We start from the raw sequence: 115,343 nt of genomic DNA on the forward strand, positions 1-115,343 counted from the left end.
GAAGTGCGGGGCGCAACGCGCGTAAGCGCGGACACCGTGCGCGCGAACATAACGATTGTCCCGGGTAAGAACTTCAGCAACGCCGATATCGATGCCTCGGTGAAGCGCCTTTATGCCACTGGCTATTTCTCCGACGTGAGCATCAATGTCGCTGGCGGCACGCTCGTTGTCACCGTTAGCGAAAACCAACTCGTCAACCAGGTCGTCTTCAACGGTAATCGCAAGATCAAGGACGATAAGCTCCAGGGTCTGGTGCGGACCCAGCCGCTCGGTCCTTACAGTGAGGCAACCGTCGAAAGCGACATCCAGGCCATCAAGGGCGCCTATGCTGCGATTGGCCGCAGCGACGTCACTGTGACGACGCAAGTCGTGCCGATTGCCGAAGGCCGTGTGAACATTGCCTTCGTCATCAACGAAGGCGAGCGCACGAAGATTTCGCAGATCAATTTCGTCGGCAACGAAGCGTACAGTGACGGCCGGTTGCAGTCGGTGATCGCGACCAAGGAATCGGGCATTTTCTCGTTCCTGACGCGCAAGGACGTCTACAATCCCGACAAGCTGCGCGCCGACGAAGAGCTGCTCCGTCAGTTCTACTACAACCGCGGCTATGCCGACTTCCAGGTGATCTCGTCCGACGCGACGCTGAATGAAGAGACCAATGAGTACACGGTGACGATCACCGTCGAAGAAGGTCCGCGTTACGATTTCGGTGCGGTCAATGTCGAGTCGACGGTCGAAGGTGTCGACGCCGAGGAGTTGAAGGGTCTGATCCAGAGCCGGGAAGGCTCCGTCTATAAGGCGAAGGATGTTCAGGACACGATGAGCGAAATTTCGAAGCGTGTTGCTTCGGAGGGCTATCCATTCGCTCGCGTCACCCCGCGTGGCAACCGCGACCTTGCCAATCACACGATCGCGGTCGACTATCTGGTCGACCAAGGCGAGCGCGCCTACGTCGAGCGCATCGAAATCCGTGGCAACACGCGCACGCGCGACTACGTTATTCGCCGCGAGTTCGACGTCGGTGAAGGCGATGCCTTCAACCAGGAAATGATCGCTCGCGCCAAGCGCCGGCTCGAGGCCCTCGGCTATTTCTCGAGCGTGAATATTTCGACTCAGCCGGGCAGTGCTGCGGACCGTGTCGTGATCGTCGTCGATGTGCAGGACCAGTCGACGGGTTCGTTCGGCATCGGCGGTGGTTATTCCGCCGGCAGCGGCGGCGGCTTCCTCGTCGAGGCCTCGATCGAGGAAAAGAACTTCCTCGGGCGCGGACAATATATCCGCCTTGCCGCCGGCAAGGGCGAAGATAGCCAAACCTACAACGTGTCTTTTACCGAGCCTTATTTCCTCGGTTATCGTCTGGCCGCAGGTTTCGATCTCTTCAAGAACGAAAACGACTTTGACGACGATCACTACAGCTACAACGACCAAGGCTTCAGCCTGCGCGTGACTGCGCCGATCACCGAGGCCCTGTCGACGACGTTGCGCTATAACTACACGGAGTTCGAATACTTCGGCGACAAGGACGAGTTGTCGACTCCCTATGACCGCGCGATCGACGGCAGCCCGTGGACCCGCTCGTCGGTCTCTCAGTCGATCACCTACAACACTCTGGACGACGCTCAGCTTCCGCATGAGGGTATCCTCGCCTCGGTCACGCAGGAATTCGCCGGGCTGGGTGGCTCGTCCGATTTCTACAAGCTGACGGGTAAGGCGAAGTGGTACTACACGGTGAACGACGAGGCAGATATCATCGCGTCGCTCGGCGGAAGTGCTGGTCACTTGTTCAAGACGTCCGGTTCGATGGAGGTCTTCGATCAATTCCAGCTGGGTAGCAACGATATCCGCGGCTTTGAGCGCAACGGCCTCGGCCCGCGCGTCAACAACGGCGACGCTCTCGGTGGTACAACCTACTTTACGGCCTCTGCGGAAACGTCGTTCCCGCTGCCTGGTATCCCGCGTGATAGCGGTTTCCGCGGTGCGCTCTTCGTCGATGCCGGCACGCTTTACGGCAACGATGTCGCCGTTGGCCCCGGAGAGTCGGTTCGCGGTGAAGATGCCTCATTGCGCGCCTCTGTCGGCGTCGGTCTGATCTGGGCCTCGCCCTTTGGCCCGTTGCGTGTGGACTACGCCGTGCCGGTTGCGAAGGAAGATTTCGACGAAATCCAGAACTTCAAGTTCGGCATTAACTCGTCGTTCTGATAAAGAGCAGTCCAGAACTGCTGTCCAAAATCGTTCTGGAGTGTCTATGGAACAGAACTGGTTTTTCCCGCCCCATCAAGGGATTCGCCTAGGTGACCTGGCGAATCAAATTGGGGCGGAGTTGTCGGATGCCGCTGCGGGGGATCGGTTGATCCACGCGGTTGCACCGGTTTACCGCGCCAAATCGGGCGATGTTTGCTACATGCTCTCGCGTAAGAACCGCGACGAGCTGAACGATTGTCATGCCTCGGCAATCATTTGCGACAAGGCGATTTCTTCGATCGTTCCGGATACTATCCCGGTTCTCCTGACCGCGAAGCCGCATACGGCCTTCGCGCTCGCGGGCGCTCTGCTTCATGAAATGGCCATGCGCCCGTCCTACAACACGAGCGAGCGGGGCGTTGCTGCGGGTGCGTTTGTCGATCCGACAGCCCGGCTCGAGGTGGGTGTAGAAATTGAGCCGATGGCGGTGATCGGTTCCGGCGCCGAGATCGGCAGCGGAACGCGGATTGCCGCGGGAGCCGTCATCGGGCCGAACGTACGAATTGGCCGTGATTGCACGATTTCCGCCGGAGCCAGCATTCTTTCTGCGCTGATCGGCAACAACGTCATCATTCATCCGGGCGCCCGCATTGGCCAGGACGGTTTTGGCTACGCGCCGGGTCCCAGGGGCGGCATGATCAAGATCGTCCAGGTCGGTCGCGTGATCATCCAGGATCACGTCGAGATCGGTGCGAACACCACAATCGATCGCGGCACCATGGATGATACCGTAATCGGCGAGGGCACGAAGATCGACAACCTTGTCCAGATCGGGCACAACGTCCGCATCGGTCGCTATTGCGGCATCGTCAGCCAGGTCGGCATCGCCGGTAGCACGAAGATTGGCGACGGCGTGATGATCGGCGGCGGAACCGGCGTCAATGGCCATATCACGATCGGAGATGGCGTGCAGATCGCCGCGATGAGCGGTGTGGCGAGCGACGTGCCGACCGGAGAGCGTTACGGCGGCATTCCCGCACGCCCGATGCGGGATTTTCTGCGCGACATCGCCGAGATGGCGATGCGTGCCAGCGAAAGACAGAAGAACAAGGGTGGCAAGGATGAATGAGGCTGCAACGGTACTCGGCACGGCGGATATTCAGGAAATCCTGACGCTTCTTCCCCATCGTTACCCATTCCTGCTTGTCGATCGGATCATCGCGATCGACTCCGACAACTCGGCGATCGGGATCAAGAACGTGACTGCGAACGAACCGCATTTCACGGGACATTTCCCGGGAAAGCCGATCATGCCGGGCGTGTTGCTGATCGAAGGCATGGCGCAGACTGCCGGTGCCATCTGCGCCCGCAAGACAGGGATCGGTGACAACCTCGTCTACTTCATGACGATCGACAATGCCCGCTTCCGCAAGCCTGTCGTGCCCGGAGACCGGGTGGAATTCCACGTGGTGAAACAGAAGCAACGCGGCAATATCTGGAAATTTCACTGTGATGCAAAAGTTGACGGGCAACTTGTCGCGGAAGCTGATATCGGCGCGATGATTGTCAGCAAGGAAGACGCCTGAAAATGATTGCATCGACTGCGAAGATCCACCCGTCGTCCGTCATCGAAGATGGGGCGGTGATCGGAGAGAACGCGACGGTCGGTCCGTTTTGTCATGTCGGGCCGAACGCCGTTCTGGGAGAAGACGTCGAACTCCTGAGCCACGTCGTCGTCATCGGGCGAACGACGGTCGGCAAGGGGACGAAGATCTTCCCGTCCGCCGTCATCGGTGGTGACTCGCAAAGCGTGCATCACAGCGCGTTGAACACGACGCTGGTCATCGGCGAGAACTGCACCATCCGCGAAGGTGTGACGATGAACACGGGCACCGTCGAGCACGGCGGCACCACCGTCATCGGCGACAACAACCTGTTTCTAGCCAATTCTCACGTTGCGCACGATTGCCGGCTCGGAAACAACATCATCCTGTCCAACAACGTGATGCTGGCGGGACACGTGATCGTTGATGACCGCGCCATTCTCGGCGGCGGGTCGGCGGTTCACCAGTTCACGCGCATTGGCAGGCAGGCCTTTATCGGCGGGCTCTCGGCGGTCAGCTACGACGTCATTCCTTATGGCATGCTCAACGGCAATCCCGGCCTTCTGAGCGGTCTCAATGTCGTCGGCATGACGCGCGCTGGCATCGACCGCGCGACGATCCATGCCGTGCGGAGGGCGTACAAGCAGATTTTCGAGGGTCCGGAATCGATCCGTGCCAATGCTACGGCGATCCGGCAGGAGTATCTCGATTGCGCGCCGGCGCTGGAGATCCTCGATTTTATTGCCGCAGAGAGCGATCGCGCGCTGTCGTCGCCGAACCGCGGCAACAGAGGTTGACTGCAGTGGTAGCCCGCACCCTGCCGGCTACAGGGGGCAGGTTGGCGATCATTGCCGGCGCCGGCGCCCTGCCGCATCATGTGGCGGAGGCCGCGCGGCGACAGGGCGAGGACCCTTTCATCATTGCGCTGTCACACGAAGCGGATGCCTCCTGGGCAGGGTTCGACCATACCGTTCTGGCAATCGGCGATTTTGCCGGGATCAGCCGAACCTTCGAGAAAGAGGGCATCGACCGCGTTGTTCTCTCCGGCGGGGTTCGGCGTCGACCGGAATGGCGTGATATCCGCCCCACGCTGAGGACACTCGCCACAGTCCCGAGCGTGCTTCGGACTCTGATGTCCGGCGGCGACGACGCGGTCTTGCGAATGGCGATGGATCTCATCGAGGCGAGTGGTGCCCGCGTCATCGGCGCACAGGAGGTCGTGCCCAATCTTCTCGCAGACACCGGCCCGCTTGGGGCCCATGTGCCGACGGATGACGATCGGCGGGACATAGAAGCTGGCATCGCCGCTGCCAACGCATTGGGAGCGCTCGATGTCGGGCAGGGCGCTGTCGCTGTCGGCGGCAGGGTGATCGCGCTTGAGGGCGCTGAAGGCACTGATGCGATGCTGGCTCGCGTTGCCGCGCTGAAGGTGGAGGGGCGGGTCTCGACCCGCCGCCGGGGGGTACTCGTCAAGCTTTGCAAGCCGCATCAGGACCAACGCGCGGACCTACCCTCTATCGGTCCTTCGACGGTCGCAGGCGCCGAGGCGGCGGGCCTTGCAGGCATCGCGGTCGAAGCGGGCAGGGCGCTTGTTCTCGAGCGTTCGCAACTCGTCGAGAACGCAGACAAAAGTGGCCTGTTCATCTTGGGTGTCGAGCGTGGGGGCTAGACCGGGATGAGGGAAAGTGTGCTCGGTTTTCCGTCCGCATCCCGCCCTAACTCTTTAGGATCGATCACGATGATTCTGCGTCGGTTCGACCCAAAATCATCGTGATCAAGGAGCCGGCGATGACGGGCAAGGGCTATAAACTGGCCGTAATAGCCGGGGAAGTCTCCGGAGACCTGCTCGGTGCCGATCTGGTGCGCGCACTTCGCCCGCGCCTTGAGGGCTCGCTTGAACTCGTCGGTGTCGGCGGTGAGGCGCTTGAAGCTGAAGGGCTGACATCGCTGTTCGACTATTCCGAATTGTCGATCATGGGCTTTTCGCAGGTGCTCGCGCGTTTGCCGAAGCTCATCCTGCGCATCCGCCAGACAGCACGCGCTATCATCGCGGCTCGGCCGGATGCATTGCTGATCATCGACAGCCCGGACTTCACTCATCGTGTGGCGCGGCGCGTGCGCAACGCGCTCCCATGTCTGCCGGTGATCAATTACGTCTGCCCGAGCGTCTGGGCGTGGAAGCCCGCGCGCGCGCCGCGCATGCGTGCCTATGTCGATCATGTGCTCGCGGTTCTGCCGTTCGAGCCGGAGGTGATGCGCGCCCTCGATGGCCCGCCGACCACCTATGTCGGGCACCGCCTTGCATCCGACATCAATGTCCTGTCGGTTCGCGCCCGTCAGCGCGAAAAACAGCGAGCGGAACGGCCGCAGGGGCCCGCGACCTGTCTCCTGCTTCCGGGGTCGCGCGGGAGCGAAGTCAGTCGCCTGTTGCCGATCTTTGGCGACACCGTCGAGGAACTGGCGGCGCGCCATCCAGGCACGCGCTTTCTGCTGCCGACCGTTCCCCGGCAGGAGCGGCGCGTAAGGGAACTGACGGCATCGTGGAAGGTGCAGCCCGAAATATCCGTTGCGACGGACAGGAAGTGGGAGGCCTTTGAAAAGGCCGATGCCGCGCTTGCCGCTTCAGGGACGGTCATCCTCGAACTGGCACTTGCCGGTATTCCCGTCGTTTCAACCTACAGAGCTGATTGGCTCGTCAGCTTTTTGCACTCTCGGATTCGGATATGGACGGCGGCGCTTCCAAACCTGATCGCCGATTTTCCCGTCGTACCGGAATATTTCAACAAGATGATCCGGCCAGCGGCGCTGACGCGTTGGTTCGAGCGGCTTTCGAGCGACACGCCACAACGCCGTGCCATGCTTGACGGTTTTGCCGTCGTGCAGGAGCGCATGGCTACCGACCGATCGCCCGGCGACAAGGCCGCGGAAATCGTCTTCGATTATCTCCAAAGAAAAAAGCCCGGCCATCTCTGACCGGGCTTCTTGATCTACAGTAGCGCATCAGCCCGAAAATCGGAATCGGTTTTCGGAAAGCACGATGCGTAGATTCAAAGACTTACAGCGTCCTTTGTGCGTCCTGATGGACGCACGGCGCTGTAAAGCGATATCCGCTCAGCGCTTCGAGACGGGGACGTAGTCGCGCTGCGGTGCACCGACATAGAGCTGACGGGGGCGACCGATGCGCTGCTCCGGGTCCTCGATCATCTCGTTCCACTGCGCGATCCAGCCGACGGTACGGGCGAGCGCAAAGAGCACCGTGAACATGGTGGTGGGGAAGCCTAGCGCCTTCAGCGTGATGCCGGAGTAGAAGTCGATGTTCGGATAGAGCTTCTTTTCGATGAAATATTCGTCGGTGAGCGCAATGCGCTCGAGTTCCATCGCCACTTCGAGCAATGGATCGTCCTTGTGGCCGAGTTCGGCGAGAACCTCATGCGTGGTCTTCTGCATGATCTTCGCGCGCGGATCATAATGCTTGTAGACGCGGTGGCCGAAGCCCATCAGACGGAACGGGTCGTTCTTGTCCTTGGCCTTGGCGATGTATTCCGGGATGCGGTCGACGGTGCCGATTTCGGCGAGCATGTTGAGCGCCGCCTCGTTGGCGCCGCCGTGCGCCGGTCCCCACAGGCAAGCAATGCCGGCCGCGATACAGGCAAACGGGTTTGCGCCCGACGAGCCGGCGAGGCGGACGGTCGAGGTCGATGCATTCTGCTCGTGATCGGCGTGCAGGATGAAGATCCGATCCATCGCGCGGGCGAGAACCGGGTTCACGACATATTCCTCGCAGGGAACCGCAAAGCACATGCGCAGGAAGTTCGAGGCGTAGTCGAGGTCGTTCTTCGGGTAAACGAACGGCTGGCCGACGTGATATTTGTAGGCCATCGCGGCAATCGTCGGCATCTTCGCGATCATGCGCAGCGACGCAACCATGCGCTGGTGCGGATCGGTGATGTCCGTCGAGTCGTGATAGAAGGCCGACAGCGCGCCGACGCAGCCGCACATGACGGCCATCGGGTGGGCGTCGCGGCGGAAGCCGGTGAAGAAACGCGACATCTGTTCGTGAACCATCGTGTGGTGGGTCACGCGATAGTCGAAATCGTCCTTCTGAGCCTTGGTCGGCAGTTCACCGTAAAGAAGCAGGTAGCACACTTCGAGGAAGTCACCGTGTTCGGCCAGTTGCTCGATCGGATAGCCGCGATGCAGCAGCACGCCCTCGTCACCGTCGATATAGGTGATCTTGGATTCACACGATGCCGTCGAGGTGAAGCCGGGATCGTAGGTGAACATCTTCGTCTGCTTGTAGAGCGATCCGATATCGACGACGGCCGGCCCGATGGATCCCGATCGCACTGGCAGTTCCGCCGATTTTCCATCGAATGTTACAACCGCGCTTTTTTCACTCATGGGAGCCTCCGTCTTATGGCAACGTGGCATAGCAAAATGCCACGAAATTGAACGTTGCGAGTTTGCTATATGATTTATTTTCGACTGCCAAGCTGTACGAAAGGCAAATTGGTGCGATGCGAAAATGTGCATATGGCGACGCAATAATCGCATGTTATTGGCAGATGTCCAATCAGATCAATGATCGTTAAGCTGATAATGCGGTACCATTCCATATAGTTCTGGTTATTTTTTGTGCAGCTTATGTTGCGATTGCAATGTGGCCTCGTTAGTTGCAGGATCCGCGGAAAGCCGCAGAGGGGCAGAGCGGACGGGAATGGGGACGGAAGAGCGAGGGCCGACGACGCGCGACGCGATGTGTCGTGCATCGCCTTTCATCGGCAGCCAAGTCGCCGTTCATGCCGCCGATGTGGCGGTAATGCGGGCCACTCGCCGACTGTCACCAGCGCTGAATGGTTCGGCGTTGGGCCCTGCGGCCGCTTCGATCGTCCGGCGATTGCGCGCTGCCGTGGAGGAGGAAGCCGATTTTGGGCACGGCTTCGTGCTGATCCCGGTGCTTCTGGCGCTCGGCTCCCTCTTTTGGTTCGCGCTGGCGTATGATGTCGGAATTGCCAAACTTGCACCGCTGCTTTGCGTTTTCGGCATAGCGGCGCTCCTGTGCCGAGGGCGTTTCGCGCCTTGGCGACCGATCGCCGCCGCGCCTTTCATCTTCGTTGCCGGCATGTTGCTGGCAGCGGCGGAGACCGCGCGCCTCGGCACGGTCATTCTCGATGGCCCGGTCACGACGAGCATTCGCGGAAGCGTGTTGTCGCGCGAGCAGGATGATAAAGGTCGCTGGCGCTATCTCGTCGAGATTAAGGAAACGTCCAAGCCGCGGCTGCGCAGACCGCCCTCCAAGGCAACACTCCTCGCTCGAAGTCCGCACGGCGGGTTTCCGGTCGGGGCGATCATCGAGGGAAAAGCGCGGCTTTCCCCGCCTTCTGGACCCGCGCTGCCCGGCCTGAACGACTTTGCGTTCGACGCCTTCTTCAAGGGGATTGGCGCGGTCGGGTTTTTCTACGGCGCGCCGCGACAGGCGTTGGATGGGGATATTGCAGCGTTTCGCACCGACATCTCCTTGTTTGCGCAAGGCATGGCCTTCCTTGCTGACATGCGTGAAGCCGTTGGAGATCGGATCCGGACCGTGGTCGGGGGTGATACGGGTGCGATTGCGGCGGCGCTCATCACTGCCGAAGAGCGAGCCATCAGCCGCGAAACCGTCGAAACCCTGAGAGCTGCCGGCCTATCGCATGTTCTGGCTATTTCGGGGCTGAACATGGTCCTCGCGGCGGGGACCTTTCTTGTTGGAGCGCGGACGCTGCTAAGTCTGGTTCCGGGCCTGGCCGAACGGTTGCCGGTCAAGAAGATCGCCGCAGCGGGGGCCCTCGTGATGGTCCTGCTCTATATCCTGATCGCTGGTGGTGCAGTCTCGGCGCTTCGCTCGTGGATCATGATCTCCATCATGCTCGTAGCCGTCTTTTTCGACCGCGTTTCGATCAGCCTGCGGAATGTCGCTCTGGCGGCAATCGTTATCATCGCCTGGACACCGTCGGCGGTTGCCGGGCCGGGATTCCAGATGTCCTTCGCCGCTACCCTGGCCCTTGTGGCTGGCTACGCTCGCTGGCGCGAACATCGAATGCGGGAACGGGAGGGAGTAACCGGCGGCCACCGTTGGGAGCCGGCGTCGAACTTTGCCATAGGCAGCGTCGCCACGTCTCTTATCGGCGGCTTGGCGACGGCAGTCTATGCCGCCGCCCATTTTCATCGGTTGCCGGCCTATGGATTAATTGCCAACGTCCTCTCCACACCATTGATAAGCATCCTCATCATGCCGTTCGGATTGTTCGCCATGCTGCTTATGCCATTCGGGCTTGAATATTATCCTCTGGTGGTGATGGGGCAGGGGCTGGATTGGATGCTCGCGGTAGCGCGCTACGTGGCTTCGTTCGACGGTGAGTGGGTGACGGGACGGGTGGGCGCGACCGGTTTTGCCCTGGCGGCGTTCGGCGGCATCGTGCTGTGTGTGCTTCGAACGCGGCTGGCGCTCTTTGGTGCGGTCTTGATCATGTTCGGCGGCACGGCGATTGCCTGGGAGCGCCAGGCCCAACGTCCTTCGGTCGTGATATCGGAAGATGGCCAGTTGGTCGGGCTGATCGCCGAAGGCGCCATCGGCACCAACCGGCCCCGGCCGCCGGACTTTATCTTCTCGCAATGGCAACGGGCGCTTGCCGTCCCCAATCATGTTGCGCCTGTCGTCGAGAGTGCCGGGGCTACAGCGGCAATAACGGCAGTGCGCGACCCAACGGCGAGCGTGGCGAAAGTGGCTGAGATCTTATCATCCGTGAAAGCAGGCGGCTTTATCTGCCGCAAGGGCGAATGGTGTGTCGGCCGCGGCCACGAGGGCTGGACCATCATCATCGTCGACGCCCCCGAACTGTTTCCGTCCTTATGCGAGGCAGCAGACCTCGTCATCGCAGACACCCGTCGGCCGTTGCCGTCCTGCAAATCGAGCCGGGCGCTGATTGTGACGGCTGAGACTCTGCGGCGGAGTGGCGCGATCGAGATTTATGCCGATGAGACGCAGGCCGCGGCGCCACCCCGCATGCGGATCGCGAAGTCGTTCGCCTCCACGGAGAGGCCATGGCAACGGCACCGCCGGTATGACTGGCGCAGCAACGACTTCTCCCACGAGCAAGGCACTCTCTAGACTCGCGCGATCGCGGGAAGAATGCGATTAGGTCAATATTCTTGATTACTTTACTCCACAAATCCTTGCCATTCGGTCATAGTTCGTCGTAAAGAGCGTGCGAAGGCATGCAGGCGTGCTCGTCCCCGGGTTGCATCGCGGCCAGGCGGCAAGACAGGCGCACAATATGTGAGGAACGAGATGTCACACCGGACTCGGCCGCAATCGAATCTGTGGTTGGCGGCTACGCTCGCCATTTCACTTGTCGGAGCGGTTTCAACAGGCTTCGCCCAAACGGTGCGGCAAGATCCCTCGTCAGCGGTCGCCCGGCAAGCGCAGGGCGCGGCGCCCGCCGTTGCGGGACCGGCCGCCACCGACGGCGGCGAAGCGAGTGTCACGACTGCCCCCGCTTTGCCTGCATCTGTCGACGCCGCGGCGCCGGGCGCAAGCGCCAACCCGGTCCTTCCGCACGATCTTTCGCCGATCGGTATGTTTCTTGCTGCCGATATCGTCGTCAAGGGCGTGATGATCGGCCTGGCGATGGCATCCGTCGTCACCTGGGCGATTTTCCTTGTGAAGACGATAGAACTCGTCGGTGCAAAATCGCGGCTGAGACGCGCAGTCCGAGTGCTCAGCGATGCGAATGGCCTCGCCGAGGTCAAGGCCGGACTCGACCGCAAGGCCGGCGTTGCTGCGGAAATGGTCGCGGCAGCGGTCGACGAAATGGCCCGTTCAGAGGCGGTTCTGGATCATGCCCCGGCCACCGGCATCAAAGAGCGCGTGTCATCGCTACTCGGCCGTATCGAGATTCGTGCCGGCAAGCAGATGAGCGGCGGCACCGGCATTCTGGCTTCGATCGGTTCAGTTGGTCCCTTCGTCGGGCTGTTCGGTACGGTTTGGGGGATCATGAATTCGTTTATCGGCATCAGTAAAGCGCAGACGACCAACCTGGCGATCGTAGCGCCCGGTATTGCCGAGGCTTTGCTGGCGACAGCCATCGGCCTCGTCGCGGCCATTCCCGCGGTGGTGATTTACAACTACTTCGCGCGGTCGGTAAGCGGCTACAAGCTCATCCTGGCGGATGCGGCGGCAGCGGTGGAACGATTGGTGAGCCGCGACCTCGACCATCGACATGTGCGCAAGGCCCAGCCGCAGAGGCGCGACGGCTATGTCGATGCTTCGATAACCAGGATCGGATAAGGGGATGGCGGGACGGATTTCCGAAAGCGGTGGCGATCTCGACGAGAACAGCGAGATCAACGTGACGCCCTTCATCGACGTCATGCTCGTCCTGCTGATTATCTTCATGGTTGCTGCACCCTTGGCGACCGTCGACATGAAGGTCGACCTGCCGCAATCGGTGGCCAAGCCCGCGCCAAGGGACGACAAGCCGGTTTTCGTGACATTGAAGGCAGACTTGACGCTGGCGATCGGCAACGAGGAAACGGCTCGCGAAAGCTTCGTTTCGGAACTCAAGCGGATAACGAACGGGAGCACCGAAACGCGCGTGCTCCTGCGCGCGGATCGCTTGGTCGATTACGGCGAACTGATGACAGTTATGAATCTCATTCAAGACGCAGGCTACAGCAAGATCGCCCTTGTCGGGCTCGAGGCGGCGCCCGGGCGTTAGAGCATCCCGCTTTCAAATGGCATAGTTGAAAGCGGATAAGATGCACTAGAATCAAAGCGCTAGAGGCGCCTTGTGCGTTCTTTTGAATGCACGGCGCTCTGGCCACCTGCAGCCCTTGGCTTCAAGATTTGTCGCCACGCTTCGAGGCACTGCCTGTCTTGCTGAAACCGAATCTTTGAGCGATCCGCTCCGAGCGGTCCGCCGATCACGAGGCACGTCGCTGCGCTCTTCGTCGTGGAGGCGCTGCCGCTCCTGTCGTGAGCCGTTGCCATCCTTCCCTTTTTGCTCGCCGAAATGTCGCTGTCGCTTGAAACCGGCGATGCGCCGATTTATGAGCTTAGGCAACGGGCTGCGCATCGGCGGCCAAATGCAAGATCGCGCGGATTTTCCGGACACCGGCGCCGCGCCTATCCGGGATACGAGGGCAGTACCATGAACTTCGAAGCAGCGCGCATTAAGATGGTCGACAATCAGGTTCGGACCACGGATGTGAACTCCCATTCGGTGCTGTCCGCCTTCCTTTCCGTTCCTCGCGAGGAGTTCGTGCCCGCCAAATTAAAGGAACTGGCCTATATCGATGCCGATATCGAACTCGTTGGCGGCGCCGAACCGCGCTACTTGATGGAGCCATCGCCGCTCGCGAAGCTGTTGCAGCTCGCCGGAATTTCCAAGTCCGATGTTGTGCTCGAGATTGGGTGCGGGACAGGTTATGCCTCCGCATTGCTATCTCTGATTGCCGGCTCTGTCGTCGCACTGGAGAGCGACGAGGGGCTGGCCGCTACAGCGACTGCGACGCTCGCGCGCCTTGGCTATGACAATATTGCGGTGGTGACGGGCGACCTTGCCGAAGGCTACGTCGCAGAATCTCCCTATGACGTGATTTTCATCAACGGTGCAGTGGAAACAATTCCGGCGGGCCTTTTCGGGCAACTGCGCGACGGCGGGCGCCTCGTGACGGTTGAAGGATTTAGTAACGCATCTCGTGCGAAAGTTTATGTGCGTGGATTCGGCAGGATCTCGGAACGGTCGGACTTCAACACGGCCGTCAAGCCTCTTCCCGGATTTCGCCGCGAGCGCACTTTTGTTTTCTGAGGCACCTCATATTGGTGACACTCAGCATAGAAGCGTTGTTACCAAAATCGCAATGTTGCCAATTGGCAACGTATCCTCTGTTTCTTTTTGAAATGGCTGCCGAGAGCGTCAGTGGACAGTTGTCGCAAGACCGAATCCGGGTTTCAAAGAGCACAGGGGTAGTGATTTGCTCGCCGATGGGTGCACGAGCATGTCGCCACGATAGTTTTGCAGGTCGCCCGAAGCGGACTTGCTGGTAATTGCGGGGCGGCGCAGCTGCCTCGGCTGATCGGAGGGAAGATGGTGTCGATTGTCCGCAAAGCAGCCTTGTGGGCGGCTGTCTCGACCAGTGTGCTGATCGCGCCGCATGCGGCGCTGGCAGAGACGATCGCCGGCGCAATGGCGAAGGCCTATGCGAACAACCCGGATCTCAATGCCGCACGCGCTGGCCTTCGCGCCACCGATGAAGGGGTTCCGATCGCCAAATCTGGCTTCCGGCCGCAGGTCTCGGCGGCCGCTACCGGTACATTGACTCGTGTCGACGGTGAGAGGCCTGGTCTTGGTGGCGACTTTCATAGTGGCCAAGTCGGCATTAGCATCACTCAGATGATTTTCGATGGGTTTCAGACGCTGAACAACGTCAGGGCCGCCGAATCGAATGTCTTTTCGAGCCGCGAAACGTTGAAGGCCAATGAAATCCAGATCCTTCTCGCTGCAGCGCAGGCCTATGCGAATATCGCTCGCGATCAGCAGGTTGTTTCGATCCGCAGGCAGAACCTGGCGTTCCTGAGAGAGCAGCTGAATGCCTCGCAAGCGCGCCTCGAGGTGGGTGAAGGAACGCGCACGGATGTGAGCCAGGCCGAGGCGGAACTCGCCAACGCGCAGTCCTTGCTGGTCAGCGCGATCGCCCAGCTCAAGCAGAGCGAAGCGGTCTACGTGCAGATTGTCGGCGCGGCTCCCACGGGAATCAGGCAGCCGGCGCCGGCCAACAAGAGCATGCCGAGATCCCTCGATCAGGCGGTGGCTACGGGCTTGCGGGAAAATCCGCAGATTCTGGCCGCGCAGTATGCTGTCGATTCGGCAGGCTTCCAGGTGAAGTCGGCCGAAGGCACGATGCTGCCCGGCGTCGTGCTGCAGGGAGCGGTGACGCGTAATACCGGCAATGTCGGCAATGGATTGGACGACACCACCGCAAGTGTGACGGCGCGGTTGGAAGTGCCGATCTATCAGGGCGGTGCTGAATACGGACAGATACGCCAGGCCAAGGAAATCCTGGGTCAGCAGCGAATCCTCGTCGACTCTGCGCGTGCCTCGGTTCAGCAGACCGTGGTCTCGGCCTATGCTCAGCTTGATTCCGCTCTCGCGCGAATCACCGCAAGCAGGTCGCAGATTTCGGCCGCCAACCTGGCTCTTGAGGGCGTTATCGAAGAGCGAAAGGTGGGCCAGCGCACCACGCTCGACGTCCTCGACTCGCAACAGGACGTTCTCGACGCGCAGGAGTCGCTCGCCGCAGCGCAGCGCGATGCCGTCGTGGCGAGCTATTCGCTGCTCGCGGCTATGGGCCGGCTGACCGTCAAGACTCAAGGCCTCGCGGTTGCGGAATATCGCTCGGAAGAGCACTACGAAGCCGTCAAGGACAAGTGGTTCGGCCTGCGGACCGTCGACGGCCGCTGACCGCATGAACTATAGCGTCCCTTGTGCGTCTTATCAGACGCGCAAGGGACGCTATACCACTTTGAATTGCTGCATGTTTTTATCCCTAATCGGCTACGATTTAAGGGAACATGCAGCAGGCGGGGCAGACGGCATCTGCCCCAAAAAACAAATCTGTGCAAGAGTCTCCATGGTTGATTCGTGACGTTTGTTTCGTCCGCGAACTCACCTAAGGTCTGTTTGAAATCGGCACACGGACGCTTTTGAAGCCCGTGCTTGGCCGCACCAAACGAGGATGGAAATGGCACAGCTCAATGTCGCGCGTGAACCTTCGATGGACGAGATTCTGGCGTCCATTCGCAAGATCATCGAGAACAACGAGCCTGGGCAGATGGGATCCTCTGTCAGGCAGGAGTTCGAAGACGAAGCCGATGACGACATCGAACTGACAATCGACTCGGAAATCGAGGCCGCCGCGTTCGGTGCATCCGAAGAGCCTCGTCCTTCATCAAAGATGCAGCCCTACGTGTCCACGGCCGATGCAACCGGCAATACGGCAGAAACCCAGGCTTCGCCGCAGCCGCCGCTTTCGCTTGCTGACGTCGCGGCAAGGGTAAGAGCCGCCTCCGAACGTCACGCGGTGAACTATGCTTCAAAGGATCACGTCGGCCCGGCCCCTGCGCCTCCGGTGCAGGACAATCCGGTAATTACCTCGCGAATGGCGGCGGTCTCTTCGCCTGCGACTCCGCTAAACGTGAGCGTGAGGAAAGCGGAAGACGAGCCGGTCGGGGATGTTTCCGTAGAACGGACGGTTGCCGAGCCCAGCACGTCGTCAATGGCGACCGTTCGGGAGGAGGTGGCCGACACCGAAGAGACGCCGCTGAGCGCGATTGTGTCTCCGGCGGTCAGCCGCCAGGTGGCGCGCTCATTCGAAGACCTTGCCCATGCCGTCGAGCAGGGACCCAGGCGTTCCTTCGACGAGATTGCGGAAGCGATGCTTCGGCCAATGCTGCAGGAATGGCTGGATGATAATCTGCCAACCTTGGTCGAGCGTTTGGTGCGCGAGGAAATCGAACGCGTCGCGCGCGGTCCTCGTCGCTGACGCGGGCTTCTGCGGAGAGCTACTGCATAATTCCTTAATCGGAATCGATTTAAGGATAAAATAATGCAGCACTTCCAAGTGCTACAGCGACCTCAGCGCATCGGCCCGAAAATCGGAATCGATTTTCGGAAAGAACGATGCGTAGATTCAAAGACTTACAGCGTCCTTTGTGCGTCCTGAAGGACGCACGGCGCTGTAGCGCGTCCATAGGACGCGCGGCGCTGTAAAGTCGCGGGCGTAATCGCTTGCGGCTTTTTTGCCGTTTGTGTTGACTTGCGCCGGGCCTTCCGGTTTACAAAACGCTGACATCAATCTCCAATAAACTGGCCGAAAAATGCTTGATAAGACCTACGATTCCGCAGCCGTCGACCCGCGTATCGCCAAGAAGTGGGACGAAGAAAACGCGTTTCGTGCTGGCGCCGGCGCAAAGCCCGGGGCCGATAGCTTCTGCATTGTGATTCCGCCGCCGAACGTGACGGGCTCGTTGCATATGGGCCATGCGCTGAACAACACGCTGCAGGACATCATGGTGCGTTTCGAGCGTATGCGCGGCAAGGATGTGCTCTGGCAGCCGGGCATGGATCACGCCGGCATCGCCACACAGATGGTCGTCGAGCGTCAGCTCGCGCAGAGAAAACTGCCCGGTCGGCGTGAGATGGGGCGTGAAGCGTTCGTCGAAAAGGTTTGGGAGTGGAAGGCCGAATCCGGTGGTCTGATCTTCAACCAGTTGAAGCGGCTGGGGGCGTCGTGCGACTGGTCGCGCGAACGCTTTACAATGGACGACGGCTTGTCCGAGGCCGTGATCGAGGTCTTTGTCAGCCTCTATAAGGAAGGTCTGATCTACCGCGACAAACGCCTCGTCAACTGGGACCCGAAGCTGCAGACGGCGATCTCGGATATCGAAGTCGAGCAGGTCGAGGTCAATGGCCATCTCTGGCATCTACGGTATCCGCTGGAAGAGGGCGTTACATACCAGCATCCCGTGGCCTTCGATGAAGACGGCAACGCGACGGAATGGGAGGCCCGCGACTATCTCGTCGTTGCCACCACGCGTCCGGAGACGATGCTCGGCGATACCGGCGTTGCGGTCCATCCGGATGACGTCCGCTACAAGGGTATTGTCGGCAAGCACGTGATCCTGCCAATCGTCGGGCGGCGGATTCCGATCGTGGCCGATGAATACCCCGATCCGGCGACGGGCACCGGTGCCGTCAAGATGACGCCGGCCCACGACTTCAACGACTTCGACGTCGGCAAGCGGAGAGGACTTCGCCAGGTCAATGTCCTGACTGCGGACGGGCGGATCACGATCAAGAATAACGAGGACTTCCTTGAAGACCTCGATCACCCGGCTGCGCTTCACGGCGCCTGGGATCAACTCGAAGGCAAGGACCGTTTCGAGGCTCGCAAGCTGATCGTCGAGATCCTCGACGAGGCGGGGCTTGTCGATCACATCGAGCCGCACAGGCACACCGTGCCGCATGGTGACCGCGGCGGGGTACCGATCGAGCCCCGGCTGACCGAGCAATGGTATGTCGATGCCAAGACCTTGGCCAAGCCCGCGATTGCCGCGGTCAGGGAAGGCCGGACCAACTTCGTTCCGAAGAACTGGGAAAAGACCTACTTCGAATGGATGGAGAACATCCAGCCCTGGTGCATTTCGCGCCAGCTCTGGTGGGGGCACCAGATACCCGCGTGGTACGGTCCCGACGGCCAGATCTTCGTGGAGAAGACCGAGGAAGAGGCGCTGCACGCCGCGATCCAGCACTACATCGCGCATGAAGGGCCGATGAAGGCCTATGTCGAAGACCTTCTCGAAAACTTCAAGCCAGGCGAAATCCTGACGCGCGACGAGGACGTGCTGGACACTTGGTTCTCGTCCGCCCTCTGGCCGTTCTCAACGCTCGGATGGCCGAACGAAACGCCGGAACTCGAAAGATACTACCAGACGGATGTTCTGGTGACCGGCTTTGACATCATCTTCTTCTGGGTCGCCCGTATGATGATGATGGGCCTTCATTTCATGAAGGACGCCGACGGCACGCCGGTCGAGCCGTTCCACACCGTTTACGTCCACGCGCTCGTTCGCGACAAGAACGGCCAGAAGATGTCGAAGTCGAAAGGTAACGTCATCGACCCATTGGAACTGATGGACGAATACGGCGCCGACGCGCTGCGCTTCACCCTGGCGATCATGGCGGCGCAGGGGCGCGACGTGAAACTCGACCCGGCCCGCATTGCCGGCTACCGCAACTTCGGCACCAAGCTCTGGAATGCGACGCGCTTCGCCGAGATGAATGGCGTGACGAACAGCGAAGGATTCATTCCCGAAGCCACGTCGCTGACCATCAACCGCTGGATTCTGACCGAGCTTTCGCGAACGATCCGCGACGTAACGGAGGCGATCGACGGGTACCGCTTCAACGAAGCGGCCGGCGGTCTCTATCGCTTTGTCTGGAACCAGTTCTGCGACTGGTACCTCGAACTCTTGAAGCCCGTTTTCAACGGCGAAGACCAAGAGGCCAAGCGCGAGTCTCAGGCCTGCGTCGCTTACGTGCTGGACGAGACCTACAAGCTCTTGCATCCGTTCATGCCGTTCATGACGGAGGAGCTTTGGGAGAAGACCGCTGGTCCCGGACGCGAGCGTGATACGCTGCTGTGTCACGCGGAATGGCCGTCAGCCTTCTACGCGGATGATGCTGCCGCAGACGAAATCAACTGGTTGATCGATCTCGTCTCGGGCATTCGCTCGGTGCGCGCCGAAATGAATGTTCCCCCGGCAGCGACGGCGCCACTCGTGATCGTCGGTGCAAATGGGCTGACCAGCGAGCGCCTTGACCGGCATGCCTCGGCGATAAAGCGCCTTGCGAGAGTGGAGAGCATCGAGCATGCGGCGGTGGCGCCGCGCGGCAGCGCCCAGATCGTCATCGCCGAAGCGACAGCCTGCCTTCCGCTCGGCAGCCTTATCGACCTTTCAGCAGAGAAGATCCGGCTCGAGAAGGCAATCGCCAAGGTTGAGGTCGAGCGTGAGAGAATTCTCGGTAAGCTCGCCAACGAGAAGTTCGTCGCCAACGCGAAGGCCGAGTTGGTCGAGGCAGAGCGCGAAAGGCTCGTGGAACTGGACCTGCAGAAGGATTCGCTTGGGGTCGCCCTCAGCCGCGTGTCGGAAGCGGGTTGAGGCGACAGGCCGACGCATTCCTTCCGGAATCGCGGCGCTTCGGTCCGAATACTTGGAACAAGTTGCAATCCGCGGTAGAAATATCGCGGATTTTCTATTCTGCACCCAGGATAATTCGAATCAGACGTCGATCCGACGCGATTGAGCGCGGCAATACACGCCTTAGTTTTATTGACTGCCTGCCCAAAGATGCTTGCGCCTTAACGGCGCAAAAACCGAAATTGTTGTTCCGCAGTCACACCTCGCCGTAGAAGTGGAATATTTTTTTCAACTATACGGAATGATTGGTCCTCCTTGGAAAACCGTTCCCCAATTCCGGAATTGTGTCTAGATCATGGAATTCTTACGTAAATCTGATGGTCTATCCGCCGGCTAATCCCACGAGTCCGCGGTTTGCCATTTCACGCAATCGTGAGGATACTCCCGGCCAAGCGCGACAGGAGCTGGATTGTCGCACGCTGAAAGTGCAGGGGGAGGAGCTTAATGGCTCAAAATGGAATGAAGCAGGGCATTTTGGCGGTCGTCGCCGGAATGCTCGTGGTATCGGCTGCGCACGCTGGGGGGCTTGAGCGCAGCGGTTACAATATCGATTTGTTGTTCGACCCGTCGGATTATGCTGCCGAAGCAACGGCGACCTACGTCAATCCGCAGCGTGAACTGAAGAATGTCCGGGATACGGATACTGCGAATACAGATGTGCTTGGAGGCACGTTCGGCGGCGGCAACCTGAATGGCCGTCCGAATGCTGCGGATGACACGGAAAGCTATTGGGCGCCCCGCATTGGCGTAAAGGCTGCTTTGGGTGACAGTATTGACTGTATGGCGGACTACTCGCAGCCTTGGGGCGCCCATACCAATCCCGGCAAGAATTGGGCCGGTGCCAATAACAACATCGAAACGAAAGTCGAAAGCGACAACTACGCAGCCACCTGCTCCTACAAATGGGAGATGGGGCCTGGCTACTTGCGCGTTATTGGCGGTGGCTTCTACCAGGAAGTGGGTGGCTTTAAAGAGCGGCTAGTGCAGGACTACACAGGCACACCGCTTAACGGCATATTCTCGGGCGTCGGGCGGCTTGAACTCGAGGATAGCGGGTGGGGTTGGCGAACGGGCGTAGCTTACGAAATACCTGAATACGCGATGCGCGCCAGTCTCGTTTACAACAGCGCCGTCGATCTGGATAACCTTTCCGGTTTCATTGACTTGCGGCAGTTGGGATTTTTTGTTCCCAATCCCGGCGGCGGCCCACCCATCCTGGCTACCGGCACTAAGTACGACGTCAGTGGCGCCGCTTCGATGCCGGATTCGCTGGAGCTCAAGGTCCAGTCCGGCATAGCACCCGGGTGGCTCGCATTCGGCTCCGTCAAGTGGACGGATTGGAGTCAATTGCAGGTTGTCAAATTCTGCCCCGCGACCGTAACCGCCGCGACACCCTGCACAAGCCTGGACCTCCTGTATCGGGACGGCTGGACAATCAGCGGCGGCATCGGCCACAAGTTCAACGATCAGTGGAGCGGGGCAGTCAGCCTAACCTGGGATCGAGGCACTAGCCACGGCTATGGTAGTCAGACAGATACCTGGCTGCTTGGTACCGGCGTTTCCTACACGCCGAACCAGAATGTCGAAGTACGCCTTGCCGGTAGTGTTGGGATCCTGACGAGCGGCAGTTCGGGACCGGTCACCTTTGACGGGCAAGTGATCGGCGACGACGTGACCTATGACTTCGACAATGATTTTGTCGGTGCGATCTCAACATCGCTAAAGGTTAGGTTCTGATCCCCTCGTCTGGGGTGTTTGAGGCCCGGTTTCCCCGGGCCTTCCTTTTATCGGGCGGCATATTTTCGGCTGACGGCACCATTTTATGAGCGTTCATGAATGTGACGATTCAGCAACACATTTGCTGCTATGGTTTGCTAGTATCGTGGCCGGTTCAACTATGTCCATTTCCCGCCACAAAATGAGAGCAGCGATGATAGCCACAAATGTGCGATCGAGTGCAGTACCTGCGTTTTGAGGTGAATTGAGTTTGTGCGCTGTCAGGACATCCCGTCGCAATTGGCATCAAACGCCTTGCCGATCCGTGATCGGCGTTGGGGGAGGAGATGCGCGGGAAAATTTAGCGACAGATACGCATGGTCTTAGCCTTGCCAAGGATCTGTGAGCACTCGAATGGCAAGCAACCGTGCACAGATTGATGTTTGCAGCGGTGGTGAGTTCGGCGTTGCCGGCTGGAACGGAAGAAATTGATTGTGATGCTCGCGGGTGAATTCAAGTCGCTTAGGATTGCGGTGCTCGGTGTGTCGCTGGCGGTTGGTGCCTCCACCGCAGGGCCCGCGCGAGCATTCGATCCGGGAGCGGGCGTTTCCAAGGAATCCGGCCCGTTCGCCCTCTTCAAGTTTGGCTTTTCCGCCTACAAGAACGGCAGGAAGGACGAAGCGGTCGAGGCCTATCGTTATGCCGCCGAAAAGGGGCATACGGGATCGCGCTGGGCACTCGCCAATATGTATGCCTATGGCGACGGGGTCACCGAGAACGATCTAGAAGCGTTCAAGATCTACAGCGAAATTGCCCAGCAGGGCGTCGAACCCGGGTCGGAAGACACGGGTTATTTTGTTAATGCGCTGATCTCGCTTGCCGGCTACTATCGGCGCGGCATTCCCGACAGCCCGGTGAAAGTGGACCTGGCACAGGCCCGGCAGTTGTATTTTCAGGCGGCGTCGACGTTCGGTGTCGCGGAGGCGCAATTTCAGCTGGCGCGCATGCTGCTTTCGGGCGAGGGCGGCACCGTCAATGTTCAACAGGCCAAGAAGTGGTTGAACCGCGCACGCAAGAATGGCCATGCCGGAGCCATGGGCGTGTTCGGAAACGTCATTTTTCAGGAAGGCCAGACCGTTCGTGGCCTTGCCTATATGACCGCGGCGCTTGACCAGTGTTCGCCGAAGGACAAGCCCTGGCTGCAGTCGATGCAGGAGCAGGCCTTCTCGCTGGCGACTGAAGACGATCGCCGCGTGGCGATCACCATGTCGCAGAACATGCACCTACAGGCAGACGACGATTAGATCAGGCCTACAGCGCCGCGCGTCTTGTTGGACGCGCAAAGGACGCTGTAGCACTTCGAATTGCTGCATGTTTTTGTCATCAGATCGGCTACGATCTAAGAAAACAGGCGGTAGCGACTATGCCGCTTCGAAGGCGAATTCGCCTGCGACCGGCACGTGGTCGGACGGTTTTTCCCAGGAGCGCACGTGTTTTTCTATCGCCGTAGACAAGAGCTTGTCGGCGGCCTCGGGCGACATCATCAGGTGATCGATGCGAATGCCGAAATTTTTCGGCCAGCATCCGGCCTGATAGTCCCAGAATGAATAGAGCGGCACCTCGTCCGAGGTGGCGCGCACGGCGTCGGTGAATCCGAGATTGCGAAGACGCCGGAAAGCCGCTCGCGTTTCCGGCAGGAAGAGCGCATCGTTCTGCCAGACCTTGACGTCCCAGCAATCGTGGGCTTCCGGAATGACATTGTAGTCGCCGGCGAGAATGAGCGGTTCTTCGAGCCTGAGCCTCTGTTCCGCGAAGGTCGCCAGGCGCTGCATCCAGCTTAGCTTGTAAGGGTATTTTTCGCTGTCGACGGGACTTCCGTTCGGCAGGTAGAGGCAACACACGCGGATCGCGCCGTCTTTAACCGAGAAGACGCCCTCTATAAAGCGTGCCTGCTCGTCCATCTCGTCTCCCGGCAGGCCACGATTGACTTCGTCTGGCCGCATTTTCGAGAGCAGTGCGACGCCATTGAAGCCCTTCTGGCCGTGCGTTTCCACGTGGTAGCCGAGTGCTTCGATCTCACTCCTCGGAAATGCCTCGTCCACTGATTTGATTTCCTGCAGGCAGGCGATGTCCGGGTTCGATTCCTTGAGCCAGGCGACGACTCCGTCGAGGCGTGCCTTGGCGCCGTTGATGTTCCAGGTGGCAATCTTCATGGGCCAGCATCGCCTTTCTTATACGTGAATCCGCGCGGACGATCCGTTGTAGCGACTGCGAATTCTTTTGACAAATCCGATACCTGGGAACATCGGCGCCGCTCAAGGGAAACAATCGGCCGCGGCGCAATATCGCTTTCCGCGCGCCGCATTTCTGCTGACGGTTGCAGGAATTGATTCCGCCCTGTCTGGCTCTATAGTCCGTCGCATGATCGAGTTCGTCGAAAACTACTGGCCGCACTTTCTGGCGCTGCTCTCCTTCGCTTTGGGCATACCGGCGATCGTCCACGCAGCGATGACCAAGGACGATGTACGCGCCGCCGCCGGCTGGGTCGGCGTCGTCTTGCTGTCACCGGTAATAGGGGCGGTGGTCTACGCGGTTGCGGGCATCAATCGCATTCGTCGTACGTCCATCGGCCTGCAGCGCTCGTTGTTGCGCCCGCGAGGGGCAGATCAGTTCGGCCGTTACGACGTGACGCACGACGAAGTCGCCGTCCGCTTCGGACACCGCTTTGCTGCGATGAAGATGCTGGGAGACAGGGTCGCGCGGCATGCGATGTCGACGGGAAACCACATCACCATGTTGGAAGGCGGTGATACCGTCTATGGCGCAATGCTTGAGGAAATTGCCGGTGCGCGCCGCAGCATCCTCATCGAAAGCTACATCTTCGACAGGGATCCGATCGGCCTGCGCTTTGCCGATGCGCTCATTGCGGCGGCGAAACGCGGCGTCAGCGTCAGGGTTTTGATCGATGCGGTCGGGGCACGCTATTCGGTGCCGAGCGTCGTCAGCTACCTGAAGGAAGGCGGGGTACCGACCGCGGTCTTCAACGGCAACATCATCATGGGGCTGAGACTGCCCTATGCGAATCTCAGAACCCACCGGAAGATTCTGGTCGTTGATGGCGTTGTCGCTTTCGCCGGCGGCATGAACATTCGCGCCGGCTTCACAACCGAAGTGGCGGGAAAGACGGCCTCATTCGACACGCATTTCCGTGTCACCGGACCGGTTGTTGCCGACATTTTCCAGGTCGCTGCGGAGGACTGGCAATTTTCAAGCGGTGAGAGCCTTGAGGGCGATGAATGGAAGATCGGCGTGCCGGAGGAGATACCGGACACGCCCCCAGTCCTCATGCGCGCGGTTCCGTCCGGTCCGGACAGCACGAATGAGACTAATCATAAGATGCTGATGGGCGCCTTCTCGGTTGCGCGCAAGCATATCCGCCTGATGTCGCCGTATTTCCTTCCGGACAAGGAACTGGTCAGCGCCCTGGTGACCGCCGCCCGCAGGGGCGTGGAAGTGGACATCGTCGTGCCGGCCGTCAACAATCTGACCCTCATCGACAGGGCAATGACTGCCCAGTTCGACCAGGTTCTCAAAGGCCATTGCCGAGTGTGGCGGGCACAGGGAGCGTTCAACCATTCCAAGCTGATGGTCGTCGATGAGCGTTGGACCTATGTCGGTTCGAGCAACCTCGACCCGCGCTCGCTGCGCCTCAATTTCGAGTTCGATCTCGAGGTCCTCGACGACGCGTTTGCGCAGGCAGTCAGCCATAAGATCTGCGCGGCATTGACGTCGGCGGAGGAGGTTACCCTTGCGGGATTGCGCAATCAGCCCTTCCCGAATCGTCTGGCGAACCGCCTGCTTTGGCTGGGGTCACCCTATCTTTAGCTACTGCATGTTCCTTCCATCGACATGCAGCAATTCTTTGCGCGTCTGGAAAGACGCACGGCGCTGTAGGGCCTGCTTCCAGGAGGTGAAGTGCTGACCTTCATCAGATCGAAAAGCTCGTCCCGCAGCCGCAGCTTGCAACGGCATTCGGATTCTTGATCTGAAAGGACTGGCCGAGCAGGTTATCGACGAAATCGATTTCCGAGCCGCCCATATAGACGAGGGACAGGCTGTCGATCAGAACCTTGGCGCTTCCCTTTTCGAGCACCAGATCGTCATCGTTTTCAGCGTCGACCAGATCGAATTTGTAAGAAAAACCGGAACAGCCGCCACCTTCGACGGAGACACGCATCGCGTTCTTGTTCTTCTCCGTCTGGAGAATTGCGGCGATGCGCTTGGCAGCCGCATCGGAAAGGGTCACTGTTTCCTGTGTCATAGATGCCTCCTGCCGGGGTCAAGAACCGGAGAGATTCGTTTTCGCGCCTGGCCTTGCGAGAGTTCAGTCGAAAAATCGGCCCGAAATCCTGCTACCAAACCATTGATCTGTCATCAGGACCCTCACGACAGTTCGCCGCGGCTTTCCTGTAGCGTACACTATAGGTATGAAGGCTTGAATGTCCCGTCAATGGGACGGCCGGCACAGGTGAGAAATGACTTTCGACAGACAGGCCCTCGGCTTCGGTTACGGCGAGCATGCCGTCTTTGCGTCGGATCCTTGGGCTACGCGCGGCAGGCTCCATCTCGAGGCGGGAAGCCCGACACGCTCCGATTTCCAGCGTGACCGCGATCGCATCGTCCATACGACAGCGTTTCGCCGATTGAAGCACAAGACGCAGGTATTCATCGCTGCGGATGGCGACCACTACCGCACCCGCCTTACGCATACGATCGAGGTTGCGCAGATCGCACGCGCGCTGGCGCGCGCCCTGAAGCTCGACGAGGATCTCGCGGAGGGCGTTGCCCTTGTGCACGATTTCGGCCACACGCCCTTCGGGCATACCGGCGAGGACGCGCTGCACGAGGTGCTGAAACCCTATGGCGGCTTCGATCACAACGCGCAGTCGCTGCGCATCGTCACCAAGCTGGAGCGACGCTACGCGGAATTCGACGGACTGAACCTCACCTGGGAAAGCCTCGAAGGTCTCGTCAAGCACAACGGCCCGCTGATGACTCTGGCGGGCGAGGGCACGCGCGGCCCGGTCCCGCAGCCGATTCTCGACTATTGCGTCCTGCACGATCTCGAGCTTGCGAGCTTTGCAAGCCTCGAAGCCCAGGTCGCAGCGATCGCCGACGACATCGCCTACAATACCCATGACATAGACGATGGGCTGCGGGCGGGATATCTCACCTTCGAGATGCTGGAGGAGGTTCCGTTCCTCGCGCGGCTGATGCGCGAGGTCCATGAGCGCTATCCGGGACTGGAAAGCAGCCGCTTCACGCACGAGATCATGAGGCGCCAGATCACTGCGATGGTGGAGGACGTGATTGGCGTGGCCCAGACGCGTCTTCGTGAAGTCCGGCCGCAAAGTGCGGGCGACGTGCGGCAGGCGGGCAAGGTGATCGCCACCTTCTCGGAAGAGATGAGCGAGACCGACCGGCAGATCAAACATCTATTGATGACCCGGATCTACCGGCACCCGGAGGTGATGAGGGTGCGGCAGGGAGCAGCCTCGATCGTCACCGATCTCTATCGTGCTTTCATGGCCGATCCGCTCTTGATGAAGGAACACTACTGGATCGACCAGATCGTCGGCATGGCGGAACCGGTCCGGGCGCGCCACGTGGGAGACTATCTCGCCGGGATGACGGACACTTTCGCGATCAGTGCGCACAGGCGCTTGTTTGACCACACGCCTGATTTGCGCTAGTGACGCCCCCGCCCGGAGGCTGCAGGTTCGTAGGAACCCGGCCTCCTTTTTGAGTTTTGCGCCATTCTCCAGTTAGGCTGGAAAAAGCGGACGGATCAGATGAACCTTTTCACAGACTTCGAATCAAGAATTAAAAATATTCTAGAAGCGCTTGATATCGTGCGTGGAAAGCGATCCGAACTTGACTTCGGGCGCATCAATATCGAACCGCCTCGCGATGCAAGTCACGGCGATGTGGCCACCAATGCCGCCATGGTTCTCGCAAAATCGCTGGGTATGAATCCGCGCGCGCTTGCCGACCTTATCGTCGAGAAACTCAGGCAGGATCCGGAAATCACCGAGGTTACCGTTGCCGGACCGGGCTTTATCAACGTCCGCTTGTCGGTTCCCTATTGGCAGAAGCTCCTGGCCTCCGTCGTGAGGGCCGGCACCGACTACGGCCGCAGCACCGTCGGCGCGGGGCGCAAGGTGAATGTCGAATACGTTTCCGCCAACCCGACGGGGCCGATGCACGTTGGGCATTGCCGCGGTGCGGTTGTCGGCGATGCGCTGGCCAATCTTCTCGCCTTTGCCGGCTACGACGTGACCAAGGAGTATTACATCAACGATGCGGGTTCACAGATCGATGTGCTGGCGCGTTCGGCGTTCCTGCGGTATCGGCAGGCGCTTGGCGAAGACATCGGGGAGATCCCGCCAGGCCTTTATCCGGGTGACTATCTCGTACCGGTGGGCGAGGCGCTGGCGGATGAATTCGGCACAAGCCTCCGGATCATGCCGGACGACAAGTGGATGCCGCTCGTCAAGGAGCGCGTGATCGACGCGATGATGGCGATGATCCGCGAGGACCTGGCTGCGCTGAACGTCCATCATGATGTCTTCTTCTCCGAGCGGACGCTGCACGACAACAATGCGACGCGGATCCGCACCGCGATCAACGACCTGACTTTCAAGGGACATGTCTACAAGGGCACGCTGCCGCCCCCAAAGGGACAGTTGCCGGAAGATTGGGAAGACCGCGAGCAGACGTTGTTCCGTTCGACGGAAGTCGGCGACGACATCGACCGCCCTCTCATCAAGTCAGACGGCAGTTATACCTATTTCGCCGCCGACGTTGCTTACTTCAAGGATAAGTTCGACCGCGGCTTCAACGAGATGATTTATGTGCTTGGCGCCGACCACGGCGGCTACGTCAAGCGGCTGGAAGCACTGGCGCGCGCCGTGTCGGGCGGGACGGCGAAGCTGACGGTGCTGCTTTGCCAGCTGGTCAAGCTCTACCGCGGCGGCGAGCCGGTGAAGATGTCCAAGCGGTCCGGCGACTTCGTAACGCTGCGCGACGTCGTCGAAGAGGTTGGACGGGATCCTGTCCGCTTCATGATGATCTACCGGAAGAACACCGAGCCTCTCGACTTCGACTTTGCCAAGGTGACCGAACAGTCGAAGGATAACCCGGTCTTCTATGTACAATATGCGCATGCACGCTGCAGCTCAGTGTTCCGCCAGGCGGCAGAAGCGTTGCCTGATCTTGATCTCTCGGCGCTTGATCTTGCCGCGGCAGTGACTGGAGCGATCGTTGATCCTGCCGAGATGCAGCTTGTCGCGAAGCTCGCAGAATATCCCCGCGTCGTCGAGGCGGCGGCACTCTCGCAGGAGCCTCACCGAATCGCTTTTTATCTGTATGATCTTGCCGCAGCCTTCCACGGACACTGGAACAAAGGTAAAGAAAATCCGGCATTACGTTTTGTTAACGATAAGAACCGAGAATTAAGCATTGCCAGACTCGGGCTGGTGCATGCTGTCGCCTCGGTACTGAAGTCAGGCCTGTCTATTACAGGCACCTCAGCGCCGGAAGAGATGCGGTAAGTATTGTCACCATTTCCCCACAATGCACTGGCAAACGAACGCAGGCAATTGTGAGTGGAGAGTATGGCAGACAAACAATTCGCACGAAGCGGGCCGGCAGAATTCGATGTATTGGCCGACGACGATCCGTTGAGCGAACTTGCCCGCATTGTCGGTTACGATGCTCGGCCAGCCGTTCAGCAATTGCAGGAACTGCAGCGGCATCAAGAGGCCGTTCGGCGGGATCCCGCGTTCGACCTCGAGGAAGAGCTTCTTCGCGAGTTTGACAGCTATGACGCTCCGCGTGCCGTTGCGGTTCACCCGGACAGCGGGCTTGTCGAGCATCCGGTCGCTGGCGGCGTGGTGGGGCAGCACCATGCCGACGCGCCCACTCCCGTTGAGCCGGTTGCCGAGCACGCTGTTGCCGCGGTTGAAGATCGCGTTTCTCCGGTTTCCGAACCAGTCGAAGCTGAACACAGCGACCTCGCGTCGCTTGCTCCCGCTACCGATGCGGTGACGTCGGCCGAGCTCGATGTCGTCGGTGTCCCCGAGCTCGCGGAGATCGATCCGGCGGTCGATCTGGAGCGCGAGCTTGAACTTTCGCTCGGCTACGAAGATCTGTCTCTCCCACAAGAGTCCCAGGGGTCCGGAGCTAGCCGCACGAGTGGTGGCCTGCACTCGGGGCGGAATGAAGCGTTCGATGCGCCCGCCTTTGAGGCCATGCACGTACCGCTTTCGCTTCATGCCGCGGCCGCCGCTCGGGCCGGCGAACCGGCGACGAGCTTGGATGCGGTCTTTGTTGACATGGCGGATGAGCTTGCCAGGCAAAGCGCGGAAATGGCTACGCCGGTTGTCAATGCGGCCGTAGCGCCGGCAGAGGGCCGGTCTGACTCCAAGGATGACGTCGATCAGCTGCTTGCTGATGTCGAGCGTTTTCCCGTGCCGGTCGCGACAGGTCTGGTGGCGGCAGCGGTTGAGGCCCATCCGGCGCTCCATGCGAGCCCCGCTGCGCCTGTGAATGCTGCACCCGTAAAGAAGAGCAGCTATCCTTTCAAGCCCACCTTCAGCCGTGCGACGCCGGTCGCGTCCGCCTCCGGCGCAACGCAGCAACGCGCGTTTGCTGCTCCGATCGCCGAGCCTGTGGTCGCAAAGATTCCTGCGGCGCCAGCCGCTTCGCCAGTGGCAACGCCGGAGCCCGTTCAGGAAGTGGCCGCGGTCGAGCCGGAACCCAGCTTCGATATCGAGGATTTCGAGCTGGAGCTGTCGGATCTCGCCCTCGATATCGAGCCGCAGACGGCTGATGCAGAGCAAGCCGTCCAGGCAACAGCTGAGCAGCCAGTCGTTGCGCATCCTGCACTGATCGAACCGGCGGCGCAGCCGTTCCTGCAGGCGCTGTCGGTTCCGGCTGAAGCCGAAGTCCGCCGCGACGAGCCGCGGGCATCGACGGAGGTGATTGCAGAGGAAGAAGAACCCGCCGAAAGCGCGCTGCCGTTCGATCCCGCAATGATCGCCGAGCCGGAAAGCGGCGTGGCGCCGATCGCGGACGTCGACGTGCCGCAGTTGCCGGCACTGGAAGTTGAAGAAAAACCAGCCGCCTATGCGACCGACTACGATCTCGATATCGACGCGGAAATGGCGCAGCTTTTCGGAATCCCTGCGGCGGCGCCTCGGGACGGTTCGCGCGTCGAGGATCACGGCGCTCATACGGCAGCAGTACTTCCAGCCGCAGCGAAGGCAAGTCCCCAGGCGTCGGTAGCCGATGATTTCGACGAATTCGAAAAGGCGATGGAAGAGGACTTCCAGCGTTCGATGGCTGAACGTCAGCAGGCGACACAACACACGGAGCGCGTGGCACCAAGACTGGATCGGGGTTCGGAATACGTGGAGCAGGGCTATGGCCGCCGCTCCCAGCGCACGATGCTTTTGGCCGCCAGCGTGGCGGGCGTCATCATCCTCGGTGGTGCCGGGGTCTATGCCTGGATGGGGGGCAGCACTGCCGCCCTGACCGGAGACGGTCCGAAGATCATCCTGGCGGACAAGAACCCGGTAAAGGTCGTTCCCGAAGAGAAGGGCGGCAAGACCGTGCCGAACCAGGACAAGGCCGTCTACGATCGCGTTGCTGGAGCTCAGGGCGATGCCCCGCGCCAGGAGGCGTTGGTCTCTTCGACCGAAGAGCCGATGGACGTGGTCCAGAAAACGCTGACGCCGGAGACTTTGCCGCTGGAAGGCAGCGATGATGCCGAGGCAGTGACGGCGCCGGCGGATGAAGAGGAAGTGGCGCGCCTGCTGCCCGACGGCGATACGAGCGATGCCGCGACGGCCGAGGAGGAGCGAGCTCCTGCGGTGGCGCCGCGCAAGGTTCGCACGATGATCGTCAAGCCCGACGGCACGTTGGTCGCCCGCGAAGAGCCGGTGGCTCCGCCGGCGAACGACGCGACAGCGAGTGTCGGTCAATCTATTCCTGCGACCGCTTCCGGACAGGCCGCGGCCGCGGGGTCCAAGGGCGAGGCAACTGTCGCGGATGCCGGATCTGAGCTGCGTCCCAGCGAGCAACCGGCGGCCGGTGTCGAAAAGGTTGCCTTGGCCGCGCCGAGCGACGCTTCCGTGGAGGAGGTCGCGGTCCGTAGCGTGAAGACAACAGCGATCGGTGGCCAACCAGCCCCTGTGCCACAGACGCGTCCGACGGGCCAGGCCGATGCCGCTGCCGCTGCGAACGTTGCGAAAACGCCGGCGGCAAACAAGCCCGCGATCGAAACGGCGAACGCAGCGCCGGCCGCACCGCTTGCGACCGCATCGGTGCCCGCCGGCAGCTACGTGATCCAGATCGCCTCGCTGCCGTCTGAAGCCGAAGCGCAGAAGAGCTACAACAGCCTCTCCGCGAAGTTCGCCAGCGTCATCGGCGGCCGCGGTGTCGACATTCGCAAGGCCGAGATCGCCGGCAAAGGGACCTACTATCGCGTGCGTATTCCGGCCGGCTCTCGGGAGGAGGCCAATGCGCTTTGCTCTCGCTATAAGGGCGCCGGCGGAAGCTGCCTGGTCACGAAGTAAGTCCGGGTAAGATCAACAAGGCGGGCGCGGCAGAAATGTCGCGCTCTTTTCTTTTGAAGTGACGTTTTGTCTGTGAATGTTCGAGGAACTGTAGCTTTGTGACTTCGCGCCGAACGGTGCGCGCACTATGATTCTGGGATGAGCGAATCAAAAGCATTTATCTCCGGCTGCAAAAGCCTTTCCCTGACCGCGGAAGAGCGTCGGTTCTTCGATGGCGAGCGCCCATGGGGCTTCATCCTTTTCGGCCGCAACATCGGCGAGGAAAATCAGATCTCCGATCTTGTCGCCGCGCTGCGCGACAGCATCGGCAATCCGAATGCCGCGGTGCTGATCGACCAGGAGGGCGGCCGCGTCCAGCGCATCCGGCCGCCGCTGGTCCAGCAATACCCGAACGGTGCCGCGATCGGCGAGATATATCGCCGCGACCGGGAGCAAGGTCTGCGCGCCGCATGGCTCATGGGGCGTCTCCACGCTTTCGACCTGATGCGGTTCGGCATCACCGTCGATTGCCTGCCGGTTCTCGACGTGCCGGTGCCGGGCAGCCATGACGTGATCGGCAACCGCGCCTATGGGCATGATCCGGAGACAGTGACCGCAATCGGCCGTTCGATCAGCGAGGGACTGAAAGCGGGCGGCATGTTGCCGGTGATGAAGCACATGCCTGGCCACGGCCGCACGTTCGTGGACTCACACCACAAACTGCCCGTTGTGGAAGCTGGTCTCGAAGAATTGCAGCGAACCGACTTTCTTCCCTTTATCGCCATGAAGGACGAAGCCATGGCCATGTCAGCGCACATGGTCTTTACTGCGATCGATCCCGACAATCCGGCAACGACTTCACCGAAGGTCGTCGGCGAAATCATTCGCGGCCACATCGGTTTCGACGGGCTTTTGATGTCGGACGATGTTTCGATGAATGCGCTTGCCGGGGACATGGCCGCTCGCGCCCGCGGCATTATTGGCGCCGGTCTTGATCTCGTCTTGCATTGTCATGGCATAATGGAAGAGATGAGGGCGGTCGCGGATGTCGTTCCGGTTCTGTCGGGCGACCGCCTGCGCCGGGCAAGGGCCGCAGAGGCGGCGTTCCGGAAACCGGACAATGCGGACCAGGATGCGCTGAGGGCGGAGTTCAACGCGATGTTCGTCCTGGCCTAGAGCATCCTAGAACCAGTGCTGGAGCGTCCTTTGTACGTTCATTTGAACGCCAGGCGCTTCAAGGGAAGGCGGCGGAAGGGCAAGTTGGTGAGCAATACGGGCGAATGGCAGGGACAAGCCGGCACGAAGGCGCCGATGGAGCCTTTGTGGGACGAGGCTGCCGATCGCGGACTGCACGAGGAAGCCCTCGTCGTCGACCTTGCCGGATTCGAGGGCCCGCTCGATCTGCTCCTGCACCTTGCGCGCAGTCAGCGCGTCGATCTTTCACGCATCTCCGTGCTGGCGCTTGCGGAACAATACATCGCCTTCATAGAGCGCGCCCGCTCAATCCGCATCGAGCTTGCCGCCGACTACCTTGTCATGGCCGCGTGGCTTGCCTATCTCAAATCCCGCCTGCTGCTCCCGCAACAGGCAAAGGATGAGGGCCCCTCCGGCCAGGAGATGGCTTCGGCGCTTGCGTTCCGGCTGAAGCGCCTCGAAGCCATGCGCGATGCCGCGACAACCCTCGTCAACAGAAACCGGCTCGGCCGCGATGTCTTCGCGCGCGGCGCGCCGGAACATATCGTTGCCGAAAAGAAGTCGGGTTACGACGCGTCCCTCTACGACCTGCTGACCGCCTATGCGAGTCTCAGGCAGCGTCAGGCGATAACGCAGGTGACGATCGAAAAGCGCCATGTCTGGTCGTTGGCCGATGCGCGCCTGATCCTGGCGCGGATGATCGGCAGTCTCGACGATTGGACGGCGCTTGATCATTTTCTCATCCGCTACCTGACGAACCCGAAAGAACGCGCGACGGCGATCGCGAGTTCCTTTGCCGCATCACTCGAGATGGTTCGCGAAGGACGACTGGAGATCCGGCAGGACGGTGCCTTCGCGCCCATCTATCTGCGGCGTGGACCAAAGCCGATCGATGCGGCAACCCTGGCGGAAATGGAGGCGGCGCGTGGCTGAAGCGCAGAAGTACTTGCCAGGAATGCCCGACGACGAGGAGGCGCACGAGGCGGTTACCCTCGATCCGAGGCTTGAGCGGGAAGCGGAACGGATCGCGGAGGCGCTGGTCTTCGCATCGGCTCAGCCCGTTTCCGAGACCTATATCGCGAGCCGGCTTCCCCGTGGCGCCGACGCCGGGCGGATCATGGCGCGATTGAAGGCATTTTATGCCTCGCGCGGCGTCAATCTTGTCCAGGTTGCCGACCACTGGGCATTCCGCACGGCTGCCGATCTCTCCTTCGTCGTCCAGACGGACGAACAGGAAGTCAAGAAATTGTCGCGGGCGGCCCTCGAGGTGCTGGCGATCATCGCCTACCACCAGCCGGTGACCCGCGCGGAAATCGAGGACATACGCGGTGTGCAGACGTCGAAGGGGACACTCGACGTGCTGATGGAGGCAGGTTGGGTGCGCTTTCGCGGGCGCAGGCGGACCCCGGGAAGGCCCGTCACATTCGGAACGACACGGGATTTCCTCGATCATTTCGGCCTCGAAGAAATTCGCGATCTCCCCGGTATCGAAGAATTGAAGGGTGCAGGCCTGCTGTCCGGGCGCATTCCCTCGAACCTGCACATTCCGGTTCCCGCCGGCGAAGACGAGCTCTCCGAGAACGAGGATCCCATTACGCAAATGGACCTTGAAGAACTCGGCCTCTTGACACCGAAGGCTGAAGAAGACGATTAAAATCCTGACTAGGAATATCGGCTTTAGACCCGGGTGCCGGCGTTTCGCCGCTAGGCCTCCGGTTCAAGGAATGAATGAGCATGGTTTCAGACGCATACAACGGCGCCGTCATGGCAACGCGACGGTCCGGAGTGTCATTCGCGGCGAGCCTGGCATTCGAGGATATCAGCCACCGCTATCATTCCAAGGAAACGATCAAGGGCGTCACGCTCACGGCTAAGGCCGGCGAAGTGCTTTGCCTGCTCGGTCCTTCGGGATCGGGCAAGACGACGCTGCTGCGCATCGCGGCAGGCATCGAGATGCAGACCGGCGGTCGTCTCCTCCTCAACGGACAGGAAATTTCCGGCCCGTCGGTCTTTCTCCCGCCCGAGAAGCGCGGCGTCGGCCTGATGTTCCAGGATTTCGCCCTTTTTCCTCACATGACGATCCGCGACAACGTCTGCTTCGGATTGACGGCCCTGCCCAAGAAGGAGGCGCTGGTCCAGGCGGATGCGGCACTGGAGCGTGTTGGCCTCCTGCATTACGCCGACCGTTATCCCCATGTGCTTTCGGGGGGCGAGCAGCAGCGCGTGGCACTTGCCCGAGCGCTTGCGCCGCGGCCTGCGGTCTTGCTGATGGACGAGCCGTTCTCGGGCCTCGACTCCCGCCTCAAGGATTCAATCCGCGCCGACACGCTCGCCATATTGCGCGAGACCCGCGCGACGGCGATCGTCGTGACCCATGACGCCGAGGAGGCGATGCGCATGGCCGATCGCATCGCATTGTTGAAGGACGGGCGTCTGGTTCAGGTCGGTACGGCCGATGAGCTCTATCGCAAACCGCGCAACCTGTTCGCGGCCGGGTTCTTTTCCGAGATAAATGTCTTTGATGCGCGCGTGCGGGACGGCCGCGTCGAAACGCCGCTGGGAGACGTGCCCGCAGGGCATTACAAGGAGGGACAGCCGTTGAGCGTCGCGGTGAGGCTTTCCGGCGTTCACCTCACGGAGGAGGGCGGCGACATTCCTGCGCGCATCCTGTCGAGGCGCTTTCTGGGCGTCGTGGAACTGTTGGAGCTTGCCGTACCGCAATTCGAGCGTACAGTGCGAGCACGTATCCGCGCCGATCTGTTGCCGCAAGGATTGCGTGACGTAACGCTTTCCGTTAGTGAGCGCGACATATTGCTGTTTGAAAAAGACGCCTCAACATCCTAGGGTCCATCAGGAATGAGGGCTTGCCGGCGGCACGCCTGAAAAATGACAACGTGATGGGCTCTGATTGAATGAGGCCCTTAGGGAGTAAGTGCATGGGTTCCTTTAGCATCTGGCATTGGCTGATCGTCCTGGTGGTGATCCTGCTGCTGTTCGGCCGCGGCAAGATTCCGGAACTGATGGGTGATGTTGCCAAGGGCATCAAGAGCTTCAAGAAGGGCATGAGCGAAGACGACGCCGCTCCGACCGACAAGACGATCGACGGCAAGACCGTCGAGCACAAGTCTGACGAAGTCCGCTAACGAGCAAAAGCTGGCGAGACCGGGCGGACTATTCCACCCGGTCGATCGCATCACGGTTTTTTAGGGCACGTTGGATGTTTGATATCGGCTGGACCGAGCTTGTTGTTATCGCAATCGTCCTGATTGTCGTCGTTGGACCGAAGGATCTGCCGCCGATGCTGCGGGCCTTTGGGCGCATGACGTCCAAGATGCGCGGGATGGCCGCGGATTTCCGCCATCAATTCGACGAGGCCTTGCGCGAAGCCGACCTGGATGAGGTGCGCAAGACGCTCAGCGATGCGCAAAGTCTCAATCCGACTGCGGCGCTGCGAGACGCCATGAATCCGCTGCGCCAGCTCGGAAACGAGATCAAGTCCGATCTGCAGAAGGCGACGACGCCGGACAAACCTGCGCCAACGGAACCGGTGCAGCCTGCGGTCGAGGCGGTGAAGGTCGAAGCGCCAGTGGAAACCGCGGCGAAACTCGCTGAGGTTTCTGCTGCATCGGCGAACGAACCGAAGATTGAAGCGAAGGCGAAGAAAGTCGGCAAGGCCAAAGCCGCGCCTGCGCCGTCGAAGAAGCCTGCTGCCGCAACAACCGGGAAAGCGGCGACCAAGCCGCCGGTAAAGAAAGCCTCGTCAACTGGTGAGCGGCAGACTGAGGCCAAGACGCAGAAGGCGCGTGCGACTTCGCGCAAGAAAGGTGACGCATGAGCGGCGATATCGAGGACCGGCCGCAGCCACTGATCGAGCACCTCATCGAGTTGCGCACGAGGCTGATGTGGGCGATCGGCGCGTTTTTTGTCGCCTTTCTCGTCTGCTTCTATTTTGCCAAGCAGCTCTTCAACTTCCTCGTCCTGCCGTTCAAGTGGGCTGTGAGCTGGGCCGGCCTCAGCCATCGCAACGTCGAGCTCATCTACACGGCACCGCAGGAATTCTTCTTCACCCAGATCAAGGTTGCGATGTTCGGCGCTCTGGTCATTGCCTTTCCGGTGATCGCCTCGCAGGTCTACAAGTTTGTCGCTCCTGGACTCTACAAGAACGAGCGCGCAGCCTTCCTGCCGTTTCTGATCGCTTCGCCGGTCCTGTTTCTCATCGGCGGCGCGCTGGTCTATTTCTTCTTCACGCCGATGGTCATGTGGTTCTTCCTGGCCATGGAGCAAGGCGGCGGCGAAGGGCAGGTTTCAATCCAGCTCCTGCCGAAGGTATCGGAATATCTGAGCCTGATCATGTCGTTGGTGTTCGCCTTCGGCCTGGTCTTCCAGTTGCCTGTTATCACCACGCTGCTTGCGCGCGTCGGTTTCGTCACGGCTCAGGGGCTCGCCGAGAAGCGCAAATATGCGATCGTCATCGCCTTCGTCGTCGCGGCCGTTTTGACGCCGCCCGATCCGGTGTCCCAGATCGGTCTTGCACTGCCAGCCATCCTTCTCTACGAAATTTCCATCTATACGGCGCGACTCGTCGAAAGGCAGCGCGAGAGAGACGCTCTCGCACGCGAGATCGCTTCTTCGCAGGAAAGTTCCTCCGAGACGACCGGACCCGCGAAGGGCTGACCGTCTGACGTTCTCGCGCCGTGACCTACAGCACGCGCATCCATTCGGACGCACAAAGGTTGCTGTAGCACTTTGAATCGCTGCACGAGTTCTCCTCAAATCGGATCCGGTTTGAGGAGAACTCGTGCTGTAAACAACGCGTGGAACGATTATGCTCGATATCAAATGGATCCGTGAGAATGCCGCTGCGCTCGATGACGCCCTAGCGAAACGGCGCGCGGAGCCGTTGTCTCAGTCCTTGATCGCGCTTGATGAGCGTCGGCGCGCCATTCTTCTATCGCTGCAGGACATGCAGTCGCGCCGCAACGCCGCCTCCAAGGAGATCGGCGCGGCCATGGCGCAGAAGAACAGCGAACTTGCTGAAAAGCTCAAGGCCGAAGTTGCTGACCTCAAGGACACCATGCCCGCGGTCGAGGAAGAAAGCCGTCGGATCGAGGCCGAGCTTTCGGATGTCTTGTCGCGCATTCCGAATGTCCCTCTCGACGACGTCCCAGTCGGTGCCGATGAGGCGGCCAACGTCGTGACACGGATCGTCGGTGCAAAACCGACCTGGAACCACAAGCCGCTCGAGCATTTCGAAATCGGCGAGGCGTTAGGGCTCTTGGATTTCGAGGGTGCCGCGCGGATCGCCGGTTCGCGCTTCACGATCGTGAAGGGGCAGCTTGCCCGCCTCGAACGGGCGCTTGGCCAGTTCATGCTCGACCTGCACACGCAGGAGCACGGATATGTCGAGATCCAGCCGCCGCTGCTCGTACGTGACGAGGCGATGTACGGCACCGGGCAGCTGCCGAAGTTTGCCGATGATCTCTTCCGCACGACGGATGAACGTTGGTTGATCCCGACGGCGGAGGTTCCGTTGACGAACATGGTTCGCGAGCAGATCCTCGAAGGAGAGAAGCTGCCGTTGCGGTTTACCGCCCTGACACCGTGCTTCCGCTCGGAAGCCGGTTCTGCCGGACGCGATACCCGCGGCATGCTGCGTCAGCATCAGTTCAACAAGGTGGAGCTGGTCTCGATTACCGATGCGGACACCTCGATTGACGAACACGAGCGGATGACCGCCTGTGCGGAGGAGGTGTTGAAGCGCTTGGGGCTGCACTATCGGGTCATGACGCTCTCGACCGGCGACATGGGCTTCGGCGCGCGCAAGACCTACGACCTTGAGGTCTGGTTGCCCGGCCAGGATACCTACCGCGAAATCTCGTCCTGCTCGGTATGCGGCGATTTCCAGGCACGCCGCATGAACGCGCGCTACCGCACCAAGGAGGAGAAGGGAACGAAGTTCGTTCACACGCTGAACGGCTCCGGCGTTGCGATTGGCCGAGCGCTGATAGCCGTCATCGAGAACTACCTGAACGAAGATGGCTCCGTCACGGTGCCGGATGTTCTTGTTCCCTATATGGGCGGCCAACGGCGCATCGAAAAAGCCGCCTAAGCGCGAGGAAGCGGATGAAAACCGGAATGCGCATCCTGCTGACGAACGACGACGGCATTCACGCCGAGGGGCTCTCCGTGCTGGAGAGGATCGCACGGACGATTTCGGACGACGTGTGGGTTGTTACTCCTGAAGTGGATCAGAGCGGTCTCGCCCATTCGCTGACGCTCTCCGAGCCTTTGCGCTTGCGTCAGGTTTCGGAACGGCATTTTGCCCTCCGGGGAACGCCGACGGATTGCGTGATCATGGCGGTGCGGCAAATTCTCGACCGCAAGCCGGACCTCGTCCTTTCGGGAGTGAACATCGGAGCGAACCTTGCCGATGACGTCACCTATTCCGGAACGGTCGCCGGGGCCATCGAAGGCACTCTGCAAGGGATCCGTTCGATCGCCCTCAGCCAAGCCTATCAGCATACGACTGAAAGGACCGTAGCGTGGGATGTGGTCGAGACCCATGCGCCGGCGCTCATCCGTACTCTGATGAACGTCACATTGCCCGACGGAACGTTGATCAATCTGAATTTCCCCAATTGTCCCGCCGACGCAGTGGCCGGCACCGAAGTGACGTCGCAGGGGAAGCTCGAATTCGGATTGAGCATCGATGAGCGCGTCGATGGTCGCGGATTTCCGTATTTCTGGTTGCGCTTCGGCGAGCGCTCGGGGGACTTTCGGGCTGGAACCGACATCCACGCTTTGCGCGAGAACAGGATTTCAGTAACTCCGCTTAAACTGGATATGACCGACTATACCGTCCAGGATCGCATCGCACGCGCATTGCGGGAAGGGACTGTCGCTTGAACGGACGCGTTTCGCAGCAGGAGGGCTTCGCAGCGATGGTGCTGCGACTGCGCGGAGAAGGAATGGCGAATCATGATCTGCTGAAGGCGGTGGAACAGACGCCTCGCAGCCATTTTGCTCCGCCGCAATACCAGGCGGAGGCCTACTCCCAGCGATTAATACCGCTCGATTGCGGGTCGTTCATGGAAGGCTATGATTTCGCCGCGCGACTGCTGCATTGCCTCAACATCAAGCCGGGGCAGCGTATCCTGGAAGTCGGCACAGGCAGCGGCTTCACCGCCGGGGTGATGGGGCGTATTGCCGAACGCGTGTTGACGATCGATCGATATCAGACACTGGTGAGTTCGGCGCAAAAGAACCTGGAGAAGGCGGGCATTCGCAACGTCGTCGTCAGGCAGGCCGACGGCAGCGCAGGTGTGCCAGGTGAGGGCACCTTCGACCGCATCCTGATAACTGCGGCATTCAACAGCCTGCCCCGCATGTTTTCCGACCATCTGGTCTCCGGCGGTACATTGCTGGTCCCGATCATGATGAGCGAAACGCTGTGCCGGATCGTTCGCGTCAATCGTACCGGCAGCCGGTTCGATCGCGAGGATCTGTTTGACGCGCCTTACCTTCCGATCGTGCCGCAACTTGCATCATTCCTCTGACGTGCATGGCCGAACTTATCTATACAGACGAGAGATTGGCCGCAATTTACGATCGCCTTAATCCCGCGGGGCCAGACACGGATTTCTACCTGAAGCTGGCGTCCACTGCGTCGCGCGTTCTCGACATAGGCCGCGGACTGGGAAGGCGGGGCATTTCACCAGCAGAGTTCGGAAATCATCGTTGTTGCGGGTTAATTCCCGCTGGCCAGGCTGCGTCTCACCGTTTCTCGGGAAGTGAACAGTTAACGGACTCTTAACAAAATCCAGTTTCGCGCAAGCTTGCCGGCCTAGGCCAGAGCAGCACGACGGATTTTAGGCGCGATACGCGCTTGTTCTGCGTTTCTTGGATCGTGCATATGACGGAGACGGCAGATGCAGATTGCAAACAGGTTGACTGCGGCAACGGCCGGCGACGGCTTGGGCAATCTCGCTGGGCGTTCGGCCGGCCAGGTCGCAACCGGCAACAAGGATGAAAACGGCGCGCAAGCCGCGCAAACGGGTTTCTTCGATCCAACGCCGCGTATCTCTCTTTCGGCTGACGCACTCCTCTATCTCAGTCGAACGAAAAAATCGCCGGAACGATTGCCACCTCTAACGAGGGATGAGTGGAACAACAATCCTTCGCCCCAGTTGGCATCACGCGAATACCAGGCCTTTGGCAGGTTCGCGGAGACCGGCGACTACAAGGCTTATTATGGAGCCTTTATCGACTATTACGACAGTCTTCGTCCGGAGGACCAGAACAGCCTGCGCTATTTCGGGACACGCGAGGCAGCTGTTGCCGGTTTGCGATCGCTTGAATACGACGCCGAAAGTGGTCTCGACGTGGAAGCCAATTTCCAGGCCTTGGTCAGCGTTTTCCTCGACGAGGATAAGGCTGTTCATGCGGATCTACCGTCCTCGGCTTTGCGTGCCGAAGGCGGAGGTTTTGACTGGAACAAATCCAATATCAGCTACGAAGACCATCCGCCGGAGCCCAGATCCGTATCGGAGATCGAGCGACTTTATTCCGAGCTCTTCTAGGCCGGTTTCATGCGCCTTTTCGCTTAGAGCAAGGAAGACGCGCCGGCTATGGTTAGCATTTCGTCAAATTAGGTGCTGCCCTTAACCGGGCGGTAACTCTAATGCGCTTTAATCATTCCACAGCGAGTTGCGTTCGGAGTGGGTAAGCGTCATGCGTAAATTTGTATCTCCCAGTGCAGGGAAGTCCACGATCCGCCTGTGTGCGGCGATCTTGCTAGCAGGCGCTGCCACCGGTTGCAGCTCGGATGTCAGCCGCTTCAGTGGGCTTTTTTCAAGATCTGACGACATAACGACCAGTTCCATCCCGCAGAATACGATGCCCGTGCCACGGGGTGACGTGGCTACCGGGCAGTTTGCGGCGGCCCCGTCTGGTGGAGCCGATGCGTCCTATGGTCAGCCATATCCGGTTGCCAGTCAGAACGCTGTTTACAATCCGGCGCCAGTCTCCAGTGCGCGTGTCGCCTCGACGCCGATGAGTGTTCAGCGCACGGTGCTGGCGGATCCCTCTACGACAGCACCGCAACCGCAGGCGCTTCCGACGCAACGGCAGGCGCAGCCGGTCGCCGTCGCCAAGGCCGAGACTCTGCCTGCAGCGGCTAGGGAGACGGCGAGCAAGGGCGGCTGGGGCACGCAGAACGCGCCCGCCGTCATGGTTCGTCCGGGCGATACCGTCGCCACCCTCTCCAAGCGCTTTGGAGTCCCGGAGAAGGAAATCCTCAGGGCAAATGGATTGAAATCCGCCGGCCAGGTAGAGCCCGGTCAGCGGCTTGTGATTCCCACGTTCGGTGTTGCGAGCAGTGCCGCGAAGGCGGCCGCCTCCAACTCGATCGCCGATGTCGAGAGCGGAAAGCAGCGGCCGTCGCCGCTGCCGGCGGACAAGCGCGAAGCGGCGATCCTTCCCGGCCAATCGCAATCGCGTGAAAAGAACGAAAGCCGCAGCGATGTCGCCGCAGGCAAGCTTGCGTCCAAGGGCGAAGGCAGCGGCGGAGACGGCCTCTACACCGTCAAGCCGGGCGACTCGTTGAACCGCATCGCCAAGGCGAACGGCGTATCGGTCAGCGCCTTGAAGCAGGCAAACGGCCTGACGGCCGAGGCGATCCGCATCGGACAGAAACTGAAGATGCCGGGTGCCGCCAATACCGCGACGGATGCGATGGCGACGGCTTCCGTGCCGGCCAAGAAGGCGGAGACCAAGGTCGCTTCGCTCGATCAGGGCAAACCTTCCGAATATAAGCCGCCGGTTGCCAAGGAGAGCGTTTCGGAGGTCGCAACCAAGACGACGGACATCGACGAGGATCTGCCGAAGTCGACCGGTATCAGCAAGTATCGTTGGCCGGTGCGCGGCGCGGTCGTTGCCGGATACGGCGCGAATGTCGACGGCAACCGCAACGATGGCATCAACATCTCTGCGCCGGAAGGAACGCCGATCAAAGCGGCCGAAAACGGTGTGGTCATCTACTCCGGCAGCAGTCTGAAGGAACTGGGCAATGCCGTTCTGGTGCGCCACGACGACGGCACGGTCACGGTTTATGGCAATGCGTCGGAACTCAAGGTGCAGCGCGGGCAGAAGGTGCAGCGTGGCCAGACCCTTGCTGCTTCCGGCATGAGCGGCAGGGCGACCCAGCCGCAGGTGCATTTCGAGGTGCGCAAGAACGCGACCCCGGTGAACCCGGCAACCTATCTCGAATAGCCCAATGCCAGTAAAGGTGGGTAACGGTTTTCCGTCCGGCCATTGGTAGTTTTAAAGAAATTAGCCGAAGTTATGCCGGGTCGTCGAGTTGCCGACGGAGGCGGCCGGCCAGATCCTGGATGAACTGCCACGCGACGCGGCCGGATCTCGATCCCCGCGTCGTTGCCCATTCCAGGGCATCCGCGTGGAGCGTCTCTTGGTCGACGTTCAGGTCGTAGTAGCGGGCGTATCCGTCGATCATCGCCAGATAGTCATCCTGGCTGCACTTGTAGAAGCCAAGCCAAAGGCCGAAGCGGTCGGACAGAGAAACCTTCTCCTCGACCGCCTCCGATGGATTGATCGCAGTCGATTGCTCGTTTTCCATCATGTTGCGCGGCAGCAGGTGCCGGCGGTTGGAGGTGGCATAAAGCAGGACGTTGGCGGGGCGGCCCTCCACGCCACCATCGAGAACCGCCTTCAACGACTTGTAGGACGTGTCGTCATGGTCGAAGGAGAGGTCGTCGCAGAAGACGATGACCGGCATCGGCGCCGCTTTCAGGATTTCCATCAGAGCTGGCAGAGTTGCGATGTCTTCGCGGTGCACTTCCACAAGTTTCAACGAAGTGCCCGTTTCGCGCGCGACCCGCGCGTGAACCGCCTTGACGAGCGAAGACTTGCCCATGCCGCGCGCGCCCCAGAGAAGCACGTTGTTGGCCGGATAACCCTCGGCGAACCGAAGGGTGTTGTCCAAAAGGATATCGCGAACGTGATCGACGCCCGTGATGAGGGCGAGGTCGACGCGGTTAGGCTTCGCGACCGGCTGCAGATGGCGATTGCCCGGTGCCCAGACAAAGCACTCTGCCTGGCTCCAGTCGTTCACGGCCGAAGCCGGCCCCGCGATGCGTTCGATAGCCGCCGAAAGCTTCTGCATCTCGTTGATCAGCACGTCGATCTGGTTTTCCCGCATCTGCTTGTCTCCGGTATTCGCTCGGCGCTCCGCCTGGGCTTCGTATATTTGTAATTCATTGAATTGCCGTAGGGTTTGTTTCTGGAAATTGCCCGTGAAGGAACCCGCGCGACAGCTTTTTTCCGGTAGCACGATGGTTTGCGCTGGAAAAGGCCAAGCACGAGTGTTCGGGGGGTTCTCCTCCCGCGGAATTTGTGTCAGAGGCAGGAGAAACGGATAGGGGGCCGCCGATTTGCGTCGCGGCATTGCACCTCTATATTCCGGCGGATTTCGCGCGGGGAAGATCCGCGCAATTTGAACTCAAGGAGCGATCGATGTTCATTACCGAAGCTTTTGCGCAGACCGGTGCCCCGAGCGCGGGCGGTGCAGACATTTTGATGTCCATTCTGCCTTTCCTCCTGATCTTTGTTGTCATGTATTTCCTGATCATTCGCCCGCAGCGTGCGCAGATGAAGCGTCGGGAAGAGTTGCTGAAGAACATTCGCCGCGGCGATCAGGTCGTCACCGGCGGCGGCATTGTTGGCAAGGTTACCAAGGTGGTCGATGATGCGGAACTCGAAGTCGAGATCGCCGACGGCATCAAGGTTCGCGTCGTCCGCAGCGGGGTTTCCGAGGTCCGCGTGAAGGGCGAACCGGTCAAGGAATAATCCGGGCACGAACCGCAACCGGCAGAGCCGGCGAATGGAGCATTTAGAGCATGCCCAAGTTCTCGCCGCTGAAAAACGCGATCATCTGGCTCGTCGTCTTGGCCGGTTTTGTTTTTGCTCTACCGAACCTGTTCTCCAAGGAAGAGCTTGCGGAATGGCCGGCGTGGGTGCCGCAACGGCAGGTACCGCTCGGGCTCGATCTCCAGGGCGGGTCCGACTTCACGCTGAGGGTGGTCCGCGACGACATCATCGCGGAACGGCTAGAAACCACAATCGACGCGATCGGCAGAGCGCTCCGGAATGCAGATATCGCCTATACGGGCCTGTCGGGCAGCGGCCAGGCGATCCAGTTCCGGGTTCGCGACGCGTCGAAGGCTTCTGCCGCGCGCGATGCATTGCGCCAACTCACCGCCCCTGTCGATAGCGCCGGTCTCATTCGAAATCAGATCCAGGAGCTAGTGTCGGAAGGCGCGGAGCAGGGCGAAGCGATGCGCCTGCGGCTCACCGACGAGGGGATCGACCTTCGGGTGGCATCGGCGGTAACACAAGCCATCGACGTGGTGCGCCGGCGCGTGGCCGAAGTCAGTGTCGCGGAACCGTCGATAAGGCGGCGCGGCAATGATCGTCTCGTCGTGCAAGTGCCCGGATTGGACGATCCGCAACGGCTGAAGGATCTCCTGAGCCAGCGCGCCGAGCTGACGTTCCGGTGGCTCGATCCATCGATGCCGGTACAACAGGCGGTCGATACGCGGCCGCCGGCGGCAAGTGAAATCCTCTATTCGCTCGACGATCCACCGGTTCCCTATCTGGTCGAAAGACGAGCATTCGTCGCGGCCGAGGATTTCGTCGAGGCGCAACCCGAATACGACCAGGCAACCGGAGACCCCGTTGTCAGTTTCAAGCTCGGCGCCGACGCGCTGGCACGCATAACGCCGCTTTTGGAGGCCGACTCCAGACGGCAGTTTGCGATCGTGCTCGACGGGCAAGTCGTGTCGACACCAGCGCTTGCCGACGCAATTACGGGCGATGTCGGCCGGATCTCGGGAAATTTGTCCGAGGATGGTGCCAAGAACCTCGCCGCCTTGTTGCGTGCGGGACCGCTGCCGGCAAACCTCACCGTGGTTGAGGAGCGTACGGTGGGCCCCGGAGTCGGATCTGACGCCATCGCAAGCGCGCTCAACGCCGCCATGATCGCTGCGCTCGCGGTGGCAGCGTGCATGATCGCATTCTATGGCTTCTTTGGCGCGATTGCGGTGGTCGCGGTCATCGTAAACGTCGTGCTGATCATTGCGGCGCTCTCGCTTATCGGCGCGACTTTGACCCTGCCGGGGATTGCGGGGATCATCCTCACGATCGGCGTGGCGGTCGATTCGAACGTTCTCATCTACGAGCGCCTTCGCGAAGAGGCGCGCGGCCCCGGACCCTTGCGAAAGGCCCTCGACACCGGCTTTGCACGAGTCTTCAGCAGCATCGTCGATGCCAACCTGACGATGGCAATCGCCGGTGCCATTCTTTTCTATTTCGGCTCCGGCGCCTTTCGCGGTTTCGCCGTGACGCTTGCGATCGGAAGCGTGACAACGATCCTGACCGCCCACAGCCTGACACGCCGTCTGGTCCGCGGATGGTATCGCCGCCGCCGGCCCCAGCGACTGCCGAGGGGCATTCGTACAGGCTTCTTCAGCGAGGCGGACATTCGGTTCATGGCGATCCGTAATCCGGTCTTCATCCTGATGGCAGCGCTGTCGCTTGCTTCGCTCGTCTTGCTGGTCAGTCTTGGCCCCAATTTCGGAGCGGATTTCAAGGGTGGGTCGATAATCGAGCTTCGGGCGAAGTCAGGTGTCGCCGATAGCGCGGATATCCGGGCTCGTCTTGACGAGTTGAATCTGGGGGAAGTCCGGGTTCAGGAACTCGGGTCGGAACGAGACGTCCTCGTCCGCGTTCCTTCACAGGAGGCCGGTGACAATGCCGAGCAAACCGCGATCGGATCGGTGCGCACTGAGTTGGAAGACCAGTATACATTCCGCCGGGTGGAGGTCGTGGGGCCGGCTGCTTCCGACGAGTTGACACGAGCCAGCAGCCTCGGTATCGCCGCGGCGGTCCTGGCCATTCTGCTCTATGTCTGGATCCGGTTCGAATGGCGGTTTGCGCTGGGCGCGATGATAGCGACCGTGCATGACGTGTTGCTGACCGTCGGCTTCCTTGTCGTCACGCGCACCGAGTTCAATCTTGCGAGCATTGCCGCCTTGCTGACCATCGTCTGCTATTCGTTGAACGATACCGTCGTGATTTACGATCGCATCCGCGAGAATTACATGCGTTATCAAAGAATGTCGCTCGCGGTACTGATCGACGCGTCGATCAACCAGACGCTTTCGCGCACTGTTCTGACGGCTGTAACGACGATCTTGGCGCTTGCAGCGCTCTACCTGTTCGGCGATAGCTTGCTTCGTTCTTTCGCCATGACGTTGCTTTTCGGCGTTGTTGTCGGAACGCTTTCGTCGATTTATATCGCGGGTCCGGTTCTGATCCTCTTCAACCGCCGAGGTGGCCGAGCCAAGGGCGGGCAGAGTCCCGCTCGCGGCGAAGAGCCGGCGAACACGGCAACAGGGACGGCCTGACAATGGCAAAAGGCATCGAAATTCGCGAAGCGCACTACCCCGGGCGGGCGCCGATAGACGCTTACGGAAACGGCGGCTTCCGGTTCGCCGACATGTCTCACCGGGGCTCGGTCCTCATGTTGCCGTCCGGTATCTATGCGTGGGATGCGGTTGAAGGTGACCTGCTTTCAGTGGACAAATTCAAGCGTGTGCTGGACGAAGCGCGTGAGATCGAAGTGCTGCTTGTGGGGACGGGTCGCGAAATCCGACCCTTGCCGGCCGAGCTGAAGGCGACCTTGCGAGCGCAGAACATCTCCTCCGATCCGATGAGCACCGGCGCGGCAGTTAGAACCTATAACGTGATGCTCGCCGAAGCGCGCGCTGTCGCCGCGGCCCTGATCGCGGTGTGATTTCGAAGGAAGCTCAGCGTGCAAGAGGCCGATACCCAGATTCTCGCAACCTTGCGGGACACAGATCGCGATCGTTATTTGGCTTGCCTGCTTTCCCCACCTGAGAAGCGACAGTCGCTTGCGGCGCTCTATGCGTTCTACGCGGAAATCGCCCGGGTGCGTGATTTGATACACGAGCCGCTTCCGGGCGAAATCCGCTTGCAATGGTGGCGTGACGTTCTCTCGAACGAACAATCGAGCGGCGAGGGGCATCCGCTTGCGGAGGCGCTTCTGCAATGCGTCCGCGAACATCATCTGCCGGTGGCAGTGCTCGAGAGCATGATCGATGCCCGAATTTTCGATCTTTATGACGATCCGATGCAGGACAGGTCTGCGCTGGAAGGTTACGCTGGTGAAACGGCATCTGCCCTCGTCCAGCTTTCATCGCTGATCCTTGATCCGTCGAACGCCGCAAGATCGGCTGAGGCCGCCGGACATGCCGGCGTCGCGCAGACGATTGCCGGCCTCCTTCTGCTTATGCCAATTCACCATCGGCGCGGCCAGGTCTATCTTCCCGCAGATCTTCTGCGTGCGACGGGGCTGGACCGGCAAACTTTTCTGGCCGCCGACGATAACGAAGCCATCGGCCGGGCAATCCACGCATTTTGCGGCTTGGGCAGGGATCATCTTGCCAAGGCGCGCCAAGGTATCGGCTCGATCTCTTCGCAGAATTTCTTCGCTTTCGTTCCGATAGCATTGGCCGAGCCGGTGTTCGACAAGGCGGAGAAGGCGGGAGCGCGTCTGCTGCAGCAGCCTATCCAGCCGGCCCAATGGCAACGGCAATGGCGAATGTGGCGCGCAACCCGGCGCAAGCGCTTCTGACCCTGCACCGGAGCTGCACTTGGTCACGCTGGCGCAAGTCTCACATCGTATAGGCAGGAGCTACCGGATCCGTGCCGTCCAAAAGGGGCTTGTGTGATGTTGTGGCTGTTGCTCATCGTGGTGATCGTCGCCGTCGGAGCGTTCTACATCAGGATGAACGCCCGTGCCGAACGCGATTTCGACAATCCTGACGCGGGCTCGGCGATGGTCGAGTTTGGCCGCGCTTTCCCTGATGAAGCAATCCGAGCCTTGTATTCGACCATCGACAGGAAGGCGATCTTTCTTCGACTGCACGACGGCAAAGCCGGGTTTATCCAATCGCACGGCACGCACTACGTCTGCCACGTCATTCATCCTGGCAAGGTGCGGGTGAACAGTTCCGAAAGCGGACGCGGATTGATCGTGCACTTTCCTGATTTCGCCTATCTGGATAACGCCTTCGAGTTCCGTACCGCCGAAGTAGCGGCGGAGGTATCGCTCTGGCTGCTCGGCAGCTTCAGCCCGAAGTCGGACTTCGGCGATGAACTGCCGGCGGCCCAGCCGGCCCAGGCGAGCGACTAGAGTGCCGTGCGTTCGAATGAACGCACAAAGGACGCTGTGAGTCTTTGGATCTACGCATCGTGCTTTCCGAAAATCGATTCCGATTTTCGGGGCCGATGCGCTAGCACTTTGATTTCAGAGCATCTTATCCGCTTTCGCATTTGAAGTGGGATGCTCTAAGCCGTCTTCAGGGCCGGAGCGGCGAGCCAGCTTGCGCAATCGCCGAGCGCCCGGGACGCCGTCGCCTGTTTTTTTGCCAGGGCCTTCTCCTTGCCGCGAAAACGCTTGGCGCCTTCCGGCTTCGTCAATGCGCCCGGTTCCAGTGGCGGAAACAGACCAAAATTGACGTTCATCGGCTGGAAGGAGCGCTTGCCCGGTTCGTCGTCCGACACGATGTGTCCGCCGGTGATGTGAGTGAGAAGCGCGCCGAAGGCGGTTGTTTGCGGCGGCGGCACTAACGGTTCGCCCGTTCGCTCGGCTGCTGCGAACCGGCCGGCAAGCAGGCCGATGCTGGCGCTCTCCACATAGCCTTCGCAACCGGTGATCTGGCCGGCGAACCGCAGGCCCGGACGGGATGTGAGCGTCAAGGTCGAATCGAGTAGCGTCGGCGAGTTGATGTAGGTGTTGCGATGCAGGCCGCCGAGCCGGGCGAACTCTGCCTTTTCAAGCCCGGGGATCATCCGGAAGACTTCCGCCTGCGCGCCATATTTCAGCTTCGTCTGGAAGCCCACCATGTTGTAGAGCGTGCCAAGCGCGTTGTCCTGCCTGAGTTGTACCACGGCATAGGGCTTGACCGCGGGGTTGTGCGCGTTGGTCAGCCCCATCGGCTTCATCGGGCCGTGGCGCAGCGTTTCGCGTCCGCGTTCGGCCATGACCTCGATCGGGAGGCAGCCGTCGAAATAGGGGGTACCCTCCCATTCCTTGAACCCGGTCTTGTCGCCGGCGACCAGGGCATCGACGAAGGCGTTGTACTGCTCCTCGGTCATCGGACAGTTGATGTAGTCCTTGCCTGTGCCCCCAGGGCCAACCTTGTCATAGCGCGACTGGTGCCAGCAGATATCCATGTCGATCGTGTCGGTGTGGACGATCGGGGCGATCGCGTCGAAAAACGCGAGTGCATCGGCGCCGGTTTCCTCGCGGATCGCCTCGGCCAAGGCCGGCGCGGTGAGGGGACCGGTGGCGATGATCGCAAGATCCCAGTCCTTCGGCGGCAGCCCGGTGATCTCCTCGCGGACGACCGTGATCAGGGGGTGACTGTCTATCGCGGCGCTGACAGCCGCTGAAAAGCCGTCGCGATCGACGGCAAGCGCTCCACCCGCCGGAACCTGGTTGCGATCGGCAGCGTGCATGATCAGGGAGCCCGCGAGCCGCATTTCAGCATGGAGCACGCCAACCGCATTGCTGGTCGCGTCGTCTGAGCGGAACGAGTTGGAGCAGACGAGTTCGGCAAGGCCGTCGGTCTTGTGCGCGTCGGTGCCGCGCACGCCGCGCATTTCGTGCAGGATTACCGGGACGCCAGCTTGGGCGATCTGCCACGCGGCCTCCGATCCGGCGAGGCCGCCGCCGACGACATGAATGGGAGAATAGATAGTGTTCGCTGTCATGGGCGGCTTCCTATCACAGCCGCCTTCCGGTTCCAATTGCGAAGAAACGAAAACGGCGCCACTACAGCGCCGCGCGTCTTTTCAGGCCCGTAAAGGGCGCTGTAGCACTTTGAGCTGCTGCATGTTTTATCCTTCAATCGACCGCGATTTAAGGAAACATGCAGTAGGCGCCGTCTTGGATGTTTGGATGTTCGTCCCGATTAACGGAAGGAACGGGCCGCGATGTTGCGGATATCGTAGCGGGTGATGCCGATATCGCTGAGCGCGTGGTTGGAGAGACCGCCGAGCTCGGCAACGGTGCGGCGATAGTTGATCCAGCTTTTTGCAATGCGAATCGGGTTCATGGTCGTGTCCTCAAGATCAGTTTGTCGCGACAGTGATTTGTCTGCGTCGTTGAGGTTCTTATACGCTTGTCTAATTGGAAGATGGAGTGCAAAGAAAATGCATCTGCTATGCGTTTGTGCAGTGCATCGCCGATTTCGTAAGCACCGCACTCTAGCCGCTCGAAAACGCGTCACAAGTTAAAGCTTGGCTAAATTGCTGGGCCAAGCGTTAATCTCTTGTGTTTTCAACAGTTTTTGCGCTTCGTTGGCACGAGAGCCTTTCAACGGAGGATCAGCCTGTGAGCGCTCAAATAGTGGGCGTCGGAGGTGGCTCTTCGCGGTCGCAAAAACGGTGACATGCACGCGTCAGTCAGGACGAAAGAAAACGCCCTCCGGGTGGCCGAAGGGCGTTTCAGAAATGCGTAGTTGTGCTTTGGCTTACTTGACAGCTTGGCGAGCAACGTAGGGGATGTCGCTGCGGCCGATGCCGAGATCGTTCAGCTCGCGGTCGCTCATGCGGCCGAGTTCGTTGCAGGTCTGACGATACTTGCGCCAGTTGTTGAAAGAACGTGCGAGGTTCATGATCCTATCCTTTCTAGGGTCGTTTGCCAGCGCTCTGTCTTTCTTGCTGGCCGTCATCTGATGGTCGAAATATAATCGATTTGATCGGCAGTTACAGAGACAATGCTGCATCGCACCCATGCGCCGATTGCAATCCTTCGCGCTGCTGTTAACTCAGCCTCAACGGTCGCCGCTTTGCCGTCCAGCCGGTCCGCTCTGCGGCTGCAGGAATATTGACTCAAAACAGGATGAAGACGCGCAAAAAACAACGCCCGCTGGGGGAGGAGGTCCAGCGGGCGTTGCTTGTTCTGATTGGCAACCGGGAGGAGGAGTGTCGCCAATCCGTATCGGGGTGCGCTGGGAGGAGGAGTGCGCCGCCCCAATCGATGGTTGTAAGATATGGTGTGACACGCGTTTTGTGTAGAGGCGCGCGCCGAATGGCACCCATGCATTTCACGCATGCCTTGGGCGCGCAACGCTGCGAAACTGCTGCATTATTGTGCAATCGGGCAGCCTCTCGCGAACTTATGTGCGGTCAGGATGGATAAAAGCAAAACGCCCGCTGGGGGAGGAGATCCAGCGGGCGTCATGTAAGTGATTGGCAACCGGGAGGAGGAGTGTTGCCAATCTTATCGGAGAAGCGTTGGGAGGAGGAGTACGCCGCTCCGAATTCATCGAGCTTTCGCTCGGGTCTTTCCGGGTTCCGGATGCGGGCGACCAATCCCGCCGGCGTCGGTTCGGCTCGTCACCTCTCGTCGCCTTTGATGATGTGAATGTAGCCATCTTAAATCGATTTGTGCAGTGCAATATACGCATGGAAGATATGCGGCGCGCGCAATCCCGCTGCAGGCCCCCCGATAAGCGACGTCATCTCGGGGCAGGAAACAAAAGCTCCGTTGTTTTCTCTCGCCATTTTTACCGATTTGCTGTTCTTTAAAACTGGTGGGGCGTCGGGACGGCGCGGCCGGGAGCACAGGTCCGGAGGTGAGATGTATCGCGGACGCATGGAACGAGATCTGCAGCGCTGGGTGCATCTCGGCCTGCTTCCACAGTCGTCCGCAACTGCGATGCTCGCGGAATATGATGCGCGCGAGTCCACTTTCAGCATCGGCCGTGTCCTGTTGGCGCTGGCCGCGCTTCTGCTCTCGGCCTCGCTCTTGCTGCTTGTCGCGGCGAATTGGGAAGCATTGCCGCGTCTTGCCAGGGTCGTGGGCGTCGTCGCCTTGATCTGGCTCTTCCATTTTCTCGCCGCCTATTTCCTCGGGCGGGGAGCCAAGGCGGTTGGCGCGGCTCTGCTCATTCTCGGCACGATGTCGTTCGGTGCCGGCATCGCGTTGGTCGGCCAGATGTACCATCTGTCCGGCGACGCGGCGGATGCGATGCTTCTCTGGTTCGCTGGCGCCTGCCTGTCGGCGGCAGCATTCGCGTCGGCTGCCGTTACGACGATTGCCGCGTGCCTCGCCTGGGCGTTTCTTGTCACGCTGTTCGAGAGCGGGGGACTTGTTCCGGCGATTGAGTCCTATTTCTGGCTCGTGCCGGTCCTGGCGGTCATCGTGCTCACGCTGGTGCGCTACACCGAAGCGGGACGTACGCGCCATCTGGCTTATCTTCTCTGCGTCGCCTGGCTCGGCGCGCTCTACGTCGACAACCCCGAGATCTGGCTCGCAATCGCCTTCTTCGCCGCCGGCTTGGTCGCCTTTCTGCTCGCGTCGCTGCCGCGATCGCCGCTGTATGGCCTGGTTTCCGAGGCCGGTTCTGCGCCGTCGTTCTATTCCTTCGCCGTCGCCGTTATCGGCCTTGTGGCTCTGCAAAGCGAAGCGGAAGGCGTCTCGGCAGAGATCGCCTTGGGCATCGGCCTGCTTGCCTTAGCTCTGGTAGGCATCGGTCTTGCCGGTGCGCGCAACGGCGCGGTTCGCTACTTGGCCTACGCGGTATTTGCCGCGGAGATTTTGTATCTGGCTTTCGAGACGCTTGGATCGATCCTCGGCACATCGGGATTCTTTCTCATTGCCGGAGTGGTGGTTGCGCTTGTGGCGTGGCTCGTCATCCGTGTTGAGCGAAGGCTTGGGCACGTGCCGGAGGCTTCTCAATGAGCGGTGCTTTGCCAGTCGCCCGGTGGCGCAATCCCTTCCTCGCGGCCCTCGTTGTCGCTGTGCTGCAAACCGCCGTCATTGGATACATGATCGAAAGCCGCGCTTCGATCCTGCGCAACGGCAAGGATGTGCTTCTGAGAAGTGCGCCAATCGATCCGCGCGACCTCTTGCGCGGTGACTATGTCACTCTGAGCTACGATATCTCTCGCATTTCAACTGACATCATCTCAGGCGCCTTGCCCCGGGAAGCCACGAAGGCGGAACTGTTCGTGCGGCTCAAACAGCAGCCGGACGGCTTCTGGGAGCCGGTCGAGGCATCATTCAGCCCGCTCGCGCAAACCACGGACAGCATCGTGATCAGATCGCTGCCGTTCTCGTACTATCCGTCATCAGGCGCGCCGCCTCCAACGTTCTATCCGAACTACGGTATCGAGCGCTATTACGTGCCGGAAGGCGAGGGTCGTGTCCTCGAAAACGCGCGCAGCGCCCATGCGCTTTCGGTCAACCTGCGTGTGGATCCGGATGGACGTGCCCAGATCCGGCAGGTTTCGATAGATGGCGTGCAGGTCTACGAAGAGCCGCTTTATTGATGGCGCGCCGCCGCGAAGGAACTTCATTTTCTTGCCGGCTTCTTGGTTCACAATAATCGAGGCAACGGCGAAGACGCGGGCGTGCATGGTCGCGCATTTTCTCTTTGATCCGGCAAAAACGAGTGATATAGAGACGCCGCGCTCGGGAAAGCCCGAACCCTTCGCATGTCCAGAATATCCGCGGTGCTCCCGCTGGTTGTCTTGCGGGAATGCGATCAGGCGGTGTGGTTGTCTGAACGCGGGTATGGTGAAATTGGTAGACACGCCAGATTTAGGTTCTGGTGCCGCAAGGCGTGGGAGTTCAAGTCTCTCTACCCGCACCAGGACAACAGGTAGCCAAACGTCGGAATTCGACGGTGAAGAGGGTAGGCGGAGTGCCATTTTGCTTGCAAAACGGTCAAGGAATTGCGTAAAGCCACTCCCGGCAATGGATCGGCTCACGTGCTCGCCAGGCCTTTCGAGGCAAGAGCACTGTCAACGTGAAATGAAGGTTTGAACATGCAGGTTATCGAAACGCTCGCTCAAGGGCTGAAGCGCGAACTCAAGGTCGTCATCCCGGCCAAGGACATGGAAGCTCGGATGAATGAGCGTCTGGCCGAAGTGAAGGACCGCGTCCGCATCAACGGCTTCCGCCCGGGCAAGGTGCCGGTTGCGCACCTGAAGAAGGTCTACGGCAAGTCGATCATGGCTGATCTCGTCAATGAGATCGTTCGCGACAAGCCGACCGAAATCCTGACGGAGCGCGGCGAGAAGTCGGCAACGCAACCGGAAATCGCGATGACCGAGGACGAGGCCGAAGCCAACAAGATCCTCAATGCCGAGGCCGATCTCGAATTCACGGTTGCCTACGAGGTTATCCCGAAGTTCGAGCTCAAGGATGTCAGCGGCATCAAGGTTGTCCGCGAAGTCGTCGATGTCGCCGAAGACGAGGTCAACGAACAGATCCTGCGTATCGCCGAAAGCGCCCGCACCTACGAGTCCAAGAAGGGCAAGGCCGCCAATGGCGACCGCGTCACCATCGACTATCTCGGCAAGGTCGACGGCGTTGCCTTCGACGGCGGCAAGGACGAGGACGCGGAACTGGTGCTTGGCTCCAACCGCTTCATCCCGGGCTTCGAAGAGCAGCTCGTCGGCGTCAAGGCCGGTGATGAAAAGACGATCACCGTAACCTTCCCGGCCGATTATCCGGCCGCGAATCTCGCCGGCAAGGAAGCAACCTTCGACATCACGGTGAAGGATGTCGCCGCCGCCGCCGCGCTCGAGATCAACGACGAGCTCGCGACCAAGCTTGGCCTCGAATCGGCCGACAAGCTGAAGGAAATCGTTCGCGGCCAGATCGAAAGCCAGTACGGCTCGGTCACCCGCCAGAAGGTCAAGCGCCAGATCCTCGACCAGCTTGACGAACTCTACCAGTTCGAGACGCCGGAGCGCCTCGTCGACGCCGAATTCGAAAACATCTGGCGCCAGATCAACACCGACCTCGAGCAGGCCGGCAAGACCTTCGCCGATGAAGAGACGACGGAAGAGGAAGCTCGCGCCGAGTACCGCAAGCTCGCCGAGCGTCGTGTCCGCCTTGGTCTCGTTCTCTCCGAAATCGGCGAAAAGGCCGGCGTTCAGGTGAGCGACGACGAAATGCAGCGGTCGCTGTTCGAGCAGCTGCGCCAGTTCCCGGGCCAGGAGAAGCAGATCCTCGACTACTTCAAGAACACCCCCGGCGCGGCCGCTTCGTTGCGCGCGCCTCTGTTCGAAGAGAAGGTCGTAGATCACCTGCTTTCCGAAATCTCGGTGACCGACAAGTCGGTTTCCAAGGAAGAGCTGATGGCTGACGACGAGGAAGCCGAAGACAAGCCGGCCGCCAAGAAGGCGCCTGCCAAGAAGAAGGCTGCGGCCAAGGCCGAGGCTGTTGAAGGCGAGGAAGCCGCTTCACCGAAGAAGAAGGCTCCGGCAAAGAAGAAAGCTGCTGACGAAAGCGCCGAATAATCGGTTCCTTCTGAGAACTAAAAGGCCGCCTTCGGGGCGGCCTTTTTCTTTGAGAAAGGAAAAGCCGCCGAAACGGCGGCTAAAAATAGAACAACCACGACAGGCACCTTAGGCCGTCTTGATTTCGCCCATGCGGTTCCATGCGTCGAGACCGGCGATCTTGTAGGCTTCGGCGAGCGTCGGGTAGTTGAACGTGTTTTCGACGAAATACTCGACGGTGCCCTTCAGATTGAGAACCGCCTGGCCGATGTGCACGAGTTCGGTCGCGCCTTCCCCGATAATATGGACACCGAGCAAACGCCGGGTCTTCAGCGAGAAGATCATTTTTAAGAGACCTGAATCGAGCCCCATGATGTGCCCGCGCGACGTTTCCCGGAACCGCGCAATGCCACATTCGTAAGGAATACCGCGCTCCTTTACTTCTTCCTCGGAGAGGCCGCAGGTCGAGATTTCCGGCACGGCATAAATGCCATAGGGGAAATATTTCTGCGGCTCCTTGGCAATCGCCCCGACCGCGACGCGGGCAGCGACGCGCCCCTGTTCCATCGAGGTCGAAGCGAGGCTCGGGAAGCCGACGACGTCGCCGGCGGCGTAAATGTTCGGAACCGAAGTCTGGAATGTTTCCGGATTCACCTTCAGTCGCCCGCGGCTGTCCGCTTCGAGCCCGGCTGCGGGGAGGTTGAGCGCATCGGTCGCGCCGATGCGGCCGGCGGCAAACAAGACCATCTCCGTCGTGATCTTGCGGCCATTGTCGAGGGTAAGCAGAACCTTACCGTCGTCGCGCCGCTCCACTTTCTCCGCCTTCTGGCCGAGATTGAGCTTCATGTTGCGATCGCGCAATTGATAGGTGAAATCCTCGACAATCTCCTTGTCGATGAAGTCGAGCATCGTCGTCTTGGGATCGATGACCGTGATCTGCGTGTCGAGCGCGCTGAAGATCGTTGCGTATTCGATGCCGACGACGCCCGCGCCGATCACGACCAGCGAACGCGGCAATTCCGCGATGTCCAGCAGTTCATCGCTGTCGACGACGGTCTTGCCGTCGAAGGGAATGTAGTCCGGGCGGAAAGGTTTCGTTCCTACGGCGAGCAGGATGCTCGTTGCGGAAACCGGAATGCTTTCGCCGTCCTCCTTCAGGATATCGAGCGTCGTCGGGGTCACGAAACTGGCGCGGCCGCGGACCTGTTGGACACGGTTTCGCGCGAACTGGTGTTCGAGCACCTCGACCTCGTGATTGAGGGTGATGATGAGACGGCGCCGCAGGTCTTCGGCGCTGATTTCCTGTTTCACCCGGTAAGAGCGGCCGTAAAAGCCCCGCTCACGCCAGCCCGACAGATTAAGCGCGGTCTCGCGGAGCGTCTTTGACGGAATAGTCCCGGTGTGGACGGAGACGCCGCCGACGCGCTTACCCTGCTCGACGACGAGCACCTTCTTGCCGAGTTTCGCGGCCTGGATAGCACCCCTGCGCCCCGCTGGGCCGCTTCCGACGACGATGAGATCGAACTGGTTCATGAACGCTTCCCGTATGCTGGAGCAATTCCGGGAAAAGTGTTTAACGGTTTTCCGTCCGGAATTGTGTCATTTCAAACAGTTAAGACCATTCCGCTGTGTTCAACGAAACAATGAAATGATCTGAAGAGAATCGTTGTGCGATGCGGCAAATTCCACCCGCACGCGTTTATAACGTCAATTGCAAGGTTTGATGAACCACCCTGCGCACTGTTCTATCGTGGATGCGCCTGTGCTGAAATAAAGCTATGTTTGCGTATGACGTCGCCCTTCGTTCTCTTGCGCGGCAGAAGCAAGGTGGAGTCCAGGAATGGCATCGGAAGCAACGGCGGTCCCCGGCCGTGCGGCAGGCGTGACAAAGGCCGAGGCGGCAGTTCCGCCGACCCGCCCGGGGGTCGTCGCTGCTGCGGTCTACCAGGACGGGCAGCGCCTGCGTGACATAGAGATCGAAGAGGCAGGGCAATGGCGAGGTCGCGAAAACGTCGTCATCTGGATCGGCCTGCACGAACCCGACAAGGCACTGTTGCGCCAGGTGCAGGCTGAATTCGATCTCCACGACTTGGCGATCGAAGACGCCGGGAAGGCGCACCAGCGTCCAAAGCTCGAAATCTACGGCGACGCAATCTTCGTCGTGGCACGCACCGCCCACATGGCCGACGATCAAATCGCATTCGGCGAAACGCATCTTTTCGTGGGTCGCGGCTACATTGTTTCCGTTCGTCATGGGGCATCGACCTCTTATATGGCCGTCAGGCAGAGATGCGAATCCTCGCCAGCGGCACTCGCGCACGGTGAGAATTACATCCTTTATTCGATCCTCGATTTCATCGTCGACAACTACATGCCTGTGGTGGAAACGATCCATGTGGAGGTCGAAGAACTCGAGGACAAGCTCTTGCGCGACCGGTTGGATAAGGCGGACATCGAACGGCTTTATCTGCTGCGCCGAAATCTCTTGCGCCTGCGCAATGCGGTGGTGCCACTGGTGGATGTGTGCCGTCGGCACGAGCACCTTGAACTTCCAGGCATGGATGTGGCTATGCAGCCCTTGTTCCGGGATGTGACCGATCATGTTCGGCGGGTCCAGGAAGACATCGATGCCTTGCGCGAAGTGCTTGCCTTCACCTTCGAGGCGAGCCTGATGATCGGCCAGTCGGAGCAGACGGAAATCTCGCGCAAGCTTGCTTCATGGGCAGCCATTCTTGCCGTTCCGACGGCGATTGCCGGAATCTACGGCATGAACTTCGACGACATGCCCGAGCTCAGGTTCCGCTACGGCTATTTTGTCGTACTGGCCATAATTGTCGGCCTGTGCGTCACACTCTACCGCTTCTTCCGGCGTGCCAGATGGCTTTGACTAGTCTAGAAGGCTCAGGGGGTACGATCTTCAGGCGCAGCGCAGGTTAGATCATTCCTTGTTTCATTGAAGCACTGAATGATCTAAGTCTTTGAAACTACGCAGGTCCGGACGCAAGACCGCTACACATTTTTCCCGGATTGCTCTAAAACAACCGAAGGCCCTTGAGGCTCGCGTGCCCGTCCTTGCCGATGATGATGTGATCGTGAAGAGCGATGCCGAGCGGTTTGGCGGCTTCGGCGATCAGCTTGGTCATTTCGATATCTGCACGAGAAGGCGTCGGGTCGCCGGAGGGATGGTTGTGGACGAGGATCAGTGCGGTCGCGGATAGTTCAAGCGCACGCCTGATCACCTCACGCGGATAGACTGGCGTGTGGTCGATCGTGCCTCTCTGCTGGACTTCATCGGCAATCAGCGCATTGCGCTTGTCGAGGAAGAGGATGCGAAACTGCTCGTGGGTCTCATGTGCCATCGCCGCATGGCAATAGTCGATGACGGCGCTCCAGGATGACAGGACCTGCTTGTCGCGCAACTCGCTCTTCAGCATCCGGTGGCTGGCTGTGGCGATGAGCTTGAGATCAAGCGCGACCGACTCGCCGACACCCTTGATCTCCTGCAGCAGATTGAGCGGCGCGCCGAAAACGCCTGCGAGTGTTCCGAAGCGGGCCAGCAGCGCCTTGGCGATAGGCTTCGTATCGCGACGGGGGATCAGCCTGAACAGGATGAGTTCCAGTACCTCGTAATCCGCGAGCGCTGCATCACCATGTTCTCGGTAGCGGTCGCGCAGACGATCGCGATGGCCGTGATAATGTGCTTCCGCGAGAGGGGCAGAGTTTACTTCGGCGTCGTCGACCCGCGCTTTCTGCGGTGCAAAGAACTGCCGCTCGTCCGTCGGCTGCAGTTCGCCTTCGGAGAGGGGCGGGGTTCTCGTCACGCGTTGCCCACGGCAGCGACGCCGGGCTTGAACAGACCGGCTGGCGAAAGCGTGAAGATCTCGCAGCCTTCCGCGGTAACGCCCACCGTATGTTCGTATTGTGCCGAAAGCGAACGGTCGCGTGTGACGGCGGTCCAGCCATCCGACAGAACCTTCACGTGCGGCCGGCCCAGATTGATCATAGGCTCGATGGTAAAGATCATGCCCTCGCGCAGCTCGGGGCCTTCATTGGCGCGACCATAATGCAAGATGTTCGGAGCGTCGTGAAACAGCCGGCCGACGCCGTGGCCGCAAAAGTCGCGCACCACAGAACAGCGCTCGGACTCTGCATAGGCCTGGATGGCCTCGCCGATCGCACCGGTGCGTGCCCCGGGCCGCACAGCCGCGATGCCGCGCATCAGGCATTCGTGCGTGACATCGAGCAGCCGCTCTGCCGCACGCTTGACTTCCCCGACGGGATACATGCGGCTGGAATCGCCGTGCCAGCCATCAACGACATAGGTGACATCGATGTTGACGATGTCGCCTTCGCGTAAGGGTTTTTCATTGGGGATGCCATGGCAGACAACGTGATTGATCGACGTACACGACGATTTTGTATAGCCCCGGTAGTTGAGCGTGGCGGGAAGCGCGCCGTGGTCCATGCCGAACTCGAAAACGAAGCGATCGATCTCTTCTGTCGTTACGCCTGGCTGTACGCGGGATACCAGTTCGTCCAGGCAACGCGCAGTCACCTGACAGGCCTTGCGCATGCCTTCGAAATCATCCGGCCCGTAAAGACGGATGACGCCGGTGTTCTTGTAGGGGGCAGCGCCGGCCTCGATATAGGTTACCATTACAGAACTTTCATTGTTTCAAGCGCATGTCATAAATCAGCGAGGGCGGGTTCGTCCACTAGCATCGCCCCCGTCGGTGCTATTTGCGAGGGCGATATCGCGCATTTGATGGCATAGGTCTCGACACCGCGTGTGGCAGCGCGTTCGAATGCACGAGCATAGACCGGATCGAGCTCGCGGCATATCCGGAAGACATCGCAATCGTGTCTTTGGACAAGGTAGAGCATGATTGCGCGGTGGCCGGCCTCTACCATGTCGCCGAGTTCTTCGAGATGCTTGGCGCCCCGCTCAGTCGGACTATCGGGGAATTCAGCGAGGCCCCGGTCGCGGCTGAAGTGGACGTTCTTCACCTCTACATAGGCAAGCCCCTTTGTGGGGTCGCTGAGAAGAATGTCGATCCTGGAGTTGCGGCCGTACTTCTGCTCGCGCCGCACTGTCGCATAGGTGTGGAGGTCGCCGACGAGTCCAGCAGCGATCGCTTCCTCGGCAAGCCGGTTCGGCAGTCCGGTGTTGATGCCGACGAGTGTTCCGTCCGCTTCGACGATTTCCAGCATATGGCGGTATTTCCGTGTCGGGCTGTCGTGCTCGGAAAGCCAGATAGGGGAGCCAGGAGTGGTCAATCCGCGCATCGAGCCGGTGTTCGGGCACGAGCCGGTAATCCTCGTTCCATCGGTAAGAACGGCATCGAATAGGAAGCGCTTGTAACGCTGCACAAGCGTGGCTGGAACGAGCGGACGGGAGAAATTCACGGATAATCCAATCAGGCCCGGGCACGTACGTAGGAACCCGGTGCTTCCTCGAGCGAGTTGAGCGGGCCGCCGGGTTTTCGGGCCGGGACGCGTTTCTTGTCGAGCTTTTCAACCCAGCCATGCCAGTGCGGCCACCAGGAACCCGGTGTTTCCTTTGCCTTGCCCAGCCAGTCGTCGACGTTGCCCTTGGCCGGGCCACCGGTCCAGTATTGATACTTGCCTTTGTCCGGTGGGTTGACGACGCCGGCGATATGGCCCGAACCCGACAGGACGAATGTGACCTTGCCGCCGAAAGAGCTGCTGCCGAGGAATACCGATTTGGCAGGCGCGATGTGATCTTCCTTCGTTGCCAGGTTGTAGATCGGGATTTTCACGTCAGCGAGCGAGATCTTCCGGCCAGCAAGCACCATCTCGCCTCTGGAGAGCTTGTTCTCCAGGTAGCAGTTGCGAAGGTAGAAGGAGTGGTTGGCTGCGGGCATCCGCGTTGAATCGGAATTCCAGTAGAGCAGGTCGAAGGGGAGGGGTTCCTGGCCCTTCAGATAGTTGTTGACGAAATACGGCCAGATCAACTCGGACGCCCTGAGCATGTTGAAGGCTGTGGCCATCTTCGAGCCTTCGAGATAGCCGGTCGCACTCATCTTGCGCTCGATCTGGCTGATCTGGTCATCGTCGACGAAGACCTTGAGGTCGCCGGCATAGGTGAAGTCCACTTGCGTCGTGAACAGCGTCGCCGAGCGGATACGGTCATCGCCCTCCGCGGCGTGGAGTGCCAGCGTGGCAGCAAGCAGCGTGCCGCCGACACAGTAACCGATGGCATTGACGTCGCGTTCTCCGGTCGCCTGCTCAATGATGTCCAGGGCAAAGCCGATACCTTCGCGCGCATAAGCCTCCCAGTCCTTCGAGGCATGGCGCTCATCAGGATTGACCCAGGAGATAACGAACACCGTATGGCCCTGGTCGACCGCCCACTTGATGAAGGACTTCTGCGGGTTGAGGTCGAGCACGTAGAATTTGTTGATCCACGGCGGGCAGATCAGCAGCGGCCGCTTGAGCACCGTCTCGGTGCTCGCTTCATATTGGATCACCTGGCAGACATCGCTCTGGGCGATCACCTTGCCGGGCGTAATCGCGATGTTTTCGCCGATGGCGAACTTGCTCGTATCCGTCTGCCGCAGCTTGAGATCACCGCGCCCGGCAGCGATGTCTTCCGCAAACATCTGCATGCCCTTGACAAGGTTGGCACCGCTTGAGGCCACGGTTTCGCGATAGAGCTGCGGGTTGGTCGTCACGAAATTGGTCGGAGAGAGGGCGCTCGATATCTGGCGCACGTAGAACGCCGCCTTGTGCTTGGTATGATCGTCGAGCCCCTCGGCGTCATTGACCATTTTCTCCGCCCAGTCCGAGGTCGCGAAATAGGCCTGGCGAATGAAATCGAAGAACGGATTTTTCACCCAGTCCTCGTCCGCAAAGCGCTTGTCGGTGCGCTCGATGCTGGACGGATCCGTGGCGATGTCCCCGGCCATCCGCTGGAGCGAACGCGACCAGATGTCGAAGAAACTGCCCATGAGGTGTGTTTGGGCTTCCAGCGTCCGACGCGGATCGGAAAGCCAATATTCCGAGATCTTGGAGAGTGTCTTGACCATGTCGGAAACCGGCTCGGCAAAGCCGTCTGTCTTCTCGCCGGTTTCGCGCGGGGCAAGCCATGCGGACGCTGCCTTGCCGAGTTGTTCTGCTGCGCGGGCTAGGTTGACGGCCAGGCTTTCTGGATCCTTGACGATGTAGGGCTCGACCGATTTCGGATCAAAGCCGGCAAAACCGCTCTTACCACCGCCGTCCTCGGCCTTCCTGTCTGCTGTCACCCGGCGTCCTCCACAGCATCTTATCTCTTTTGCATTTTTACATTCTGCCCGAAAATGATTACAAGGGCTAGAGCGTTCAGCTTTCCAATGGAATCACAGGAAGCGAGTAAATCGCTTTGAATTCAAGCGGTTAAAGTGTCATCGGCGTGTCTTTTTCGGGCGTGCCGTGCACTAGTCCATCGTCGCGCCAAAAAACAGGGGTTATCGCCAGCATGCTTGTCGTCGGAAAACAGGGCTCGGGATCTTGGGTTTTGGGATTGCTCCTCGCGGGTGCCCTTGCCGGATGCAGTTCGACAGCCAAACTGGCTACCTATCCATCCGTTTATGGGCAAAAGCCGGCCGCGAACGCCCAGCTGACCGATGAAGAGGCAGTCTCTATGCAAACCCGGTTGACGGCGCTTGCCGCTGCTCACAAATCCGGTTCGATCTCAGAGGCTGAATACCAGCGGCGCTTGAAGGAATTGCAGTTGCTGGCCGAGCAGCATGGGGCCGACACGCTGAAACAGATCGCGAATTAGCGCTTGCCTTTCAAGTGATTTGGACGCAAAGCGTTGAATGGCCGCGATGACGGCCGTTCACCACCGCGTTTGCTTCCGCGAAAGCCGAACGGCTCGTGGAGGCTTGCGCCAAACGAGGTTTGGAGATGGAAGAGTTTCACAAAGTCCGGCGTTTGCCGCCCTATGTTTTCGAACAGGTCAACCGTTTGAAAGCAAGCGCGCGAGCGGCCGGTGCTGACATCATCGACCTCGGCATGGGCAATCCAGATCTTCCAACCCCGCAATCGATCGTCGACAAGCTTTGCGAGGTCGTCCAGGATCCGCGCACACATCGTTACTCGTCATCGAAGGGTATTCCCGGGCTGCGTCGGGCCCAGGCCGCTTACTATGCCCGTCGCTTCGGCGTCAAACTCAATCCCGAGACCCAGGTCGTCGCGACGCTAGGTTCCAAGGAAGGCTTCGCCAACATGGCGCAGGCGATCACCGCGCCCGGTGACGTCATCCTGTGCCCGAATCCGACCTATCCCATCCACGCCTTTGGCTTCCTGATGGCAGGTGGCGTGATCCGTTCCATTTCAGTGGAACCGGACGACAGTTTCTTCGGGCCGCTGGAGCGGGCCGTGCGGCATTCGATCCCGAAGCCCCTGGCGCTGATCCTCAACTACCCGTCGAACCCGACGGCACAAGTGGCCACGCTCGACTTCTACAAGGAAGTCATCGCGTTTGCGAAGAAGCACGACATCATCGTGCTCTCGGATCTCGCCTATTCGGAAATCTATTTCGATGACGTGCCGCCACCCTCGGTGCTGGAGGTGCCTGGCGCGATCGACGTGACGGTCGAGTTCACGTCGATGTCGAAGACGTTCTCCATGCCCGGCTGGCGCATGGGCTTTGCGGTCGGCAACGAGCGGTTGATCGCAGCGCTGACGCGGGTCAAGTCCTACCTCGACTATGGCGCGTTTACGCCGATCCAGGTTGCCGCGACGCAGGCGCTCAACGGTGACGGCAGCGACATTGCCGAGGTGCGCAACATCTATAAGCGCCGGCGCGACGTGATGGTTGAGAGCTTCGGCAAGGCGGGCTTCGAAGTGCCGCCGCCTCCGGCGACCATGTTTGCCTGGGCAAAGATCCCCGAGAAGTTCCGGCATCTCGGTTCGCTCGAGTTCTCTAAGCTGCTCGTCGAAAAGGCGGATGTCGCCGTCGCGCCCGGTATCGGCTTCGGCGAGCAAGGCGACGACTATGTCCGTCTGGCCCTCGTGGAGAACGAGCACCGCATCCGGCAGGCAGCACGCAATATCAAGCGCTTCCTGTCCGCTGCCGATGAGACGATGCACAACGTCATCTCGCTTAACGCACACCGGTAGGAAATCGGGTAAACCCGATTCAAACCAGAATAGCCCCGCCACATCTGGCGGGGCCTCCACATGTTAGGAACTTGCTATGTCAGATGCCCTCAAAATCGGCATTGCGGGCTTGGGGACCGTCGGTGCCTCGCTCGTGCGGATTCTCCAGGATCGTCATGAGATGCTGGCAACCACGTGCGGTCGGGCGATCGAGATCATGGCGGTGACGGCGAGGGACCGATCGAGGGACCGCGGCGTGAAACTCGCGAACATCAAGTGGTTCGATGATGCCGTTTCGCTGGCGTCCGAAGCGGATATCGACGTTTTCATTGAGTTAATGGGCGGTGCCGGGGATCCGGCCTATTCGGCCGTGAAAGCCGCTCTACAGCGCGGTATTCACGTGGTCACCGCCAACAAGGCGCTGCTGGCCGCCCATGGCATCGAGCTTGCCGGCATCGCGGAAGAGCATGGTGCACTGCTCAACTATGAGGCGGCGGTTGCCGGTGGCATTCCGGTCATCAAGGCGCTTCGCGAGTCCATGACGGGTAACACCGTCTCGCGCGTCTATGGCATCATGAACGGCACCTGCAACTACATCCTGACGAAGATGGAGAAGGAAGGGCTTTCGTTCGAAGACTGCCTGAAGGAAGCCCAGCGCCTGGGCTATGCCGAAGCGGATCCGGCCTTCGACATTGAGGGCAATGATACGGCGCACAAGCTCTCGATCCTGACCAGCCTCGCCTTCGGCACGGCAATCGCCGCCGATGACATCTATCTCGAAGGCATCACCAACATCTCGATTGAGGACATCCAGGCGGCGGCCGACCTCGGCTACCGCATCAAGCTGCTCGGCGTCGCGCAGCGCACCGAAAGCGGCATCGAGCAGCGCGTTCATCCGACGATGGTGCCTTACGATTCCGTCATCGCGCAGGTCGACGGTGTAACGAACGCGGTTGCGATCGAATCCGATATTCTTGGCGAGTTGCTGATGGTCGGTCCCGGTGCCGGCGGCAACGCGACTGCTTCGGCCGTGCTCGGCGACATCGCCGATATCGCCAAGAGCCGTCCAGGCGCACAACACGTACCGGCTTTCGGGCGCCCGGCAACCGCGCTGTTGCCCTACAAGCGGGCCCGCATACAAAGCCATGAAGGCGGCTATTTCATCCGGCTGAAAGTGCTCGACCGTACCGGCGTCTTCGCGAACATTGCGGGGCACATGGCTGAAAACGATATCTCGCTCGAATCGATCATGCAGCATTCCAAGCACTATGCGGATCCTGCCGAACCGAAGACGATCATCCTGGTCACGCATGCCACGCATGAAGCTTCCGTGCGCAAGGCGATCGTCGCCATCAAGGGCGAGGGTTATCTTGTCGGGGAGCCGCAGGTCATCCGTATCGAGCGGCCAAAGGCGGGCTGATCGCCCTCTGACACATTAAAACTGTTGAGAAACGGCTCCGACAGGCCTCCGGCCCGCCGGAGCCTTGTTCATTCGGGTTCTGCCAGCCCGAAATGTCCGCTAAGAACAGGGGAATGCAGGCGGGCAAATAGCATGGACGTATTGGCGGATCCGATCCAACGGGCATTTCTCGGCGTCGAGCGCTCGGTCAGCGGGCAGCGCTGGGTGTCGCGTCTGGATCAAGCCGGGCAAAACCGGGCGTTGGCGATCAGCCAGGTCCATGGCTATTCCGAGATGATCGCCCGCGTGCTGGCGGGCCGCGGCGTAGCGCTCGATGATGCCGCCGCCTTTCTCGATCCGACGCTTCGCGCGCTGATGCCTGATCCGGACACGTTGACCGATTGCCGCAAGGCGGCCGAGCGGCTGGCACTGGCGATACGCCGCCGCGAGAAGATGGTAATATTCGGGGACTATGACGTCGACGGCGCCGCCTCTTGCGCGCTGATGGTCCGCTTCCTGCGCCACTTCGGCATTGAGGCCGACATCTATATTCCGGACCGCATCTTCGAAGGTTATGGCCCGAATCCGCAGGCGATCGAGCAACTGGTCGACAACGGCGCCAATCTTATCGTTACCGTCGACTGCGGCTCGACCAGTCTTGAGTCCCTCGCGGTTGCCGCCCAACGCGGCATCGATGTCGTCGTCATCGACCACCATCAGGTGGGCTCTTCCCTTCCGCTGTGCCATGCGCTCGTCAATCCGAACCGCGAGGACGACTTGTCGGGTCAGGGACATCTTTGTGCTGCCGGCGTCGTCTATCTTGTGCTCGTCAACACCTTGCGGGTGCTGCGCGGCCAAGGCGAGGCGCGTGCCGCGTCGTTCGATCTGTTGGCGCAGCTTGATCTTGTCGCATTGGCGACAGTCTGCGACGTGGTGCCGCTCAAGGGGCTCAATCGCGCCTATGTGGTCAAGGGCCTGATCGCCGCGCGTCATATGGGCAATCCGGGCCTCGCGGCGCTTCTCCGTAAGGCTGCGATCGGTGGCCCCGTGACGCCGTATCATCTTGGATTCCTGATCGGCCCGCGTATCAATGCGGGCGGACGAATCGGCGATGCCGCGCTCGGCAGCCGGCTACTGACGCTCGACGATGCGGCGGCCGCAGAAGTGATCGCCAGCCGGCTCGATGAGCTTAACCGCGAGCGTCAGGCCATGGAGGCGGCGATGCTCGCCGAGGCCGAAGCGGAGGTGTTGGCGGAATACGGGACCGGCGAGGCGGCCTCGGTGATCGTCACGGCGCGAGAAAACTGGCACCCGGGGATCGTCGGGCTCATTGCAGCCCGCATCAAGGAAAAATTCCGCCGGCCGGCCTTTGCGATCGCCTTTGATCCGAGCGGGCGAGGAACGGGGTCTGGGCGTTCGATCAATGGCTTCGACATGGGCAGGCTGGTGCGGGCGGCGGTCGAAACCGGTCTTCTCGTCAAGGGCGGCGGCCACGCAATGGCAGCCGGCTTGACGGTCGAACGCGCGAACCTCGGCAGGCTTCGTCAGCTCTTCGAAGAGCGTGCCGAAGCGGTGGTGCGCGATCTTGTGTCCACGGAAACCCTGAAGATCGATGGCGCGCTTGGCGCGTCGGGCGCGACGATCGAGCTGGTCGATCTGCTGGAGCAGGCGGGTCCCTATGGTTCTGGGCATCCGCAGCCGGTCTTCGCCTTTCCGCAGCACCGCCTGCGCGACTGCCGACAGGTCGGTTCCAATCACGTCAAGGTAACGCTCGAGGGCCAGGATGGCAGCCGGATCGACGGTATCGCCTTTCGCGCCGCGGAAACACCTCTCGGCGACTTTCTGCTCCGCGGCCGCGGTGCCACCATCCATGTCGCCGGATCGCTTTCCGCAGACCTCTGGCAAGGCACCCGACGCGTCCAACTGCGGGTGACGGACGCCGCAAAAGCGACCTGACGAATTCGAGAGCGTGGAGTCTGATGGGAGTGCGGCCTGCAAGAGCAATTCCAGGAAAAGTGTGTAACGGTTTTCTGTCCGGAATTGCGTAGTTTCAAAGGGTTAGATCATTTCATTGTTTCAATGAAGCAATGAAATGATCTGAGTCACAGCCTGCTCCTTGCCGATGCCAGGTCCGTCCCGACGCCATCCGTCAGTTGCCTCCGAGTGCGAACCGCACCTATCGAAAACTGAAGCCCTCGGGTGCGCCGATCTGCGGTACGATCGTTGGGTCGGAGAAATTGCGGTAGCCGAGCAGCGGAACGTCGCATTTCAGATCAAACCTGCCGACAGGGGCTTTCCGGACACAATCATTCATCGTGCGATACGGATGGCCCGCTATCTGATGGGTTCCAGGCGTAGACTCGATACTTCCCGTCACGGCGGTGCACGAAACGAGCGCCCCACTAGAAAGCCAGCAGGCCGCAATCAATCTCGACGCACGATACTTCATGGATGGCCCCCCTTTTTCATCCCAGCCGCGCTCGGGCCAGCAGCCCCGGGGCCAGGGCTCCTAGTATATCAGAAATCTCTCAAATATTGGCGCGCAAGCGCTGTAACACGAAAGGCCCAAGGTGTCTGGCTACCTTGACCGGGATCTTCGGGTCGGCGTCTAAAGCCTGTAATTATTTGATTGGATTGGATTATGGCACGCCCAACGGGACTCGAACCCGTGTTTCCGCCGTGAAAGGGCGGCGTCCTAGACCGCTAGACGATGGGCGCCCAAGACGAGGTGGCTTATAGAGAGCACTTCGGATTCCCGCAAGTGAGCGAGCGCCATTAAATTCGATTTTTGCGGGAAACTTGTGGAGAGGTTCGGCGCGATCAGTGGCGAACGTTCGTTCGCTGCCAGGTGTCATTAACATCCACGAGCGAAATGGGATTGGTACGCCCAACGGGACTCGAACCCGTGTTACCGCCGTGAGAGGGCGGCGTCCTGACCGCTAGACGATGGGCGCGCCGGACGAATTGCACATATAGCTCAAGCCTTCCGATTTCCCAAGCCCGCCGCAAGCGACTTTGCGCAAAAAAACACTCGGCAACAGCAAAAAGGAAAGACGCGGAAGGGATGGCACTCCCGATGGGACTGCCATCCCATTTGTTCTTGCTAAACTTTTTGGGGAAAACCCTCTGTTCGCACTTTGTCGCATTTCCCGGCGGGGAACGGGGACCGTCCTGATGGTGGCGAGAACCGCCGCCGGGAGAGTTTTGGCGGCCAATCCCGGCGGCGACCAACGAGGGTGTTGCCAGCATGAAACGGAGGAGGTGGGGGACCGTCCTCCGGGTTTCAAAGCTGCCTCGTCGCGGATGGTTACTAGTGTCACCCCACGCCAAAACATAGTGACAAATTCGTAATCATTAACTCTCGGGACGATGAGGACATATGGAGAGCGCGACCGGGGCGAAGCGGAGCGCCAATCGTGACATGCGGGATATCGACAAACTCAACCGAGGAGGATTACCCATGCCAAGGCCTTTGCCACCGACCTCGCCGAGAGCGGCGCGAGCGGGACCGAGATCTCCAGCACAGCCTGACGCATAGCAGCCGCAGCAAGCACGCGTCTATATGAAGGAGATGAACGAGAGGAAGGCCCGAAGGCGATGATGTCGCTCGAAGAAACGAGGCGGCGGACCAGGCATTCAAAGGTCAGCGTCGTCAAATAGCATTCCCCGAGAATTAGGGAACCTGACTTGAAGAACTGCTGTCTAAGTATTTGATTTATGAATGGCACGCCCAACGGGACTCGAACCCGTGTTTCCGCCGTGAAAGGGCGGCGTCCTAGACCGCTAGACGATGGGCGCCCAAGACGAGGTGGCTTATAGAGAAGCCTTTTGGTTCCCGCAAGTGATCAACTGCCGCCAAATCGTATTTTTCTTGCGGAAAAGTCTTGAAAGTTTTCCGTATTCCTCGGGAAAGCATAAACGCGGTGCGAGATCGCAGCCACAAAGTATCCGCAACTATATTTAAGAAGGAATGGCACGCCCAACGGGACTCGAACCCGTGTTTCCGCCGTGAAAGGGCGGCGTCCTAGACCGCTAGACGATGGGCGCCCAAGACGAGGTGGCTTATAGAGAGGCCTTTGGATTCCCGCAAGCGGCTAAATTCATTTTTCTCAAAAAAATGACAGCGCGACCGAACGGGCTTTCTTCACGCTTCGTGAGAGCTCTTTAGCACCTCAACGATCGCGAAGCGTCACCCCTTGCGCCGGCGGCATCGCCAGTTCCAGTCGCGCTCGGGACCGATGTCGATGTGAACCGATTCGGTGTGGCAATAGGTGCCGACGCCGCCACGACCCGGAATGCTGCGCAGGAAGCTCGCGAGGTCCCACTTGTTGACACCCTTGACCTGGATGTCGGCGGCTTCGCATCGCGTGTGGAGAGACTGGCGTTTCCGGTTGACCTTGATCGCCCGCAGTCCGGAGGTGACCATGACCTTCTGGCCGTAATGCCTCTCGACCGTCTTCAGCATCTCGAGAAGCTCTGGCCTGAAGCAGCCGGTTTCCACCCTCTCTGTCTGGAGCACAAGGCCGTTTGGCGCGAGACGGGCGAGGCCGGACAGTGCCGCCGTCTGGACTGGCGCGTCCTCCTCGTCGGCGACGTGATCTTCATGCTCCATGCTGAAAAGCGGATTCATGTTGACCCCAGGCAAAGAGTTGTAGGCGAGCGAGGCGACTTGCGGCTGGCCCGCATTGCTCGCCGTGATGGTCTTCTTCTCCGTCTGCTGGACGGTGGGTTCGCCGTCGGCCCGCGGCTTCTCCTTTCGCTTCGGTGCAAAGAGGCTTGCGAGCGTCCAGGTCTTGGTCCTTTGCTGCGTCTCGCCCTCTTTTTTCGCCGGATCGACCGGTTGACCGGGATTCGCTTGCGGAAGTGTCGCCGGATCCACCGAGGCAACTTCTACCGGCTGCAACTCGACCGGCATTTTTCCGGACAGTGCAGCTTGCGCGCTGAGCGGCAGCGGAACCACGAGCGGGAGGTCGGCATCTGTCGCCGGTTCGCTCGCGGCGGCCCCTGCAACGGTCTGCTCTTCAGCCTGCGTCTCGTTGCTGGCGCCCTGCGATGGAGCGGTGGGCTCGGCCATGGTTTGCCCGTTGCTGAAGAGGCTGTTGTTTGTCGCATTGATAGCCGTTGGTTGCGGCAGGATAGCGTTGCCGCGCGCTGCACCTGCCGCCTGGTTGGCATCCGTTTGGGCATCAGCCGTGGCGGCGGGCGTTTGTCCGTAAATGCTGGACGAGGCGGCGCGCAGGCCCGTGTTCTGCATCGTCAATGATTGCCGTGTCGCCGCCGGATCGGTCTGCGCGGCAGCGCTCGTAACCTGAGGCCCGACGGTTCCGGAGTCGGACGCGGTTTGCGCCTCGCCGCTTTCGGCCGCCGCCTGCGATAGTGCCGCCGATTGCTGCGGCTTCAGGGAAGCCACCTCGTCGCTGGTCGACGACATGCAGCCTGCCAATGCGAATAATGATACGGATAGTGCGGCCGCGCGTCCGAACGTCACGAACGCGCATTTCCCCTCCAGATGTTGCAACGTCTTATCCCCGCTCTCCGTGCACGTCCGAGGCTTCGCAATCGCACATGCATTAAGTCTCAGTTCCGAAACATCGCCCCAGAACAAACAACTCATTTTCCTCGCGGTGAGCAAAAGCCACACCACGGGAAAGGTCAGGCCAAGTAAAGGGCTTTGACGCCGCAATTGATTGCGAAGCAGAACCCCGTTTCAACGTCTGGTGCGCAAAGTTAATGAACATCGCGCAATTTGTAAACCTGCACTAACCTTTTCGTGCCTTCATGATAGATACGCAAAAAGGCCCGGCATCCTGGCCGGGCCGAAGATCATTCGTCGATATGTCCGATCTTTCGGGCTTCGCCTTGGGTGCCGTGCCAAGCGGACCAAGCCGATGACACGGTTGGAAACTATTCAGCCGAAATTGCGCGGAGCTTACCAGCTGCCGGTATTGCTCATCGAAGCCCAGGGCTCCTGCGCGGGCAGGTGCTCGCCTTTCTGCAGGATCTCGATCGAAATTCCGTCCGGTGAGCGCACAAAAGCCATGTGCCCGTCGCGCGGAGGACGATTGATGGTCACGCCATTGTCCATCAGATGTTTGCAGAAGCCGTAGATGTCGTCCACTTCGTAGGCGAGGTGGCCGAAGTTGCGGCCGCCGGTATAGTCCTCCGTGTCCCAGTTATAGGTGAGTTCGAGGCAGGGGGAGGCTGCGTCCTTGGCCTGCTCGACGTCGCCGGGTGCGGTAAGAAAGACCAGCGTGAATCGGCCTTTTTCGTTTTCGTAGCGGCGGATTTCCTGGAGGCCGAAAAGCGTGCAGTAGAAGTGAAGAGCCTTGTCCAGGTCGTTTACACGAACCATCGTGTGCAGATAGCGCATTGGGTTGTCCCTGTTTCTGAGAATATGTCGTATACTTATCCTGCAGCAAGCCAGAGGCAAGGCTGCGTCCCCATAAATGACCCCGGCCAAAATATGTCGAGGGACTTGCGCATGCGCGGCGGGACGATGTTATTCTGGTCAATAAGAATCAGTTAACCGTATCAAGAGTTGCGCGTAAACGAGGGGCTGGGAGAATGGCGGATAGAACATCTTCGAAAGACGTCATCCACAATGACGACTTTGGCAATGACGCCCTTGACCTCATCGAAATTACAGGCGTTATCAAGTGGTTCGACGTTGCCAAGGGCTTTGGCTTTATTGTGCCCGACAGCGGCATGCAGGATGTATTGCTGCATGTTACCTGCCTGCGGCGCGACGGCTATCAGACGGTTCTTGAGGGTGCGCGCGTCGTCGCGCTTGTTCAGAAACGGGACCGCGGATACCAGGCTTTCCGCATTCTCTCGATGGATCAATCGACAGCCGTCCATCCTTCTCAGCTTCCCCCGGTCAGAACACATGTTCAGGTTACGCCCACCAGTGGTCTGGAGCGCGTGCTCGTAAAGTGGTTCAACCGCACCAAAGGTTTTGGTTTTCTGACACGGGGTGAGGGGACCGAGGATATCTTCGTGCATATGGAGACGCTGCGTCGCTTCGGGCTCACGGAACTGCGGCCCGGCCAGGTGGTGCTGGTCCGCTTCGGCGACGGCGAAAAGGGTCTGATGGCTGCGGAGATTCATCCCGATGGCCCGACGCCAACCAACCGGTCGCACTGATGGCTTCGTCTCTCCGGATATTTGCTAAAAGCGCCGTCGCGGCGCTTTTTTTGTTGTCGATGGTCGTTTCCGCGGTTTTCGCCGACGTTTCCTTCGGGCGTGACAAGTTACGTCTTTTGACGGGGACGGGCGCGCATGACTTGACCGTCGAACTCGCGGTCGACCCGGGCCAGCGCGAGCAGGGGCTGATGTATCGCCGCCAGATGGCCCCGGATCACGGCATGCTGTTCGATTTTGGCGAGACGCGGCGGGTGATGATGTGGATGAAAAACACCTATCTGCCGCTGGATATGCTCTTCGTCGCGCGCGATGGAACTGTTCGCACGATTCATGAAAACGCCGTGCCGTTGTCTGAGGCGATCATCGATTCCGGTGAGCCGGTGGCGTTTGTACTCGAGCTCAACGCCGGTACGGTGAAACGACTCGGCATAGAGCCGGGCGACCGCCTCGAAGGTTCCCGGATCCCCGCCGCGAACTGAGCAAGTCGCGACCTTCCGCCGGGCACAAAATTCATGTTGCAGGCACGAGGCGAAGCGTGTATCTCCGCCCTCGTTGGTACGGAGTGTAGCGCAGTCTGGTAGCGCATCTGGTTTGGGACCAGAGGGTCGGGAGTTCGAATCTCTCCACTCCGACCACTTAATTTGCTGAAATCATTGATATTCTGGCGTTTCGTTTAACGACTTCCGGACGCCCATGTGCGAGCACTGCATGGACCAGTGGCGTAGAAGAGAAGCTCTCCTCTGATCCATTTCTGCTGGTTCGCGACAAACCGAGTAGCCGCGCCAGTGGTGCATTTCCAGTGCGGCACCGCAAGCCGTCGGAAAAGCGTCATTTTCCCATCATCGGTCATTCCGTTTTGGATCAATCTGCGCTAAGGGAAGACGCACGGCGGGACTAGAGCCCATGCTGTGCTGCTGCACAATTCCTTAATTGGAGTCTATTTAAACCCAGGAATTATGCAGCAAATAAACGTATTGCAGCGATCGTTCGGTGAAAGTCACGGCGCTGCGGTGGATAACGGGAGCCGCTCAAAACAATGTCCGCGAAGATCTATCGTCCCGCAAAAACAGCCATGCAGTCCGGCAAGGCCAAGACGCATCTGTGGGTGTTGGAGTTCGATCAGGAAAAGCCGCGTACCATTGACCCGATCATGGGATACACAAGCTCTGGCGACATGCGCCAGCAACTGCGGCTCACCTTCGAAAGCGCGGAACAGGCAATCGCCTACGCTGAGCGCAACGGCATAGACTACCGCGTGATCGCGCCGAAGGATTCGACGCGCAAGAATGTGTCCTATTCGGACAATTTCCGTTTCAACCGGATGCAGCCTTGGACCCACTGAGGTTTCTGGCAAGTCCGCAAGAGGGCAACGCCCGACGGCCCCTTAGCTCAGCTGGATAGAGCACCTGCCTTCTAAGCAGGTTGTCGCAGGTTCGAGTCCTGCAGGGGTCGCCATCTAACCTCTTGATTTGACAGCAAACATACTCGAAAAACCCCTTGGGCTCCACTTTCAAGTGGGAGCCATGTTGCGTCCAACTCCCTTCTGCAGAGCGCAATCTCCCGAAAAAGTCCCGAACCGTGGTGGCCGCGTGAAGCCCGTAATTCGACTTTCGACGCCCTGGGAAGGTCGGGTTTTGCGCTATCTTTTCCTCCAGCGAACACCCACGCCCGAAAAAAGCGAATCTGGTCGGCCGGACCCAAGAAACTCTATGCCGCTATCCTCGTAGAAAGTTTGGAGGCTCTTGTAGCTTTCCTTGGTATAGCTCGTTCCAGCCTCGAGGTTTCCAATTTGTCTCGGGGTGAGGTACACCCGTGCCGCGACCTGTGTTTGGTCGAGTCCCAAAAGCCCTCTGGCAGCTGCGAAAGCATGGCGGGTTGGTTCTCCGTGAAAGTGGCGGGCGGCATTCTGGTCCAGCACTGAGCTTGCCGACTTCCAGCGCGCACCCGCGCCAGTCACCTTGTTGGTAGTGAAATCTGCACACCCGAGGAACTCGATCCCGAGCCCATCGTAAAATTGGCGAAGACGCGCAACCGCGGCAAGCGTCGCTCCTTCACCGGATTCGCAAGCAGTCATTGCCTTTCTTGAAATGTGCAACTTCTCAGCAACTTCGCGCTGGTTAAGGCGCGCCAGCGCGCGGGCAGCTCTCAAGGCATCCGGGCTTACGTAGACAATCATTTAATTGAAGAACCGGGTCAACCCGTTGAGAGTCAAATTCTGACGTTTTGGAGGCTATTTTGACTCCACAATGTCAATATTTTGTTCTAGTGTTTACCAGTCACCGAGGCGAATCATGGAGGCGACGGAATGGAAGACGCTAAAGTGGGGTTTTGGTTCGAACATGTTGGTGAGGACAGTTGCTGTCCTTGGCAGGCACTCACAGGGTCATGGCCTGGAGCTGGCTAGAAAGGCCTTGGTCTGCGTGTGAGCCCGTTCGCTAGCTGATGGGTTGGCGAACTTGCTTTGCAGAGGTCAGTGAAGCTACAGCGGCCTCGATGCCAGCCTGTTCAATCCAATCATCTCATGACTCCAAAAAGACGGACAAATGCGAAGCGAAGATTTGTTTTTCAGGGCGTGGTTTGGCGTGTCTCAATCGTCTCTTGTTCATAGTCTCAGATGTCTCGCTAACGATCTCGAATGCGTGGGCAAATGCGACGCAACGCAAGTTCGGCCGGTGGCGATCAACACTTGGGCTCTGGCGCAGCGGTCCGTGCCTTGCTTGATCGGGCGCACGTTGGGACACCCTTCGGTAGGTGACGGAAGACCTGCGCTGTCCAGCGAGCTCTTCTATTTCGATCCCGACCGGGGAATCGCGCGGACCATGTCCCGCTGGTATCGCCTCGGGACCAGGGTTGATCCCGACTACTGGACTGAACGCCTTGCAGGTCGGTCATGAAGGCCCGGATTTTCTCTGACCTTCATACCGAATTCGACGAGAAGGTAGTTCCGTTGGAAGTTCCGGAAGCCGACGTCTGCATATGCGCGGGCGACATCTGCGACCGCGGGCCGGCGAAGAGCGTCATCTATTTGGGCGTATACGTCTCGCAGTTCATGCCGGTAATCCTGGTCCCCGGCAATCACGAGTACTACCGAGCTTCGATCGTAGAGGGCTTGAAGGAAGCTATGGACACGGCTTCCGATCGCTTCCCTAACGTCCACGTGTTGAGCCGTCGTGCAATTACCCTTGGAGGATTTCGTTTCGTCGGCGCGACGCTGTGGGGCGACTTCAACCTTTATGGCAACATGTCGTGGGCGATGCGTAGCGCGCAGAACGAACTGAACGACTACCGCAAAATCAAGGTTTCGAAGGAGCCGTTCCAGCGGTTCACGTCGGGCCATGCGAGCGGCTTCAATCATATGGACAAGCACTTTATCCGGACCACCCTTGACGAGCCATACGTTGGCCCGACGGTCGTCGTGACGCACCACGCGCCCAGTATCCTTTCTCTTGCTCCGGAATTCGTCGGCGCTCCCCTGACACCGAGCTTCGTCTCGAATCTCGAACCGGACATCGCCAAATACCAACCTGTCGCTTGGATTCACGGTCATCTGCACAATCGAAGCGACTACACCATCGTCGACACCCGAGTGATCTGCAACCCACGGGGCTACCCCGATGAACCGGTCCCCGACTTCGATCCGGCCCTTGTAATCGATTTGGGAGAACGCCGCTATGACTAGACGTTCCGACAAGCGGTTTCGCTGCCCTTGGAAGCTGTCACAACCGAACGACGACCCTTACGTCACCCTGCCGGTTTTCCTGGCCTATTGCGGGATCGCGGCGGCGCTTCGGCGTTGGAATCGAAAAAACTCGAAGTTCATCGCCATCCTGCAAGTCCAAGGCGACTGCTACTTGCCGATTTACTCTCGCGCCGCTGAGGTGTTCCTGATGGGGCTCTGGGAGGAGAGCCGGGACTACAATCCATGCATCAGCGCCTGGGACGAACATCGACATCGCGACCAAATCGTGGCCCAAAACAAGGACCAGGCGATTTTCTTCGCCGGGCCTGGCCGGCAACTCGACAGGGAAGCGTGGCTCCTTGCGGATGCCGTCGTGGATGTCAGGCCTCCGACGAGAAGGCAGGCCGAGGCCGCGCTGCGACGTTTCGGTATTCCCGTGACCGAAAGGGACGTCGATATTCTGCTGTCGGAGTCTTGGTCTCAACTAGACCAGGCTTTCCACACTCGTCGTGGGCCGATCGCCGCGCTGGAGCGGTTGCGACAGCATCCACGTGCCCTCCCGTCCGCTGTACCGGAGGAACCCGACGGGCCAACGCTCGACGAAATGCACGGGTTCGGACCGCTTCTCGATTGGGGGCGCGACCTCGAGATCGACTTGGCAGACTACAAGGCTGGACGTATCCAGTGGGAGGAGGTCGACTCCGGAGTCCTGATTTACGGTCCGCCCGGTTCGGGGAAAACCATGTTCGTCGGTGCGCTGGCCAAGACCTGCGGCGTTCCGTTGATCTACGGCTCTGTTTCGGCTTGGCAGATGGCGGGCTCTCTCGATGACCATTTGAAAGCCATGCGTGCCTCTTTTGATGAGGCCAAAGCTCAGGCTCCGGCGATTCTCTTCGTCGATGAGGTCGACACTTTCGGGGACCGAAGCGCAACTGACCGCAACCGTGGCTACATGCGCGGCTTAATTGCCGGCTTCCTTGAATTGCTGGACGGCTTCAATCGGCGCAAAGGGGTGATCGTCGTATCGGCGTGCAACAACCCGGACCACCTCGACTCGGCAATCCGCCGGCCAGGCAGGCTCGGTCAGCATTTTGAGGTCACACTGCCTGACGAAAATGCCAGGCGTTCAATTCTGAAATATCACAGCGGCATCGACCTCGATCCGAACCAAGCCGAGCAGGTCACCCTTGCGACCGAGGGCTATTCCGGAGCCGACATCGGGCAACTCGTGCGGTTTGCAAAGCGATCGGCCCGACGACGAAGGGAAGACTTCGCCGGTGCGCACATTGTCGGAGAATTGCCGCCGGCACCCGAGCTTCCGCCCGATTACCTTCGTTCCGTCGCTGTCCACGAGGCCGGACATGCCATTGTCGCCGTTGAGCTCGGGTTCGGTGAACTGGTGAGCGTCAAAATTGCCAGCTACGCCATGCCTGGAAACGGCAATCAGGTCGGCGGGGCGATCTACGCGATGCCGCGGCATATGCGCAGGACCAGGGCTGCGTACCTTGACGACATCGCCGTGACCTTGGGGGGCATCGCAGCCGAAACCGTGGTGTTCGAAGCCTTCTTCGACGGCGCAGCAGGTTCCCACAATGCCGACCTGAATACCGTGACCAGAACAGCAACGCTCTTGGAGGCTGGTCTTGGCATGGGACACACGCTCGTCGTCGCGGATAACGCCCCAAGCCGCCTCGATGCCCTCCGTGCCAGCGATCCCGAATTGCGAAGGAGAGTGCACGACATCATCGCTAGCGAGTTCGAGCGGGCAAAGGAGATCGTGAGAAGCGGACGCGCCGCCTTGGATGAGATCGCCGGACGATTGATCGAAGCGAAATCGCTGTCCGGCGACGAGGTCCGGGAGATCATTCAAAGACACCGTCGGCCGACGGTCAGCCTTGCGAAGCTTCCACGCAGCATGAGTACATAGACATGCCAAGAAAACGTAAATCGCGACAGAAACGCGGCTCGCGGTCGATCAACTCGAAACCGGGAGCGGACCAACGCACTGACGACCGCTCCTTCGGCTCTGGTCTCGACGAGATCGGGTTTCGTCCACTCGGGAAGCGCATTCTGGTGTCCAATCAACGTCCGCAAGGCGAGCGCGGAAAGACCGCCTTGGTAACCGAGGAGGAATCGTCGGCAGCGAACGACAGCTACGTGCCGTCTACTGATGACCCCTTAGGTTACGACACCCGTGATCCGTCGTGGGTTCGCAAAGCGGCTGAGCATGCCTTGTCCGGTGCGGACAAGGCCGCGATCGAGAAGGAGGTTGATGCGGCGCTACGCCGATGGGGGCTGCGCCAAGGACCACCTGATCGCGCAGAGGAATAGGCCTCGCAGGTTTTTCTGCCGGCGAGGCCGACCAGCTCAGACGCGCCATGGCGACCTTCAAATTCACCGGCGGCGTCAGCGAGTTCAAGGACAAGCTCGTCCACGGGATGGTCGCCAATGGTTACACGAGGGAATTCGCGGAGAGGACGTTCGCGCAGTTAGAGGGTTTCGGGAGCTACGGTTTTCCCGAAAGCCATGCCGCCTCGTTCGCGCTCATTGCCTACGCAAGTTCCTGGGTTAAATGTCATCACCCTGACGTCTTCTGTACGGCACTGCTCAATAGCCAGCCCATGGGATTCTACTCGGTTGCTCAGATCGTAACCGATGCCCGTAATTACGGCGTCGAAGTAAGGCCTGTCTGCGTCAACGCCTCGCGGTGGGATTGCACGATGGAGAAAGTCGGAAACACCGGCCGTTTCGCCGTCAGGCTTGGCATGCGCGTCGTCAAGGGACTGCCGCAGAATGACGCCGCACGGATTGTGCTGGCGCGCGCGGATCAACCGTTTGAAAGCGCGGACGACATGTGGCGACGCTCCGGTGTCCCGACGGCTTCCCTGGTGAAGCTCGCCGAGGCCGATGCTTTCCTGCCGTCGTTGAAGCTGGAACGGCGTCAGGCGCTCTGGGACATCAAAGCGTTGCGCGATGAACCCTTGGAACTATGGGCGGCGGCGGCCGAGCGGGAGGCTCGCCCGGTCTCCGAAATGCAGGAACCCGCGGTCGTGCTCAAATCCATGGCGGAGGGCAGGGAGGTTGTCGAAGACTATTCGCATACCGGGCTGACCCTCCGGGCACATCCGATGTCGTTCCTCCGTCAGGACCTCAAGGCGAAGCGGATCGTCACCTGCGCCGAGGCCATGGGAGAGCGTGACGGACGATGGCTTTGGACGGCTGGGTTGGTCCTCGTTCGTCAACGCCCCGGGTCGGCCAAAGGCGTCATGTTTCTGACCCTTGAAGATGAGACCGGGATCGTCAACGCGGTAGTCTGGCCCTCTCTGTTTGAACGCCAGAGGCGGGTACTGATGACGGCATCGATGATGGGCATTCACGGCAAGATTCAGCGCGAAGGCGAGGTCGTCCACCTTGTCGCCCAGCGGCTCTTTGATTTCTCCGGTGACCTGGCGAGCTTGGGTGAACGCGACGGCGCGTTCCCGATGCCGCATGGACGTGGCGACCAGGTAAAGCACGGAGGCGGCCCCGATCCGCGCGACAATCCCAAGCCAGCCGTGCAGGCGAGGGATATCTATGTCCCGGACTTGCACATCGACACATTGAAGGTGAAATCAAGGAACTTCCATTGAGCTCGCGTCGGGTGCTACTGATGCGGCGAGCGTCTGGGTGGCCGCCCGGAGCGGGATGAACGACTACACAAAGATCAAGTTTTCCAAGCTTCCCTAAAAAAATCGACGCTGGCGGTGACAGATCACGTTCAGTCGTCCAGATCGAATCCAACTGAACTCCAGTGTGATCCTTTGTCTGCGTCACGCTTCTCTGTCGGGCCTACTTGACGACTTGACTTCCTTCCCCGCCAATAATCGAGGCCCCTCGTCAGGTCCGCACCTATCAGCTATCAACTGGGTGCGCCCGGTTCCCGAGCCGATAGACGCGCGGAGGCAAAATGGTCCAGACGCCGCTTCACACTTCATTTGGCCCCGCCGTGACGGCCGCGCAAATCGCACTTCGTTCGGACCTCACCGGGCAAACAGCAATCGTCACAGGCGGCTCGGAGTAGCTACTAAGGGTCCATGCAGTTTCGTCCGAACCTCCCACCTGGAGGACTTTCAATTCCTTGTCGGGCACGCCGCCATGGGTCCAATCACGATGAAGCACCTCGATCGTTACCGAGCCGAGCGCTGGAGGCGCATGGCGAGTAAAGTTGAGCGTTCGTCGTGAACATGTCGGCGCACGCAGCTTCGTCCCGGCGCGGTAAGCGGCCGTCATGCCATCCATGAGGGCTTAAATCCGGCAAGACTGTCATCGGCAACTCCAAAACCTGGAATAGGCGCGCCTTGATGTACTTCCTGATAGTCGAAGCAGTTTCGATCCTAGCCACTCTGGCCCAATGCAATCGCAAACCGAAATCGTGATCCCTGTTGAAGGCGGAACTGGTGCGGCGTACCCTCGCAAAATGCGGGAGGACGACGAACCAACCAGTGTATCTGCCGGACCGCAAAGGAAGCTGGCAGTTATCCTTGCGGCTGACGTCGCGGGCTACAGCCGCTTGATGGAGCGTGACGAGGAGGACACCCACGCGCGGCTGCAGGGACTATTGCGCGATGTGGTCCGCCCAGCGGTCGAAACACACAGGGGGCGCATCTTCAAGACCGCCGGGGACGGCTTCCTGGCGGAATTCGCGAGTCCAATCGAGGCGGTCCGCTGCGCCGTCGACCTCCAGCGAGTGACGGCCGAGCGGAACGAGGGTCTTGCCGAAGATCGCCGGCTGGCCTTCCGCATGGGCGTCAACCTCGGGGACGTGCTGGCTGACCGCGAGGACATTTTCGGAGACGGGGTCAATATCGCCGCGCGTTTGGAGGCCATAGCCGAACCCGGCGGGGTGCTCATAAGCCACAGCGTTCACGAACACGTCGATCGGAAGCTCCCGATCCACTTCGTCGATCAGGGCGAGTGTGTTCTGAAGAACATTGCCCGTCCCGTCCGGACTTTCCGGCTGGCCTGGGAAACGGGAGACTCCGTCTCATCCCAACGGGAGGACAACGGCCCGGCGGGCGTGCCGACGCTGCCGCAGGTGGCATCGATCGCCGTGCTGCCGTTCGCCACCCTGACCAGCGACGCGGAGCAGGGGTACTTCGCAGACGGCCTCGCGGAAGACCTGATCACCGATCTTTCCAAGGTCGAAGGCCTCCTGGTGATCGCCCGTCATTCGAGTTTCGCCTACAGGGATCGGCTGATGGATTTGCGCATGATCGCCAGGGAACTGGGTGTCCGCTACCTCATCGAGGGAAGCGTGCGGAGGGCGGCGGCGCGGGTGAGGATCAACGCTCAGCTCATCGACGCGTCCAGTGCCAGCTGTCTTTGGGCCGAACGCCTGGACCGAGATGTCGCGGACATCTTCGCATTGCAGGACGAGGTCGTCGGCAAAGTGATCAATGCCCTTGCCCACGCCCTGCCGTCGACGAAACCTCTTCCGAAGCGCAGGGTGACCGATCTCGAGGCCTACGACCTTTTCGTTCGGGGACGAGCGCTCGCAACGCAATCGCTCCGGGAGACGAGGGCGGCCCGACCGCTCCTGGCTAAGGCCATTGAGATCGATCCGGGCTTTGCCGGCGCGCATGCCTGGCTCGCGATGAGTCACCATTTCGATGCGCTCTATTACGGCCAGCCTACAGACAAACATCGCGCTGCCGCACGTGCTGCAGCCGAGACAGCCGTAGAGATCGATCCGGAAAACGCCGACGCGCACATAGTGCTGGGCTATCTGCGCGCCTATGAGGGCGAGTTCGAAGCGGGAGTGGCCGAGTTCGAGCAGGGGCTTCGGCTCAATCCCAATCACTCTGCGGGTTGGGCCCACCTTGCCGACCTCCGGGTGTTTGAGGGGCGTGCGACTGAGGCGGTCGAGTGCGCCGAGAATAGTTTTCGCCTTAATCCCTATCCGCCGGGCGACCACTACTCGTTCCTCGGCTGGGCCCAATATGCCGCTTGTCGGTACCAGGACGCTGCCGAAACGCTGCGCCATCCACAAGCGGGTGGACCTGGCTCAAAACGCAATCTCGCCGCGGCTCTCGCGCAACTCGGGCGTACCGCGGAAGCCCACGAGGTAGGGAGGGGATTCCTCTCGGAATTTCCGAATTTTTCGGCTCGGCAGTGGGGAAGGACGCAGCCGTTCCGCGATGATGCGGACCGCCAGCATTTCATCAATGGCTACATCAAGGCAGGTCTGCCGGAATGAGCTATTGGTCCGAGGGCCGGACCTTGTCGGCACCTATCCCGGCGTGAAGGTCGCGTCTGGCGACCATTTCCGGTACCCCTAGTCAGAACTCCATTGAGCAAGGATCAAGACATCGAACCGGATACCTACGCCTTCGATGTGGGACAGACCCGGATGAGGCTTAGAAGTTTTGGCGGCATCTACCGCCGGAGCGTAGCTCGCGGTTCTAAACGGCTACGGGATCGGAATTGGCCGCTTAGCTTGGCTGGCTCCCGACGCGCCTTCGAAGACTTCTTTTCGTTGCTACCAACGACGCTGACCTCAAGCCTCGATTGTGCTACTTTAGTACTGCATTAAATAGCGGTCCGAGGGGGAAGCCATGGATCGTAAGCTTGCCGCTATCCTGGCCGCCGATGTCGTCGGCTACTCAAGGCACATGGAACGGGACGAACAGGGGACGTACGAGAGGCTCGTCGTCAGCCGGAAGGAATTGTTCGAACCCGAGGTCGCCCGTCACCACGGGCGAATTTTCAAGCTCATGGGCGACGGCCTTTTGGCCGAGTTCTCGAGTGTCGTCGATGCTGTAGAGTGCGCGGTTGCCCGGCAGCGGGGACTGGCCGAACGCAATGCCGGCGTGTCCGCTGAGGATAGGATAGAAGTCCGCATCGGCATCAATCTCGGCGAGGTGATCGTCGAAGGGGACGACCGTTACGGAGAGGGCGTCAATATCGCCACGCGACTTGAACAAGTCGCCGAACCAGGCACCGTCTATGTGTCGGAAAAGGTCGCGCGGGAAGTTGAAAGAAAGCTGGCGTTCGGCTTCGAGCGGATGGGTTCACAACACGTCAAGAATATCAGCGAGCCTGTCACGCTCTATCGGGTCAAGCTTGACGGCCTCCCGAAATCTCGCATTAGACCGACCGGCTGGTTGGCGAGGCACCGCTGGATCGGGCCCGCCGCGGCCGCGGCGCTGGCGGCTGTAATTGCCGGAGTTGCCGCCCTCGGCATCCCCGCCAGGTTCCAGCAACCTCGCCTCATCAGCGATGACAGACCTTCGCTTGCCGTGCTCCCGTTCGATAATCTTGGCGGGGACGCGAAGTGGGACCGCATCGCCGACGGATTGACCGAAGATATCATCACGGACCTCTCTCACACGCGCGATCTCGTCGTTGTCGCTCGCACGTCGACTGAACGCTACAAGGGCATGGATGTCGATGCGCAAAAGGTCGGTAGGGAACTTGGAGTAAGGTACCTTCTGGAAGGCAGTCTACAGGCGGACGGCGACGAACTGCGGATTACCTCTCAGTTGATTGACGCCATCACGGGTGGCCACATCTGGTCACAGCGGTTCGACAGACACGCAGAGGACATCTTCAAGGTGCAGACCGAGGTGACCGGCAGCATAGCCACGAGGCTAGCCGGCTACTCTGGCCAACTGGCCGGGGCCGAGCTTGAGATCATCAGGAGAAAACCACCCGGCAATCTAAACGCTTACGAGACCTACCTGCTCGGAGTGCAGGCAAAGCATCAGGTCACGAGGGACAGCCTTGCAGAGGCCGAGAGATTGTTCAAGAAGGCCCTCGAACTTGATCCCAATATGGCGAGAGCCTACGTAGCACTTACCTATGTCTACAGTTACATGCTCGACTTAGGCATCGCGCCACCCGAGGAGCTCCTGCCGAAGCAGCGCGATGCTGCGCAACGGGCCGTGACACTCGACCCAAGTGACGGCGAGACGCACTTAGCCATGGGAGCGTCGCACTCATTTAGCGGGGAACCCGAATTGGCCCTGGCCGAGTTTACCAAGGCCGAGCAACTAGCCCCAAACAATGCAGACATCCTAATTCTTATAGCCTGGTATCTGCCGGCCTTGGGCGAATCGGAGAAAGCGGTAGGACTTGCTGACCGCGCTGTTCTGCTTAATCCCCTACATCCAGATTGGTACACGCAGGGGCTTGCGAATGTTTATTTCTTCGGAAGGCAGTTCGAGAAATCCGCCAAACACGCGAGGTTGGTCCCATCGCCCTTTGCACTGGATAGAGCCTTCGAAGCCATGGCGCTGGCTTACCTCGGCAAGCAGAACGAGGCCTCCAAGGCGGCCTCGCAAGTCAAAGAGCTGGGACCGGATTGGAATGCAGAACAATATCTGAGTAACATCGGAGGCTATCCCGAACCCGAGGCCGAACTGTTCGTCGAGGGCGCACGGAGGGCAGGGCTGCCAGCCTGCGTTCACAATGACGCAGCGGCCAAGCAGCCGAATTTTATCCACGTGAAGTCGTGCGATACAGAGCGCACCAAGGCCGCTTCCGGCTAAGTCGGGTTGTCCTCAACGCAAGGCTTAACAGAGGAACTCTGAGTGGCCACAGGGGAGACAATCGTCATCGGTGCAGGCGCAGCGGGGCTGGCGTGCTGCAAGGAGTTCCGAGGCGATTGCCTACGGATTCCCGGTGAGACCGTAATGAAGGGACGTCACCGGTTCTCGGTCATGTTGCGTCCAGGCGATGATCATCTCGTTACGAGAACCCACATTTTCCTGATCCCGTATGGAGATGAAATTCCATTATGGGATGGCGATTTTCATATATGTCTTCACCCTACCGCCACTTAATGCTGGTCGCCGCTCAAGTGGAAAGTCGCGCCCCCGCGTTGCCACTAACGTCAGCATATCGAGGTCGTAGCTCCACGTGCACTGGCGAAAAGACCTCATCCTGTCGCGATTGCCGTACCCACAGCGCGCCTTGCGCTGCCATCCAAGGCTGAATGCTTATTGTTTCGACAACGGGGATGAGATTGTGTAGGAACATTGCAAGAACACGTGTCGATGTCCGAATCCCCCAGAATTGGGGATGCGACCAAAGGAGATCTTCTCTTGAGCGACGAACAAGGTGCAGACAGGCACAAGGACAAGGCTCTTTACGAACACTACTGCGATCACTCTGACTGCACGAAATGGGGCGGCTTGGGCTTCGCTGCCGGCAAGGACGAGCCGCGCTGGTTCTGTTTCGAGCACCGGCCAGAGTGGAAGGGACGTTGACGCCAGCAGTAGCCCCGATACCTTTGTCCGCGATGGAGGAAAGCTGATGTGCGGACGTGCCGGCATCTGGGAAACCTGGCGAAACCCGGAGACCGACGAAGATATCCGCACCTTCTGCGTGGTCACCTGCACGCCGAACGAGATGATGGCTGCAATCCACGACCGAATGCCGGTCATCCTGTATCGGGAGGACTACGAACGCTGGCTGTCGATCGAGCCGGACCCATTTGACCTGATGAAGCCGTTCCCGGCCGAACTGATGATGATGTGGAGAATCGGCAGAAAGGTCGGCTCGCCGAAGAACGACACAGCAGACATTCTCGATCCGATTGAGCCCGCCTTTTGAAAGCGCTGTTTGGATGAAGCAATTCATTATCGACTGCACCGGAATGGCGACAGAGGCTGATTTTTGGCATCGGTACCTAACCGAGACTGGGCACGTTCGCCTTGTGAAAACGCGGGTGAACGTGCGCTATGCTCCCGCCTTGGAAGATCCGGGCTAGTCACACTTGTATCTTCTGCGGGCGTCCCGGAACGTGGGCCTGACCCCGCTGCCTGCCACGCGGCCTGATGGAAGACGGCGAATGAGGACCTATCTCGTCGTCGTCCGTTCCGAAAACGAGTTCTTATAGCGCTCGCCGTTTGCGACGTAGTGCTTGGCAGCGGAACGATTCCGCTGGACCTCCTCGTCGGTAAGAGGCCGGCCCATCCGGGCAGGGCTGCCGAGGATCAAGGCGTTGTCCGGAAACGTCTTTCCTTCGGTAACCAGCGCGCCAGCTCCGACAATGGAGTTCGCACCAATGCGAGCGCCGTTGAGAATGATGGCTCCCATGCCGACCAGGGTGTTTTCCCCGATTACACATCCGTGAACTAGCGCCCGGTGTCCGATGGTGCAGCCTCGGCCGATCACCACCGGGAAGCCCGGATCTGCGTGCATCACCGCCTGGTCCTGGATATTCGTACCACTTCCGATCGTTACCTTTTCTACGTCTGCGCGGACCACGGCCCCAAACCACACGGTCACGTCCCTCCCGAGCGAGATGTCGCCGACGAGGATGGCGTTGGCTGCCACCCATCCCGTGTGGCTATCCTCGAAATTCGGGGCTTGGTCGCCGAGCTCGTAGACCGACATTGAAGCGTCCTCCCATTGCATTCAGCAAACTTATCGGAATTCAATTTATACCTTGCAGAATAATTTGAGCGTGGCAAGTTTGTGGCGGGCCGGTCCCGCACAACGACCTGTCCACGTGAGCGTCCAAGAGTGTTGACATTCTACCAGTTGTCATTCTAGCATTACAACTGTAGTACAGTTCTAACGATAGGCCCACGATGTTCAATGATCTCGCAGCGCTCGATAAGCGTCATCTGATCCACCCTGTGGTGCCCTGGCGGGCGCACGAAAAGCGCGGTGTCACGATTCTAAAATCCGGGAAGGGTGCATACGTCACGGACGCCGACGGGAACACGCTGATCGACGGGTTCTCTGGCCTGTGGTGCGTCAACGCCGGGTACGGCCAGCAGACGATTGTTGACGCTGTGAAGCGTCAGCTGGAAGAGATGGCTTATGCCACGAACTACTTTCACTACGGTAACGAGAATGCAGTTAGACTTGCCGCGCGCCTAGCCGAACTTGCGCCCGGCGACCTTAATCGCGTCTTCTTCACGCTCGGCGGATCCGATGCGATCGACTCTGCCATCCGGATGATCCGCTATTATTACAACGTCACCGGGCGGCCGGCCAAAAAGCACATGATCGCGCTCCAGCGGGGCTTCCACGGATCATCGAGTCTCGGATCCGGTCTCACCGCCCTCAAGAACTTCCACGACGACTTCGACTCTCCCGCTCCTTGGCAGCATCACATCGCTTCGCCCTATCCCTACCGGAACCCTGTTGGCCAAGACCCGCAGGCAATCATAGCCGCGTCCGTACAGGCGCTGAAGGATAAGGTCGCGGAGATCGGAGCGGACAATGTCGCTGCTATCTTCGCGGAGCCTGTCCAGGGTTCGGGCGGTGTACTTGTTCCTCCCGACGGGTGGTTCAAGGCGATGCGCGAGGCAGCGCGTGAGCTCGACATCCTTTTCGTCGCAGACGAGGTGATCACGGGCTTCGGTCGGACAGGCCCGATGTTCGGTAGCGAATACGACGGCGTTGTCCCCGACATGATGACGATTGCGAAGGGCTTGACTTCTGCCTATCAGCCGATGGGCGCTCTCATGATGAGCGATGCGCTCTACGCGGCCATCGCCGATAGCAGTCCCGAAGCGCGCGCCATTGGCCACGGTTTCACATATTCCGGGCATCCAGCCAGCGCGGCCGCCGGACTTGAGGCGATCCGGCTTTATACCGAAGGTGGGCTGCTTGAGAACGGGCAGAAGATCGCGCCCCGCTTCGCAGGGGGCCTGCAGTCTCTCTACGATCACCCGTTAGTGGGTGACGTCCGGGTGCGGGGTCTTCTCGCTGCGGTCGAGCTTGTGACCGACAAGGAATGCAAAACCAAGCCGGATGCTGGGCTGAACATCAGCCATCATCTCGCGCGCCTCTCCTACGAAAAGCGCGTGATCTTCCGCGCGTTCTCCGACGATATCGCAGGCTTCGCCCCGCCGCTCTGCTGCAGCGAAGACGATATCGACATCATCGTCAGCCGTTTCCGCGAGGTGCTCGACGAACTTCTCCTAGTCAACGAAATCCGGACGGCGGCGGCATGAACACCAACATCAAACCCGCAAGCGTAGCCATGACTTCCCTGCGTCAGAGGCTTCGCGATCCTTCGCTCTTCATCGAAAAGGGCTGTCTCGCCGGAAGTTGGGTCGATGCCGACGACGGTTCCACGATCGCCGTTTACGATCCGGCGACCGGGCTAGAGATTGGCACGGTCCCCTCGATGGGTGCAGTCGAGGCGGACCGTGCCGTGAAATCCGCCGACGCTGCGTTCCGCGCTTGGGCCAGTGAAACTGCCCTTGTTCGCGCCCGGGTCATGGAGAAGTGGTTCGACCTGGTCGTCGAGAACGCCGAAGACCTCGCCACCATCATCACGATTGAGCAGGGCAAACCTATCACGGAATCCCGGACGGAGATCAGCTACGGCTCCGGTTTCATCAAGTGGTTCTCTGAGGAAGCCCGCCGGACATACGGGCAAGTGATCCCTGCCAACGAGAGGGACAGACGCATCATCGCGGTCAAGCAGCCCGTTGGGGTCTCAGCCGCGATAACACCGTGGAACTTCCCGGTGGCGATGATCACTCGCAAATGCGCGCCGGCGATCGCGGCCGGATGCCCGGTCATCGTTAAGCCTTCCGAATTCACACCCTATTCCGCGCTGGCGCTCGCGTTGCTGGCACAGCGCGCCGGCGTTCCCGACGGCATCATCAGCGTTCTCACGGGACCGCCGGAAGGGATCGGCCGTGTGCTTACCGGAAATCCGGCTGTCCGGAAGGTCTCGTTCACCGGCTCGACGCGGGTCGGCAAGCTTCTGATGAGGCAGAGCTCGGATACCGTGAAGAGAGTGAGCTTCGAACTCGGTGGCAATGCCCCGTTTCTGATCCTCGACGACGCGGACATCGATCTCGCGGTCGCCGGAGTGATCGCGAGCAAGTTCCGCAACGCAGGGCAAACCTGCGTCTGCGCCAACCGTATCCTCGTTCAGGACGGGATCTACGACCGATTTGCCGACACACTGGCCGAAGCCGTCTCCGCCATGAAGGTAGGCAACGGTCTCGACGACGGTGTCGCAATCGGGCCCCTGATCAACGCCGCTGCTGTACAGAAGGTCAACCGCCATATCGAGGACGCGCTGTCGGAGGGTGCCGGAACGCTGCTCGGGGGCGTCTCGGCAGGCCGGGACCAGTTCTGCGGACCGACTATCCTCGTCGGAGCGACGCCGTCGATGCTGGTCGCGCGGGAGGAAACGTTTGGTCCCGTCGCCCCCTTGTTCCGCTTCAAAGAGATCGACGAGGCAATCGCGTTTGCCAACGACACGCCCTTCGGCCTGGCGGCGTACGCCTTCTCGGAGAGCATGCACCGCGCGCTCTATGTCGGCGAGCGCCTCGAATTCGGAATGATTGGCCTGAACAGCGGAAGCGTCTCGTCGGAGGTCGCTCCGTTCGGGGGAATGAAGGAGTCCGGGATCGGGCGCGAAGGCGCAAGCCAGGGGATGGACGAGTACCTCGAACTCAAGACCATGCACATCGGCGGCATGAGCCGCCCGGTCTAGCGGAAACCGGGCGCGCGGCAGGTCGATCCTGTCGCGCGGTACGGTCATGCACACGACGAGAAGCGATAGGACGGAATTTCGCAATGCCCTCATTCGCCAGCGAATACTCGACGAGAGATGGCCTCGATCTTGCCAAGCTGCTGTACCTCCGTGAGGTCTCGCCACGCGAACTGATGGATTGCGCCATCAACGCCGCCGACGCGGTCAACCCCCGGTTCAACGCGTTCTGCTTTCCGCGGTATGAGCAGGCGCTGGAAGAGGCATCCAACGCGCCCCTCAGGGGAAGGTTCGGCGCTCTTCCATTCGTGTTCAAAGATTCCGGACTCGCCGCCGATCGCCATAGGGGAAGTATTGGCTCGCGGCTTTTCGCCAACAGCCTCTCAACTTCGAACTCGACCTTGGCCGAGCGTTTCGCGCGAGACGGGTTTATCAGCTTCGGACGGACGACAGTCCCCGAGATGTGCATGGCTCCGACGACTGAGGCATTGCAGAACGGAGGGCCGACCCGCAATCCTTGGGTACCATCACGATCCGCTGGCGGTTCGAGCGGCGGGGCCGCCGTTGCCGTCGCCACCGGAGTCGTCCCGATCGCGCACGGTAGCGATGGCGGCGGATCGATCCGCATCCCGGCAGCCTGTTGCGGTGTCTACGGCCTCAAGACGTCCCGTGGCCTCGTGCCGCACGGTCCGGTGAAAGGCGAGGGCTGGGGAGGGCTCGCGGTTCATGGGGTTCTTACCAGAACGGTCCGGGACAGCGCAGCCGCGCTCGATGGCATAGCGGGGGCGGAACCCGGCGCACCCTACGCAGCTCCTTCGAGACCCGGCTCATATCTCGACGAGATCGACCGACGCTTCGACCGTCCCCTGAAGATAGCGAAGTGGACGAGCGGCTGGAACGGCGTCGTCATTGCTCCAGATTGCCTCGCCGCTTTGGACACAGCTGAACGCGAGTTGATTACTCTCGGCCACGAGGTTGTGGAAGCTCCGCTGCCGGAGCTCGACTATTCGGCCTTCATTGAAGCGCTGATCGACGTCCTTTGCGCCAACGCGGCGATGTCGGTGAAGGACTTCCTGACCACCTCACCGAAGGATGGTTGGCAAGACCTTCTGGAGCCAGCCATCCTGGATGCCTGTCTCCTCGGGACCGAAATGCCGGCCACAAGGTACGTCGCCGCGATCAACACGTTCCATCGTGTGGGCCGTATCCTCGACGCGTACCTCGCAAACTACGACTTCGTAATCTCGCCGACGCTGACGTCGCCCCCGTTGCCCCTTGGCGAGCTGTCGATGGAAGGGGATTTTCGTACCTTCAGACGCAAGGCCGCCCGATACACAATGTTCCTGGCGCTACTCAACGCGTCCGGCCAGCCGGCTGCCAACCTCCCGCTTTATCGAAACAGGGACGGCCTCCCCATCGGCGTCCAGCTCATTGGTCGTTTCGGGACGGATGCCGAGGTGCTGAGGCTCTCCGCCCATTTGGAACGCCAGGCGGGCTGGGCCGCACAACAATTCGCCATTGGCGGCGCGCATGGAGCCAGTAGCGGGGCTTCCGGCTCGGCCTGGGGCCACGCGGACGAACTCGAAACATTGGCGGGAGGGTGAACCGCAACGGTCTACTCAGGCCGACACGTCGTACCCAGAAAAGAAAAAGGGGATCGCATGGAAAACCGGAATGGAGTGGTTACTCCTTTGAGGAAACTGGACAGACAACAGAGAAGCGCGGTCGAGGGGCGAGTCCTGGCCGATGCGAGACAGATCAGCGTGTCTTTCGGACCGCTGGAAGTCGTCAAGCAGGTGGACCTGTCAGTTCACAAGGGCGAGGTCGTCGCCATCATCGGTCCTAGCGGCTCCGGCAAGAGCACCTTCCTTCGGTGCTTCAACTACCTCCAGCCTCCCGCGTCTGGCACTCTGATTATCGACGGCCAAGTCGTCGTCGACGGAGGAAGGAAGCCTTCCAACACGGACCTGCTCAAGCTCCGCCGGAAGATCGGCATGTGCTTTCAGTCGTTCAATCTTTTTCCGCATCTAACGGCTGTCGAAAACGTTGACCTCGCACAGATATCCGCACTCGGAAGATCCAAAAGCGACGCGCGCGCGAGAAGCATGGAGCTTCTCAAGCGCGTCGGTCTGGAGGCCAAGGCCGGTACGAAACCCGCGCACTGCTCCGGGGGACAGCAGCAGCGTATCGCGATCGCCCGCGCGCTGGCGCTTGATCCCGACATGATGCTGATGGACGAACCCACGTCTGCGCTCGATCCCGAACTCGGTCACGAAGTGCTGGCCGTCATGCGGGAACTAGCCGACTCCGGGATGACCATGATCATCGTGACGCACGAGATGCGTTTCGCCGAGAACGTCGCCGACCGCATCATGTTCATGGCCGACGGGAAGGCCGTCGAAATCGGAGAGCCGCGACAGGTTCTTCGAGCACCGATCCACGAACGCACCCAGCAGTTTCTAAGCATGGTGTTCGACCGATGACGGGGATCACGGATTACATCCCCATCATTGCCCAAGGCATTTCGATGACATTCCTCGTTGCCGTCATCTGCTTCACGGCTGGCGGCCTCCTCGCGGTTCCAGTCGCGGTGGCGAGACTGTCCGATAACAAGATCGCAAGATCGACGGCTGCGGGATACATCGCGCTCATTCGCGGCGTACCGCCTATTACCTGGCTGTTCCTCATATTTTACGGCCTCCCTCAGCTCGGGCTGAGGTTCTCGAGCTTTTCGGCGGCTGTTGTCGGGCTGACGATGATCTGTTCCGCGTATATCGCGGAATTCTACCGATCGGGCTGGCTGGGGATGCCCGCGGGCCAGATAGAAGCAGCCAAAGCGCTAGGGCTCTCAAGTTTAGAGGCGTTCCGCAAGGTAATAGCGCCACAGATATTCGTGATCGTGCTTCCGATGGCGATCACGTACTTCATCGCCCTTCTGAAGAACTCGGCCGTCGTCTCCGTCATCGGTGTGAGCGACATCACCGAGAAGGCGCTCAGCCTTAGCAGGTCAGCGCCCGATCCCTTCAACGTCTTCATCGCGGCAGGCTGCGTCTACATGATGATCAGCGTGCCTATCGGCCTGCTGGGTCGCGTAACGAGCCCCTGGGTGGCCCGCCGTTTCGGGATGGCATGATGGAACTGTTCTTTTATTTTCTTGGAAAGACGCTGCCGGGTTTGCTTGTCAGCCTCCAGGTTATCGTTGGTGTCGTGGCGATCGGCATACCGTTGGGAATGCTCCTTGCGCTAGGCTTGGTAAATACGAGCCGCCCAATTCACGGTGCCGCACTCGTGGCCGTGGAAATCTGCCGTGGCATTCCCGCTCTCGTGATGCTCTACATCGTCTATTTCGGGCTACCGCAGTTCGAAGTCATCCTCGACGCGATTCCGTCGGCCTGCATGGCGCTCGGTATCAGCATGGGCGGCTTTCTGGCCGACGTATTCAGAGCAGGCTTCCTCGCGGTTCCAATGGGACAGCGTGAAGCCGCGTCCGCCCTGGGTCTCAGCAGACCGACAGCATTCTTTAGGGTGATCCTGCCGCAGACGGTGCGCATCGTGACGCCGCCGGTCCTCGGCTACGTCATCAGCTACTTCCAGGCCACGGCACTCGCCTACACCATCGCCGTCCCGGAGCTAATGAGCCGGGCTTATTCGGTGGCATCCGACAATTTCCGGTTCCTAGAGGCGCTTACGCTTGCTGGCGTCCTCTACGCGATCATCTGCATCCCTTCCGCTTTTGTCGTCAACCGCATGAGCGAGCGCGAGGGAGCCAGTTCCAAACATTGAAGAAGACCCCGGAGCCAACCGGGCCGACCTAACCTCTAAAGCCAAACTGGGAGCCTAGCATGACAAAGACTGCACGATCGAATGCCCTTCTGAGCACTTTCCTTTCCGCGGGAGCGGTCTTCTTGCTCGCGGCAGGGGGGGCGTCCGCACAGTCCGACTGCACACCCGTCTCGAAATTCAAGACCCTGGAGCCCGGCGTACTAAAGATCGTCGCTCCCGACATGCCGCCGTTCTTCACCTACAAGGACGGCGTGATGGGCGGCTTCGAGGGCCTCTTCTTCACGAAGTTTGCAAAGGACAACTGCCTTACCCCGTCGGTCACGGTCCTCCCTCTCGGCGGTGTCGTGGAATCGGTCCGCAACCGACTCGCGGATGTCGGTGGCGCGGGTCTCAACCCGACGCCGGAACGCGGTAAGGTCGTCGGCCTGACGAACCCGATCTACTATAACGCGGCCGTCTTCGTCGGCAGGAATCCTGATCCCGAGCTCGAGAACTACGACGGCAAGGTCATAGGCACCGTAACGGGCTTCAATTTCAACAAGGAGCTCGAGACCTGGGGCAAAGCCAACCTCAAGGTCTACGACACCGCGGACGCGGCCTTCGCGGACATCAAGAGCGGTCGCCTCCCAGTCATGCTTCTCGGTGGTCTCAACGCCCTCTACAGAATTTCACTGGTGCCGGAGAGCGGCCTGAGCGCGGTCGACGCGAACCCCAACCCCGTGGTGACGAGCTTCAACAAGAAGGGGCGCACGAACGTCGTCCATACGAAGGACAATCCGGAGCTAACCGAGGCGCTCAACACTGCGATCGCCTCCATGCGCAAAGACGGGACGCTGGCGAAGATTCTCGAGGAGGTGAAACTTCCCGCCAACGTCCTCATCCCGGCTGCCGAGGCAGGGGAAAATTGAAAACGGCGTCGAGTCAAAAAACGCCGCACCGCAATTTTACCACTTGACCGACATTACAACTGTACTACAGTTCTAACATACTGAAGAGTATGGGGGGCGTGGGTGCCCTGCCTCCCGCAAGAATGGGTAAGATAGGTATGACTTTGCACCAAGTATGCACTTCTGACGAACTGGCCGAGGGGCAGCATAGATTGATCAGCCATCACAAGGGCGAGGTCGGTGTTGTCCGCTATAACGGTCGCCTCGTGGCGATCCGCAACAAGTGCCCACACGCGGGCGCGCAGTTGTTGCTGAAGCCCGTCAGGCGCACGACGGTCTCCTCCTGTCCGCACCAAATCGAACTAGGCTACCAGGACGGCGTATTCACTTGCCCCTGGCACCACTGGGAGTTTGACCTGCGTGACGGCTCCTGCCTCGCCGACCCACGCTTGAAGCTTGAAAGGTTCCCCGTGGAGGAGACGGGCGGGAAAATCTTGGTTGAGATCCCGGACTGACCCAAGCTTGCCATTCAGGAGATAGAAATGAACGTCCAGAACAATTCGTCAATTGAGACGGGAACACTCATTACCAGTTGGGCTATCGATTCCGATGTCCATCCGAACGTCGCCGACGGCCTCCGCAGCCTCAAGCCCTATTTATCGAGCGCGTGGGTCCGCCGTCTCGGTCTCGACACGATGTCAGACTGGGGCTCGCGGGTGAACGGTAACCAGGTTACCATCCCCACGCAGCCCTACATTAATCCGCACGGTACGATGCGACCGGAGACGATACCGCCGGGCGGCGGTGTGCCGGGCTCCGTCCCGGAAATGATGAACCGCGACTTCCTGGACGTGAACGATCTGGGGGGAGCAGTGATTACTCCCGGACCGGCTCTTCAGCTTGGCGGTTTTCCGGACGCCGACATGGCGACTGCAATTGCCGGGGCGATTAACGAGTGGCAGGCGCAAGAGTGGTTTCCATCGGATCCGCGCTGGCTTGGCTCCATCGTCATCAGCCCGCGTGACCCGCTGGCTGCCGCGAAGGAAATTCACAAGTGGGGCAAGGATCCCCGGATGGTGCAGGTGTTCATCCCCTCGCTTTCCGGTATCTCTATGGGCAAGCGGCATTTCTATCCGATCTACGAGGCGGCCAACGAATATGGCCTGCCCATTGCCAACCATCCGGGTAGCGAAGGTGCGGGCGCGAACGACAACATGTTCGCCGTCGGCGCGCCCTCATACTATTTCGAATACCACGCCCTGTTCGGCCAATCGGGTCAGACCAATCTCGTTAGTCTGGTGGCCGAAGGCGTGTTTGACCGCTTCCCCAACATGAACGTCCTGTTCCAGGAGCAGGGCTATGCGTGGCTGGTCGAAATCCTTTGGCGCATGGATCAGAAGTGGAAGGGCGTTCGCTCGGAAATCCCCTGGGTAACCAAACTGCCGAGCGAGTACGTGATGGAGCGCGTTCGACTTGCTAGCCAGCCGATGTACGAACCGCGCCGCGGTTCTCATCTCGAGAAGCTGTTCGAACTGATCAACGCCGAGCAGTTGCTCGTCTTTAGCAGCGATTACCCGCACTGGGACACCGACGATCCGATGACGGCCTACACCAAACTCCCGGAACGCCTTCGCTCGAAGATGTTCATCGATAATCCGTACGCCTTCTTCAAGCTCAAGCGGAACGGAAGCACGCCCCGAGAAGGCGTCTCGCGCATTGTCTGAGACCTACCAGAAAGGAGGCCGACGATGAGCGGAGCAAGTTCGTTCGACCTGCGCGTCGTCGAGACGCGACGGATGGCAGACGATGTACTGGAGTTGGTGCTCGCCCGGCCGGACGGCAGCCCGCTTCCGTCATGGTTGCCAGGCGCGCATATATCGCTCGAGCTCCAGCAGGGGCTGGAACGCCAATACTCCCTGTGCGGGAGGCCCGACGATTGCGCGACGTGGCGGATCGCGGTGCTGAAGGCGAGGGAGAGTAGGGGCGGTTCTCGCCACATCCATGACAAGCTGAAATCCGGCGCGATCATACGCTCGACCGGGTTGCGGAACCACTTCCCCCTCGAAGCGGCCAGCGGCTACATCTTCATCGCGGGTGGCATCGGCATCACGCCGATGCTCCCGATGATCGCCGAGGCGGAGCGCGAGGGTAAACCCTGGGTCCTCCACTACGGAGGGCGTAGCAGAGCGTCGATGGCGTACCTGACCGAACTCTCTGCTTACGGGGACCGCGTGAACGTCGTTCCCGAAGACCAGGCGGGCATGCTCGATCTTCGGTCGATCACGCAGGATATCCCGGAAGGATACCTCGTATACTCATGTGGCCCCGAAGGGCTCCTGAACGCCTTGGTAGGCCTTTCCGCCAACTGGAAGAACGGCACGCTCCACCTCGAGCGTTTCACTCCGGTCGAGCTCGACACGAGTGGTGACAAGCCTTTCACAGTTCACCTGCGGGATAGCGGCCGCTCGATCGTCGTCGGCGCGAACGAAACCATCCTCGACGCGATGAAAAGGGAAGGGATGAGCCCTCCTTCCTCGTGCCGCGAGGGAACATGCGGAACATGTGAAACGAAAGTGCTCCGTGGAAAGGTCGACCACCGAGACGCGGTCCTGAGCGCGTCGGAGAGGGAGGCCGGAGATTACATGATGATATGTGTCTCCCGGGCGCTCGGTGACGAAATCGAGATCGACGCGTGACGTCGGGTAGGTGAACTATGGGACTTGTACTTCAATCCGGCACCCGCATCGCCGTAAGCCTTGGGGTCGATTTTGACGCTCACACGGTCTGGGAAGGATCGTTCAACGTTTCGTCGCCATCGTATCTCTCGCGCGGCGAGTTCTGTGCGGAAGTGGGCGCTCCTCGTCTTCTGGAGCTCTTCCGCAAACACGACATCAAGACGACCTGGTGCACGCCCACGCATACGATGGAGACGTTTCCCGAAAGCCTTGAGAAAATATTGGCGGACGGACACGAAATTGCGGCGCATGGTTGCCGCCACGAGCGTATCGGCGGACTCGAAGAGGCCGAGGAAAGGCGTCTGCTGGAAAAGCAGATGGAGCTTCATACGAAGTATGTGGGCCGCCGTCCTCGTGGCTATAGATCACCGTCGTGGGACTTCAGCCCCAACACCCTAAGCCTCCTTGAAGAATATGGATTCGACTGGGATTCATCTCTCATGGGGCGCGACTTCGAGGCGTATCGACCGCGTCCGATGCTTCGTAGCGAAGTTGGCCCTCACGTGTTCGGCGATCCGAGCCCGATAATCGAAATTCCCGTCTCTTGGTACCTCGACGATTTCCCGGCGCTGGAGCACGTATCGCGCATCAACCCAGGACTGGCGAGCACCGAGGTGACTTACCAGCGCTGGAAAGACCACTTCGACTTCGCCTACGAGGAAGTTCCCAATGCGATCTTTGTGCTGACCGTGCATCCTCAAACGATCGGGCGCGCCGCCAACCTTATGATGTTCCGAAAGCTGGTTGACTACATGCGCTCTAAAGACGGCGTCGCTTTCATGACGCTGAGCCAAATCTGCGACAGCTGGCAGGACTTGTCGGATTTCGCAACCCTCAAGCACGGCGAGCGAACGACCCATGCACATCGATAGACATGTCGAAGATGGCGCATTGTGGCTGACGCTCAGCAACCCGGACAAGATGAACTGCCTCGGTCTCGCTGAGTATAACGGCCTTGCTGACGCCGTCATCGAGGCCAGTGCCGACGACACGCTAGACGTCATCGCGATCACCGGGAGCGGTCGCGCCTTCTGTACTGGAGGAAACCTCAAGGAAATCCAGTCGGAACAGGCGAAGGGCGAACTACCGGGCAAGGTCATAATCCAGCGGTTCGCAGACGCTTCACTGCGACTGTTCCAAGCCATCGAAAGCTCGTCGAAAACCGTGGTTGCCGTCGTTAATGGCTACTGCCACGCGGGCGGACTGAGCATCGTGTTGAGCAGCGACGTTTCCATCGCCAGCGACCGTGCGGACTTCTGCGTGCCGGAGGCCAAGGTGGGGCTTGCCGATCCTTATGCGCCACTCCGGCTGGCGCGCGCCGTCGGTTTACCCCGCGCGAGATGGATGATGTACACAGCCGAGAGAATCCCAGCAGCGCAGGCGTTTGAAATCTCCCTGGTGAACAGGGTGGTTCCGCACGAGACGCTTATCGAGGAGGCCCGCTCTCTAATCGGAGTTCTTCAGAGGACCTCGCCGACCAGCCGGGCCATCTACAAGAAATGCCTCAACTCCGATCTTCCAGCCTTCAGTCGGGACATCATGATCAGCGCGAATGCGTCGCCTGATGCCCTGGAAGGGCTGCGGGCGTTCGTCGAGCGGCGCGAACCAATATGGCCCTCCCGTCAGGGACCGCGCATCGGCGGCGCATGACCTGGGCTGGCTTGAAGCGAAAAGTTCAATGAATCACCTCCCGGTCGGGAGCAAGGAAAGGAACTGGCAAATGTATTCTGATGAGACGGGCAGGCTGCTGGCGCGCGGTTCGGCGATCAGCCTCGGCGACGTGCTCGAAACGCGCGTGATGGTTTCCCCGGACTGGCTGGCGCTCGAGTATCTCGGGCACGATTTCACCTATCGCGAACTCAATTCTCTCGCCAACCAGTGCGCGTGGTCGCTGCTCGACCTCGGCGTGAAGTACGGGGAGGCAGTTGTGGTTCTCTCGGAAAACACGCTTGACTACCTGTCCCTGATCTATGGGGCCGCGAAGACCGGAGTAGCCGTCGCCGGATGCAACTATCGTCTGGCGGCACCCGAAGTCGCGGTTTCGATTTCGGTCATAGCGCCGCGGTTCGTGTTTGTTTCCGCCTCTCTTGAGCCCCTGTTACGCAAAGCGATGCCGCATTACCCTGAGGGCTTGGCGAAGCCCGAGATCATCGTCTGGGATTCCAATGATTTCGGCGGCCACAAGCCCGAGCTCAGCAAAGCCCTGCGCCACGAGACGGACGCGGATCCACGGATCGATATCGATCCCGAGTCCGTCCTCGTGATCGTATATACGAGCGGTACGACCGGCGCACCGAAAGGCGCGGCCCTGTCCCATCGCTCGATCATGGCACGCGCTGGCATCATGTGCGCCGAGCTTCAGCTGACTGAGACGGACAACTACGTCGCGTGGCACCCGCTTTTCCACATGTCCTGCTCTGACTATGTCCTGATCACGCATGTGCGCGGGGGCAAGGTGTTCATGACGCCGCGTTTCGACGCGCCGGCGATCGCCGACTTCTGCACGCGCGAGAAGATCGGGTGGCTCTTCCTGGTTCCCGGCGTCCTGGACGACGTGGCCGAAGCCATCAAGGCGACCGGCAAGTCCGTCAAAGGCATCAAATACGTCGGCTGCATGGCCGATCTTTCACCGGTCCACTCCCTCAAGAACATCACGGAAGTCACCGGGGCAGGCTACTTCAACACCTTCGGAACGACAGAGGTCGGCACCGTTCCGAGCGCCTACGGCACGCTTGACCTGTCCCAGGCAACTGTCTCGTTCCGAAAGGTGCAATCAACGTTCTCCCGGATGCGCATCGTTGATGGAAACGGAAACGACTGCCCGACCGGCACGCCCGGCGAAATCCTTTACCGGACACCCACGCTCTTCAGCGGCTATTGGAACAACGACAAGGCGACGAACGAGACCATGCGGAATGGCTGGTATCATTCAGGGGATATCTGCGTCCTCTACGACGACGGCACTTACGATTACCTCGGCCGAAGCAAGTACATGATCAAATCCGGCGGGGAGAGCATCTATCCGGCGGAGATCGAACATGTCCTGCTCAAGCATCCTAACATTTCTGAAGTTCAGGTGATCCGGGTCCCGGATCCAAAATGGGCTGAGGTGCCGGCCGCCTACATAGCGACCCATGACGGCAACGAAATATCCGAGCAGGAGTTGAACGAATTCTGCGCCAAGCTGATCACCAAATGGAAGATTCCCAAGCACTACCGCTTTATCGGTACGGATGACTTTCCGCGCAATGTCACCGGAAAGATCGAACGTCCCCGCCTCGAAAAGATGTTCGCTGCCGAGCAACTCGTAGTGGCATAGTTGAACCGCGGGCAGGCTTACAGGGAGCCTGCCTGCCAACCACCTCTTCCCGGCCCCTGCCATCGGCGCTATATTTAGTGCTGTACTGTTCTACAGTGTAATGTCGTAAATCGCGCCCGGGGTGCGATGCAGGAGCAATTGAATGAACAATCCGAGTTATTCGGACGACTTTACGGTCGGGGATATCGTAATTCGCAAGACCACAGCCGCCCAGCAGGTAGCGGACGGTCTGTCCGATCTCATTCTTTCCGGAAGGGTCATGCCCGGCCAGAGACTTCGCGAGGCAGCAATCGCCGCCGAACTCGGTGTGGCTCGCAATACCATCCGCGAGGCGATCAGACAGCTGGAATTCGCGGGTCTAGTCCGGGTTGAAGTCAATCGCGGCGTCGTGGCAATTTCGCCAACCCGTGACAGTCTCGCCAGCCTCTACAGTGCCCGGCTGACCCTGGAGAGCAGCGCCGTCGAGCACCTTATCGATAAGGCGGCGATCGCTAAGGTGCGGCAGGCGTATGATAGGCTCATTGACTCGGTTGCCACGCAAGACGTCGGCACCATCGTGCGGAGCGATCTGGCGTTTCATACGGAGATCGTCGCTCTACTGAAAAGTCCGCGGATCGATCAGTTTTACGCCCAGCTGTGCCGCGAACTCCGCTTCTACCTCGTGTTTCTTTCAGTGAAGGATAGTCAGTTCGTCCAGCTGTCCGGTGTAGTCGACGAGCACAAGCCGATCATGGACGCAATTGAATCCGGCGACGTGCAGCGTGCGAAGGCCGAGGTTAGTAATCACATCCGAAACAATGAGCAGCGCGTCGCGTCGTTGATATTCAGGCACCTTCCCCGGGAGCAGACAGGCGCGGCAGTCTAAAGATGGCTGTCTGGCTCTCATAAGCGTTCCAGACACACTGTCGGTAGCCTACCCGGTCGTCGCTTTCATGAAGGAAGGACTGCCTAGCGAAGTTCTGAAGTCGCTCCTCATTGAACATCCCAGCGTGCGTGTTGCGGGGGCGGATGTCACGGTTCCTCCGATCGTCAGCCGGAACTACGGATCGAAAGGTTTGACGGTGAACGGGCTCCTCGGAGTCATCCCATCGCTGCGAATTATGCGAACTCCTTGGGTATGCCGACCGCGATTTCGATGAGGTGCACAAGCTTTTCGAGACCGCGGCCCAGTACGGCTATGGCGATAAGGACGTCTACGCCGTGGGTGAGGCCCCGTCAGCTCGCTAATTACCGAGTAATGCCCCGCTAATGGACAGCGAGCGGCAATCGGCGCGAAAGCGCGAGGCACTTCCGAACGTCAACAGCAGTTTAAACGGCGACGCCTCCACTTCCTCCACCCTCAGCATTGTAGGCGACGATCGCGACTGAAAGCTTGACGACCGCACACGGTATGTACTAGATAGACTAATAACATACTCGCAAGTTTGTGGCGTATCGTTCGGGCATTTGGCGACGGTAGAGTCGGACTGTAAGGGGAGCGGTCAATGGATCGGGAGTTCGATTTCATCGTAGTCGGAGGTGGATCGGCAGGGTGCGCTTTAGCCGCGCGCCTGAGCGAGGACTCCAGGGTCACGGTCCTTCTCATCGAAGCCGGGCCGGATGCCAATCCGTGGCAGGTGCGCATGCCCCTGGCGGTCGACGCTCTTCTCACGTCCACGAAGTATAACTGGGCATTCGAGTCCGAAGAAGAGGAAGGCCTTGGCGGCCGAAAGATTGCGCATCCCCGTGGCCGCGTGATGGGCGGTTCTTCCGCCATCAACGGCATGGTTTACACCCGCGGCAATCCTCAGGATTATGACGAATGGCGCGACGAACACGGATGTACCGGGTGGGGTTACGCGGACGTCCTTCCATACTTCATCCGCATGGAAAACGCCAAGGGCGGCGACGACCGTTACCGGGGACGCACAGGTCCGCTGAAAGTGACGCGCCCGGTATTCAAGAACCCCTTGAATCATGCGTTTATCGAGGCTGGCCGTGAAATTGGCTATCCGGTTACCGAGGACTCGAATGGTCCTCAGCACGAAGGTTTCGCGGTAGCAGAACAAACGATTTTCAACGGCGAGCGAATTTCTACCGCAGCCGCGTTTCTGACGAAGTCAGTGCGCTCGAGAGCGAATCTCACGATTGCCCCTAAGACCCTCGTGGAAAGGATCGTTCTTGAGGGGCGTCGCGCGGCTGGAGTTAAATGCCAATCCTCCGGGGCGTCCAAGTTGTTCAGGGCGCGTCGCGAGATCGTTCTATGTGCAGGCGGGGTCGGAAGCCCGCATATACTCAAGCTTTCCGGAATCGGTCCGTCCGACGAGCTCAGGAAGCACGGCATCGCAGTGGTGCACCATTCCAAAGCTGTTGGCGCAAACCTTCAGGATCACCTCGACCTGCCGATTCAATATTCCTGCAAGTTGCCAGTCAGCCTCAAGAAGAATACCGAATGGCCGCGAAAGGCGTTCGTAGGCATTGACTGGTTCCTCACCAAGGGCGGCGTGGCGTCGAGCAATCAGTTCGAAGCAACGGCGTACATTCGCAGCCGCGCCGGGATATCAAAACCGAACCTCAAGTTTGAGTTTTTCCCGCTCAGCATCTCGCACGATAACTTCAAGCCGTATCCCCAGGAAGCGTTTCAGATCCACTGCACGATCGAAACGTCCTATGCGCGGGGGGAACTTCTCCTCAAGTCGTCGGATGCCGCCGACGCCCCGGCTCTGCACTTCAACTACCTTTCCGACGACCGCGATATGCAGACCTTCCGCGAGGGCGTCGCGCTCGCTCGCGAGCTTGTGGCCTCACGTGCCTTCGAGCCCTTCCGTGGAGCGGAGATCGAGCCGGGCCAGGCGGTGAAGAGCAAGGACGCTCTCGACGCCTGGATTCGCCGGCGCGCGACGACCGCGTTCCATATTTCTGGTACCTGCGCCATGGGACGAGCGGACAACCCCGCAGCCGTTGTCGGCCCGGACCTCAAGGTCCATGGGGTCGAAGGGCTGAGGGTCGCCGATGCATCCATCATGCCTGTCGTCGTGACGTCCAACCTGAACGCATCGGCGATCATGATCGGGGAACGGGCCGCTGACTTCTGTCTCGGCCGTCCCCAGCTCAGCCCTTCAAACGAACCCTACTGGGTCCACCCCAACTGGCAGACGAGTCAACGCTGAAGTCGCCGCGGAGTGTTCCTTTTGTGGGCCGCCGCGAGCGAGACCTGATTCCAACATCGAGGACACAGACATGGATAACAAGCAGGCCATCCCGGAGAAAATGCGCGCTGTACTCCTCACCGGATTCGGCGGGATCGATAAGCTCCAGTATAGGGAGGACGTGCCCGTACCGCGCGCGGGCAGCGGAGAGGTACTCGTTCGCGTGGGAGCGTGCGGGATGAACAACACCGACATCAATCTACGGACGCGCTGGTATGATCGCGACGTGAACGAAAGCCTCTCGGAAGATGTTGGGCTCAAGGGAGCGGGCGATCCCAAGAAGGCGGACGCTGACACAAGCGGCACCTGGAAAGAAGAGAAGATCGTGTTTCCGCGTATCCAGGGTGCCGCGGTGGTCGGGACTATCGTGGCGGTCGGAGAGGCCGTGGACGCGTCACGGATTGGCGAACGTGTAATCGTCGATCCGCAGGTCCGTGACCTGTCGCTGCCCGAGCGAGCCCAGTTGGTCGCTTATCTCGGCGGGGAGCGCGACGGCGGCTATGCCGAATATACGGCGGTGCCCACGGAGAATGCCTACGCCATCGAATCCAACCTCACCGACGCGGAACTCGCGACCTTCCCGACATCCTACGATACAGCGGAAGAGATGCTCGTTCGCGCCCGCCTCGGCAAGGGCGAAACGGTCGTAATCACCGGAGCCGCGGGCGGCGTCGGCACGGCCTTGGTCCAGCTTTCCCTTATCCGAGGCGCTACGGTGATCGCTATTGCCGGCGCGGCAAAGGAAGAAAGGCTGAAAGCCTTGGGAGCCCACCATTTTGTCGCGCGAGAGAACCCCGACGTGCGCGGTGCGATCGAGGCTATCGTAGGCGAGCGGGCAGTGGATGTGGTTGCGGACGTTGTCGGCGGGCCCTTCTTCACAGACAGCTTGAAGCTGCTGCGCCGGGGCGGTCGGTATTCCACGGCGGGTGCTATCGCCGGGCCGATCCAGCCGATCGACCTGAGAGACCTGATTTATAAGGACCTCGAGCTTTTCGGCATCACGTGCCCTACGCCGGAAACCTTCAAGTCCATTATTGGACACGTAGCCGAGGGACGTCTTAAACCTCTTATCGAGAAGACGTACAAGCTCCGCGATCTCGCTGATGCGCAGACCGAACTGGTCAAGCGCAATCACGTGGGCAAGCTCGTCGTCGTTCCGTAAGACACCGCCTTCATCGATGGGCCCCCTACCTAGACCCGAGAATGAGTAAGATGACAGCAATTGATCGGGCCCTCGCGCGTTTGCCTTCGGAAATCGTTGTCCGCGACCAGGATATCGTTGGAAAGTAAGCGCGAATTTCCCCGCACCTTTTGCTGTTGAGTGCTCTGATGCATGAGGTGTCCACCAAAATAGGTGGACACCTTGTGATGGAAGAAGATGATCAGAAACTGCAGGTAAGGCTTGTTGGTCGGAACGGGAGACGCCGATACGACCCCGCATCGAAGAACCGTCTTGTCTCGGCCTGCCTTGAGCCTGGCGTGTCGGTATCGAGGCTTGCGCTCGAACATGGGGTCAATGCGAACCTTCTTCGGAAGTGGATAAAGAAGCGCACGGAGACCCAGTCCCTCCCGCCGTCCTCATCACCGTCGTTTATCCCGGTTCAGATTGAAAGCACTTCCGATCGGGCCTTGCTGCGACAGAGCAGCATGGCTGCGGTGGATTTGCCGGGGACTTGCGATGGAGTGCGTGGGTCGGCATCGAAAAGGGCTGCGCCTTTTTCCTCTCCAGCCAAGGTGAGCGCGTCACTGCCGAACGGGGTGAAGCTGACGCTGGAATGCGGTGATGTGGATGCGTTGGCAGCGGTCATCGGAGCGTTGGGTCATGTTCACACTGGGCGCTGACCTTCAAGTCTACCTTCACCGCGAGCCGATCGACTTCAGGGCCGGCATCAACAGCCTTGCGGTGCTGGTTCAGGAGACGATGGCGCTCGATCCGTTTGCGCCGGCGGTTTTTGCGTTCTGCAATCGCCGTCGCGATCGGATGAAGCTCTTGTTCTTCGACCGATCCGGCTTTGTGCTGGTTCTGAAGCGGCTGACCGAGGACAAGTTCCGGTGGCCTCGCCGGGAGGCGGCGGTCGTTCAGCTTACGACCGAGCAATTGCACTGGCTCCTCGACGGCATCGATATCGATGCAATGGTCCGCCATCCGGTGCGGCAATATCAGGTTGCTGGTTGAGGGCTCTCGAACTCCGCGGTTGACGCGGCGGCATGCTTTCGATTCAAGAATCTGATGAATCGATCCGGCGAACCGACTGTTGAAGAGCTGATGGCGCGTATTGCTGCGCTGCAGGCGGAGAACCGCCAGCTCACAGAACGCGTCGTCAAACTCGAGGAAGAGTTGGCGCTTGCACGGCTGCATCGTTTTGCGCCGAAGAGCGAAAAGCACATTGACCGCCTCTTCAATGAAGCCGAACAGGCCGCGGATGAGGACGATGCCGACAACGAAGATGGCGATGTCGTTGCTCTGCCGGACACGGGCTTGCCGGCGACCGACGGCACGACGGGAAAGAAGCGCGGCCGCAAGGCCTTGCCGGAAAACCTGCCGCGCGAGCGTGTCGAGTATGACCTTCCCGACGATAAGAAGGCCTGTCCATGCTGCCGTCACCAGATGCATCGCATGGGCGAGACCGTTACCGAGCAACTTCATATCGAGGTGAAGGCGAAGGTCCTGCAGAATGTGCGGTTCAAATATGCTTGCCGTCATTGCGACCGCACCGGGATCAACACCCCGGTCGTGATCGCGCCGATGCCCGCGCAGCCCTTGCCGGGCAGCATCGCCACGGCTTCGACGCTGGCCTTCGCGCTCGTTCATAAGTATGTCGACGGCACACCGCTCTACCGCTTGGCGCAGGCATTCGAGCGCGCAGGTGTTCCTGTCAGCCGTGGCGCTCTGGGCCACTGGGTGATCGGCTCGAGCGAAAAGCATCTCTCCCGCATCTATAACGCCCTGAAGCTGCGGCTCAGATCGCAGCCCCTCATCCATGGCGACGAGACGACTGTTCAGGTCCTAAAGGAAAAGGATCGAGAGGCCGCCAGCACGTCATATATGTGGGCTTACCGAAGCGGCGAGGACAGTGACGAGCCGATCGTGCTGCTCGATTATCAGCCGGGCCGCGGCCAGATATACCCGCAAACCTTCCTCGGCGATTATCGCGGGATAGTGATGAGTGATGGCTATTCCGCCTGGCGCACGCTGGATGGGGCAACCCATCTTGGGTGTATGGCCCATTCCAGACGACGCTTTGTCGACGCCCTCAAGGCGAGAAAGAAGGGTGGCGGACCACCGGAGCAGGCACTCCGCTTCTTCGAACAGCTCTACCGGATTGAAAGGCAGGCCAGGGACAGAAAACCCGAGGATGGTGAAACGCAGGCCGACTGCATTCGGCGCTCTCGCCAACAGCACAGCGTGCCCGTCCTGAACGCACTCAAGGCTTGGCTCGACGACATCGCGCCGAAGGTCTTGCCGGACAGCAAGCTCGGCGACGCTGTGTCCTACACTCTGAACCAGTGGGACTATCTGACGCGCCACACCGAGGACGGCAGGATGCCGATCGACAACAATCTTCTGGAGCGCGATATCAGAATTTTTGCAACCGGCAGAAAGAGTTGGCTGTTCAGCGATACCGTTGACGGAGCCAGAGCTAGCGCAGTCATCTATAGCCTGATGCTGACTTGCCGCGCCTGTGGCGTCGAGCCATTAGCCTGGTTACGCCACGTCCTTACTGAACTGCCTCAGCGCCCTCAGAACGTAGCTATCGACGATCTCCTGCCCTTCAACTTCCTCAAGGCCGCCGCAGCCTGACCGACGCGTCCGTCTGAAAGCGATCAGTTGCAAGGGCCGTCAACGTGCGGGGAAATGAGCGCTTACGTTGGAAAATATACGACGGATTTCCGGCACCTTTACGTTGGGCGCACTGAGGCCGTTTTGCGTCCGCGCACCGTAGAGGAAGTCCAGCTTGTCGTGAGGATCCTGGCGAAACACGGCGTACCGCTCGTTCCCCAAGGAGGCAACACGAGTTACTGCACGGCAGCCACGCCAAACGTTGACGGAACCGAAGTGGTCGTCAGCTTGGAACGCCTGAACAAGGTCCGTGAAATCGACGTCGGCAACATGTCGATGACTGCAGACGCTGGGTGTATTCTCAGCGCTCTCCATGACGCGGCGTCCGACGTCGACCTCATGCTTCCGCTGAGCCTCGGTTCGCAGCAGTCGTGCCAGATCGGCGGCAACCTATCGACTAACGCGGGCGGGATCGCCGTCGTAAAGTACGGCATGGCGCGAGACTTGGTGCTCGGCCTGGAAGTCGTCCTGCCGGATGGAACACTTTTCAGCGATCTCAACTCTCTCCGCAAGAACAACTCGGGCTACGATGTGAAGCAGTTGTTTATAGGAGGCGAGGGGACGCTCGGAATTATCACGGGAGCATCCCTGAAACTCGCGCGCAAGCCCAAGGCTACGGTGACCGCTTTTCTGGCCATTAGCGATATCGCCGACCTTTCGATCCTTCTCGACCGCGCGCAGCGCTTTACGGGCGATGCGGTGACCTCGTTCGAATACGTTTCGAACAACTCGCTCCAGCTCCTGCTGGGAAAGAAGCCCGACCTTCGCCATCCGCTTGAGCAAACGAGCGGGCACTACGTGTTGCTCGAAGCGTCGACCTCGTCGCATGTGCTGGATCTGCAGGGGGCGGTTGACGCGCTCCTCGAGGAGGCGATGGGAGAAGACCTCGTGACGGACGGGACGATCGCTTCGAACGAGGAGCAGAGAAACGCCTTCTGGCATTTGCGCGAAAGCATCCCCGAAGGCGAGGTGCTGAACGGCGGGTCCTTAAAACACGATGTGTCGGTCCGAACCTCGCGTCTCGCGACGTTCATCGAAGAGGCGTCCCGAATCGTGAAGGCGAATTCGCCCGAGGCCATCCTCTCCGTTTATGGCCATGTCGGTGACGGCAACGTCCACTTCAACGTGGTGCCCCCCGCAGGCACGGGCTCGGTTGAATTCAAGGCGCAGTTTGAAGGATCGGTCTCTCCGCTGATCTACAGGCTGACGGCGGAAATGGGCGGCTCCTTCAGCGCCGAGTACGGAATTGGACGGGTTAAGCTCGACCTGCTGGCCACGTATGGCGATCCGGGAAAGGTCGCCTTGATGAAGACGCTGAAGAAAGCGCTCGACCCAGGCGGCCATATGAATCCCGGCAAGGTCGTGGCGGGCGACGACCGACCCCACCTTTAACTCCGCGAAACCGGGCGAGGGAGCAGGGCCACCACGAAGCCGAGCGGCCTCTAGCTCGCGCGCTTGATCTGCGCCACATTCGCCCGATTGAATATTGCCTCCACCATCTCGTAGCTCAGCGCTTTGGCGTCAGAACTCTCCGGGTTGTCGAAATACTGGAAACTGCAGCCGTCGACGATCACGAGAAGGGAGCGCGCGATCCTCTCGAGCTCCCACTCGCAGGTGTCACCTGTCATGCGCTGCGCCTCCGCGAGTACCGAGGTGATCTCGGCGAGATATAGCGGATACATGAACTTCCGGATGCGCTCGCTGTTTCTGACCGCCCAGAGGAACAATTCGAACTGCGCTTGCGCGTTCTTGGGGACTTTCTCCAGTCCATCCCACCATGCGTCCAACATGCGACGGACTGCCAAGCGAACTCCTACGCCCGTCTGTCGGCGCATCTCATCGGGCACCATCTCCTTCAGCCAGCGTTCTACCGCCGCGTGAACCAGTTCGTCCTTGTCTTTGAAGCAGTAGTGAACTGCCGCAAGTGACGCGTTCGCCCGCTTCGCGACCTCGCGCATCGTCACGGACTGGACGCCTTTTTCTCTCATCACGTCGATTGTAGCGTCTACGAGCTGCTCGCGCCGAAGGGCAGATGGAATACGCACTTCAACTTCTCCCTATGCGACATCGGTTCCCCGAAGTGGCAAGTCATCGGGGCATATGTACCTTTTGAATACACCGTTACTGTTCATATACCAACGACTGAGACAGTTGTCCATGTGCGCAAGTACGCCGGGCATACGGTTCGGTATGGACGGTTAAGCCGCTCTCGGTCTCCGGGCGAGTCCTTTCGGACGTGGTTGTTCACGGCCGCCGGCAGTTCGGTACCGCATACGGTGACATGTCTCAGAATGTCGGAGCCAGCTCCGCGCAGAAGCGGAGGAAGCGTTGGCACCGCTGCGGCGTCCCGAAGCCAGATTCGTTAAAATTTGATGACGTGGGCAGTTGACTGAGACGGTTGTCCATGTCAGTTTCGTACTCGGCGGTATAAACAGCCGCCGGAGGAGTATCTCACATTGCCAGGCCCTGGTTTGGGGCACTGCGAACCCGAAAGACAAGCGTCATTCGGGAAGCGGACAAGTGCGCTCTGACCACCGCGGCGGCCTTTTCGATCTCAAAAGGGGAACTAAAAATGAAAATGCCAAAACTATTAGCGTCGCTCTGCTGCACGGCGGCTCTCGTGATCGCCTCCGCCGCCATGGCCGAGCAACCCTCTCCGACGCCTATTGTCACCGAGGCGAACGGCATCTTCGCGGATACCTCCAAGAACAGCGCGGAGGCTCTCAAAAAGGCTGTGACAGCCGAAAACTGGGCCGTCCCGGTGGTTGTCGTAGACTGCGACCTTCCTGGCTGCGACGGTTCGCGCACGCCGTCCGTCTACACGCCGCTTCCGGTGAACGAGATTAAGGGCAAGTGGAATATCTGCGCCGTTATTCCGCACCTCAAGGACCCTTACTGGGTCGGTCAGAACGCTGGTTTCGTCGCTGAAGCCGAACGCACCGGAGTATCGCTGCAGATTTACGAAGCGGGCGGCTACACCGAAATTTCGAAGCAGATCAACCAGCTCAACAACTGCGTTGCCGCCGGAGCCGACGCCGTGATCGTCAGCGCCGTAAGCAGCGAGGCGCTTTCACCTGTCGTCGAGCGCATCAAGAACGAAGGCACCGTCGTCATCGACCTGGTCAACAGCCTTGCGACCCCGGCGGTGACCGGACGCGCCCTGTTTGACCACTGCACAATCGGTACGTTCATGGGCAAATACCTCAAGGAATCGGGCGAGGCCATTAAGGCCGTTTGGCTTCCCGGTCCGTCCGGCATGGCCCTGCTCGAGAAGCTCATGACGTGCTTCTCCAACGAGGCTGGCGACAAGATCGAAATCCTCACCAAAATCTACGGTGACACGGGGAAAGATGCCCAGCTCGCGCTCGTCGAAAACGCGATCAACGCATATCCGGAGATGAACTATATCCTCGGCAGCGCGGTAACGGCCGAAGCCGCAGTAGGTCCGCTCGCGCAGAACGGCCTGACCGATACGGTGAAGACCGCATCCTACTACATGACGCCCGGCCTCTACGAGCAGCTCAAGGCTGGCAAGGCGACCTGCGCCGCAGCTGGCAACGAGATGATCCTATCGCGCATCGCTATCGACATGGCGATCCGCGCCCTCGAAGAGAAACCCTTCAACGGCGGCAAGTACGTCAGCATGACAGCGAACGTCATCTGCGGGCCGTCGGCCGGCGAGAAGTTCAACAACGTCGACACCATGTCGAAGGAACTCAATCTGCCGCCAGAGGGCTTCCGCCCCGTCTTCAGCGTTAACTGAGGAGGCGTGCCGCTATGACTTTGCCAGTAGCAGCAACGAGGGGGGTCTGGAAAAGCTTCCAGGCTTCCCCAGCTCTCCGGGACGTAAGCATCGAATTCAAGCCGGGTTCGGTTCACGTCCTCTTTGGCGAAAACGGTGCCGGGAAGTCCACGCTGATCGGCCTCCTATCCGGCGTCCATCAACCCGATAGCGGTGAGATTCTGATTGCCGGGGAGGCCAAGGTCATCTCGAGCCCACGCGCGGCCCGAGAGCTCGGCGTCTCTACGGTTTTTCAGGACCCTGCGCTGATCCCGCAGCTTACGGTCTGTGAAAACCTGACATTGGGCCGGGAGCCGCTGAAAAACGGCTTTCTCCAACGACGCCGTCAAAACGAGATCGCGGAGGAAGCGCTCGAGCGCATCGGTTCGCGCATTTCCGGCACGACGCTGGCGAGCGATCTGGGCCGGGCGGACCAACAAGTAGTGGAGATCGCCCGCGCTCTGCAGGGATCCGCACGTCTGCTGATCCTCGACGAACCAACCGCGTCCCTGACAGAGGAGGAGACCGAGAGACTCTTCGATATCCTCGCGAGACTTCGCGAAAAGGGAATCGCGATGATCTACATCACGCACCGCATGGGCGAAATCCGCCGCATCGGCGATGAGGTGTCCGTACTACGGGACGGCGCTCTCATCCGCACCGCACGGGTTTCCGATGTGACGGATAGCGAGCTTGTGGAACTGATGACGGGGCGGAGGGTCGACGCGATCTTCCCGGAAATCCCGCATAAGCCGCGAGACGGCGGTCTCGATTTCCAGAATGTATCCGGCGAGGGTATCGACGGGATGTCCTTCCATGTCCGACGCGGCGAGATCGTAGGCATGACCGGACTGGTCGGGTCCGGCAAAGGCGATGTCGGAAGGCTTTGCTTCGGACTCGCGTCGACGACTTCCGGCACCATCCGGGTTGACGGGGCCGACATCGGCCCGGCGTCGCCGGATAAGCGCCTGAAGCGGGGGATCATCTATTACCCGGGTGATCGCAAGCGGGACGGTCTCGTGGGAGTCAGGTCCGCGAGGGAGAACGTCACTCTTTCCTCACTCGACGAATGGATGAAGTGGGGCTTCGTGAACCGTGCGCGGGAGAAAGAAGCCGCCACCGAGATCCTTTCGAAGCTTCGACTAAGGCCAGCCAACCCCGACGCTCTGCCAACCACGTTCTCCGGTGGCAATCAACAAAAGATCGTTCTCGGCCGCGGTTTCACCAGGCCCTACGCGGTCCATGTCTTCGACGAGCCGACGGCCGGCGTGGATGTAGGGGCGCGCGCCGAAATCTACGACGCGATCATGAGGCTAGCCGAGGCGGGAGCCGCCGTACTCGTAATCTCCTCCGACCTGCCGGAAATCGTGAACCTCTCGCACAGGGCCTATGTCGTCGCGCACGGCAAGATAGTCGGTGAGTTCTCCGGCGACAACCTGACGGAAAAAAACCTTCTTCCACACTTCTTCCACGAGCCGATGAGGGCCGTTCAATGACAAACTCAAGCACAAAGGTCGTCGCGATGTCGCCTGGCCACAACATCAACTCCCGTGGCGCGCTCTCCGTCCAGCCCGCGAACGATATTTCGGGGTTCCTCCGTCGGCAGTTCATCAACTACGGTATTCTTCCGCTTCTGCTTCTCGGGCTGATCCTTACCTTCGCGATAATCGAGCCGCGGTTTTTGTCGTACGCGAACGTGATGAACGTAACGCGGCAGGTGAGCTACCTCGGAATCATCGTCGTCGGGCAGATGCTCTATCTCGTCACCGCAAACTACGATCTCTCGAATGGCGCGACGGTCGCGCTCTCTTCCATCGGATGCGCCATGGTGATGGCGGCGACTGCGGGCGGCGACCCGGCCGTCTCTATTGTCTGGGGTTGCCTCACCGCGTTCGGGATATCGCTCCTCGTTGGCGTTATAAACGGCGTACTCATCGCGGTGGTAAAGGTGTCCTCGTTCATGGTCACGCTTGGCATGGCATCGGCGGCGGTCGGCATCGCCTTGATGGTCACTGGGGGGATGCCCGTGTACGGCATGCCACCGGAATTTTCGCGGTACTTCGGTGAATCGACAATTCTCGGAATTCCGTTTCCGGCAATCGTGTTCGCTGGTGTCGTCGCCGTCGTCTACGTACTTCTGAACTGGACGAAGATCGGTCGGCACGCGTTCGCCGTCGGTGGCAACGAACGTGCTGCGTTCCAATCTGGCGTGAACGTGCGCCGGACGCTCCTGTGCATGTGCATTTCCGGGAGCGTGCTCGCGGGGGTCGTCGGCCTGTTGCTCACGGCCAGAATGTCCACGGGCGAGGCGAACGTCGGAATCGAGTTTCCGCTGCAGTCGATCATCGCCTGCGTAATCGGCGGTATTGCCCTCTCGGGTGGCGAAGGCCGTGTTTCCGGCGCAGTCATGGGAGCATTGTTTATCGTGCTTCTCAGCAACGGAATGGACCTTATCCGAGTGCAGAGCTACGCGCAGGACGTTCTCCTCGGAGCGCTTCTGGTCCTCGCGGTGAT

Annotated in this window: 95 protein-coding genes, 7 tRNA genes and 1 pseudogene (2 of these 103 only partly in view); 82 read left to right on the forward strand and 21 right to left on the reverse strand. The window is 60.1% G+C overall.

Annotated features, from left to right (window positions below; all coding sequences use genetic code 11):
- The 6 genes from bamA to lpxB form a co-directional block, all read left to right on the forward strand.
- Window positions 1-2,199, forward strand: the 3' portion of a protein-coding gene (gene bamA / locus FKV68_RS07960; RefSeq protein WP_180940969.1) for an outer membrane protein assembly factor BamA. The gene continues 132 nt to the left of window position 1, outside the view; only the last 2,199 of its 2,331 coding nucleotides appear in the window; its start codon lies off the left edge, out of view; its stop codon occupies window positions 2,197-2,199.
- A 46-nt stretch (window positions 2,200-2,245) separates the two neighbouring features.
- On the forward strand, window positions 2,246-3,310 hold the full coding sequence (gene lpxD, locus FKV68_RS07965; protein ID WP_180940970.1) for a UDP-3-O-(3-hydroxymyristoyl)glucosamine N-acyltransferase: 1,065 nt from the start codon (window positions 2,246-2,248) through the stop codon (window positions 3,308-3,310).
- Window positions 3,303-3,767 carry a 3-hydroxyacyl-ACP dehydratase FabZ gene (fabZ, locus tag FKV68_RS07970; RefSeq protein WP_180940971.1) on the forward strand — a complete coding sequence of 155 codons (465 nt, stop codon included), beginning with the start codon at window positions 3,303-3,305 and terminating at the stop codon, window positions 3,765-3,767. The genes lpxD and fabZ overlap by 8 nt, the downstream gene beginning before the upstream one ends.
- 2 nt (window positions 3,768-3,769) lie before the next feature.
- Window positions 3,770-4,582: an acyl-ACP--UDP-N-acetylglucosamine O-acyltransferase gene (gene lpxA / locus FKV68_RS07975; RefSeq protein ID WP_425347631.1), complete on the forward strand. Its 813-nt coding sequence runs from the start codon at window positions 3,770-3,772 to the stop codon at window positions 4,580-4,582.
- A 5-nt stretch (window positions 4,583-4,587) separates the two neighbouring features.
- The gene (locus FKV68_RS07980) at window positions 4,588-5,454 is read left to right on the forward strand and encodes an LpxI family protein (protein WP_180940972.1); all 867 of its coding nucleotides are present in this window, start codon (window positions 4,588-4,590) and stop codon (window positions 5,452-5,454) included.
- A 119-nt stretch (window positions 5,455-5,573) separates the two neighbouring features.
- Entirely contained in the window at window positions 5,574-6,758 is a 1,185-nt protein-coding gene (gene lpxB / locus FKV68_RS07985) for a lipid-A-disaccharide synthase (RefSeq protein WP_180940973.1), read from the forward strand.
- 138 nt (window positions 6,759-6,896) lie between these two features.
- On the opposite strand, the gene gltA is transcribed toward lpxB, so the two are convergent.
- Entirely contained in the window at window positions 6,897-8,186 is a 1,290-nt protein-coding gene (gene gltA / locus FKV68_RS07990; protein ID WP_180940974.1) for a citrate synthase, read from the reverse strand.
- A 418-nt stretch (window positions 8,187-8,604) separates the two neighbouring features.
- Between gltA and FKV68_RS07995 the strand changes: the two genes are divergently transcribed.
- The 9 genes from FKV68_RS07995 to exoR all read left to right on the forward strand — a co-directional run bounded on the left by FKV68_RS07995 (window position 8,605) and on the right by exoR (window position 22,604).
- Window positions 8,605-10,932 carry a ComEC/Rec2 family competence protein gene (locus FKV68_RS07995; RefSeq protein WP_342454829.1) on the forward strand — a complete coding sequence of 776 codons (2,328 nt, stop codon included), beginning with the start codon at window positions 8,605-8,607 and terminating at the stop codon, window positions 10,930-10,932.
- A gap of 180 nt (window positions 10,933-11,112) precedes the next feature.
- Window positions 11,113-12,111: a tonB-system energizer ExbB gene (gene exbB / locus FKV68_RS08000; protein WP_180940975.1), complete on the forward strand. Its 999-nt coding sequence runs from the start codon at window positions 11,113-11,115 to the stop codon at window positions 12,109-12,111.
- 4 nt (window positions 12,112-12,115) lie between these two features.
- Complete coding sequence (gene exbD / locus FKV68_RS08005) at window positions 12,116-12,541, forward strand: TonB system transport protein ExbD (protein WP_180940976.1); 426 nt, start codon at window positions 12,116-12,118, stop codon at window positions 12,539-12,541.
- A 432-nt stretch (window positions 12,542-12,973) separates the two neighbouring features.
- Window positions 12,974-13,633, forward strand: a complete 660-nt coding sequence (locus FKV68_RS08010) for a protein-L-isoaspartate O-methyltransferase family protein (protein WP_180940977.1) — start codon at window positions 12,974-12,976, stop codon at window positions 13,631-13,633.
- 279 nt (window positions 13,634-13,912) lie between these two features.
- Entirely contained in the window at window positions 13,913-15,286 is a 1,374-nt protein-coding gene (gene tolC, locus FKV68_RS08015) for an outer membrane channel protein TolC (RefSeq protein ID WP_180940978.1), read from the forward strand.
- 280 nt (window positions 15,287-15,566) lie between these two features.
- A complete protein-coding gene (locus FKV68_RS08020; protein ID WP_180940979.1) occupies window positions 15,567-16,367 on the forward strand; it encodes a PopZ family protein in 801 nt (266 codons plus the stop codon).
- 334 nt (window positions 16,368-16,701) lie between these two features.
- On the forward strand, window positions 16,702-19,545 hold the full coding sequence (locus FKV68_RS08025) for a valine--tRNA ligase (RefSeq protein WP_180940980.1): 2,844 nt from the start codon (window positions 16,702-16,704) through the stop codon (window positions 19,543-19,545).
- A 483-nt stretch (window positions 19,546-20,028) separates the two neighbouring features.
- Complete coding sequence (locus tag FKV68_RS08030; RefSeq protein ID WP_180940981.1) at window positions 20,029-21,321, forward strand: outer membrane protein transport protein; 1,293 nt, start codon at window positions 20,029-20,031, stop codon at window positions 21,319-21,321.
- A gap of 476 nt (window positions 21,322-21,797) precedes the next feature.
- Window positions 21,798-22,604, forward strand: coding sequence for an exopolysaccharide production regulator ExoR (gene exoR / locus FKV68_RS08035; protein ID WP_180941440.1), 807 nt, complete (start codon window positions 21,798-21,800; stop codon window positions 22,602-22,604).
- A gap of 117 nt (window positions 22,605-22,721) precedes the next feature.
- Here exoR and xth read toward each other — a convergent pair whose 3' ends face one another.
- On the reverse strand, window positions 22,722-23,513 hold the full coding sequence (gene xth, locus FKV68_RS08040) for an exodeoxyribonuclease III (RefSeq protein ID WP_180940982.1): 792 nt from the start codon (window positions 23,511-23,513) through the stop codon (window positions 22,722-22,724).
- A gap of 208 nt (window positions 23,514-23,721) precedes the next feature.
- Here xth and FKV68_RS08045 point away from each other — a divergent pair, with 208 nt between their 5' ends.
- Window positions 23,722-25,185: a phospholipase D-like domain-containing protein gene (locus FKV68_RS08045; RefSeq protein ID WP_180940983.1), complete on the forward strand. Its 1,464-nt coding sequence runs from the start codon at window positions 23,722-23,724 to the stop codon at window positions 25,183-25,185.
- A gap of 103 nt (window positions 25,186-25,288) precedes the next feature.
- Here FKV68_RS08045 and erpA read toward each other — a convergent pair whose 3' ends face one another.
- Complete coding sequence (erpA, locus tag FKV68_RS08050; protein ID WP_180940984.1) at window positions 25,289-25,621, reverse strand: iron-sulfur cluster insertion protein ErpA; 333 nt, start codon at window positions 25,619-25,621, stop codon at window positions 25,289-25,291.
- A gap of 214 nt (window positions 25,622-25,835) precedes the next feature.
- On the opposite strand from erpA, the gene FKV68_RS08055 reads away from it, so the two are divergent.
- From FKV68_RS08055 to FKV68_RS08125, 15 genes are all read left to right on the forward strand, one after another.
- Window positions 25,836-27,053 carry a deoxyguanosinetriphosphate triphosphohydrolase gene (locus tag FKV68_RS08055; RefSeq protein ID WP_180940985.1) on the forward strand — a complete coding sequence of 406 codons (1,218 nt, stop codon included), beginning with the start codon at window positions 25,836-25,838 and terminating at the stop codon, window positions 27,051-27,053.
- Between the two features lie 99 nt (window positions 27,054-27,152).
- On the forward strand, window positions 27,153-28,913 hold the full coding sequence (gene argS, locus FKV68_RS08060) for an arginine--tRNA ligase (RefSeq protein ID WP_180940986.1): 1,761 nt from the start codon (window positions 27,153-27,155) through the stop codon (window positions 28,911-28,913).
- Between the two features lie 63 nt (window positions 28,914-28,976).
- Window positions 28,977-31,940, forward strand: a complete 2,964-nt coding sequence (locus FKV68_RS08065; RefSeq protein ID WP_180940987.1) for an SPOR domain-containing protein — start codon at window positions 28,977-28,979, stop codon at window positions 31,938-31,940.
- A gap of 138 nt (window positions 31,941-32,078) precedes the next feature.
- Window positions 32,079-33,095 (forward strand): beta-N-acetylhexosaminidase, encoded by a 1,017-nt coding sequence (nagZ, locus tag FKV68_RS08070; protein ID WP_180940988.1) that lies wholly within the window; start codon window positions 32,079-32,081, stop codon window positions 33,093-33,095.
- Window positions 33,096-33,230: 135 nt separating this feature from the next.
- Window positions 33,231-34,046: a segregation and condensation protein A gene (locus tag FKV68_RS08075; RefSeq protein WP_180941441.1), complete on the forward strand. Its 816-nt coding sequence runs from the start codon at window positions 33,231-33,233 to the stop codon at window positions 34,044-34,046.
- The gene (gene scpB, locus FKV68_RS08080; RefSeq protein ID WP_180940989.1) at window positions 34,039-34,767 is read left to right on the forward strand and encodes an SMC-Scp complex subunit ScpB; all 729 of its coding nucleotides are present in this window, start codon (window positions 34,039-34,041) and stop codon (window positions 34,765-34,767) included. The genes FKV68_RS08075 and scpB overlap by 8 nt, the downstream gene beginning before the upstream one ends.
- An 80-nt stretch (window positions 34,768-34,847) precedes the next feature.
- Window positions 34,848-35,957 (forward strand): ABC transporter ATP-binding protein, encoded by a 1,110-nt coding sequence (locus tag FKV68_RS08085; RefSeq protein ID WP_180940990.1) that lies wholly within the window; start codon window positions 34,848-34,850, stop codon window positions 35,955-35,957.
- 92 nt (window positions 35,958-36,049) lie between these two features.
- Window positions 36,050-36,256: a twin-arginine translocase TatA/TatE family subunit gene (locus tag FKV68_RS08090; RefSeq protein ID WP_180940991.1), complete on the forward strand. Its 207-nt coding sequence runs from the start codon at window positions 36,050-36,052 to the stop codon at window positions 36,254-36,256.
- 74 nt (window positions 36,257-36,330) lie between these two features.
- Window positions 36,331-36,948: a Sec-independent protein translocase protein TatB gene (gene tatB / locus FKV68_RS08095; protein WP_180940992.1), complete on the forward strand. Its 618-nt coding sequence runs from the start codon at window positions 36,331-36,333 to the stop codon at window positions 36,946-36,948.
- Window positions 36,945-37,787, forward strand: coding sequence for a twin-arginine translocase subunit TatC (gene tatC, locus FKV68_RS08100; RefSeq protein WP_180940993.1), 843 nt, complete (start codon window positions 36,945-36,947; stop codon window positions 37,785-37,787). Before tatB ends, tatC begins: the two co-directional genes overlap by 4 nt.
- A 151-nt stretch (window positions 37,788-37,938) precedes the next feature.
- Window positions 37,939-39,222, forward strand: coding sequence for a serine--tRNA ligase (gene serS / locus FKV68_RS08105; RefSeq protein WP_180940994.1), 1,284 nt, complete (start codon window positions 37,939-37,941; stop codon window positions 39,220-39,222).
- A gap of 26 nt (window positions 39,223-39,248) precedes the next feature.
- Complete coding sequence (gene surE / locus FKV68_RS08110; RefSeq protein WP_180941442.1) at window positions 39,249-40,019, forward strand: 5'/3'-nucleotidase SurE; 771 nt, start codon at window positions 39,249-39,251, stop codon at window positions 40,017-40,019.
- Window positions 40,016-40,669: a protein-L-isoaspartate(D-aspartate) O-methyltransferase gene (locus tag FKV68_RS08115; protein WP_180940995.1), complete on the forward strand. Its 654-nt coding sequence runs from the start codon at window positions 40,016-40,018 to the stop codon at window positions 40,667-40,669. Before surE ends, FKV68_RS08115 begins: the two co-directional genes overlap by 4 nt.
- A gap of 372 nt (window positions 40,670-41,041) precedes the next feature.
- Window positions 41,042-41,692 carry a biotin biosynthesis protein BioC gene (locus tag FKV68_RS08120; RefSeq protein ID WP_180940996.1) on the forward strand — a complete coding sequence of 217 codons (651 nt, stop codon included), beginning with the start codon at window positions 41,042-41,044 and terminating at the stop codon, window positions 41,690-41,692.
- 151 nt (window positions 41,693-41,843) lie between these two features.
- The gene (locus tag FKV68_RS08125) at window positions 41,844-43,382 is read left to right on the forward strand and encodes a LysM peptidoglycan-binding domain-containing M23 family metallopeptidase (protein WP_180940997.1); all 1,539 of its coding nucleotides are present in this window, start codon (window positions 41,844-41,846) and stop codon (window positions 43,380-43,382) included.
- Between the two features lie 70 nt (window positions 43,383-43,452).
- On the opposite strand, the gene FKV68_RS08130 is transcribed toward FKV68_RS08125, so the two are convergent.
- The gene (locus FKV68_RS08130; protein ID WP_180940998.1) at window positions 43,453-44,328 is read right to left on the reverse strand and encodes an ATP-binding protein; all 876 of its coding nucleotides are present in this window, start codon (window positions 44,326-44,328) and stop codon (window positions 43,453-43,455) included.
- A 314-nt stretch (window positions 44,329-44,642) separates the two neighbouring features.
- Here FKV68_RS08130 and yajC point away from each other — a divergent pair, with 314 nt between their 5' ends.
- The 5 genes from yajC (at window position 44,643) to FKV68_RS08155 (ending at window position 49,404) form a co-directional block, all read left to right on the forward strand.
- On the forward strand, window positions 44,643-44,975 hold the full coding sequence (gene yajC / locus FKV68_RS08135) for a preprotein translocase subunit YajC (RefSeq protein WP_153442401.1): 333 nt from the start codon (window positions 44,643-44,645) through the stop codon (window positions 44,973-44,975).
- 50 nt (window positions 44,976-45,025) lie between these two features.
- Window positions 45,026-47,593 (forward strand): protein translocase subunit SecDF, encoded by a 2,568-nt coding sequence (gene secDF, locus FKV68_RS08140; RefSeq protein ID WP_180940999.1) that lies wholly within the window; start codon window positions 45,026-45,028, stop codon window positions 47,591-47,593.
- 2 nt (window positions 47,594-47,595) lie between these two features.
- Window positions 47,596-47,982 carry an Mth938-like domain-containing protein gene (locus FKV68_RS08145; RefSeq protein ID WP_180941000.1) on the forward strand — a complete coding sequence of 129 codons (387 nt, stop codon included), beginning with the start codon at window positions 47,596-47,598 and terminating at the stop codon, window positions 47,980-47,982.
- An 18-nt stretch (window positions 47,983-48,000) separates the two neighbouring features.
- The gene (locus FKV68_RS08150) at window positions 48,001-48,843 is read left to right on the forward strand and encodes a phytoene/squalene synthase family protein (protein ID WP_180941001.1); all 843 of its coding nucleotides are present in this window, start codon (window positions 48,001-48,003) and stop codon (window positions 48,841-48,843) included.
- A 96-nt stretch (window positions 48,844-48,939) separates the two neighbouring features.
- The gene (locus tag FKV68_RS08155; protein WP_180941002.1) at window positions 48,940-49,404 is read left to right on the forward strand and encodes a hypothetical protein; all 465 of its coding nucleotides are present in this window, start codon (window positions 48,940-48,942) and stop codon (window positions 49,402-49,404) included.
- Between the two features lie 155 nt (window positions 49,405-49,559).
- Here FKV68_RS08155 and trmFO read toward each other — a convergent pair whose 3' ends face one another.
- From trmFO to FKV68_RS08170, 3 genes are all read right to left on the reverse strand, one after another.
- A complete protein-coding gene (gene trmFO, locus FKV68_RS08160; RefSeq protein ID WP_180941003.1) occupies window positions 49,560-50,987 on the reverse strand; it encodes a methylenetetrahydrofolate--tRNA-(uracil(54)-C(5))-methyltransferase (FADH(2)-oxidizing) TrmFO in 1,428 nt (475 codons plus the stop codon).
- A 200-nt stretch (window positions 50,988-51,187) separates the two neighbouring features.
- Window positions 51,188-51,331 carry a DUF1127 domain-containing protein gene (locus tag FKV68_RS33715; RefSeq protein ID WP_014764283.1) on the reverse strand — a complete coding sequence of 48 codons (144 nt, stop codon included), beginning with the start codon at window positions 51,329-51,331 and terminating at the stop codon, window positions 51,188-51,190.
- A 417-nt stretch (window positions 51,332-51,748) separates the two neighbouring features.
- Window positions 51,749-51,892 (reverse strand): DUF1127 domain-containing protein, encoded by a 144-nt coding sequence (locus FKV68_RS08170; protein WP_180941004.1) that lies wholly within the window; start codon window positions 51,890-51,892, stop codon window positions 51,749-51,751.
- A gap of 968 nt (window positions 51,893-52,860) precedes the next feature.
- Between FKV68_RS08170 and FKV68_RS08175 the strand changes: the two genes are divergently transcribed.
- The 4 genes from FKV68_RS08175 (at window position 52,861) to tig (ending at window position 56,534) form a co-directional block, all read left to right on the forward strand.
- Window positions 52,861-53,964: a DUF2157 domain-containing protein gene (locus FKV68_RS08175; RefSeq protein ID WP_180941005.1), complete on the forward strand. Its 1,104-nt coding sequence runs from the start codon at window positions 52,861-52,863 to the stop codon at window positions 53,962-53,964.
- A complete protein-coding gene (locus FKV68_RS08180; protein ID WP_180941006.1) occupies window positions 53,961-54,554 on the forward strand; it encodes a GDYXXLXY domain-containing protein in 594 nt (197 codons plus the stop codon). The genes FKV68_RS08175 and FKV68_RS08180 overlap by 4 nt, the downstream gene beginning before the upstream one ends.
- A 238-nt stretch (window positions 54,555-54,792) precedes the next feature.
- Window positions 54,793-54,877 (forward strand) — tRNA-Leu (locus FKV68_RS08185).
- A 175-nt stretch (window positions 54,878-55,052) separates the two neighbouring features.
- Window positions 55,053-56,534 carry a trigger factor gene (gene tig / locus FKV68_RS08190; RefSeq protein ID WP_180941007.1) on the forward strand — a complete coding sequence of 494 codons (1,482 nt, stop codon included), beginning with the start codon at window positions 55,053-55,055 and terminating at the stop codon, window positions 56,532-56,534.
- A gap of 108 nt (window positions 56,535-56,642) precedes the next feature.
- Here the strand turns inward: tig and sthA are convergent, their stop codons facing one another.
- Window positions 56,643-58,046, reverse strand: a complete 1,404-nt coding sequence (gene sthA / locus FKV68_RS08195) for a Si-specific NAD(P)(+) transhydrogenase (RefSeq protein ID WP_180941008.1) — start codon at window positions 58,044-58,046, stop codon at window positions 56,643-56,645.
- A 307-nt stretch (window positions 58,047-58,353) separates the two neighbouring features.
- On the opposite strand from sthA, the gene FKV68_RS08200 reads away from it, so the two are divergent.
- Entirely contained in the window at window positions 58,354-59,400 is a 1,047-nt protein-coding gene (locus FKV68_RS08200) for a magnesium and cobalt transport protein CorA (RefSeq protein WP_245181844.1), read from the forward strand.
- Window positions 59,401-59,545: 145 nt separating this feature from the next.
- Here the strand turns inward: FKV68_RS08200 and radC are convergent, their stop codons facing one another.
- The 4 genes from radC to phaC are packed head-to-tail and all read right to left on the reverse strand — an operon-like array spanning window position 59,546 to window position 63,778.
- Entirely contained in the window at window positions 59,546-60,334 is a 789-nt protein-coding gene (gene radC, locus FKV68_RS08205) for a RadC family protein (RefSeq protein WP_180941009.1), read from the reverse strand.
- A complete protein-coding gene (gene map / locus FKV68_RS08210) occupies window positions 60,331-61,170 on the reverse strand; it encodes a type I methionyl aminopeptidase (RefSeq protein ID WP_180941010.1) in 840 nt (279 codons plus the stop codon). Before map ends, radC begins: the two co-directional genes overlap by 4 nt.
- Window positions 61,171-61,199: 29 nt before the next feature.
- Complete coding sequence (gene sfsA, locus FKV68_RS08215; RefSeq protein ID WP_180941011.1) at window positions 61,200-61,919, reverse strand: DNA/RNA nuclease SfsA; 720 nt, start codon at window positions 61,917-61,919, stop codon at window positions 61,200-61,202.
- A gap of 11 nt (window positions 61,920-61,930) precedes the next feature.
- The gene (gene phaC, locus FKV68_RS08220) at window positions 61,931-63,778 is read right to left on the reverse strand and encodes a poly(3-hydroxyalkanoate) polymerase subunit PhaC (protein ID WP_180941012.1); all 1,848 of its coding nucleotides are present in this window, start codon (window positions 63,776-63,778) and stop codon (window positions 61,931-61,933) included.
- A gap of 212 nt (window positions 63,779-63,990) precedes the next feature.
- Between phaC and FKV68_RS08225 the strand changes: the two genes are divergently transcribed.
- From FKV68_RS08225 to recJ, 4 genes are all read left to right on the forward strand, one after another.
- The gene (locus tag FKV68_RS08225; protein WP_180941013.1) at window positions 63,991-64,296 is read left to right on the forward strand and encodes an SHOCT domain-containing protein; all 306 of its coding nucleotides are present in this window, start codon (window positions 63,991-63,993) and stop codon (window positions 64,294-64,296) included.
- Between the two features lie 125 nt (window positions 64,297-64,421).
- On the forward strand, window positions 64,422-65,639 hold the full coding sequence (locus FKV68_RS08230) for an LL-diaminopimelate aminotransferase (RefSeq protein ID WP_180941014.1): 1,218 nt from the start codon (window positions 64,422-64,424) through the stop codon (window positions 65,637-65,639).
- A gap of 76 nt (window positions 65,640-65,715) precedes the next feature.
- On the forward strand, window positions 65,716-67,038 hold the full coding sequence (locus FKV68_RS08235; RefSeq protein ID WP_180941015.1) for a homoserine dehydrogenase: 1,323 nt from the start codon (window positions 65,716-65,718) through the stop codon (window positions 67,036-67,038).
- A 132-nt stretch (window positions 67,039-67,170) separates the two neighbouring features.
- Window positions 67,171-68,973 carry a single-stranded-DNA-specific exonuclease RecJ gene (gene recJ, locus FKV68_RS08240; RefSeq protein ID WP_180941016.1) on the forward strand — a complete coding sequence of 601 codons (1,803 nt, stop codon included), beginning with the start codon at window positions 67,171-67,173 and terminating at the stop codon, window positions 68,971-68,973.
- 686 nt (window positions 68,974-69,659) lie between these two features.
- On the opposite strand, the gene FKV68_RS08245 is transcribed toward recJ, so the two are convergent.
- From FKV68_RS08245 to FKV68_RS08270, 6 genes are all read right to left on the reverse strand, one after another.
- Window positions 69,660-69,735 (reverse strand) — tRNA-Glu (locus FKV68_RS08245).
- Between the two features lie 161 nt (window positions 69,736-69,896).
- A tRNA-Glu gene (locus FKV68_RS08250) sits at window positions 69,897-69,971 on the reverse strand.
- A 768-nt stretch (window positions 69,972-70,739) separates the two neighbouring features.
- Window positions 70,740-70,815: transfer RNA gene (locus FKV68_RS08255), tRNA-Glu, on the reverse strand.
- A 173-nt stretch (window positions 70,816-70,988) separates the two neighbouring features.
- Window positions 70,989-71,064, reverse strand: a tRNA-Glu gene (locus FKV68_RS08260).
- A gap of 142 nt (window positions 71,065-71,206) precedes the next feature.
- Complete coding sequence (locus FKV68_RS08265) at window positions 71,207-72,535, reverse strand: YcbK family protein (RefSeq protein WP_180941017.1); 1,329 nt, start codon at window positions 72,533-72,535, stop codon at window positions 71,207-71,209.
- Between the two features lie 411 nt (window positions 72,536-72,946).
- Complete coding sequence (locus tag FKV68_RS08270; RefSeq protein ID WP_180941018.1) at window positions 72,947-73,387, reverse strand: VOC family protein; 441 nt, start codon at window positions 73,385-73,387, stop codon at window positions 72,947-72,949.
- 194 nt (window positions 73,388-73,581) lie between these two features.
- On the opposite strand from FKV68_RS08270, the gene FKV68_RS08275 reads away from it, so the two are divergent.
- From FKV68_RS08275 to FKV68_RS08295, 5 genes are all read left to right on the forward strand, one after another.
- Entirely contained in the window at window positions 73,582-74,160 is a 579-nt protein-coding gene (locus FKV68_RS08275) for a cold-shock protein (protein WP_180941019.1), read from the forward strand.
- Window positions 74,160-74,639: a DUF192 domain-containing protein gene (locus FKV68_RS08280; protein ID WP_180941020.1), complete on the forward strand. Its 480-nt coding sequence runs from the start codon at window positions 74,160-74,162 to the stop codon at window positions 74,637-74,639. Before FKV68_RS08275 ends, FKV68_RS08280 begins: the two co-directional genes overlap by 1 nt.
- 79 nt (window positions 74,640-74,718) lie before the next feature.
- Window positions 74,719-74,795 (forward strand) — tRNA-Pro (locus tag FKV68_RS08285).
- Between the two features lie 401 nt (window positions 74,796-75,196).
- Window positions 75,197-75,502, forward strand: coding sequence for an ETC complex I subunit (locus tag FKV68_RS08290; protein ID WP_136507071.1), 306 nt, complete (start codon window positions 75,197-75,199; stop codon window positions 75,500-75,502).
- A gap of 36 nt (window positions 75,503-75,538) precedes the next feature.
- Window positions 75,539-75,615: transfer RNA gene (locus FKV68_RS08295), tRNA-Arg, on the forward strand.
- 184 nt (window positions 75,616-75,799) lie between these two features.
- Here FKV68_RS08295 and FKV68_RS08300 read toward each other — a convergent pair.
- Window positions 75,800-76,336: a helix-turn-helix domain-containing protein gene (locus FKV68_RS08300; RefSeq protein ID WP_180941021.1), complete on the reverse strand. Its 537-nt coding sequence runs from the start codon at window positions 76,334-76,336 to the stop codon at window positions 75,800-75,802.
- A gap of 367 nt (window positions 76,337-76,703) precedes the next feature.
- On the opposite strand from FKV68_RS08300, the gene FKV68_RS33625 reads away from it, so the two are divergent.
- The 9 genes and pseudogenes from FKV68_RS33625 to FKV68_RS08340 all read left to right on the forward strand — a co-directional run bounded on the left by FKV68_RS33625 (window position 76,704) and on the right by FKV68_RS08340 (window position 87,433).
- Complete coding sequence (locus FKV68_RS33625) at window positions 76,704-77,054, forward strand: DUF6634 family protein (protein WP_342454830.1); 351 nt, start codon at window positions 76,704-76,706, stop codon at window positions 77,052-77,054.
- On the forward strand, window positions 77,051-77,839 hold the full coding sequence (locus FKV68_RS08305; protein ID WP_180941022.1) for a metallophosphoesterase: 789 nt from the start codon (window positions 77,051-77,053) through the stop codon (window positions 77,837-77,839). Before FKV68_RS33625 ends, FKV68_RS08305 begins: the two co-directional genes overlap by 4 nt.
- Window positions 77,840-78,047: 208 nt before the next feature.
- Window positions 78,048-79,766, forward strand: coding sequence for an AAA family ATPase (locus FKV68_RS08310; protein WP_180941023.1), 1,719 nt, complete (start codon window positions 78,048-78,050; stop codon window positions 79,764-79,766).
- Window positions 79,767-79,768: 2 nt separating this feature from the next.
- Window positions 79,769-80,170 (forward strand): hypothetical protein, encoded by a 402-nt coding sequence (locus tag FKV68_RS08315; protein WP_180941024.1) that lies wholly within the window; start codon window positions 79,769-79,771, stop codon window positions 80,168-80,170.
- A gap of 5 nt (window positions 80,171-80,175) precedes the next feature.
- Window positions 80,176-81,468, forward strand: a pseudogene (locus FKV68_RS08320) (helix-hairpin-helix domain-containing protein); the annotation flags it as partial.
- Window positions 81,469-82,295: 827 nt separating this feature from the next.
- Window positions 82,296-84,074, forward strand: coding sequence for an adenylate/guanylate cyclase domain-containing protein (locus FKV68_RS08325; protein ID WP_180941025.1), 1,779 nt, complete (start codon window positions 82,296-82,298; stop codon window positions 84,072-84,074).
- A 358-nt stretch (window positions 84,075-84,432) separates the two neighbouring features.
- Window positions 84,433-86,367, forward strand: coding sequence for an adenylate/guanylate cyclase domain-containing protein (locus FKV68_RS08330; RefSeq protein ID WP_180941026.1), 1,935 nt, complete (start codon window positions 84,433-84,435; stop codon window positions 86,365-86,367).
- A 555-nt stretch (window positions 86,368-86,922) separates the two neighbouring features.
- Window positions 86,923-87,087, forward strand: a complete 165-nt coding sequence (locus FKV68_RS08335) for a hypothetical protein (protein ID WP_180941027.1) — start codon at window positions 86,923-86,925, stop codon at window positions 87,085-87,087.
- On the forward strand, window positions 87,023-87,433 hold the full coding sequence (locus tag FKV68_RS08340) for an SOS response-associated peptidase (protein WP_342454831.1): 411 nt from the start codon (window positions 87,023-87,025) through the stop codon (window positions 87,431-87,433). Before FKV68_RS08335 ends, FKV68_RS08340 begins: the two co-directional genes overlap by 65 nt.
- Window positions 87,434-87,679: 246 nt before the next feature.
- Here FKV68_RS08340 and FKV68_RS08345 read toward each other — a convergent pair whose 3' ends face one another.
- A complete protein-coding gene (locus FKV68_RS08345) occupies window positions 87,680-88,219 on the reverse strand; it encodes a gamma carbonic anhydrase family protein (protein WP_180941029.1) in 540 nt (179 codons plus the stop codon).
- A gap of 197 nt (window positions 88,220-88,416) precedes the next feature.
- Here FKV68_RS08345 and FKV68_RS08350 point away from each other — a divergent pair, with 197 nt between their 5' ends.
- The 20 genes from FKV68_RS08350 (at window position 88,417) to FKV68_RS08445 (ending at window position 110,440) form a co-directional block, all read left to right on the forward strand.
- Window positions 88,417-89,793, forward strand: coding sequence for an aminotransferase class III-fold pyridoxal phosphate-dependent enzyme (locus tag FKV68_RS08350; protein WP_180941030.1), 1,377 nt, complete (start codon window positions 88,417-88,419; stop codon window positions 89,791-89,793).
- On the forward strand, window positions 89,790-91,298 hold the full coding sequence (locus FKV68_RS08355; protein ID WP_180941031.1) for an NAD-dependent succinate-semialdehyde dehydrogenase: 1,509 nt from the start codon (window positions 89,790-89,792) through the stop codon (window positions 91,296-91,298). The genes FKV68_RS08350 and FKV68_RS08355 overlap by 4 nt, the downstream gene beginning before the upstream one ends.
- Before the next feature lie 83 nt (window positions 91,299-91,381).
- The gene (locus FKV68_RS08360) at window positions 91,382-92,899 is read left to right on the forward strand and encodes an amidase (RefSeq protein ID WP_180941032.1); all 1,518 of its coding nucleotides are present in this window, start codon (window positions 91,382-91,384) and stop codon (window positions 92,897-92,899) included.
- 57 nt (window positions 92,900-92,956) lie between these two features.
- Window positions 92,957-93,778 (forward strand): amino acid ABC transporter ATP-binding protein, encoded by an 822-nt coding sequence (locus FKV68_RS08365; protein WP_180941033.1) that lies wholly within the window; start codon window positions 92,957-92,959, stop codon window positions 93,776-93,778.
- Window positions 93,775-94,428 (forward strand): amino acid ABC transporter permease, encoded by a 654-nt coding sequence (locus tag FKV68_RS08370; RefSeq protein ID WP_180941034.1) that lies wholly within the window; start codon window positions 93,775-93,777, stop codon window positions 94,426-94,428. The genes FKV68_RS08365 and FKV68_RS08370 overlap by 4 nt, the downstream gene beginning before the upstream one ends.
- Complete coding sequence (locus FKV68_RS08375; RefSeq protein WP_180941035.1) at window positions 94,428-95,078, forward strand: amino acid ABC transporter permease; 651 nt, start codon at window positions 94,428-94,430, stop codon at window positions 95,076-95,078. The genes FKV68_RS08370 and FKV68_RS08375 overlap by 1 nt, the downstream gene beginning before the upstream one ends.
- 59 nt (window positions 95,079-95,137) lie before the next feature.
- Complete coding sequence (locus tag FKV68_RS08380) at window positions 95,138-95,986, forward strand: substrate-binding periplasmic protein (protein ID WP_180941036.1); 849 nt, start codon at window positions 95,138-95,140, stop codon at window positions 95,984-95,986.
- 137 nt (window positions 95,987-96,123) lie between these two features.
- Complete coding sequence (locus tag FKV68_RS08385) at window positions 96,124-96,480, forward strand: Rieske (2Fe-2S) protein (RefSeq protein WP_269808445.1); 357 nt, start codon at window positions 96,124-96,126, stop codon at window positions 96,478-96,480.
- A 27-nt stretch (window positions 96,481-96,507) separates the two neighbouring features.
- Window positions 96,508-97,689 carry an amidohydrolase family protein gene (locus FKV68_RS08390; RefSeq protein ID WP_180941037.1) on the forward strand — a complete coding sequence of 394 codons (1,182 nt, stop codon included), beginning with the start codon at window positions 96,508-96,510 and terminating at the stop codon, window positions 97,687-97,689.
- A 24-nt stretch (window positions 97,690-97,713) separates the two neighbouring features.
- Window positions 97,714-98,661 (forward strand): PDR/VanB family oxidoreductase, encoded by a 948-nt coding sequence (locus FKV68_RS08395; protein WP_180941038.1) that lies wholly within the window; start codon window positions 97,714-97,716, stop codon window positions 98,659-98,661.
- 17 nt (window positions 98,662-98,678) lie between these two features.
- Entirely contained in the window at window positions 98,679-99,572 is an 894-nt protein-coding gene (locus FKV68_RS08400; RefSeq protein ID WP_180941039.1) for a polysaccharide deacetylase family protein, read from the forward strand.
- Window positions 99,559-100,350, forward strand: a complete 792-nt coding sequence (locus FKV68_RS08405; protein ID WP_180941040.1) for an enoyl-CoA hydratase/isomerase family protein — start codon at window positions 99,559-99,561, stop codon at window positions 100,348-100,350. The genes FKV68_RS08400 and FKV68_RS08405 overlap by 14 nt, the downstream gene beginning before the upstream one ends.
- A 70-nt stretch (window positions 100,351-100,420) precedes the next feature.
- Window positions 100,421-102,019 carry a class I adenylate-forming enzyme family protein gene (locus tag FKV68_RS08410; RefSeq protein WP_180941041.1) on the forward strand — a complete coding sequence of 533 codons (1,599 nt, stop codon included), beginning with the start codon at window positions 100,421-100,423 and terminating at the stop codon, window positions 102,017-102,019.
- A 142-nt stretch (window positions 102,020-102,161) separates the two neighbouring features.
- Window positions 102,162-102,884 carry a GntR family transcriptional regulator gene (locus tag FKV68_RS08415; RefSeq protein WP_180941042.1) on the forward strand — a complete coding sequence of 241 codons (723 nt, stop codon included), beginning with the start codon at window positions 102,162-102,164 and terminating at the stop codon, window positions 102,882-102,884.
- Between the two features lie 619 nt (window positions 102,885-103,503).
- Window positions 103,504-105,168, forward strand: coding sequence for a choline dehydrogenase (locus FKV68_RS08420; RefSeq protein WP_180941043.1), 1,665 nt, complete (start codon window positions 103,504-103,506; stop codon window positions 105,166-105,168).
- Window positions 105,169-105,238: 70 nt separating this feature from the next.
- Entirely contained in the window at window positions 105,239-106,369 is a 1,131-nt protein-coding gene (locus FKV68_RS08425) for an alcohol dehydrogenase family protein (protein ID WP_180941044.1), read from the forward strand.
- A 206-nt stretch (window positions 106,370-106,575) separates the two neighbouring features.
- A complete protein-coding gene (tnpA, locus tag FKV68_RS08430; protein WP_180939346.1) occupies window positions 106,576-107,049 on the forward strand; it encodes an IS66-like element accessory protein TnpA in 474 nt (157 codons plus the stop codon).
- Entirely contained in the window at window positions 107,030-107,383 is a 354-nt protein-coding gene (gene tnpB / locus FKV68_RS08435) for an IS66 family insertion sequence element accessory protein TnpB (RefSeq protein ID WP_180939347.1), read from the forward strand. Before tnpA ends, tnpB begins: the two co-directional genes overlap by 20 nt.
- 54 nt (window positions 107,384-107,437) lie before the next feature.
- Window positions 107,438-109,009: an IS66 family transposase gene (tnpC, locus tag FKV68_RS08440; RefSeq protein ID WP_180939348.1), complete on the forward strand. Its 1,572-nt coding sequence runs from the start codon at window positions 107,438-107,440 to the stop codon at window positions 109,007-109,009.
- 54 nt (window positions 109,010-109,063) lie between these two features.
- Window positions 109,064-110,440, forward strand: a complete 1,377-nt coding sequence (locus FKV68_RS08445) for an FAD-binding oxidoreductase (protein ID WP_180941045.1) — start codon at window positions 109,064-109,066, stop codon at window positions 110,438-110,440.
- Window positions 110,441-110,490: 50 nt separating this feature from the next.
- On the opposite strand, the gene FKV68_RS08450 is transcribed toward FKV68_RS08445, so the two are convergent.
- A complete protein-coding gene (locus FKV68_RS08450) occupies window positions 110,491-111,093 on the reverse strand; it encodes a TetR/AcrR family transcriptional regulator (protein ID WP_180941046.1) in 603 nt (200 codons plus the stop codon).
- Window positions 111,094-111,620: 527 nt separating this feature from the next.
- On the opposite strand from FKV68_RS08450, the gene torT reads away from it, so the two are divergent.
- The 3 genes in view from torT to FKV68_RS08465 are tightly spaced (at most 14 nt apart) and all read left to right on the forward strand, a layout consistent with a single transcriptional unit that may run on beyond the window.
- A complete protein-coding gene (gene torT, locus FKV68_RS08455) occupies window positions 111,621-112,811 on the forward strand; it encodes a TMAO reductase system periplasmic protein TorT (protein WP_180941047.1) in 1,191 nt (396 codons plus the stop codon).
- Window positions 112,812-112,825: 14 nt separating this feature from the next.
- Window positions 112,826-114,325, forward strand: a complete 1,500-nt coding sequence (locus FKV68_RS08460; RefSeq protein ID WP_180941048.1) for a sugar ABC transporter ATP-binding protein — start codon at window positions 112,826-112,828, stop codon at window positions 114,323-114,325.
- On the forward strand, window positions 114,322-115,343 hold the 5' portion of the coding sequence (locus tag FKV68_RS08465) for an ABC transporter permease (protein ID WP_180941049.1). Its footprint extends 61 nt past the window's final position; only the first 1,022 of its 1,083 coding nucleotides appear in the window; the start codon lies at window positions 114,322-114,324; the stop codon falls past the right edge of the window. The genes FKV68_RS08460 and FKV68_RS08465 overlap by 4 nt, the downstream gene beginning before the upstream one ends.

It is taken from the genome of Sinorhizobium mexicanum (genome assembly GCF_013488225.1).
GTDB classification, from domain to species: domain Bacteria; phylum Pseudomonadota; class Alphaproteobacteria; order Rhizobiales; family Rhizobiaceae; genus Sinorhizobium; species Sinorhizobium mexicanum.

Bases quoted from the DNA above. Each gene is read 5' to 3' on its own strand.
- lpxD (WP_180940970.1), top strand. From the start codon at position 2,246: ATGGAACAGAACTGGTTTTTCCCGCCCCATCAAGGGATTCGCCTAGGT.
- fabZ (WP_180940971.1), top strand. From the start codon at position 3,303: ATGAATGAGGCTGCAACGGTACTCGGCACGGCGGATATTCAGGAAATC.
- lpxA (WP_425347631.1), top strand. From the start codon at position 3,770: ATGATTGCATCGACTGCGAAGATCCACCCGTCGTCCGTCATCGAAGAT.
- lpxB (WP_180940973.1), top strand. From the start codon at position 5,574: ATGACGGGCAAGGGCTATAAACTGGCCGTAATAGCCGGGGAAGTCTCC.
- gltA (WP_180940974.1), bottom strand. From the start codon at position 8,186: ATGAGTGAAAAAAGCGCGGTTGTAACATTCGATGGAAAATCGGCGGAA.
- FKV68_RS07995 (WP_342454829.1), top strand. From the start codon at position 8,605: ATGCGGGCCACTCGCCGACTGTCACCAGCGCTGAATGGTTCGGCGTTG.
- exbB (WP_180940975.1), top strand. From the start codon at position 11,113: ATGTCACACCGGACTCGGCCGCAATCGAATCTGTGGTTGGCGGCTACG.
- exbD (WP_180940976.1), top strand. From the start codon at position 12,116: ATGGCGGGACGGATTTCCGAAAGCGGTGGCGATCTCGACGAGAACAGC.
- FKV68_RS08010 (WP_180940977.1), top strand. From the start codon at position 12,974: ATGAACTTCGAAGCAGCGCGCATTAAGATGGTCGACAATCAGGTTCGG.
- tolC (WP_180940978.1), top strand. From the start codon at position 13,913: ATGGTGTCGATTGTCCGCAAAGCAGCCTTGTGGGCGGCTGTCTCGACC.
- FKV68_RS08020 (WP_180940979.1), top strand. From the start codon at position 15,567: ATGGCACAGCTCAATGTCGCGCGTGAACCTTCGATGGACGAGATTCTG.
- FKV68_RS08025 (WP_180940980.1), top strand. From the start codon at position 16,702: ATGCTTGATAAGACCTACGATTCCGCAGCCGTCGACCCGCGTATCGCC.
- FKV68_RS08030 (WP_180940981.1), top strand. From the start codon at position 20,029: ATGGCTCAAAATGGAATGAAGCAGGGCATTTTGGCGGTCGTCGCCGGA.
- exoR (WP_180941440.1), top strand. From the start codon at position 21,798: ATGCTCGCGGGTGAATTCAAGTCGCTTAGGATTGCGGTGCTCGGTGTG.
- xth (WP_180940982.1), bottom strand. From the start codon at position 23,513: ATGAAGATTGCCACCTGGAACATCAACGGCGCCAAGGCACGCCTCGAC.
- FKV68_RS08045 (WP_180940983.1), top strand. From the start codon at position 23,722: ATGATCGAGTTCGTCGAAAACTACTGGCCGCACTTTCTGGCGCTGCTC.
- erpA (WP_180940984.1), bottom strand. From the start codon at position 25,621: ATGACACAGGAAACAGTGACCCTTTCCGATGCGGCTGCCAAGCGCATC.
- FKV68_RS08055 (WP_180940985.1), top strand. From the start codon at position 25,836: ATGACTTTCGACAGACAGGCCCTCGGCTTCGGTTACGGCGAGCATGCC.
- argS (WP_180940986.1), top strand. From the start codon at position 27,153: ATGAACCTTTTCACAGACTTCGAATCAAGAATTAAAAATATTCTAGAA.
- FKV68_RS08065 (WP_180940987.1), top strand. From the start codon at position 28,977: ATGGCAGACAAACAATTCGCACGAAGCGGGCCGGCAGAATTCGATGTA.
- nagZ (WP_180940988.1), top strand. From the start codon at position 32,079: ATGAGCGAATCAAAAGCATTTATCTCCGGCTGCAAAAGCCTTTCCCTG.
- FKV68_RS08075 (WP_180941441.1), top strand. From the start codon at position 33,231: ATGGAGCCTTTGTGGGACGAGGCTGCCGATCGCGGACTGCACGAGGAA.
- FKV68_RS08085 (WP_180940990.1), top strand. From the start codon at position 34,848: ATGGTTTCAGACGCATACAACGGCGCCGTCATGGCAACGCGACGGTCC.
- FKV68_RS08090 (WP_180940991.1), top strand. From the start codon at position 36,050: ATGGGTTCCTTTAGCATCTGGCATTGGCTGATCGTCCTGGTGGTGATC.
- tatB (WP_180940992.1), top strand. From the start codon at position 36,331: ATGTTTGATATCGGCTGGACCGAGCTTGTTGTTATCGCAATCGTCCTG.
- tatC (WP_180940993.1), top strand. From the start codon at position 36,945: ATGAGCGGCGATATCGAGGACCGGCCGCAGCCACTGATCGAGCACCTC.
- serS (WP_180940994.1), top strand. From the start codon at position 37,939: ATGCTCGATATCAAATGGATCCGTGAGAATGCCGCTGCGCTCGATGAC.
- surE (WP_180941442.1), top strand. From the start codon at position 39,249: ATGCGCATCCTGCTGACGAACGACGACGGCATTCACGCCGAGGGGCTC.
- FKV68_RS08120 (WP_180940996.1), top strand. From the start codon at position 41,042: ATGCAGATTGCAAACAGGTTGACTGCGGCAACGGCCGGCGACGGCTTG.
- FKV68_RS08125 (WP_180940997.1), top strand. From the start codon at position 41,844: ATGCGTAAATTTGTATCTCCCAGTGCAGGGAAGTCCACGATCCGCCTG.
- FKV68_RS08130 (WP_180940998.1), bottom strand. From the start codon at position 44,328: ATGCGGGAAAACCAGATCGACGTGCTGATCAACGAGATGCAGAAGCTT.
- yajC (WP_153442401.1), top strand. From the start codon at position 44,643: ATGTTCATTACCGAAGCTTTTGCGCAGACCGGTGCCCCGAGCGCGGGC.
- secDF (WP_180940999.1), top strand. From the start codon at position 45,026: ATGCCCAAGTTCTCGCCGCTGAAAAACGCGATCATCTGGCTCGTCGTC.
- FKV68_RS08145 (WP_180941000.1), top strand. From the start codon at position 47,596: ATGGCAAAAGGCATCGAAATTCGCGAAGCGCACTACCCCGGGCGGGCG.
- FKV68_RS08155 (WP_180941002.1), top strand. From the start codon at position 48,940: ATGTTGTGGCTGTTGCTCATCGTGGTGATCGTCGCCGTCGGAGCGTTC.
- trmFO (WP_180941003.1), bottom strand. From the start codon at position 50,987: ATGACAGCGAACACTATCTATTCTCCCATTCATGTCGTCGGCGGCGGC.
- FKV68_RS33715 (WP_014764283.1), bottom strand. From the start codon at position 51,331: ATGAACCCGATTCGCATTGCAAAAAGCTGGATCAACTATCGCCGCACC.
- FKV68_RS08170 (WP_180941004.1), bottom strand. From the start codon at position 51,892: ATGAACCTCGCACGTTCTTTCAACAACTGGCGCAAGTATCGTCAGACC.
- FKV68_RS08175 (WP_180941005.1), top strand. From the start codon at position 52,861: ATGTATCGCGGACGCATGGAACGAGATCTGCAGCGCTGGGTGCATCTC.
- FKV68_RS08180 (WP_180941006.1), top strand. From the start codon at position 53,961: ATGAGCGGTGCTTTGCCAGTCGCCCGGTGGCGCAATCCCTTCCTCGCG.
- tig (WP_180941007.1), top strand. From the start codon at position 55,053: ATGCAGGTTATCGAAACGCTCGCTCAAGGGCTGAAGCGCGAACTCAAG.
- sthA (WP_180941008.1), bottom strand. From the start codon at position 58,046: ATGAACCAGTTCGATCTCATCGTCGTCGGAAGCGGCCCAGCGGGGCGC.
- FKV68_RS08200 (WP_245181844.1), top strand. From the start codon at position 58,354: ATGGCATCGGAAGCAACGGCGGTCCCCGGCCGTGCGGCAGGCGTGACA.
- map (WP_180941010.1), bottom strand. From the start codon at position 61,170: ATGGTAACCTATATCGAGGCCGGCGCTGCCCCCTACAAGAACACCGGC.
- FKV68_RS08225 (WP_180941013.1), top strand. From the start codon at position 63,991: ATGCTTGTCGTCGGAAAACAGGGCTCGGGATCTTGGGTTTTGGGATTG.
- FKV68_RS08230 (WP_180941014.1), top strand. From the start codon at position 64,422: ATGGAAGAGTTTCACAAAGTCCGGCGTTTGCCGCCCTATGTTTTCGAA.
- FKV68_RS08235 (WP_180941015.1), top strand. From the start codon at position 65,716: ATGTCAGATGCCCTCAAAATCGGCATTGCGGGCTTGGGGACCGTCGGT.
- recJ (WP_180941016.1), top strand. From the start codon at position 67,171: ATGGACGTATTGGCGGATCCGATCCAACGGGCATTTCTCGGCGTCGAG.
- FKV68_RS08270 (WP_180941018.1), bottom strand. From the start codon at position 73,387: ATGCGCTATCTGCACACGATGGTTCGTGTAAACGACCTGGACAAGGCT.
- FKV68_RS08275 (WP_180941019.1), top strand. From the start codon at position 73,582: ATGGCGGATAGAACATCTTCGAAAGACGTCATCCACAATGACGACTTT.
- FKV68_RS08280 (WP_180941020.1), top strand. From the start codon at position 74,160: ATGGCTTCGTCTCTCCGGATATTTGCTAAAAGCGCCGTCGCGGCGCTT.
- FKV68_RS08290 (WP_136507071.1), top strand. From the start codon at position 75,197: ATGTCCGCGAAGATCTATCGTCCCGCAAAAACAGCCATGCAGTCCGGC.
- FKV68_RS08300 (WP_180941021.1), bottom strand. From the start codon at position 76,336: ATGATTGTCTACGTAAGCCCGGATGCCTTGAGAGCTGCCCGCGCGCTG.
- FKV68_RS33625 (WP_342454830.1), top strand. From the start codon at position 76,704: ATGCGAAGCGAAGATTTGTTTTTCAGGGCGTGGTTTGGCGTGTCTCAA.
- FKV68_RS08305 (WP_180941022.1), top strand. From the start codon at position 77,051: ATGAAGGCCCGGATTTTCTCTGACCTTCATACCGAATTCGACGAGAAG.
- FKV68_RS08310 (WP_180941023.1), top strand. From the start codon at position 78,048: ATGGGGCTCTGGGAGGAGAGCCGGGACTACAATCCATGCATCAGCGCC.
- FKV68_RS08315 (WP_180941024.1), top strand. From the start codon at position 79,769: ATGCCAAGAAAACGTAAATCGCGACAGAAACGCGGCTCGCGGTCGATC.
- FKV68_RS08325 (WP_180941025.1), top strand. From the start codon at position 82,296: ATGCGGGAGGACGACGAACCAACCAGTGTATCTGCCGGACCGCAAAGG.
- FKV68_RS08330 (WP_180941026.1), top strand. From the start codon at position 84,433: ATGGATCGTAAGCTTGCCGCTATCCTGGCCGCCGATGTCGTCGGCTAC.
- FKV68_RS08345 (WP_180941029.1), bottom strand. From the start codon at position 88,219: ATGTCGGTCTACGAGCTCGGCGACCAAGCCCCGAATTTCGAGGATAGC.
- FKV68_RS08350 (WP_180941030.1), top strand. From the start codon at position 88,417: ATGTTCAATGATCTCGCAGCGCTCGATAAGCGTCATCTGATCCACCCT.
- FKV68_RS08355 (WP_180941031.1), top strand. From the start codon at position 89,790: ATGAACACCAACATCAAACCCGCAAGCGTAGCCATGACTTCCCTGCGT.
- FKV68_RS08360 (WP_180941032.1), top strand. From the start codon at position 91,382: ATGCCCTCATTCGCCAGCGAATACTCGACGAGAGATGGCCTCGATCTT.
- FKV68_RS08365 (WP_180941033.1), top strand. From the start codon at position 92,957: ATGGAAAACCGGAATGGAGTGGTTACTCCTTTGAGGAAACTGGACAGA.
- FKV68_RS08370 (WP_180941034.1), top strand. From the start codon at position 93,775: ATGACGGGGATCACGGATTACATCCCCATCATTGCCCAAGGCATTTCG.
- FKV68_RS08375 (WP_180941035.1), top strand. From the start codon at position 94,428: ATGGAACTGTTCTTTTATTTTCTTGGAAAGACGCTGCCGGGTTTGCTT.
- FKV68_RS08380 (WP_180941036.1), top strand. From the start codon at position 95,138: ATGACAAAGACTGCACGATCGAATGCCCTTCTGAGCACTTTCCTTTCC.
- FKV68_RS08385 (WP_269808445.1), top strand. From the start codon at position 96,124: ATGACTTTGCACCAAGTATGCACTTCTGACGAACTGGCCGAGGGGCAG.
- FKV68_RS08390 (WP_180941037.1), top strand. From the start codon at position 96,508: ATGAACGTCCAGAACAATTCGTCAATTGAGACGGGAACACTCATTACC.
- FKV68_RS08395 (WP_180941038.1), top strand. From the start codon at position 97,714: ATGAGCGGAGCAAGTTCGTTCGACCTGCGCGTCGTCGAGACGCGACGG.
- FKV68_RS08400 (WP_180941039.1), top strand. From the start codon at position 98,679: ATGGGACTTGTACTTCAATCCGGCACCCGCATCGCCGTAAGCCTTGGG.
- FKV68_RS08405 (WP_180941040.1), top strand. From the start codon at position 99,559: ATGCACATCGATAGACATGTCGAAGATGGCGCATTGTGGCTGACGCTC.
- FKV68_RS08410 (WP_180941041.1), top strand. From the start codon at position 100,421: ATGTATTCTGATGAGACGGGCAGGCTGCTGGCGCGCGGTTCGGCGATC.
- FKV68_RS08415 (WP_180941042.1), top strand. From the start codon at position 102,162: ATGAACAATCCGAGTTATTCGGACGACTTTACGGTCGGGGATATCGTA.
- FKV68_RS08420 (WP_180941043.1), top strand. From the start codon at position 103,504: ATGGATCGGGAGTTCGATTTCATCGTAGTCGGAGGTGGATCGGCAGGG.
- FKV68_RS08425 (WP_180941044.1), top strand. From the start codon at position 105,239: ATGGATAACAAGCAGGCCATCCCGGAGAAAATGCGCGCTGTACTCCTC.
- tnpA (WP_180939346.1), top strand. From the start codon at position 106,576: ATGGAAGAAGATGATCAGAAACTGCAGGTAAGGCTTGTTGGTCGGAAC.
- tnpB (WP_180939347.1), top strand. From the start codon at position 107,030: ATGTTCACACTGGGCGCTGACCTTCAAGTCTACCTTCACCGCGAGCCG.
- tnpC (WP_180939348.1), top strand. From the start codon at position 107,438: ATGAATCGATCCGGCGAACCGACTGTTGAAGAGCTGATGGCGCGTATT.
- FKV68_RS08445 (WP_180941045.1), top strand. From the start codon at position 109,064: ATGAGCGCTTACGTTGGAAAATATACGACGGATTTCCGGCACCTTTAC.
- torT (WP_180941047.1), top strand. From the start codon at position 111,621: ATGAAAATGCCAAAACTATTAGCGTCGCTCTGCTGCACGGCGGCTCTC.
- FKV68_RS08460 (WP_180941048.1), top strand. From the start codon at position 112,826: ATGACTTTGCCAGTAGCAGCAACGAGGGGGGTCTGGAAAAGCTTCCAG.